115 protein-coding genes and 2 riboswitches (2 of these 117 cut by a window edge) are annotated in these 109217 nt (G+C 70.0%); of the genes, 60 read left to right on the plus strand and 55 right to left on the minus strand.

The genetic code is table 11. The features are described from left to right. On the plus strand, window positions 1-94 hold the end of the coding sequence (locus BM066_RS01610; RefSeq protein ID WP_089923828.1) for a putative bifunctional diguanylate cyclase/phosphodiesterase. It extends 1574 nt beyond the left edge of the window; the window shows 94 of its 1668 coding nt (coding positions 1575-1668); the start codon falls outside the window, past its left edge; the stop codon is at window positions 92-94. Here BM066_RS01610 and BM066_RS01615 read toward each other — a convergent pair. The 3 genes from BM066_RS01615 to BM066_RS01625 all read right to left on the minus strand — a co-directional run bounded on the left by BM066_RS01615 (window position 55) and on the right by BM066_RS01625 (window position 2848). Next, window positions 55-765 carry a lysozyme inhibitor LprI family protein gene (locus BM066_RS01615; protein ID WP_143093628.1) on the minus strand — a complete coding sequence of 237 codons (711 nt, stop codon included), beginning with the start codon at window positions 763-765 and terminating at the stop codon, window positions 55-57. The two genes, BM066_RS01610 and BM066_RS01615, sit on opposite strands and share 40 nt — an antisense overlap. A 253-nt stretch (window positions 766-1018) precedes the next feature. After that, entirely contained in the window at window positions 1019-1906 is an 888-nt protein-coding gene (locus BM066_RS01620; protein ID WP_089923834.1) for a slipin family protein, read from the minus strand. Window positions 1907-2260: 354 nt separating this feature from the next. Then, window positions 2261-2848 (minus strand): YqgE/AlgH family protein, encoded by a 588-nt coding sequence (locus BM066_RS01625; protein WP_089923837.1) that lies wholly within the window; start codon window positions 2846-2848, stop codon window positions 2261-2263. Window positions 2849-2983: 135 nt separating this feature from the next. Here BM066_RS01625 and BM066_RS01630 point away from each other — a divergent pair, with 135 nt between their 5' ends. Further along, window positions 2984-3466: a peroxiredoxin gene (locus tag BM066_RS01630; RefSeq protein WP_089923840.1), complete on the plus strand. Its 483-nt coding sequence runs from the start codon at window positions 2984-2986 to the stop codon at window positions 3464-3466. Between the two features lie 117 nt (window positions 3467-3583). Here the strand turns inward: BM066_RS01630 and BM066_RS01635 are convergent, their stop codons facing one another. Further along, on the minus strand, window positions 3584-5329 hold the full coding sequence (locus BM066_RS01635; RefSeq protein ID WP_089923842.1) for an acyl-CoA dehydrogenase: 1746 nt from the start codon (window positions 5327-5329) through the stop codon (window positions 3584-3586). A gap of 171 nt (window positions 5330-5500) precedes the next feature. Between BM066_RS01635 and BM066_RS01640 the strand changes: the two genes are divergently transcribed. The 3 genes from BM066_RS01640 (at window position 5501) to BM066_RS01650 (ending at window position 8457) form a co-directional block, all read left to right on the plus strand. Beyond that, on the plus strand, window positions 5501-6115 hold the full coding sequence (locus tag BM066_RS01640) for a YceI family protein (RefSeq protein ID WP_089923845.1): 615 nt from the start codon (window positions 5501-5503) through the stop codon (window positions 6113-6115). 84 nt (window positions 6116-6199) lie between these two features. Beyond that, the gene (locus tag BM066_RS01645; RefSeq protein ID WP_089923848.1) at window positions 6200-7537 is read left to right on the plus strand and encodes a YceI family protein; all 1338 of its coding nucleotides are present in this window, start codon (window positions 6200-6202) and stop codon (window positions 7535-7537) included. Beyond that, window positions 7468-8457: an L-threonylcarbamoyladenylate synthase gene (locus BM066_RS01650; protein ID WP_089923851.1), complete on the plus strand. Its 990-nt coding sequence runs from the start codon at window positions 7468-7470 to the stop codon at window positions 8455-8457. The genes BM066_RS01645 and BM066_RS01650 overlap by 70 nt, the downstream gene beginning before the upstream one ends. Before the next feature lie 51 nt (window positions 8458-8508). Here BM066_RS01650 and BM066_RS01655 read toward each other — a convergent pair whose 3' ends face one another. Both BM066_RS01655 and BM066_RS01660 read right to left on the minus strand, forming a co-directional pair. Next, the gene (locus BM066_RS01655) at window positions 8509-8901 is read right to left on the minus strand and encodes a type II toxin-antitoxin system VapC family toxin (RefSeq protein WP_089923853.1); all 393 of its coding nucleotides are present in this window, start codon (window positions 8899-8901) and stop codon (window positions 8509-8511) included. Further along, window positions 8898-9179 (minus strand): type II toxin-antitoxin system VapB family antitoxin, encoded by a 282-nt coding sequence (locus tag BM066_RS01660; RefSeq protein WP_089923854.1) that lies wholly within the window; start codon window positions 9177-9179, stop codon window positions 8898-8900. The genes BM066_RS01655 and BM066_RS01660 overlap by 4 nt, the downstream gene beginning before the upstream one ends. 66 nt (window positions 9180-9245) lie before the next feature. Here BM066_RS01660 and BM066_RS01665 point away from each other — a divergent pair, with 66 nt between their 5' ends. Next, entirely contained in the window at window positions 9246-10655 is a 1410-nt protein-coding gene (locus tag BM066_RS01665; protein WP_089923857.1) for an FAD-binding oxidoreductase, read from the plus strand. Here BM066_RS01665 and BM066_RS01670 read toward each other — a convergent pair. Beyond that, window positions 10652-10990, minus strand: coding sequence for a hypothetical protein (locus BM066_RS01670; RefSeq protein WP_089924109.1), 339 nt, complete (start codon window positions 10988-10990; stop codon window positions 10652-10654). The genes BM066_RS01665 and BM066_RS01670 overlap by 4 nt on opposite strands. 102 nt (window positions 10991-11092) lie before the next feature. Between BM066_RS01670 and yaaA the strand changes: the two genes are divergently transcribed. From yaaA to BM066_RS26305, 6 genes are all read left to right on the plus strand, one after another. Next, window positions 11093-11860 (plus strand): peroxide stress protein YaaA, encoded by a 768-nt coding sequence (gene yaaA, locus BM066_RS01675; protein ID WP_089923861.1) that lies wholly within the window; start codon window positions 11093-11095, stop codon window positions 11858-11860. A 95-nt stretch (window positions 11861-11955) separates the two neighbouring features. Next, on the plus strand, window positions 11956-12753 hold the full coding sequence (locus tag BM066_RS01680; RefSeq protein ID WP_089923864.1) for a 3-hydroxybutyrate dehydrogenase: 798 nt from the start codon (window positions 11956-11958) through the stop codon (window positions 12751-12753). A gap of 188 nt (window positions 12754-12941) precedes the next feature. Further along, complete coding sequence (locus BM066_RS01685) at window positions 12942-14003, plus strand: patatin-like phospholipase family protein (RefSeq protein WP_089923869.1); 1062 nt, start codon at window positions 12942-12944, stop codon at window positions 14001-14003. Window positions 14004-14218: 215 nt separating this feature from the next. Further along, the gene (locus BM066_RS01695) at window positions 14219-14674 is read left to right on the plus strand and encodes an NUDIX hydrolase (RefSeq protein WP_089923876.1); all 456 of its coding nucleotides are present in this window, start codon (window positions 14219-14221) and stop codon (window positions 14672-14674) included. Window positions 14675-14703: 29 nt separating this feature from the next. Further along, on the plus strand, window positions 14704-14925 hold the full coding sequence (locus tag BM066_RS01700; protein ID WP_143093629.1) for a MafI2 family immunity protein: 222 nt from the start codon (window positions 14704-14706) through the stop codon (window positions 14923-14925). Between the two features lie 235 nt (window positions 14926-15160). Continuing rightward, complete coding sequence (locus BM066_RS26305) at window positions 15161-15298, plus strand: hypothetical protein (RefSeq protein ID WP_177218355.1); 138 nt, start codon at window positions 15161-15163, stop codon at window positions 15296-15298. Between the two features lie 47 nt (window positions 15299-15345). On the opposite strand, the gene BM066_RS01705 is transcribed toward BM066_RS26305, so the two are convergent. Further along, window positions 15346-16098, minus strand: a complete 753-nt coding sequence (locus BM066_RS01705; RefSeq protein ID WP_089923882.1) for a Crp/Fnr family transcriptional regulator — start codon at window positions 16096-16098, stop codon at window positions 15346-15348. A 92-nt stretch (window positions 16099-16190) separates the two neighbouring features. Next, window positions 16191-16400 carry a hypothetical protein gene (locus tag BM066_RS01710; RefSeq protein ID WP_035076813.1) on the minus strand — a complete coding sequence of 70 codons (210 nt, stop codon included), beginning with the start codon at window positions 16398-16400 and terminating at the stop codon, window positions 16191-16193. A gap of 123 nt (window positions 16401-16523) precedes the next feature. Here BM066_RS01710 and BM066_RS01715 point away from each other — a divergent pair, with 123 nt between their 5' ends. From BM066_RS01715 to BM066_RS01730, 4 genes are read left to right on the plus strand one after another with little or no spacing between them, the layout of a single operon-like run. Then, complete coding sequence (locus BM066_RS01715) at window positions 16524-16949, plus strand: TIGR02301 family protein (protein WP_089923885.1); 426 nt, start codon at window positions 16524-16526, stop codon at window positions 16947-16949. A 48-nt stretch (window positions 16950-16997) separates the two neighbouring features. Beyond that, on the plus strand, window positions 16998-17951 hold the full coding sequence (locus BM066_RS01720) for an SPFH domain-containing protein (RefSeq protein WP_089924112.1): 954 nt from the start codon (window positions 16998-17000) through the stop codon (window positions 17949-17951). A gap of 4 nt (window positions 17952-17955) precedes the next feature. Further along, window positions 17956-18408 carry an NfeD family protein gene (locus BM066_RS01725; RefSeq protein WP_089923887.1) on the plus strand — a complete coding sequence of 151 codons (453 nt, stop codon included), beginning with the start codon at window positions 17956-17958 and terminating at the stop codon, window positions 18406-18408. Beyond that, window positions 18405-18929, plus strand: coding sequence for a hypothetical protein (locus BM066_RS01730; RefSeq protein ID WP_143093630.1), 525 nt, complete (start codon window positions 18405-18407; stop codon window positions 18927-18929). The genes BM066_RS01725 and BM066_RS01730 overlap by 4 nt, the downstream gene beginning before the upstream one ends. Here the strand turns inward: BM066_RS01730 and BM066_RS01735 are convergent. From BM066_RS01735 to ftrA, 5 genes are all read right to left on the minus strand, one after another. Next, window positions 18901-19662 carry an ABC transporter permease gene (locus tag BM066_RS01735; protein ID WP_089923893.1) on the minus strand — a complete coding sequence of 254 codons (762 nt, stop codon included), beginning with the start codon at window positions 19660-19662 and terminating at the stop codon, window positions 18901-18903. The two genes, BM066_RS01730 and BM066_RS01735, sit on opposite strands and share 29 nt — an antisense overlap. Next, entirely contained in the window at window positions 19659-20582 is a 924-nt protein-coding gene (locus tag BM066_RS01740) for an ABC transporter ATP-binding protein (protein ID WP_089923896.1), read from the minus strand. Before BM066_RS01740 ends, BM066_RS01735 begins: the two co-directional genes overlap by 4 nt. A gap of 169 nt (window positions 20583-20751) precedes the next feature. Beyond that, the gene (locus tag BM066_RS01745; protein WP_218150886.1) at window positions 20752-21927 is read right to left on the minus strand and encodes a Gfo/Idh/MocA family protein; all 1176 of its coding nucleotides are present in this window, start codon (window positions 21925-21927) and stop codon (window positions 20752-20754) included. 35 nt (window positions 21928-21962) lie between these two features. After that, window positions 21963-22895 (minus strand): VOC family protein, encoded by a 933-nt coding sequence (locus tag BM066_RS01750; protein ID WP_089923899.1) that lies wholly within the window; start codon window positions 22893-22895, stop codon window positions 21963-21965. 280 nt (window positions 22896-23175) lie between these two features. Then, window positions 23176-24189 carry a transcriptional regulator FtrA gene (gene ftrA / locus BM066_RS01755; protein ID WP_089924119.1) on the minus strand — a complete coding sequence of 338 codons (1014 nt, stop codon included), beginning with the start codon at window positions 24187-24189 and terminating at the stop codon, window positions 23176-23178. 86 nt (window positions 24190-24275) lie between these two features. Here ftrA and BM066_RS01760 point away from each other — a divergent pair, with 86 nt between their 5' ends. Further along, window positions 24276-24695, plus strand: coding sequence for a rhodanese-like domain-containing protein (locus BM066_RS01760; protein WP_089923901.1), 420 nt, complete (start codon window positions 24276-24278; stop codon window positions 24693-24695). Between the two features lie 181 nt (window positions 24696-24876). Beyond that, window positions 24877-25779 carry a hypothetical protein gene (locus BM066_RS01765; RefSeq protein ID WP_089923904.1) on the plus strand — a complete coding sequence of 301 codons (903 nt, stop codon included), beginning with the start codon at window positions 24877-24879 and terminating at the stop codon, window positions 25777-25779. Between the two features lie 64 nt (window positions 25780-25843). Here BM066_RS01765 and rnhA read toward each other — a convergent pair whose 3' ends face one another. Beyond that, on the minus strand, window positions 25844-26290 hold the full coding sequence (rnhA, locus tag BM066_RS01770; RefSeq protein ID WP_089923907.1) for a ribonuclease HI: 447 nt from the start codon (window positions 26288-26290) through the stop codon (window positions 25844-25846). Then, the gene (gene thrB / locus BM066_RS01775; protein WP_089923909.1) at window positions 26287-27249 is read right to left on the minus strand and encodes a homoserine kinase; all 963 of its coding nucleotides are present in this window, start codon (window positions 27247-27249) and stop codon (window positions 26287-26289) included. Before thrB ends, rnhA begins: the two co-directional genes overlap by 4 nt. 82 nt (window positions 27250-27331) lie before the next feature. Here thrB and BM066_RS01780 point away from each other — a divergent pair, with 82 nt between their 5' ends. Continuing rightward, entirely contained in the window at window positions 27332-27592 is a 261-nt protein-coding gene (locus BM066_RS01780; protein WP_018061439.1) for a hypothetical protein, read from the plus strand. A 56-nt stretch (window positions 27593-27648) separates the two neighbouring features. On the opposite strand, the gene ispH is transcribed toward BM066_RS01780, so the two are convergent. After that, window positions 27649-28620, minus strand: coding sequence for a 4-hydroxy-3-methylbut-2-enyl diphosphate reductase (gene ispH / locus BM066_RS01785; RefSeq protein ID WP_018061438.1), 972 nt, complete (start codon window positions 28618-28620; stop codon window positions 27649-27651). 160 nt (window positions 28621-28780) lie between these two features. Here ispH and BM066_RS01790 point away from each other — a divergent pair, with 160 nt between their 5' ends. Then, complete coding sequence (locus BM066_RS01790; RefSeq protein WP_018061437.1) at window positions 28781-29485, plus strand: hypothetical protein; 705 nt, start codon at window positions 28781-28783, stop codon at window positions 29483-29485. Continuing rightward, the gene (locus BM066_RS01795) at window positions 29482-31323 is read left to right on the plus strand and encodes an arginine--tRNA ligase (protein WP_018061436.1); all 1842 of its coding nucleotides are present in this window, start codon (window positions 29482-29484) and stop codon (window positions 31321-31323) included. Before BM066_RS01790 ends, BM066_RS01795 begins: the two co-directional genes overlap by 4 nt. A gap of 4 nt (window positions 31324-31327) precedes the next feature. On the opposite strand, the gene BM066_RS01800 is transcribed toward BM066_RS01795, so the two are convergent. After that, window positions 31328-32146, minus strand: a complete 819-nt coding sequence (locus BM066_RS01800; protein ID WP_089923912.1) for an ORF6N domain-containing protein — start codon at window positions 32144-32146, stop codon at window positions 31328-31330. 134 nt (window positions 32147-32280) lie between these two features. Next, window positions 32281-32371, plus strand: a riboswitch (glycine riboswitch). Window positions 32372-32524: 153 nt separating this feature from the next. Between BM066_RS01800 and gcvT the strand changes: the two genes are divergently transcribed. The 7 genes from gcvT (at window position 32525) to BM066_RS01835 (ending at window position 38483) form a co-directional block, all read left to right on the plus strand. Beyond that, entirely contained in the window at window positions 32525-33652 is a 1128-nt protein-coding gene (gene gcvT, locus BM066_RS01805; protein WP_018061434.1) for a glycine cleavage system aminomethyltransferase GcvT, read from the plus strand. A 24-nt stretch (window positions 33653-33676) separates the two neighbouring features. Then, window positions 33677-34042 carry a glycine cleavage system protein GcvH gene (gcvH, locus tag BM066_RS01810; RefSeq protein ID WP_018061433.1) on the plus strand — a complete coding sequence of 122 codons (366 nt, stop codon included), beginning with the start codon at window positions 33677-33679 and terminating at the stop codon, window positions 34040-34042. Between the two features lie 2 nt (window positions 34043-34044). Further along, entirely contained in the window at window positions 34045-34563 is a 519-nt protein-coding gene (locus BM066_RS01815; RefSeq protein ID WP_018061432.1) for a hypothetical protein, read from the plus strand. Continuing rightward, window positions 34564-35910, plus strand: a complete 1347-nt coding sequence (gene gcvPA, locus BM066_RS01820; protein ID WP_018061431.1) for an aminomethyl-transferring glycine dehydrogenase subunit GcvPA — start codon at window positions 34564-34566, stop codon at window positions 35908-35910. Then, complete coding sequence (gcvPB, locus tag BM066_RS01825; RefSeq protein ID WP_089923914.1) at window positions 35907-37478, plus strand: aminomethyl-transferring glycine dehydrogenase subunit GcvPB; 1572 nt, start codon at window positions 35907-35909, stop codon at window positions 37476-37478. The genes gcvPA and gcvPB overlap by 4 nt, the downstream gene beginning before the upstream one ends. A 133-nt stretch (window positions 37479-37611) precedes the next feature. Next, window positions 37612-38043, plus strand: coding sequence for a hypothetical protein (locus tag BM066_RS01830; protein ID WP_018061116.1), 432 nt, complete (start codon window positions 37612-37614; stop codon window positions 38041-38043). Next, on the plus strand, window positions 38040-38483 hold the full coding sequence (locus BM066_RS01835) for a hypothetical protein (protein WP_018061115.1): 444 nt from the start codon (window positions 38040-38042) through the stop codon (window positions 38481-38483). The genes BM066_RS01830 and BM066_RS01835 overlap by 4 nt, the downstream gene beginning before the upstream one ends. A 228-nt stretch (window positions 38484-38711) precedes the next feature. On the opposite strand, the gene BM066_RS01840 is transcribed toward BM066_RS01835, so the two are convergent. From BM066_RS01840 to BM066_RS01860, 5 genes are all read right to left on the minus strand, one after another. Further along, window positions 38712-39221: a F0F1 ATP synthase subunit B gene (locus BM066_RS01840; protein ID WP_089923917.1), complete on the minus strand. Its 510-nt coding sequence runs from the start codon at window positions 39219-39221 to the stop codon at window positions 38712-38714. A 12-nt stretch (window positions 39222-39233) separates the two neighbouring features. Then, window positions 39234-39770, minus strand: a complete 537-nt coding sequence (locus BM066_RS01845) for a F0F1 ATP synthase subunit B family protein (protein WP_018061085.1) — start codon at window positions 39768-39770, stop codon at window positions 39234-39236. Between the two features lie 116 nt (window positions 39771-39886). Next, entirely contained in the window at window positions 39887-40114 is a 228-nt protein-coding gene (locus tag BM066_RS01850) for a F0F1 ATP synthase subunit C (protein ID WP_018061086.1), read from the minus strand. 50 nt (window positions 40115-40164) lie between these two features. Continuing rightward, the gene (locus BM066_RS01855) at window positions 40165-40935 is read right to left on the minus strand and encodes a F0F1 ATP synthase subunit A (RefSeq protein WP_089924122.1); all 771 of its coding nucleotides are present in this window, start codon (window positions 40933-40935) and stop codon (window positions 40165-40167) included. A 25-nt stretch (window positions 40936-40960) separates the two neighbouring features. Beyond that, window positions 40961-41341 (minus strand): AtpZ/AtpI family protein, encoded by a 381-nt coding sequence (locus BM066_RS01860; protein ID WP_018061103.1) that lies wholly within the window; start codon window positions 41339-41341, stop codon window positions 40961-40963. Between the two features lie 357 nt (window positions 41342-41698). On the opposite strand from BM066_RS01860, the gene BM066_RS01865 reads away from it, so the two are divergent. The 3 genes from BM066_RS01865 to BM066_RS01875 all read left to right on the plus strand — a co-directional run bounded on the left by BM066_RS01865 (window position 41699) and on the right by BM066_RS01875 (window position 44978). Further along, window positions 41699-43675 (plus strand): hypothetical protein, encoded by a 1977-nt coding sequence (locus BM066_RS01865; protein ID WP_089923920.1) that lies wholly within the window; start codon window positions 41699-41701, stop codon window positions 43673-43675. A 104-nt stretch (window positions 43676-43779) separates the two neighbouring features. Next, on the plus strand, window positions 43780-44109 hold the full coding sequence (locus tag BM066_RS01870) for a DUF6481 family protein (RefSeq protein WP_018061123.1): 330 nt from the start codon (window positions 43780-43782) through the stop codon (window positions 44107-44109). A 74-nt stretch (window positions 44110-44183) separates the two neighbouring features. Next, on the plus strand, window positions 44184-44978 hold the full coding sequence (locus BM066_RS01875; protein WP_089923923.1) for a TSUP family transporter: 795 nt from the start codon (window positions 44184-44186) through the stop codon (window positions 44976-44978). 124 nt (window positions 44979-45102) lie between these two features. On the opposite strand, the gene smc is transcribed toward BM066_RS01875, so the two are convergent. From smc to BM066_RS01895, 4 genes are all read right to left on the minus strand, one after another. Continuing rightward, window positions 45103-48549, minus strand: coding sequence for a chromosome segregation protein SMC (gene smc, locus BM066_RS01880; protein WP_089923926.1), 3447 nt, complete (start codon window positions 48547-48549; stop codon window positions 45103-45105). 16 nt (window positions 48550-48565) lie between these two features. Then, on the minus strand, window positions 48566-49192 hold the full coding sequence (locus BM066_RS01885; protein WP_089923929.1) for a DsbA family protein: 627 nt from the start codon (window positions 49190-49192) through the stop codon (window positions 48566-48568). Continuing rightward, window positions 49189-49824, minus strand: coding sequence for a thioredoxin domain-containing protein (locus tag BM066_RS01890; RefSeq protein WP_089923931.1), 636 nt, complete (start codon window positions 49822-49824; stop codon window positions 49189-49191). The genes BM066_RS01885 and BM066_RS01890 overlap by 4 nt, the downstream gene beginning before the upstream one ends. 125 nt (window positions 49825-49949) lie before the next feature. Next, on the minus strand, window positions 49950-50492 hold the full coding sequence (locus BM066_RS01895; protein ID WP_089923934.1) for a DUF721 domain-containing protein: 543 nt from the start codon (window positions 50490-50492) through the stop codon (window positions 49950-49952). 201 nt (window positions 50493-50693) lie between these two features. Between BM066_RS01895 and mutY the strand changes: the two genes are divergently transcribed. Next, the gene (gene mutY, locus BM066_RS01900; protein ID WP_089923937.1) at window positions 50694-51746 is read left to right on the plus strand and encodes an A/G-specific adenine glycosylase; all 1053 of its coding nucleotides are present in this window, start codon (window positions 50694-50696) and stop codon (window positions 51744-51746) included. Window positions 51747-51794: 48 nt separating this feature from the next. On the opposite strand, the gene BM066_RS01905 is transcribed toward mutY, so the two are convergent. Next, on the minus strand, window positions 51795-52871 hold the full coding sequence (locus tag BM066_RS01905; protein WP_089923939.1) for a site-specific DNA-methyltransferase: 1077 nt from the start codon (window positions 52869-52871) through the stop codon (window positions 51795-51797). A gap of 216 nt (window positions 52872-53087) precedes the next feature. On the opposite strand from BM066_RS01905, the gene BM066_RS01910 reads away from it, so the two are divergent. After that, window positions 53088-53660 carry a dihydrofolate reductase family protein gene (locus tag BM066_RS01910; protein ID WP_089923942.1) on the plus strand — a complete coding sequence of 191 codons (573 nt, stop codon included), beginning with the start codon at window positions 53088-53090 and terminating at the stop codon, window positions 53658-53660. Here the strand turns inward: BM066_RS01910 and BM066_RS01915 are convergent. Together BM066_RS01915 and BM066_RS01920 are read right to left on the minus strand one after the other, a co-directional pair. Continuing rightward, on the minus strand, window positions 53604-54338 hold the full coding sequence (locus BM066_RS01915) for a ribonuclease HII (protein WP_177218356.1): 735 nt from the start codon (window positions 54336-54338) through the stop codon (window positions 53604-53606). The two genes, BM066_RS01910 and BM066_RS01915, sit on opposite strands and share 57 nt — an antisense overlap. Then, window positions 54335-54910 carry a helix-turn-helix domain-containing protein gene (locus tag BM066_RS01920; RefSeq protein ID WP_089924127.1) on the minus strand — a complete coding sequence of 192 codons (576 nt, stop codon included), beginning with the start codon at window positions 54908-54910 and terminating at the stop codon, window positions 54335-54337. The genes BM066_RS01915 and BM066_RS01920 overlap by 4 nt, the downstream gene beginning before the upstream one ends. A gap of 96 nt (window positions 54911-55006) precedes the next feature. Here BM066_RS01920 and BM066_RS01925 point away from each other — a divergent pair, with 96 nt between their 5' ends. Beyond that, window positions 55007-55945 carry an NAD-dependent epimerase/dehydratase family protein gene (locus BM066_RS01925; protein ID WP_089923945.1) on the plus strand — a complete coding sequence of 313 codons (939 nt, stop codon included), beginning with the start codon at window positions 55007-55009 and terminating at the stop codon, window positions 55943-55945. 153 nt (window positions 55946-56098) lie between these two features. Here BM066_RS01925 and BM066_RS01930 read toward each other — a convergent pair whose 3' ends face one another. The 3 genes from BM066_RS01930 to BM066_RS01940 all read right to left on the minus strand — a co-directional run bounded on the left by BM066_RS01930 (window position 56099) and on the right by BM066_RS01940 (window position 58658). After that, complete coding sequence (locus tag BM066_RS01930; RefSeq protein WP_089923948.1) at window positions 56099-57103, minus strand: glycerophosphodiester phosphodiesterase family protein; 1005 nt, start codon at window positions 57101-57103, stop codon at window positions 56099-56101. A 93-nt stretch (window positions 57104-57196) separates the two neighbouring features. Then, window positions 57197-57781 carry a DNA-3-methyladenine glycosylase I gene (locus BM066_RS01935; RefSeq protein WP_089923951.1) on the minus strand — a complete coding sequence of 195 codons (585 nt, stop codon included), beginning with the start codon at window positions 57779-57781 and terminating at the stop codon, window positions 57197-57199. 70 nt (window positions 57782-57851) lie between these two features. Then, window positions 57852-58658 (minus strand): CAF17-like 4Fe-4S cluster assembly/insertion protein YgfZ, encoded by an 807-nt coding sequence (locus tag BM066_RS01940; protein ID WP_089923954.1) that lies wholly within the window; start codon window positions 58656-58658, stop codon window positions 57852-57854. Window positions 58659-58767: 109 nt separating this feature from the next. Here BM066_RS01940 and BM066_RS01945 point away from each other — a divergent pair, with 109 nt between their 5' ends. Continuing rightward, window positions 58768-59931, plus strand: a complete 1164-nt coding sequence (locus BM066_RS01945) for a glycosyltransferase family 9 protein (protein ID WP_089923957.1) — start codon at window positions 58768-58770, stop codon at window positions 59929-59931. A 65-nt stretch (window positions 59932-59996) separates the two neighbouring features. On the opposite strand, the gene pip is transcribed toward BM066_RS01945, so the two are convergent. After that, window positions 59997-61082 (minus strand): prolyl aminopeptidase, encoded by a 1086-nt coding sequence (gene pip / locus BM066_RS01950; protein WP_089923959.1) that lies wholly within the window; start codon window positions 61080-61082, stop codon window positions 59997-59999. A gap of 152 nt (window positions 61083-61234) precedes the next feature. On the opposite strand from pip, the gene BM066_RS01955 reads away from it, so the two are divergent. From BM066_RS01955 to BM066_RS01980, 6 genes are all read left to right on the plus strand, one after another. Beyond that, on the plus strand, window positions 61235-62569 hold the full coding sequence (locus BM066_RS01955) for a dihydroorotase (protein ID WP_089923962.1): 1335 nt from the start codon (window positions 61235-61237) through the stop codon (window positions 62567-62569). A gap of 227 nt (window positions 62570-62796) precedes the next feature. Next, window positions 62797-63153: a YciI family protein gene (locus BM066_RS01960; RefSeq protein WP_089923965.1), complete on the plus strand. Its 357-nt coding sequence runs from the start codon at window positions 62797-62799 to the stop codon at window positions 63151-63153. A 118-nt stretch (window positions 63154-63271) separates the two neighbouring features. Beyond that, on the plus strand, window positions 63272-63625 hold the full coding sequence (locus BM066_RS01965) for a YciI family protein (RefSeq protein ID WP_089923968.1): 354 nt from the start codon (window positions 63272-63274) through the stop codon (window positions 63623-63625). 5 nt (window positions 63626-63630) lie between these two features. Beyond that, window positions 63631-64878, plus strand: a complete 1248-nt coding sequence (locus BM066_RS01970; RefSeq protein WP_089923970.1) for an RNA polymerase sigma factor — start codon at window positions 63631-63633, stop codon at window positions 64876-64878. Window positions 64879-64961: 83 nt separating this feature from the next. Further along, the gene (locus BM066_RS01975) at window positions 64962-66782 is read left to right on the plus strand and encodes a feruloyl-CoA synthase (RefSeq protein WP_089923975.1); all 1821 of its coding nucleotides are present in this window, start codon (window positions 64962-64964) and stop codon (window positions 66780-66782) included. 141 nt (window positions 66783-66923) lie between these two features. Next, a complete protein-coding gene (locus BM066_RS01980) occupies window positions 66924-68465 on the plus strand; it encodes an acetolactate synthase large subunit (RefSeq protein ID WP_089923977.1) in 1542 nt (513 codons plus the stop codon). 158 nt (window positions 68466-68623) lie between these two features. Here the strand turns inward: BM066_RS01980 and BM066_RS01985 are convergent, their stop codons facing one another. From BM066_RS01985 to BM066_RS01995, 3 genes are all read right to left on the minus strand, one after another. After that, the gene (locus tag BM066_RS01985; protein ID WP_089923980.1) at window positions 68624-69970 is read right to left on the minus strand and encodes a sensor histidine kinase; all 1347 of its coding nucleotides are present in this window, start codon (window positions 69968-69970) and stop codon (window positions 68624-68626) included. A gap of 233 nt (window positions 69971-70203) precedes the next feature. Next, a complete protein-coding gene (locus tag BM066_RS01990) occupies window positions 70204-70905 on the minus strand; it encodes a response regulator (protein WP_089923983.1) in 702 nt (233 codons plus the stop codon). Continuing rightward, entirely contained in the window at window positions 70902-71396 is a 495-nt protein-coding gene (locus BM066_RS01995; protein WP_089924130.1) for a MarR family winged helix-turn-helix transcriptional regulator, read from the minus strand. Before BM066_RS01995 ends, BM066_RS01990 begins: the two co-directional genes overlap by 4 nt. A gap of 128 nt (window positions 71397-71524) precedes the next feature. On the opposite strand from BM066_RS01995, the gene BM066_RS02000 reads away from it, so the two are divergent. Then, window positions 71525-72412 (plus strand): branched-chain amino acid aminotransferase, encoded by an 888-nt coding sequence (locus tag BM066_RS02000; RefSeq protein ID WP_089923987.1) that lies wholly within the window; start codon window positions 71525-71527, stop codon window positions 72410-72412. A gap of 147 nt (window positions 72413-72559) precedes the next feature. Here the strand turns inward: BM066_RS02000 and BM066_RS27250 are convergent, their stop codons facing one another. From BM066_RS27250 to BM066_RS26310, 7 genes are all read right to left on the minus strand, one after another. Then, window positions 72560-73546: a hypothetical protein gene (locus tag BM066_RS27250; protein ID WP_089923990.1), complete on the minus strand. Its 987-nt coding sequence runs from the start codon at window positions 73544-73546 to the stop codon at window positions 72560-72562. Window positions 73547-73715: 169 nt separating this feature from the next. Further along, window positions 73716-74132, minus strand: coding sequence for a DUF4870 family protein (locus tag BM066_RS02010; protein WP_089923992.1), 417 nt, complete (start codon window positions 74130-74132; stop codon window positions 73716-73718). After that, window positions 74132-74512, minus strand: a complete 381-nt coding sequence (locus BM066_RS02015; RefSeq protein ID WP_018060988.1) for a DUF4870 family protein — start codon at window positions 74510-74512, stop codon at window positions 74132-74134. Before BM066_RS02015 ends, BM066_RS02010 begins: the two co-directional genes overlap by 1 nt. Before the next feature lie 88 nt (window positions 74513-74600). Beyond that, a complete protein-coding gene (locus tag BM066_RS02020) occupies window positions 74601-75179 on the minus strand; it encodes a hypothetical protein (protein WP_089923995.1) in 579 nt (192 codons plus the stop codon). Continuing rightward, window positions 75179-75577 carry a dihydroneopterin aldolase gene (folB, locus tag BM066_RS02025; RefSeq protein WP_089924133.1) on the minus strand — a complete coding sequence of 133 codons (399 nt, stop codon included), beginning with the start codon at window positions 75575-75577 and terminating at the stop codon, window positions 75179-75181. The genes BM066_RS02020 and folB overlap by 1 nt, the downstream gene beginning before the upstream one ends. A gap of 23 nt (window positions 75578-75600) precedes the next feature. Further along, window positions 75601-76353 (minus strand): SDR family oxidoreductase, encoded by a 753-nt coding sequence (locus BM066_RS02030; protein ID WP_018061693.1) that lies wholly within the window; start codon window positions 76351-76353, stop codon window positions 75601-75603. A 7-nt stretch (window positions 76354-76360) separates the two neighbouring features. Next, window positions 76361-76507: a hypothetical protein gene (locus tag BM066_RS26310; protein ID WP_177218354.1), complete on the minus strand. Its 147-nt coding sequence runs from the start codon at window positions 76505-76507 to the stop codon at window positions 76361-76363. Window positions 76508-76571: 64 nt separating this feature from the next. Between BM066_RS26310 and BM066_RS02035 the strand changes: the two genes are divergently transcribed. Next, window positions 76572-77042 (plus strand): NUDIX domain-containing protein, encoded by a 471-nt coding sequence (locus tag BM066_RS02035; RefSeq protein ID WP_018061692.1) that lies wholly within the window; start codon window positions 76572-76574, stop codon window positions 77040-77042. A gap of 109 nt (window positions 77043-77151) precedes the next feature. Next, window positions 77152-78591, plus strand: coding sequence for an aldehyde dehydrogenase family protein (locus tag BM066_RS02040; RefSeq protein WP_026176509.1), 1440 nt, complete (start codon window positions 77152-77154; stop codon window positions 78589-78591). Window positions 78592-78631: 40 nt separating this feature from the next. Here BM066_RS02040 and BM066_RS02045 read toward each other — a convergent pair whose 3' ends face one another. The 4 genes from BM066_RS02045 to BM066_RS02060 all read right to left on the minus strand — a co-directional run bounded on the left by BM066_RS02045 (window position 78632) and on the right by BM066_RS02060 (window position 84992). Further along, on the minus strand, window positions 78632-79138 hold the full coding sequence (locus BM066_RS02045; RefSeq protein ID WP_026176508.1) for a hypothetical protein: 507 nt from the start codon (window positions 79136-79138) through the stop codon (window positions 78632-78634). A gap of 58 nt (window positions 79139-79196) precedes the next feature. Further along, window positions 79197-79751 carry an RNA polymerase sigma factor gene (locus BM066_RS02050; protein WP_018061689.1) on the minus strand — a complete coding sequence of 185 codons (555 nt, stop codon included), beginning with the start codon at window positions 79749-79751 and terminating at the stop codon, window positions 79197-79199. A 95-nt stretch (window positions 79752-79846) separates the two neighbouring features. Then, window positions 79847-82294 carry a M28 family metallopeptidase gene (locus tag BM066_RS02055; RefSeq protein WP_018061688.1) on the minus strand — a complete coding sequence of 816 codons (2448 nt, stop codon included), beginning with the start codon at window positions 82292-82294 and terminating at the stop codon, window positions 79847-79849. A 172-nt stretch (window positions 82295-82466) separates the two neighbouring features. Continuing rightward, complete coding sequence (locus BM066_RS02060; RefSeq protein ID WP_026176507.1) at window positions 82467-84992, minus strand: TonB-dependent receptor; 2526 nt, start codon at window positions 84990-84992, stop codon at window positions 82467-82469. A gap of 276 nt (window positions 84993-85268) precedes the next feature. On the opposite strand from BM066_RS02060, the gene BM066_RS02065 reads away from it, so the two are divergent. Then, the gene (locus BM066_RS02065; protein WP_018061686.1) at window positions 85269-86693 is read left to right on the plus strand and encodes a protein adenylyltransferase SelO; all 1425 of its coding nucleotides are present in this window, start codon (window positions 85269-85271) and stop codon (window positions 86691-86693) included. Between the two features lie 137 nt (window positions 86694-86830). After that, complete coding sequence (locus BM066_RS02070; RefSeq protein ID WP_007667460.1) at window positions 86831-86956, plus strand: hypothetical protein; 126 nt, start codon at window positions 86831-86833, stop codon at window positions 86954-86956. Between the two features lie 154 nt (window positions 86957-87110). On the opposite strand, the gene BM066_RS02075 is transcribed toward BM066_RS02070, so the two are convergent. Next, window positions 87111-88019, minus strand: a complete 909-nt coding sequence (locus tag BM066_RS02075; protein WP_018061685.1) for a LysR family transcriptional regulator — start codon at window positions 88017-88019, stop codon at window positions 87111-87113. Window positions 88020-88136: 117 nt separating this feature from the next. On the opposite strand from BM066_RS02075, the gene BM066_RS02080 reads away from it, so the two are divergent. The 8 genes from BM066_RS02080 to BM066_RS02115 all read left to right on the plus strand — a co-directional run bounded on the left by BM066_RS02080 (window position 88137) and on the right by BM066_RS02115 (window position 95411). Next, window positions 88137-88835 carry a pirin family protein gene (locus BM066_RS02080; protein ID WP_018061684.1) on the plus strand — a complete coding sequence of 233 codons (699 nt, stop codon included), beginning with the start codon at window positions 88137-88139 and terminating at the stop codon, window positions 88833-88835. An 86-nt stretch (window positions 88836-88921) separates the two neighbouring features. Then, complete coding sequence (gene wrbA / locus BM066_RS02085) at window positions 88922-89521, plus strand: NAD(P)H:quinone oxidoreductase (protein ID WP_018061683.1); 600 nt, start codon at window positions 88922-88924, stop codon at window positions 89519-89521. 289 nt (window positions 89522-89810) lie between these two features. Then, window positions 89811-90923 (plus strand): sensor histidine kinase, encoded by a 1113-nt coding sequence (locus BM066_RS02090; RefSeq protein ID WP_018061682.1) that lies wholly within the window; start codon window positions 89811-89813, stop codon window positions 90921-90923. Continuing rightward, entirely contained in the window at window positions 90920-91303 is a 384-nt protein-coding gene (locus tag BM066_RS02095) for a response regulator (protein ID WP_018061681.1), read from the plus strand. The genes BM066_RS02090 and BM066_RS02095 overlap by 4 nt, the downstream gene beginning before the upstream one ends. Window positions 91304-91492: 189 nt before the next feature. Next, on the plus strand, window positions 91493-92836 hold the full coding sequence (locus BM066_RS02100; protein ID WP_018061680.1) for a pilus assembly protein TadG-related protein: 1344 nt from the start codon (window positions 91493-91495) through the stop codon (window positions 92834-92836). Beyond that, window positions 92837-93382: a TadE/TadG family type IV pilus assembly protein gene (locus tag BM066_RS02105; protein WP_143093631.1), complete on the plus strand. Its 546-nt coding sequence runs from the start codon at window positions 92837-92839 to the stop codon at window positions 93380-93382. It abuts the gene before it with no gap. Further along, window positions 93379-93927 carry a TadE/TadG family type IV pilus assembly protein gene (locus BM066_RS02110; protein ID WP_143093632.1) on the plus strand — a complete coding sequence of 183 codons (549 nt, stop codon included), beginning with the start codon at window positions 93379-93381 and terminating at the stop codon, window positions 93925-93927. Before BM066_RS02105 ends, BM066_RS02110 begins: the two co-directional genes overlap by 4 nt. 233 nt (window positions 93928-94160) lie before the next feature. Beyond that, the gene (locus BM066_RS02115) at window positions 94161-95411 is read left to right on the plus strand and encodes a hypothetical protein (RefSeq protein WP_089924001.1); all 1251 of its coding nucleotides are present in this window, start codon (window positions 94161-94163) and stop codon (window positions 95409-95411) included. A gap of 143 nt (window positions 95412-95554) precedes the next feature. Here the strand turns inward: BM066_RS02115 and BM066_RS02120 are convergent, their stop codons facing one another. The 3 genes from BM066_RS02120 to BM066_RS02130 all read right to left on the minus strand — a co-directional run bounded on the left by BM066_RS02120 (window position 95555) and on the right by BM066_RS02130 (window position 99810). Next, entirely contained in the window at window positions 95555-96571 is a 1017-nt protein-coding gene (locus BM066_RS02120; RefSeq protein ID WP_089924003.1) for a 2-oxoadipate dioxygenase/decarboxylase family protein, read from the minus strand. A 151-nt stretch (window positions 96572-96722) separates the two neighbouring features. Then, a complete protein-coding gene (locus BM066_RS02125) occupies window positions 96723-98246 on the minus strand; it encodes an L-piperidine-6-carboxylate dehydrogenase (RefSeq protein WP_089924006.1) in 1524 nt (507 codons plus the stop codon). A 151-nt stretch (window positions 98247-98397) separates the two neighbouring features. Further along, window positions 98398-99810: an FAD-binding oxidoreductase gene (locus BM066_RS02130; protein WP_018061212.1), complete on the minus strand. Its 1413-nt coding sequence runs from the start codon at window positions 99808-99810 to the stop codon at window positions 98398-98400. 114 nt (window positions 99811-99924) lie between these two features. Here BM066_RS02130 and BM066_RS02135 point away from each other — a divergent pair, with 114 nt between their 5' ends. Then, window positions 99925-100356, plus strand: coding sequence for an Lrp/AsnC family transcriptional regulator (locus BM066_RS02135; RefSeq protein ID WP_018061211.1), 432 nt, complete (start codon window positions 99925-99927; stop codon window positions 100354-100356). A 123-nt stretch (window positions 100357-100479) separates the two neighbouring features. Here the strand turns inward: BM066_RS02135 and BM066_RS02140 are convergent, their stop codons facing one another. Together BM066_RS02140 and metE are read right to left on the minus strand one after the other, a co-directional pair. Next, the gene (locus BM066_RS02140) at window positions 100480-100878 is read right to left on the minus strand and encodes a DUF1801 domain-containing protein (protein WP_018061210.1); all 399 of its coding nucleotides are present in this window, start codon (window positions 100876-100878) and stop codon (window positions 100480-100482) included. Window positions 100879-100937: 59 nt separating this feature from the next. Next, entirely contained in the window at window positions 100938-103280 is a 2343-nt protein-coding gene (gene metE, locus BM066_RS02145) for a 5-methyltetrahydropteroyltriglutamate--homocysteine S-methyltransferase (RefSeq protein ID WP_089924008.1), read from the minus strand. Window positions 103281-103396: 116 nt separating this feature from the next. Beyond that, window positions 103397-103628, minus strand: a riboswitch (cobalamin riboswitch). Window positions 103629-103813: 185 nt separating this feature from the next. Between metE and BM066_RS02150 the strand changes: the two genes are divergently transcribed. From BM066_RS02150 to BM066_RS02165, 4 genes are all read left to right on the plus strand, one after another. After that, on the plus strand, window positions 103814-105409 hold the full coding sequence (locus BM066_RS02150; RefSeq protein ID WP_177218358.1) for a sensor histidine kinase: 1596 nt from the start codon (window positions 103814-103816) through the stop codon (window positions 105407-105409). A 244-nt stretch (window positions 105410-105653) separates the two neighbouring features. Beyond that, a complete protein-coding gene (locus BM066_RS02155) occupies window positions 105654-105986 on the plus strand; it encodes a PadR family transcriptional regulator (protein WP_018061267.1) in 333 nt (110 codons plus the stop codon). Window positions 105987-106000: 14 nt separating this feature from the next. Next, window positions 106001-107014 carry an HAAS signaling domain-containing protein gene (locus BM066_RS02160; RefSeq protein ID WP_018061266.1) on the plus strand — a complete coding sequence of 338 codons (1014 nt, stop codon included), beginning with the start codon at window positions 106001-106003 and terminating at the stop codon, window positions 107012-107014. A 456-nt stretch (window positions 107015-107470) separates the two neighbouring features. Then, window positions 107471-107734, plus strand: a complete 264-nt coding sequence (locus BM066_RS02165; RefSeq protein ID WP_018061265.1) for a hypothetical protein — start codon at window positions 107471-107473, stop codon at window positions 107732-107734. Window positions 107735-107765: 31 nt separating this feature from the next. On the opposite strand, the gene BM066_RS02170 is transcribed toward BM066_RS02165, so the two are convergent. Then, on the minus strand, window positions 107766-107945 hold the full coding sequence (locus BM066_RS02170) for a hypothetical protein (protein WP_026176420.1): 180 nt from the start codon (window positions 107943-107945) through the stop codon (window positions 107766-107768). Window positions 107946-108331: 386 nt separating this feature from the next. Here BM066_RS02170 and BM066_RS02175 point away from each other — a divergent pair, with 386 nt between their 5' ends. Next, window positions 108332-109217, plus strand: the 5' portion of a protein-coding gene (locus BM066_RS02175) for a cell wall hydrolase (protein ID WP_089924013.1). Its footprint extends 254 nt past the window's final position; 886 of the gene's 1140 nt are visible here — the first part of the coding sequence; the start codon lies at window positions 108332-108334; the stop codon falls past the right edge of the window.

Below are 109217 nucleotides of genomic sequence, written 5' to 3' on the forward strand. Positions count from 1 at the left end.
CGGCTACGCCCCGGCCCTGTCGCCGCAGGAGGCCGAGGTCTATCTGAACGAGGCCTATGTCGACGGCGCCGCGCCGGTGAAGGCGCGCGGCTGATCGTCCAGGGTCTCCTCCGGTGACGGAGGGGCCTGGACCGCATCGTCGCGATGGCTCAGCGCCGCCGCCGCCGCCCGCAGGCGGCGCGTCCGGTCCTGGTAGGCCGCCAGCAGATCCTCGGGCGAGGACCGCGCCGCTTCCTCGCGGGTCAGCATCCAGCGCGCCTGCGACCGTCCCAGGACGGCTTGCGACGCGCCGGCCGCCAGCACCGCCTCGTAGGCCTCCGAGGCCTGCTGGTCGGCGGCGGCCAGCACCGGATCGACGCAGACCATCTGGGTGGCCAGGCCCGGCGCCTCGCGGCAGGCGGCGGCCTGCTCGGCCGCCGTCTTCGGATCGGCCAGCGGCGTGGCGGCCACCGGCGCGGTGAGGGCGGTGGGCAGCACGGCCCAGGTCTCGGGCCGGGCGGCGACGGGGACCGGCGGGGCCACGACGATCTTCAGGCGCGGGGCGGCCGTCGCCGGCGGATCCGGTTCGAAGCGCTCGGGCGGGGCGACGGACGGGACGGGAACCGCGGCGTCGCGCACGCCGCTGAGCATCAGCTGCATACCGAACAGCCCCAGCAGGACGGCGATCGACAGGCCGAGCACCGGCGCTGGACGCCGTGCCGGCGGCGCACGGCGCCGCTGGGCCCAGTGTTCTTCGGGGGGAGATATCACGCGCAGGGAGGTCATCGTGCACGACCCAAGGCCGTGTGCCCGCGCGATGCGAACAGCCGACCTAATCCCAGCCCCTCAATGAAAGGCCCGTATTTCGAGGAAGGCAAGGACTGTCTTGAGGGTTCGAGAGGATAAGCGCGCCGGCGGTCGCGCGGAGGCCGGCCAGCCGGCGCAAGGCGCGGAAAATGGCGGCGGATCTTCCGAAAAAATCATGTAAAGCCAAAGATATAGATCAAGTCGCGCGACCCCCGCGTCGCGCGACTTGCCGCTAGTGGCTGGCGGCCGGAATCTGCTCGGCCGCCGGAGCGCGGACCAGGCCGGCGGCGCCGCCCAGCTGCATCGTATCCAGCGCCGTGCTGGGCACGATGACGAAGGTCGCGTTCTGCTTCAGCCCTTCGTAGAGCATGTTCATCGCCCGCAGGTGCAGGGCGGTGGGGTTGGCCGTGTAGGTGCGGGACGCGTCCTCGAAGCTCTTGGCCACCTGGCGCTCGGAATCGCCCAGGATGATCCGGGCCTGGCGTTCGCGCTCGGCCTGGGCCTGCATCGACATCGCGTTCTCCAGGGCCTCGGGGATCAGGACGTCCTTGAGCTCGACCGAGATGACCTTGACGCCCCAGGGCTCGGTGCGCTCGTCGATGATCCGGCGCAGTTCCTGGCCGATCCGCTCGCGGCCTTCCAGCATGTCGGCCAGGACGGTCTTGCCGATGACGTCGCGCAGGGCGGTCTGGGAGGCCCAGGCGATGGCGCTGCGGTAGTCCTCGACGTCCAGCGCCGCCCGCTGGGGCTCGACCACCCGCCAGAACAGCGCCGCGTCCACGTCCACGGGCACGGTGTCCTTGGTCAGGGTCTTTTCGGCCTTGAAGGTGGAGGTGATCACCCGGACGTCGATCCAGTAGGGAATGACGTCGATGACCGGGATGATCCAGAACAGGCCCGGGCCGTTGAGGGCGCGAAAGCGTCCCAGGCGCAGGACGACCGCCCGTTCCCACTGGCTGGCGATCTTGATCGCCGCACCGAGGATGGCGCCCGCCACGACGAACAGGGCCAGCAGCGCGCCCGACGCCAGGGGGTCGGCGCGCATTGGCCAAGCCGCCGCGACGCCCGCGGCGGCGAAGAGGAAGAAGAGGGTGAAGGGGATGGCGCTGGGCTGGCGCATGGGCCTGCTCCCAAACTGGATGCGGAGGCCCCGACGCGGCGCGCCGCGACTTGCATCAGAGGGTGAAACGTCCACCCAAGGCGAAGGTTGCGGCGTGTGGGGAGACGGTCTCCGCGCGGGAGCAGGGCCATCACATCTGACCAAATACGACTGTCACCCCGGCCTCGGGACGCGTAAGCGGCCCGCCCAACGGCGGGTGGCGCGCAGCGCGAAGATCCGGGACCGACGCGTGAACTCGGCGCTTGAGGCGATCCCGGATCGGCGCCCGGCTTTCGCCGGGCTTGTCCGGGATGACAGCTTTTTCTCAGAGAACCCCCATGCGACAGCCCCATGCGGAGTTCCGTCGCCTGGCGTCTAGGCCCGTCCCGCCTGGGCCGACAGGTGGTCGGCGGTGACGCCGATCTTGGCCAGGGCCAGGGTCCACTTGTTTTCGTGGTCGTCGCCGAACAGCAGGGCCTCGTCGGCGTCGCAGATCAGCCAGACATTGTCGCGCAGTTCCTGCTCCAGCTGGCCGGGGCCCCAGCCCGAATAGCCCAGGGCCAGGATGGCGTGGCGCGGCCGGCGGATCTTGCTGCCCAGGGCGTCCAGGGCGTCGCGGGTCACGGTCAGGGCCAGGCCGTCGGCCACCGGCACCGTGGAGTCGGGCGAGACATAGTCGTCGGTGTGCAGCACGAAGCCGCGCTCGCGCTCGACCGGGCCGCCCAGCATCACCAGGTCGCCGTCGGCCTCGATCTCGGGCGCGATGCCCAGGTTATTGAGCAGTTCGAACAGGGTCAGGCCCTCGACCGGGCGGTTGACCGCCAGGCCCATGGCCTGCTCGGCGTCGTGGGCGCAGACATAGAGCACGGCGCGTTCGAAACGCGGATCCTCGATGCCGGGCATGGCCACCAGCATCTGTCCGGCGAGGAAGCCGTTCGGGTCCTTGGCTCCGTGCGAGTCCATGACTAGAGGATCGGGGCGGAACGCGTCAGTTTCAAGTCTAACCTTTCCTTGGCGATCCGCTTCGGCGCCTTTATCTCCTTTGCGCGCTCTCAACGCGCGTTTTCTCTTTCCCGGGCAACCCATAGGATACCGCACATGGCGATCAAGGTTGGCGACACGCTTCCTTCGGCGACTTTCATGACCAGCACGGCCGAGGGCCCGGCCCCGGTCACGACCGACGATCTGTTCAAGGGCAAGACCGTGGCCCTGTTCGCGGTGCCCGGCGCCTTCACCCCGACCTGCTCGGCCAAGCACCTGCCGGGCTTCAAGGAGAAGGCCGCCGAGCTGAAGGCCAAGGGCGTCGACACCATCGCCTGCGTCTCGGTCAACGACCTGTTCGTGATGAAGGCCTGGGGCGCCGATCAGGGCGTCACCGACGAGGTCCTGCTGCTGGCCGACGGCAACGGCGAGTTCACCCGGGCCGTCGGCCTGGAGTTCGACGGCAGCAAGTTCGGCATGGGCCTGCGCTCGCAGCGCTACTCCCTGATCGCCAAGGACGGGGTGGTCCAGACCCTGAACGTCGAAGAGGGCGGGGAATTCAAGGTCTCGTCGGCGGACTACATGCTGGGCCAGCTTTAGGAATCGACGGCTTCCAAATGGAAAAGGCGGTGGAGCGATCCACCGCCTTTTTCTTTTCACCCTGCACTTGCCCCCTAAGGGGGCGGACAGACCGCGAAGCGGTCAGGTGGGGACAAGTCAGTGTGCGCCAAGCGCTTCGGGGGTGATGGATTCCAGATCCCCCCCGCCCATCGTCACCGCCGCCACCTGCCCCGGCACGGTCGCCAGCACGGTCTCGCCATAGACCCGCGCCAGGGCCAGGCGCAGGCCATGCGGCTCGGCCAGAGCGCCCTTGGCCAGCATCCAGCCGCCGACGGTGTCGCCCAGCAGCTTCAGATAGGCCGTGGCGCCGGACAGGGCGTCGGGCATGGCCCGAGCCCGGCGCTCGATCAGCCAGGCCGTGGCCGCGCCGATCGCGTCCAGGGCCGCCTTGAAGCGCAGGGCCGCGCCGCCCAGCTCGCCGCCGGCCGCCTCCAGGGCTTCCTGGGTGTCGCGCATGTCGTCCATCAGGTCGGCGATCGCCTGGCCTTCCGACAGGCCCAGCTTGCGGCCGACCAGGTCGATGGCCTGGATGCCGTTGGCGCCCTCGTAGATCGGGGCGATGCGGGCGTCGCGATAGTGCTGGGCCGCGCCGGTCTCCTCGATGAAGCCCATGCCGCCGTGCACCTGCACCCCTTGCGAGGCGACCTCGACGCCGATGTCGGTGGACCAGGCCTTGGCGATCGGGGTCAGCAGCTCCTCGCGCAGCTTGGCGGTCTTGCGCTCGTCCTCGGTCGCGGCGTGGGTCGACAGGTCGGCGGCCACGGCGGTCGACAGGCAGATCCCGCGGGCGGCCTCGATCTTGGCCTTCATCAGCACCAGGGTCTTGCGGATGTCGGGATGGTCATAGAGGCGCGAGGGCTGGGCGCCCGTCCAGGCCGAGCGGCCCTGGGTCCGCTCCAGCGAGAAGTCCAGCGCCTGCTGGTAGGCCCGTTCGGCGATGGCTACGCCCTGGGCCCCGACTTGGAGACGGGCGGCGTTCATCATCGTGAACATGTGGGCCAGGCCCGAGCCCAGCTGGCCGACCAGTTCGGCCCGGGCGCCCTCGTACAGCATCACGCAGGTGGGCGAGCCGTGGATGCCCAGCTTGTGCTCCAGCCCGCCGACCCGCAGGGCGTTGGCCGCGCCCAGGCCGCCGGCCTCGTCGACCAGGACCTTGGGGGCCAGGAACAGCGAAATGCCCTTCACCCCGGGCGGGGCGTCGGGCGTGCGGGCCAGCACCAGGTGCAGGATGTTGTCGGCGGCGTCATGGTCGCCCCAGGTGATGAAGATCTTCTGGCCCGACAGGGTGTAGCCGCCGTTCCCGTCCGGCGTGGCCATCGTCGTCAGGGCGCCCAGGTCCGAGCCGGCCTGGGGCTCGGTCAGGTTCATGGTGCCGGTCCATTCGCCCGACACCAGGCGGGGCAGGTACAGCGCCTTCTGGCGGTCCGAGCCATGGTGGGCCAGGGCCTCGATGGCCCCCAGGCTCAGCATCGGGCACAGGCCGAAGGCCATGTTGGCGGCCTGGACCATTTCCAGCACCGCCACCTCCAGGGTCTTGGGCAGGCCCTGGCCGCCGTGTTCGGGCGCGGCCGCCAGGCTGGTCCAGCCGTCCTGCGCGAACTGGCGGTAGGCGTCGGCGAAGCCGGGCGCGGACCGGACCACGCCGTTCTCCAGCTTGGCGCCGACCAGGTCGCCGGTCCGGTTCAGCGGGGCCAGCACCTCACTGGCGAACGCGCCGGCGGCTTCGAGCACCGCGCTCACCGTATCGGCGTCCGCCTCCGGAAAGGCGGCGGCCAGGCGGTCGAACCCGGCCACGTGCTTCAGGGCGAAGGCGAGGTCGCGGACGGGCGCGCGATAGGTCATGGGACGGGTCCGATCTGGCGAGCTCAAGTAAACTTCGTTTAGATGCTGCGAGGCCCCCTGCAAAGTCGATCGGATCACGGCTTCGTGAAGGGCGGTCCCTTCCACCTCGGGCCAAGCTTCCTAAGTTGGGGGTTCAGCAACCACTGCTATTACAGTTTGGAGACTGCCCTCATGAACCGCCGTATCGCCTCCGCCCTCCTGGCCGGCGCTCTTCTGACCGCGTCCGCCGCCCTGCCGGCCGTGGCCTCCGCCCAGGTCGCGACCGATCCGGCCGCCGCCCCCGCCGGAACCTGGACGCTGGACAAGCGCCACGCCAGCCTGACCCTGAAGGTCACGCACTTCGGCACCTCGCACTACACCTTCCGCTTCGCCCAGGGCGCGATCGACGGCTCCTACGCCTATGACCCGGCCAAGCCGCTGGACAGCAAGGTGTCGATCACCATCGACGCGACCAAGGTCGACACCGGCCTGCCGGACTTCGACAAGGAAATCGGCACGGACGCGAAGTTCTTCAACGGAACCCAGTATCCGAAGATCACCTTCGTCTCGACCAAGGTCGAGCCGGGCAAGCTGACCGGCGACCTGACCTTCCGCGGCGTGACCAAGCCGGTCACCCTGGACGTCAAGTACAACGGCTACGCCAAGACCCCGTTCGGCTCGCAGATCATGGGCTTCTCGGCCACCGGCAAGATCAAGCGCTCGGACTTCGGCTTCACCCACCTGGTGCCGATGGTCAGCGACGACGTCGACCTGGCGATCGAAGTCGAGTTCAATCCGAAGAAGTAGTCCGAAGGCCCGACCGGGTCTTGAAAACGACATCGGCCCGACCTTCCGGGACGGGCCGGACCTAAGCTTGAGACGAGGACGACCATGACCGCCGAAGCACCTATCGAGACCCCTTCGGCGGCGGGTCGCCCCCCGCGCTACACGACGGTGGCGATCCTCCTGCACTGGCTGATCGCCGCCGCCATCCTCTTCCAGATCATCCTGGGCTGGCGGATGGGCGACGAGCCCAAGGGCCCGGCCACCTACGCCATCTTCCAGCTGCACAAGTCGATCGGCATCACCATCCTGCTGCTCAGCCTGGCGCGCCTGGCCTGGCGGCTGTTCCACAAGCCGCCGCCGCATCCGGCGGGGCAGCCGCGGTGGGAGACGATCGCCTCGCAGATCGTGCACGTGGCCTTCTACGTGATCATGATCGGCCTGCCGGTGACCGGCTGGATCATGGTCTCGGCCAGCAAGCTGAACATCCCGACCCTGCTGTACGGGACCGTTCCCTGGCCGCACCTGCCAGGCCTGCCCGAGCTGGCCGCCGGGCCCAAGCACGTCTGGTACAAGGCCGGCGAGATCAGCCACGGCCTGCTGGTCAAGACCACCTACCTGCTGCTGGCCCTGCACCTGGGCGCGGCGGCCAAGCACCAGATCCTCGACCGCGACGAGGTGCTGGGCCACATGGCCCCCGGCGCCCGGCCCGGCTGGCGGGAGCCGCGCGCCTGGCTGGCCGCCGCCGGCCTGATCGCCGTGGTCGCCGCCGGCTACCTCTACAATCCGGCCGTCAAGCGCCCGGTCGCGCCCGCCGCTCCGGCCGAGGTCGCCGACGCCCAGGCCCCGGCGGCCCCCGCCGCGCCCCCGGCGGCCGGTCCCGCCCCGACGGCGCCGGCCGCCGACGCCGCGCCTGTCGCCCCGCTCGAACCGGACACGGCCCTGAAGGACCCGGTCGCCTGGGCGGTGGCCAAGAGCTCGACCCTGGGCTTCACCGCCAGCTGGGCCGGCGAGGCCATTGAGGGCCAGTTCAAGCGCTGGACCGCCGACATCCTGTTCTCGCCCGACGCCCTGGACCGCTCGAAGCTGACCGTCAGCATCGACATGAGCTCGGCCGCCACCGGCGACGACCAGCGCGACTCCAGCCTGCCCAGCGGCGATTTCTTCGACACCGCCAACCACCCCAAGGCCACCTTCACCGCCAGCAAGTTCCGCAAGACCGGCGATGGCCGGTTCGTCGCCGACGGGACGCTGGACCTGCGCGGCGTCAAGAAGCCGGTCAGCCTGCCCTTCGCCCTGAAGATCGACGGCGACACGGCCACGGCGCGCGGTGTAACCACCCTGGACCGGACGGCGTTCGGGGTTGGACAGGGCGAATGGGCGTCTACGGATCAGATCGGCGGCAAGGTGAAGGTCAGCTTCGCCATCACGGCCAAGCGGAAATAGGCTCGCCCGTCCTTGAGGCGGCGCGGGTCCTCCGCGGCGGCGGCCTGGTGCTGCTGCCCACCGAGACCGTCTACGGCCTGGGCGCCGACGCCGCGAATCCCGCGGCCGTGGCGGCGATCTTCGAGGCCAAGGGCCGTCCGCGCTTCAACCCGCTGATCGCCCATGTCCACGACGCGGCGACCGCCGCCCGCATCGCCGCCTTCGATGACCGCGCCCTGGCCCTGGCCGCCGCCTTCTGGCCGGGTCCGCTGACGATCGTCGCGCCGGTCCGCGACGCCGCCGCCGTCTGCGACCTGGCCCGGGCAGGACTCGACACCGTGGCCGTCCGCGTGCCCGGCCATCCGCTGTCGCGGGCCGTGCTGGCGGCGTTCGGCGGGCCGGTGGTCGCCCCCTCGGCCAACCGCTCGGGTCGGCCCAGCCCGACCACCTTCGAGGACGCCTTCGCCGAGACCGGCGACAAGACCGCCGCCGCCCTGGACGGCGGACCGTGTCAGGTGGGCCTGGAAAGCACTGTCGTCGCCGTGCTCGACGGCCCCGTGCGCCTGCTGCGCCCCGGCGCGGTGACCCGCGCCCAGCTCGAGGCCGTGGTCGGCCCGCTGGCCGAGGCCGACGACGACGCCAAGCGCTCGCCGGGTCGCCTGGCCCTGCACTACGCCCCCGACGCGCCGGTGCGGATCGAGGCCGCCGCGCCGCGCGCGGGCGAGGCGTTCCTGGCGTTCGGTTCGTGGCCGGACGGAGAGGCGGTGTTCAACCTCAGCCCCTCGGGCGACCTGGCCGAAGCCGCCGCCAACCTGTTCGCCTTCCTGCGCGCCGCCGACCGCACCAAGCCCGCAGGCATCGCCGTCGCCCCGATCCCCGACCAAGGCCTGGGCGAGGCGATCAACGACCGGCTGCGTCGCGCGGCGGGGTTCGTGGGATAGGTCCCTAGTATCCGCTCGTCCCGGCGAACGCAGGGATGAGCGGGTGTTGGGTTAGCTCAGCGCCGACCTGACATCCGTCAGCGGAAAGTCCTCGCCCTTGTAGAGCAGCGGCGCGTCCAGTCGCTTGGCCAGGGCGTAGGCGAAGCAGTCGCCCATGTTCAGCGCCGCACGGTGCACGCCCTTGCCCCAGCGGAGGTAGGCGTCGAGCGCCTCGGGTTCGCCGACAAGATCGGATGAGGCGATGTCCAGGTCATCGAGCCATCGATGATATTCGGCCGCCGTGAAGCGTCGTTCGCGCAGCACGAGGACGAGGCCCGCCTCCGTCAGATTCACGGGCGTGGCCAGCAGGACTTCGGCGTCGGCCACGACGGCTTCGAAGGCCGAGCGCTCGGGCTCGGCCAAGGCCATGGCGACCAGCGCCGACGCATCGACGACGACGATCACAGATTGTCGATTTCAGGGATGCCGGTCGGCCAGAGCGCGTCCCACTCGGCCTTGGTGATGGGTGTCGAGGGCAATTGATCCAACCCCGTGGCCTTGCGAAACCGGTCCGTGGCCGCGCGGATTTCTTCCAGGCTGCGTTTGCGGCGAGGGGCGAGGGTCTCGGCCTTCAGGGCTTCGTCCAGCGCCTGGTCCACGGCGGCGGTCAGGCTCGAACCGCGACGCCGCGCCAGTTCACGCGCCTTGCGCTCGGTCTCCGGGTTCTTGATGAAGATGCCCATGAGGCCTCCGGTATATACCGAGTATATCCTATTCTCCGGCCCGTCAGAAGCGTATCCTCCGCCGCCATGACCAAGCCCGTTCCCGCCGACACCCTGTCCCGCCTGAAGGCCGTGCTCGGCGAGGGCGGGTGGAGCCAGGATCCCGACCGCCTGGCGCCCAAGCTGCAGGAGTGGCGCGGCCGCTGGACTGGCGAGACGCCGCTGCTGGCCCTGCCGCGCTCGACGGCGCAGGTCGCGGCGGTGGTCGGCATCTGCGCCGCCGACGGCGTGGCGATCACCCCGCAGGGCGGCAACACCGGCCTGGTGGCCGGTCAGATCCCGCGCGGCGAGATCCTCCTCTCCACCGAGAAACTGACGGCCGTGCGGGACGTCGACGCCTTCGACGACGTGATGGTGCTGGAGGCTGGCGTCACCCTGGCCAAGGCCCACGAGGTCGCCCTGTCGGTCAACCGCCGCTTTCCGCTGAGCCTGGCCTCGGAGGGTTCGTGCACGATCGGCGGCCTGGCCTCGACCAACGCCGGCGGCACGGCGGTGCTGCGCTACGGCGTGATGCGCGACCAGATCCTGGGGATCGAGGCGGTGCTGCCGAACGGCGAGGTCTGGAACGGCCTCAAGCGCCTGCGCAAGGACAACACCGGCTACGACCTCAAGCACCTGCTGATCGGGGCCGAGGGCACGCTGGGCGTCATCACCGCCGCCAGCCTGAAGCTCCATCCGCTGCTGGCCTCGCGCTGCGTGGCTATCGCCGCGGTCGCCACCCCGCACGACGCCATCGCCCTGCTGGCCCGCGCCAAGGACGAGACCGGCGGGGCGGTCGAGGCCTTCGAGCTGATGAGCCGCCTGGGGGTGGCCTTCGCGATCAAGAACATCCCCGGCCTGCGCGAGCCGCTGGAGGCCGTCCATCCCTGGTACGTGCTGGTCGAGACCGCCTCGGGCGAGCCCGGCGCGGCCGAGGCGGCCATGGAACGGCTGCTGGCCGGGGCGCTGGAGACCGGCCTGATCCAGGACGCCGCCATCGCCCAGACTGAAGCCCAGGCCCACGCCTTCTGGGCGGTGCGCGAGAACCAGTCCGGCGGCCAGAAGCCCGAGGGCGCGGCCTGGAAACACGACGTCTCAGTGCCGGTCTCGAAGGTGGCGGACTTCATCGACCAGGCCACGGCGGCGGTCGAAAAACTGTCGCCCGGCGTCCGCGTCGTGGCCTTCGGCCATGTCGGCGACGGCAATGTGCATTACGACGTGCTGCGGGCCGACGGCGGGGCAGACGATCCCCACGACGCCCTGCGCGACGAGGGCGCGCGGATCGTCCACGACATCGTCGCCGGCATGGACGGCTCGATCAGCGCCGAGCACGGCCTGGGGGCGATGAAGTCGGCCGAGGCCCTGCGCTACAAGAGCCCCGTCGAGGTCGAGGCCCTGCGCGCGGTGCGTGCGGCCCTGGACCCCAAGCGGATCATGAATCCCAGGGTGCTGTTCTAGGTCTCTGTCCGGGCGGCGTCCTCGCGGCGCTGGGCCGCCTGCAGGCGGGCTCGCCGCACGCTCACGCAGATGAACATCGAGACCAGGGCGCCCAAGGGAAACGAAGCCTTGTAGAAGCCCGCCTGCTGGCCGGTTCCCAGGATGCTGATCGCTGCAGGCGCGAAGCCCCACTCGCCCGTCGACGCCCGCATCCAGAACGCCCCAACCCCGACGAAGCACAGCACCGCCCAGGCGATGCGCCACTTCAGGCCCGGCGTGCGGATCACCAGGAACAGGGCGACGAACATCACCAGCGGGCAGGTCAGGGCGGCGATCAGGCCAAGGAACTGGGGCATGGGCGGCGGGTCCGGCGAAAGGGCGGGCAACATCGCGGGGGACGGCTTCCTTGTCCAGCACCGCACTAGCCCTCGCCGCCGCGAGCCTCTATCTGCACCGCCATGCTGATGGTCATCTCCCCCGCCAAGTCGCTGGACTTCACCGCGCCCGATCAGGTCCTGCCGCTCACCACGCCCGAGCTGAAGCCCCAGATCGCCGAACTGGCCAAGGCGACGCGCAAGCTGACGGTGGCCGACCTGCGCCGGCTGATGCACATCTCCGAGAAGCTGGCCCAGCTGAACCACGCGCGGTTCCAGGCCTTCGACTCGCAGGTCGAGGAGGGGCTGCAGGCGGTGATCGCCTTCAACGGCGACGTCTATGCCGGCCTCAACGCCAGAGAACTCGACCGCCCGGCCCTGGACTGGGCCCAGGACCACCTGCGGATCCTGTCGGGCCTGTACGGCGTGCTGCGGCCGCTGGACGCCCTGCAGGCCTATCGCCTGGAGATGGGCACGCGACTGAAGACCAAGAAGGGCGCCAACCTCTACGACTTCTGGGGCGAGACCATCGCCAAGACCCTGAACGCCGCCGCCCAGGACCACGCCGATCCCACCCTGGTAAACCTGGCCAGCCAGGAATATTTCGGCGCCGTCGACGCCAAGGCCCTGAAGCCGCCGACCGTCACCTGCCATTTCAAGGAAGAGAAGGGCAACACCCTGCGGGTGCTGGGTTTCTTCGCCAAGAAGGCCCGTGGCCGCATGGCCCGGTTCGCCATCGACAACCGCATCGACCGCGCCGACGACCTAAGGGCCTTCGACCTGGACGGCTATCGCTACCGCGCCGACCTGTCGACGCCGGCCGACTGGGTTTTCGCTCGCCTCCAGCCCTGAATTCATTTACCGATGAATTTATAGGGCTCGCTCGTCGCAAGGGCGAGCTATATGCTGCGATGCAGCAAATTTGGCGGGACTGTCAGGAGCGCGCGATGGCCGTTGATTTCGGTTTGCAGGGTCAGGTCGCCATCGTGACCGGTTCGACCAGCGGCATCGGCCACGCCATGGCCGACGCCCTGGCCGCCCAGGGCGTCAACATCGTCCTCAACGGCCTGGGCGAGATGACCGCCATCGAGAAGACCCGCGCCGAACTGGCCGAGAAGCACGGGGTCGAGGTGCTGTACAACGGCGCCGACATGACCAAGCCCGGCCAGATCGCCGACATGGTGGCCGCCGCCAAGGCCGAGTTCGGCGAGCTGGACATCCTGGTCAACAACGCCGGCGTCCAGCACGTGGCCCCGATCGAGGACTTCCCGGTCGACCAGTGGGACCTGATCATCGCCATCAACCTGTCGTCGGCCTTCCACGCCACCCGCGCGGCCGTGCCGATCATGAAGGAGCAGGGGCGCGGGCGGATCGTCAACATCGCCTCGGCCCACGGCCTGGTGGCCTCGCCGTTCAAGAGCGCCTATGTCGCGGCCAAGCACGGCATCCTCGGCCTGACCAAGACGGTCGCCCTGGAGACCGCCACCTTCGGCATCACCTGCAACGCCATCTGCCCGGGCTTCGTGAAGACCCCGCTGGTCGAGGCCCAGATCGTCGACCAGGCCAAGGCCCGGGGGATCTCGGAAGAGGCGGTGATGAAGGACGTGATCCTGGCCGCCCAGCCGACCAAGCAATTCGTCACCTTCGACCAGCTGAACGGCATCCTGCTGTACCTGGTCTCCGACGCCGGCGCCTCGGCCAACGGCGCGGCCTTCAGCGTCGACGGCGGCTGGACGGCGCAGTAGCGCTTTAGAGGCGTTAGGCGCCCAAATAGATTGTCATCCCGGAAGCCTCGCAGAGGCTGTCCGGGACCCAGGGGACTGGGCGAAGGCGGTGCGGCGGTCCTGGATCCCGGACAAGCGCTGCTCGCTTTCCGGGAAGACAATGGGAGAGGGCGAGGAAGCGTACCGACTGTCTCGAGCACGGAGTCCGCATGCCCATCGGTCCGTTCAAGAAGAAGCCTTCCGGCCCCAAGCCCATCGCCCTTGCCCTGCAGGGCGGCGGCTCGCACGGGGCGTTCGAGTGGGGCGTGCTGGACCGCCTGCTGGAAGAGGAGGATCTCGACATCCTGGCGGTGACCGCCGCCTCGGCCGGGGCGATGAACGCCGTCTGCCTGGCCCAGGGCCTGCTGGACGGCGGCCGCGACGGGGCCAAGGCCCGGCTGGAGCGGTTCTGGAAGCAGGTCAACCGCAACGGCGGCCGCAACGTGTTCGGCGACACCAGCATCTGGACCAGCGCCTTCGCCGGCGGGACCGACTGGATCAAGAACAGCCCCGGCTGGCGCCTGGCCGAGACCTTCGCCCTGTCGATGAGCCCCTATGAATTCAACCCGTTCAACCTGAACCCGCTGCACGACGCCCTGGAGGGCGAGATCGACTTCAAGGCCCTGCGCGAGCGCTCGCCGATCAAGCTGTACATCGCCGCCACCCAGGTGCGCACCAGCAAGTCCAAGGTCTTCCGCGAGACCGAGCTGACCGCCCGCCACATCATGGCCAGCGCCTGCCTGCCGCAGGTGTTCCAGGCGGTGGAGATCGACGGCGAGCCCTACTGGGACGGCGGGTTCCTGGCCAATCCGCCGCTGTGGCCGCTGTTCTACGACGACACCCCCGACGACATCCTGCTGGTCAGCCTCAACCCGTTCGTCCGCGACGAGACGCCCAAGACGCCGGGCGAGATCATGGACCGGCTGAACGAGATCACCTTCAACGCCGCCCTGGCCAGCGAGCTGCGGGCCATCGGCTTCGTGCAGAAGCTGCTGGACGAGGGCCTGCTGAAGGACAACGCCCGCGGCCGCTACCGGCGGATGCTGATGCACGCCATCACCGCCGACAAGGCCCTGGCCGACCTGTCGCTGGGCAGCAAGTTCGACACCGAATGGAGCTTCCTGACCGACCTGCGCGAGCGCGGCTACAAGGCCGCCGGCGCCTGGCTGGGCCATTGCCTGACCCAGGTCGGGGTCAGCTCCAGCCTGGATTTGAAGGCGGGGTTTCCGTGAGGCTCTGAAGTCTCCAGGCCCAAAATAGGTTGTCATCCGGGAAGCCTCGCAGAGGCTGTCCGGGATCCAGGGGCGGCTGCACTGCTTCGGTCCGGTCCCCTGGGTCCCGGCCTTCCGCTTCGCTACGGCCGGGATGACAACTGTAGGTGGGCGGCAACGAAGTTCCGGGCCCAAGCGATGCTTGACGCGGCCTGAACCGAGCGTATCTGACCCCCATGGTTCCCGCTTCCGCCGCCGTCGCCCCCGCCGTCTCCGAATTCCCCGTGCCCACCGTCGGCGTCGTCTGCCTGCGCGGCGACCAGGTGCTGCTGATCAAGCGGGGCACCCCGCCGCGTCTGGGCCAATGGAGCCTGCCGGGCGGCCGCCTGGAGCGCGGCGAGACCACGGTCGTCGCCGCCCTGCGCGAACTGGCCGAGGAGACGGGGGTGCAGGCCGAGCTGCTGGGCCTGGTCGACGTGGTCGACGGCCTGTTCACCTCGCGCACGACCGGCGGGACGACGCGGCACTATGTGATGATCGACTACGCCGCCCGCTGGGTGTCGGGCGAACCCGTGGCCGGGGACGACGCGGCCGAGGCTCGGTTCGTGTCGCTGGACCAGGCGCTGGCCATGGTCGAGTGGGACGTCACGCGCAAGGTGATCAGGGAGACGTTCGAGCGGTTCGGCGGATAGGGATGCGACTTCGCGAGCAGGCCGTCCCAATGATCGCAGTCGAACCCAATCTCAGGCTCTCCGCCCAGGTCGCGCTGCTAGGGGCGATCCATCCCGACGTAAGGCTTGTGAAGATGCGGCGAAACGGGGCGGTGATCACGCTTTCGGCCGTGATGGCGAAGCCGCTCAATCAGGCTGGAAGTGAAGCTCTCTCGATCGCTGCAACGGAAATCATAGCGGACTTTCCAGATTGCCGGATCGAGGAACACTAGATCGTGTCCTCGGAGCCCATCCAGCCGGAGGACGTTCTGGCCGAAGGCTGGGTCTATCGGCGCCTGGAGCCCAGCGACCGCTAGCTGTCGTGGGGCCGGCGCAATGAAAGCTGGACGATGAAGTCCAGAAAATCTCCTTATAAATTAGGGGCTTGAAGAACCTTTCGGCCAGTGGGAAGCTTTTCCCGTCGACAGCCTGGGCCTCAGACCCGGGCGTCGCCGGAGGAAACGACGGATGACCCCGCAAGACGTCGTGGGCCTGGCCCCGCCCAGGGGCCTGCTGGCCCTGATCGCGATGATCCTGACCTCGATGGCCGCCTGCTTCTGGACGTCGGAAGCCGAGGTCCAAGAGGAGTTCGTCCCGCGGGACTAGATCCCGGATCGACCTTCAGCTCTTGGGGGGGGGGGCGTCCCGCCGCGCTAGGTCTTCACCTCCGGCAGCATCCGCTGGAAGTGCGCCTCGACCTGGGCGTGGCACTCGCACGCCCGGCGCTCCAGGCGCGGCCGGTCGAGGATCTCGATGCGGCCGCGGCCGGTGCGGATCAGGCCTTCGTCCTGCAGGGCCTTGGCGACGGCGGTGACCGTGGTGCGCTGCACGCCCAGCATGTCGGCCAGGGTCTCCTGGGTCAGGCGGATCGTGGCGTCGTTGGCCCGGTCGTGGGTCGACAGCAGCCAGCGGCACAGGCGCTGGTCGATGCTATGCAGGGCGTTGCAGGCCGAGGACTGCATCATCTGGGCCAGCAGCACGTCGGCGTAGCGGGCGAACAGGTCGGCCAGGGCCGGCGAGCGCAGCTTGGCCTCTTCCAGCCGGTTGGCGGGCAGGCTGAGCGCCGCGCCGGGGATGCGGACCACGGCCCGGCCGTAGGCGGGCTTGAAGCCGGCGCTGACGATGCCGCCGACGGCCCCCTCGCGGCCGATCGAGGCCACCTCGATCTCGTCGCCGTCGCGGGTGACGACCAGCAGCGAGACCATGGTCGAATAGCAGGGCAGGACGGTGTTGACGACGTCCTCGCCGGCCTCGAACAGGGTCTGGCCGACGGCCAGGGTGACGGGCGCCAGGTGCGGGGCCAGCATCGCCAGGTCGCCGGGACGCAGGGCGGCCAGCAGCCTGTTGCCCGCGCAGCCGGGCGGCAGGGCCGTCCCCACGGAGGCCAGTTCAGCGGTGTCGGCCATGATCGCCTCCTGAAAAGCTGCCGAGCTTGTTCAGGAGCAAAGCGCGCGACGGGACGTTCAGTTTCGCGCCGACGCCGGGCGGGGCCCGAGGCTCAGCTCAGCAGGGTCGGCTTGTGCAGCTGGCCGGTGTCGTCCTGCAGGTGCATGCGGACCGGCAGGCCCACGCCGGTGACCTGTTCGGCCAGGCGGCGGGCCGCGGTCTCGGCCTGTCGGCGGGTGGCGTAGGCCCCGACCCGGAGCTGGTCGCCGATGATGGCCCAGGTCTCTCCAACGCGAACCACCCCGTAGTGCACTTCAGCCATGACGACCTCCCTGCGCGTGTTGTTCCCCACGTTATCCACAGGGTCGCTCCGATCCGCGCCCTTCGCAAGGCTTATCGGAGTCCGGGGTGACAGCGCCGCCGCCAGCGGAGATAGTGCGACGCCATGAAACGCCTGCCGCTCAACGCCTTGCTCGCCCTGCTCGCCCTCCTGGGGACCGGCCCGGCCCTGGCCCAGGACCGAGGCCCGGTGGAGCGCCAGACCCTGCTGGACCTGGCCTTCACCCTGGGCGAAAGCCACGCCCTGCGGCAGGTCTGCGAGGGGGCGGGCGACCAGTACTGGCGGGCGCGGATGATGCGGCTGACCGACGTGGAGAAGGCCGACCAGGCCTTCGACGCCCAGCTGCGCGACCGGTTCAACACCGGCTTCGCCGCTCGTCAGGGCGAGTTCCCGCAGTGCGACGAGGCCAGCCGCCGGGCCGAGCAGCAGACGGCCGTCAAGGGGCGTGCCCTGGCCGCCCGGTTGGCGCGCTCGATGCGGACCCGGGCGCCCTCCGACCAAGCGTCGCCGGAAACCGTGGCGGACAACTGAGCCACGCGCTAGGGTCTCCTCCATCGGTTGCGGGAGGCCTGTCCAGTGCTGTCTTATCTTGTTCCGCTGGTGCTGGTGGCGCTGGCGATTTTCCTGGTCGTCAACGTCATCAAGATCGTGCCCCAGGGGCGCGAGTTCACCGTCGAGCGGTTCGGCCGCTACACCCGCACCCTCAAGCCCGGCATCAGCATCCTGACCCCGTTCGTCGAGAGCATCGGCCGACGGGTGAACATGATGGAGCAGGTGCTGGACGTGCCCCAGCAGGAGGTCATCACCAAGGACAACGTCTCGGTGAAGGTCGACGCCATCGTCTTCATCCAGGTGATGGACGCCTCGCAGGCCGCCTACCGGGTCGACAACCTGATGTACGCCATCACCCAGCTGGCCCAGACCAATCTGCGCACGGTGGTCGGCTCGATGGAGCTGGACGAGGTGCTGAGCCAGCGGGACGCGATCAACACCCGCCTGCTGTCGACCATCGACCACGCCACCGGCCCCTGGGGCGTGAAGGTGGCGCGGATCGAGATCAAGGACCTGACGCCGCCGGCCGACATCACCAACGCCATGGCCCGGCAGATGAAGGCCGAGCGCGAGCGGCGCGCCGTGATCACCGAGGCCGAGGGCGAGAAGCAGGCCCAGATCGCCCGGGCCGAGGGCCAGAAGCAGTCGGCCATCCTGCAGGCCGAGGGCCGACGCGAGGCCGCCTTCCGCGACGCCGAGGCCCGCGAGCGGGAAGCCGAGGCCGAGGCCAAGGCGACGGCCTTCGTCTCGGAGGCGATCTCCAAGGGCGACGTCAACGCCATCAACTACTTCATCGCCCAGAAGTACGTCGAGGCCTTCGCCGAACTGGCCAAGAGCCCGCAGCAGAAGACCGTGATCGTTCCGGCCGACTTCGCCGGCCTGACCGGCTCGGTGGCCGGCGTCGCCCAGCTGATCAAGACCCTGGGCGGCGACGAGGGCGCACGGCCGGCCGCGCCGACGGCCCCGAAGCGCGGAGCCTGACGCCATGCACGGCCTGTTGGAATTCTATTCCGGCCATCCGTTCTGGGTCTGGCTGGCGGTCGCCGCCGTCTTTCTGGCGGTCGAGGTCGCCACCGGCACCGGCTGGCTGCTGTGGCCGGCCGCCAGCGGCTTTCTGGTGGGCCTGCTGACCCTGGTCGTCGCCCCCGGCCTGCCGGTCGAGCTGGGGCTGTTCGCGGTGCTCACCATCGCCGCCACCTATTTCGCGCGCCGCTTCCTGCGGCCGGTGCTGGAGGCTCACAACGCCGACCTCAACGACCCGTCGCTGCGGCTGGTCGGCCGTGACGGCGAGGCCTTGGCGGGTTTCGAGAACGGCAAGGGCCGGGTGTTCGTCGACGGCAAGGAATGGGCGGCGGTCGCCCCGGACGGCGAGCCGCCGGCGGCGGGCCAGAAGGTGCAGGTCGTGGCCGTGGATGGCGCGGTGCTGACGGTTCGGTGATCAATATGATCCACTTGCCCCCCGTCCGCCGACTGGCGCGCGCCGCGCCGATGCTCGCAGCGCTCCTGCTGGCGGCCTGCGTCGGTCTCGAAAACTCTACGGCCGACATGTTTTCGGTCGTCGAAGGCAAGCCCGCCCAGGCCAAGGCGCTGGAGACCATGCCGCTCACCGAGCTCTCCTGGCGCGCGCCCAGCGGCTTTCAAGAATACGAACTCGCCCGACGCTTCGAGACCGGCGTCGGCGGCGTGTCGCCGGACATGGAATGCGCGTTGTTCTTCTATACGGAAGCCGCGACCCAGACTGTCGTTGTCAGGGAGACGAACGTCCAGATGGGCGGGATGGTGGACACCAACTATCTGGGGCTGCCGATCGCCCGGCGGGCCTTGAAAAGGCTGGCGGCCGACGGCCACGTGCTGCCGCGCACGGACTACGCCAAGGCCAGCATGCGGTGCTGGGATCTGAAGGCGTCCTTCTGGCCCAAGGACCAGCGTCCTAAACCTTCAGCCGATACCCCGTCTTGAACACCCACCACACGGCCGTCAGGCACGCGGCCAGGAAGCACAGCGTCGCGCCGAAGCTGACGATCGGGTTCAGGTCCGAGACGCCGTAGAAGCTCCAGCGGAAGCCGCTGACCAGATAGACCACCGGGTTGAACAGGGTGATCTTCTGCCAGATCGGCGGCAGCATGCTGATCGAATAGAAGCTGCCGCCCAGGAAGGTCAGGGGCGTGACCACCAGCATCGGCACGATCTGCAGCTTCTGGAAGTCGGTCGCCCAGACCCCGATCACGAAGCCGAACAGGCTGAAGGTCACGGCCGTCAGCACCAGGAAGCCTAGCATCCAGAACGGATGGGCGATCTCGTAGGGCACGAAGATGCGGGCCGTGGCCAGGATCAGCAGGCCCAGGCACACCGACTTGGTCGCCGCGGCCCCGACATAGCCGATCACCGTCTCGATCCACGACACCGGCGCCGACAAGAGCTCGTAGATCGTGCCGGCCCACTTGGGCATGTAGATGCCGAACGAGGCGTTGGAGATGCTCTCGCCCAGCAGCGACAGCATGACCAGGCCGGGGATGATGAACGCGGCGTAGCTGACCCCGTCGATGGCCTGCATCCGCGAGCCGATCGCCGAGCCGAACACCACGAAGTACAGCGAGGTCGACAGCACCGGCGAGATCACGCTCTGGGCCAGGGTGCGGAACCAGCGGGCCATCTCGAAGCGGTAGATGGACTTGATGGCGTGGAGGTTCATTGCGGCGCCCTCACCAGGCTGACGAAGATGTCTTCCAGCGAGCTCTGGCTGGTGTGCAGGTCCTTGAAGTCGACGCCCTCCTCGGAGAGGCGGCGCAGCAGGCCGGCGATGCCGGTCTCCTCGGCCTGGGCGTCGAAGGTGTAGACCAGTTCATGACCGTCGGCCGCCAGCTCCAGCGGATAGTCGGACAGCCCGGCGGGGAGGGTGGTCAGCAGGCTCTGCAGCTGCAGGGTCAGCTGCTTCTTGCCCAGCTTGCGCATGAGCACGTCCTTGTCCTCGACCAGGATGATCTCGCCCTTGCTGATCACCCCGATCCGGTCGGCCATCTCCTCGGCCTCCTCGATATAGTGGGTGGTCAGGATGATGGTGACGCCGCTTTCGCGCAGGCCCCGCACCATCTCCCACATGTCGCGGCGCAGCTCGACGTCGACGCCGGCGGTGGGTTCGTCCAGGAACAGGATGGTCGGCTCGTGGCTCAGGGCCTTGGCGATCATCACCCGCCGCTTCATGCCGCCCGACAGCGTCATGATCTTGGCGTCCTTCTTGTCCCACAGCGACAGGTCGCGCAGCACCTTCTCGATATAGGCGTCGTCGCGGGGCTTGCCGAACAGGCCGCGACTGAAGCGGGTGGTGGCCCACACCGTCTCGAAGGCGTCGGTGTTCAGCTCCTGCGGCACCAGCCCGATCTTGGACCGGGCGGCGCGATAGTCCTTGATCACGTCGTGGCCGTCGGCCGTCACCGTGCCGGTGCTGGGATTGACGATGCCGCAGATGATGCTGATCAGCGTGGTCTTGCCGGCCCCGTTGGGACCCAGCAGGGCGAAGATCTCGCCCTGCTTGATGTCGAGATCGATGGTCTTCAGGGCCTGATGGCCGGAAGCATAGGTCTTGGTCAGACCGGAAACGGAAATGATCGCCATGGGACCCCTGGTGAGCGGCCGTCCCGCCCTGGAACCGAGCCGCCTGAGCCAGATGGGGCAGGGGCGGCGACTTGGCTAGGGCTGACGCCTCGTATGAGCAAAAAACCCGCTCATCCCGGATCCTCGGCCCGGTGTCCCCGGGCTGGTCCAGGATGGGCGGAACGTCGGGTCAGGCCACGTTCACCGCGACCGCTGGATCCACCGCCCGCCGGTAGCCCCAGTCCGTCCGGACCGTCGCCCCGTCCTTGGCCGCGGACTCCAGGATCGCCTGCATCAGGCGCATGTCCTGCAGCCCTTCCTCGCCCGGCGAGACCATCGGGGCCTTGCCGCGCACCACGTCGGCCATCCAGTCCATCTCGCGGGCGAACTGGTCGCCGGGCGGGGCGGGGACCGGCGGCTGGGCCTGGCCGCCCTTGACCACGGTCAGGCGGTTGCCGCCGTAGAAGGCCGCCGGGTCGGCGACCAGCCGGCCCTGCTCGCAGATCGCCTCGAAGGCCATGGTCGGGGCGTAGGCGAACGAGGTCGAGCCGTTGGCGATCACGCCGGACGGAAAGCGGAACTGCCAGTTGATCAGGTCCTCGGTCTCCTTGAACCGGGGATCGGTCCGGTCGGTCTGGGCCCAGGCCTGGACGGCGATGGGCTCCTCGTTCAGCAGATAGCGGGCGGCGCTGACCCCATAGACGCCCATGTCGCCCAGCGCGCCGTTGCCGGACAGCTCGCCATCCAGCCGCCAGGCGTCGGAGGGATCCGACGGATCGGCCTGCCGGCCCATGGTGGTGTTGATCTGGCGGACCCGGCCCAGCGACCGCGCGCGCAGGCGGCGCATGACGTCCAGGTTCATCGGCTCGTAGTGGCAGCGATAGGCGATCATCAGGTGGCGGTCGGCGGCCTTGGCGGCGGCGATCATCGCCTCGGCGTCCTTGATGCTGGTCGCCATCGGCTTCTCGCACAGCACGTGCTTGCCGGCCTTCAGCGCCTTGATCGTGTGCTCGGCGTGCAGCGCGTTGGGCAGCACGACGTAGACGACCTGGATGCGCGGATCCTTGGCGATGCGGTCGTAGTCGTCATAGCCGTAGACCGCGTCGGCCGGCAGGCCGTTCTCGGCGGCGACGCGGCGGGCCTTGTCGGGATGGCCGCTGACCACGGCCGCCAGCCGGGCGTTCTTGGCGACCTTCAGGCCCGGGATCAGCTGGCCCAGGCTCAGCTTGCCCAGACCGACGATGGCGAAGCCGACCTTGTCGGACGGCTCCGCGGCCTTGGCCTGGCTTTGCGTCTGGGCGACGGCGGGGGCCAGGGCCGCCGAGGCGCCGGCCGCGCCCAGCAGGCTGCGTCTGGAAATGGTCATCGGACTCTCCTTCGGCCTTGGGATGATCGTCGTGGTCAGGGTTTCGGGTCGGCGGCGGTGAACGGCGAGCAGCAGGGCCTGCCGATCGGCTGGAACTCCATGATCTCGGCCCGGGTGCCGTCGGGGTCGAACAGGTTCAGCTGCCACTTGGCGTCGCGGCCGATCTTCGGCGTCTCGCCCTGGCCCTTCAGGCGGCCGCCGTTCCACAGCAGGGTGTAGGCCAGGCGCGTATCGGGCACGCCCAGCGAGAAGTGGTCCAGCACGCCGGCCGTGGCCTGGCTCATGCCAGGCGGCGGCCCCCGGCCGTCGGGCGGGGCGACGATCATGTATTCCAGCCAGTCGGAGCCGTCCGGAACCTGCAGCGAGACCCAGGACGGCGCGTCGTTCGTCATCCCGCCGAACCAGTAGGGCCGAAAGCCCAGGATCCCCCGATAGAAGGCGTCCTGCCGCGCCCGGTCGTGGACGATGAAGCCGACATGGATGATGCGGCTGGACAGCGGATTGGCCGCGACGGCGGGCGGGGTCGCCGGAGGCTGGACGAACTGGATCCGCACGCCCTCGGGATCGACGACGTCGAACCAGCGGTCGCCGTCCGCGCCGATCTCGACCCGGCCGGGGACGGCCACGCCCTTCGCGGCCAGATAGACGCGCAGGGCCTCGGCGTCGGGGGTGTTGAAGGCGGCGTGGTCCAGCCGGTCGACCGACGGCGCGCCGGGCGGCAGGGGCAGCACCTCGACGAACTGGGTGGGGCTGAAATAGTAGCGCGCGCCCTTGGGGGTCTCGGGGTCGGGCCCCTTCACCGCGCCCAGGTCGTGGACGTAGAAGGCCTCGCTCCGGGCCGGGTCGGCCGCGTGGACCGCCAGGTGCGACACCGAGACGATCGGCGGCCTGGCTTGCGGCGGGACCGGCGCGGCGTGGGCGACGCCGCACCAGGCCAGGATCGTCAAGGCGTAGGCCAGGGCCCGCATGACCGCTTCGCTCCCGTGATCCTTCGGTCTCGACGAACGGACGAAGGTTTCGAGCCGCAGGATAGCGCGGAATGTTAGCGTTACCAGTGCAATGTTCGATTGAAGGGTCCCGAAACGCAAACAGCGCCCGTGCCGAGGGGGGAGGGCACGGGCGCTGCGCTTCTAGGGACGCCGGGGCCGGCCGGGGGGAGGAGCCGGGTTGTCCGCGTCGAAGGAGAGATTGGGATCCGAACCGGGCTTCGCAACGGCGCGACCAAGGTCATTTCGCGGCGGGTTCGTTTCAGGCGAGCGATCTTGTGTCGATCGCCCCGGGCGATTTCCCGAACCGCGCCCGGTAGGCCTGGGGCGTGGTGGCCAGCGCCTTGCGGAAATGGTGGCGCAGGGCCGGGGCGCCGAAGCCGACGGCCTGGGCGATCTGCTCGACGCCGGCGGAGGTGGTTTCCAGCAGGTCGCGGGCCCGGGCCAGGCGCTCGGCCAGCAGCCAGCGGGCCGGGGTCGCGCCGGTGGCGGCCTCGAAGCGGCGCAGGAAGGTGCGGGGGCTCATGCCGGCCGCCTCGGCCAGGGCCTTGACGGTGTGCTCGCGGGCCAGGTCGGCGCGCATGCGGTCGAGGATCGGCGACAGGCGCGAGGCCTCGTGGGCCACCGGCACCGGGCGCTGGATGAACTGGGCCTGGCCGCCGTCGCGATGCGGCGGGATCACCAGCCGCCGGGCCACGGTGTTGGCGGCCTCCGGGCCGAAGTCGCGCCGCACTAGGTGCAGGCCCAGGTCCAGGCCCGCGGCGCTGCCGGCCGAGGTCATGACGTCGCCCTCGTCGACATAGAGCACGTCGGGCCGCACATCGATGTCGGGATGCAGGGCGCGCAATTTATCCACATAGCGCCAGTGGGTGGTGGCCCGCCGTCCCGCCAGCAGGCCGGCCGCCGCCAGCACGAAGACGCCCGAGCAGATCGACATCACCCGCGCCCCGCTGGCGTGGGCCGCCCGCAGCGCCGCGATCAGCGGCCGGGGCACGGGGCTGTCGGCGCCGCGCCAGCCGGGGGCGATGATCGTGCCGGCCTGTTCGACCAGCTCCAGCCCGCCGTCGGCGACCACCTGGACGCCGCCCAGGCCGCGCAGGGGCCCCGGCTCGACCGCTGCCGTGGCGAAGGCGTACCAGTCCGGCCCCATCTCCGGTCGGGGCAGGCCGAACAACTCGACCGCCACCCCGAACTCGAAGGTGCACAGGCCGTCATAGGCCAGGGCGACCACCTTCAGGTTCTCCGGGCGACCGGCGGGTCCGGGACGGTTTGGCATGATCTTTACGCCCATTGTCAATCATGCCAGCTAACCCCGGACCGCCGCCTGGGGCAAGTCTGGCGCGCCAACAAAAGGAGGCCGTCATGAGCTTTGTTTCCGCCATCCCCGCCGCGCCGTCGCCGGAGGCCGCCGCCCACTTCGCCCGCCGCTTGGCCCTGGAGACCGACTGCGCCGACGTCGCCGCCTCCATGAAAGCCGGCGAGGTCGATTTCGTCCTGCTGCACGTGGTGGGATCGCCGCGGGCCTACGCCCGCCGCCACGTGCCTGGGGCCCTGCATCTGCGCCATGCCGAGATCACGGCCGAGCGGATGGCGGACTGGCCGGCCGACACCCTGTTCGTGGTCTATTGCGCCGGCCCGCACTGCAACGGCGCCGACCGCGCCGCCCTGAAGCTGGCCATGCTGGGCCGCCCCGTGAAGCTGATGATCGGCGGCGTCACCGGCTGGGAGGACGAGGGCCTGCCGTTCGCGACGGGGGCGGAGCCAGGGGCGCTGGCGGCCTGAACAGGTTCCGGCGGCGAAGCGGGCGGTCGATCCCAGGGGCGCCGCGAACAGGCCGTCCATGTCCAGGCATGCAAGTATGGCGTGTTTTGGATACGTGTTGCATCCTCGCTTCGGGTTCGCCAGAAAGCCCCGGCCCGCGCATCGCGCGCCCGCGTCCTTCTCCAGCGAGACACCCCTGCTCATGAAACGATCCAACCCCCTCGTCGCGCTTGGCCTGTTGTGCGCGGGCGCTCTCAATGCGACGGCCGGCGTCGCGGCGGAGGGATACAGCCCCTTTCCTCCCGCGGGCGTCTACGAGGCCAGCGACAGCGGGTTCGAACGCCTGTTGACGATCCGCAAGGACGGCGGTTTCACACTGGAGGTGATGCAGAAGGGCAAGCCCGGCGCTCTGCGCAGCGGCGCGGGCGAAGGCGTGTTGACGGATGCGCCCGGCGGCTGGCGTTACGCCGAAGGGCGTTGCACCATGACGCTGCGGCGCGCGGCCGGCGGCATGCAGTTGCACGTGGAGGCCTGCGCCAGCGACTGGGGCGATGTGCCGTTCGACGGCAAATACGCGCTCCAGGGCGCGCGCGGCGCCGCCGCCGCCTCCGTCCCGACGCCCGCCCCGCAGGCGGCGACGCCGGCGACACCCGCCAACGCCGGGCTGCCGTCGCGCCGGCAGCTGGACGACACCTGGTCCAGCCTTGATATCGGCGGCGTGGCCGGAAAGACCGTGATCGTCATGGTCAAGCCGGCCCATTCCGGAACGACCGACAGCATTCTCGAGCATTTCTCGAAAGCCGCCTTCGTCATCGACACGACAAGCGACTATCAGGCGCTGCCTCCCGCGGCCATGGCCCGGCCGCCGATCGGGCTGGTCGAGATCCCGCTTCCCCCGACCCGCGCCGACCAGGGGCTGGAGTTCGAGGTCGAGTGCAGCGACGGGAAGGTCGACGACATCGTGGTGATCAGCGTCGACAGCCAGGACGGCGCGAAGCCGATGACGCGACAGCGCGCGAGCGCCTGGAGGCTGAACGACCGTCTGCAGGCAGTGGAGATCAAGCCGGCGAGCCGGGTCAAATGTCCGGTGCAACCCGGCTATTGATAAGGGGCGATCGGATCATGGGCGGTAGGTTGTTGGCTCCCGGCGCGACGCGCCATGGCCCAACCTATCGCTCGCCCAGCGCCTTCAGCATGCCCAGCCGCGCCAGTTCGTCCGCGCGCTCGTTGTGGACGTGCCCCGCGTGCCCTTTGACCCAGCGCCAGTCGACCTCGTGGCGGGCCCGGGCGGCGTCGAGGCGCTGCCACAGGTCGACGTTCTTGACGGGGCTCTTGTCGGCGGTCTTCCAGCCTTTGGCCTTCCAGCCGTGGATCCACTGGGTGACGCCCTTCATCACGTACTGGCTGTCGGTGTGCAGCTCGGCCTTGGTCGGCTTGTTCAGGGCCTCCAGGGCCTGGATGGCGGCCATCAGCTCCATGCGGTTGTTGGTGGTCGCCAACTCGCCGCCCATGATTTCCTTCTTCTTGTCGCCGTACATCAGCAGGGCGCCCCAGCCGCCGGGGCCGGGATTCCCGCGGCAGGCGCCGTCGGTGTAGATCACCAGCCTGGGGGTCACGCGCCGGCCCCGAACAGGCTGAGGCCCTCGCGGTGCACGGCCAGCTTGCGCTCGTATTCCAGCGGGTCCTTGGGCTTGACCAGGGCCCCGGCCGGGGTCGCGCCCCAGTCGGCCAGGCGGGTCAGGAAGAAGCGCATCGCCGCGCCGCGCGCCAGGATCGGGATGGCGGCGCGCTCGGCCGGGCTCAGCGGCCGGCGGCGCTCGTAGCCGGTGACCAGGGCCCGGGCGGCGGTGATGTTGAAGCTGCCGTCGGCCTCGAAGCACCAGGCGTTCAGGGTCACGGCGATGTCGTAGGCGAAGGCGTCGTCGCAGGCGAAGTAGAAGTCGATGGCCGCGGCGAACTTGCCGTCGGGCCGGAAGAAGACGTTGTCGGGGAAGTAGTCGGCGTGGATCACGCCCGCCGGCAGGCTGCGCGGCCACGACAGGGCCAGCTCGGCCAGATCCTTGTCGATGGTGGCGGCGAGGCCGGGCTTGAGGCCCTCGGCGGCCTTGCGGTGCTGGGCGAACAGCGGCGCCCAATGCGGCTGGCCCAGGTCGTTGGCGCGGCGGGCCGGATAGCCCTCGCCGGCCAGGTGCAGCCAGGCCAGGCCCTCGCCGGCCTCGCGGCAGTGGGCGACGGTCGGGCGGCGGGCCGACAGGCCGGGCAGGAACTCGACCAGGGCGGCGGGCTTGCCGCGGATGGTCTTGAGCGTGGCGCCCGAACGATCGGCGATCGGCTTGGCGCTGGGATAGCCGCGATCGGCCAGCCAGGTCAGCAGGTTCAGGAAATAGGGCAGGTCCTCGGGCTTGGCCCGCCGCTCGTAGACCGTGAGGATGAACCGCCCGCTCTGCGTCTCCAGCAGGAAGTTGGAGTTCTCCACGCCCTCGGCGATGCCCTTGAACGCAACGGCCTGCCCCAGGTCGTAGTCGGCCAGGAAGGCGGCGAGTTCGTCGTCGGTGATGTCGGTATAGACGGCCATGGCCGGGGGATGCGGGACGGGGCGCTGGCGGTCAAGAGCGCTGTCGGAATTGTGCTAAGATGGTGTGGGAAGGAGACGATCCATGATCGGTGAGCCGGACCGGGACGAGGCGCGCGAAGCCTCGGCGGATCAGCATGAACTCGGCCGATCCAAGGAGGTGCTTGCCGATGAACGGTTCGCGCGCGCAGAAGCCTTTATGGCTCGCTATCGGGCGACTTTTGAAGCGCTAGCGAAGCAGGACGGCGCCGCCGACCTGGAAACTCTCCGTCAGATCGAACTCGGCGACGAGATCATGGATGAGTATGGCGAGACCTTCAGCGCTCTGGCCAAGCCGACGGATTAACCTTCCGTATCGAACACCCATCAGCCTCCGATGGGCTTTTCCCAAGCCGGCAGAGTTTAGGCCGTCAGCAGCCGCGGCAGCTTGAAGGTCACGGTCTCCCGCGCCTCGACCAGTTCCTCGACGGTGACGTCGTAGCGCGTAGCGAGGGCGTCGAGCACGCCCTGGACCAGGTCTTCCGGCGCGGAGGCGCCGGCGGTGAGGCCGACGGCGTCGACCCCTTCGAACCACGACCAGTCGATGCCGCGAGCGTCGTCGATCAGGCGGGCGTCCCGGGCGCCGGCCCGCTTGCCGACCTCCATCAGCCGCACCGAGTTGGACGAGTTCTTCGAGCCGACCACCAGGATCAGGTCCGAGACGTCGGCCAGCATCTTCACCGCCTCCTGGCGGTTGGTGGTGGCGTAGCAGATGTCTTCCTTGTGCGGGGCGGCGATGCCCGGGAAGCGCTGCTTGAGCAGGTCGACCATCTCGGCGGTGTCGTCGACCGACAGGGTGGTCTGGGTCAGGAAGGCGACGTTGGCGGGGTCTTTCGGAACCCAGGCGCGGGCGTCGTCGATGTTCTCGATCAGGGTCACCGTGCCCTTGGGCAGCTGGCCCATCGTGCCGACGACCTCGGGGTGGCCGGCGTGGCCGATCAGCACGATCTCGCGACCGGCGTCGAAATGCTTCTGGGCCTCGACATGGACCTTGGACACCAGCGGGCAGGTGGCGTCGAGATAGACCATCTCGCGCGCCTTGGCCTCGGCGGGCACCGACTTGGGCACGCCATGGGCCGAGAACACCACGGGACGGTCGGCCGGGGCCTCGTCCAGCTCCTCGATGAACACCGCGCCCAGCGCCTTCAGGCGGTCGACGACGTGGCGGTTGTGGACGATCTCATGGCGCACATAGACCGGCGCGCCGAACTTCTGAATCGTCCGCTCGACGATCTGGATCGCCCGGTCGACGCCGGCGCAGAAGCCGCGCGGACTGGCCAGGATCACGCGGAGTTCGCGGCGGCCGGGGCTGGAGAGGGGCGAATGGGCGTTCATGGCCCGAACCTAAGGGTTCCGGGCCGCCCGCGCCAGCATCCGGCCGAAACTTGCGTGAAATCTGCTGCGCATTGCGACGTCACGCATATGCCTTTATCAGGCTCCATGACGCTGGTGGGGAATTCCCGCTCAAGCTTTCCAATCTCGAACCGGACGTTTCATGCGCCGCAATCTCTCCGTCGCCCTCAGCGCCCTGATGGCCCTCTCGATCGCCGCCACGGCGACGACCGTCCACGCCCAGCAGGGGCGTCCCGGTCAAGGCGGCCAAGGCGGCGACGACGACCAGGCCGCCAAGAAGAAGAAGCGCGACGACGAGTGGAACCAGCCCAAGGCGCCCCTGGCCCAGCTGCGCAACGCCGGCCCGTGCCCCTATGTGAAGGTGCTGTACGACGCCAGCCGCTATGTCGAGTTCAAGGACGGCAAGGAGTCCGCCGCCCAGACCGCCTATACCGGCGAGATCCAGGGCCTGTCCTCGGGCTGCGCCTACAAGAGCAACGACCCGATCAAGATGCAGGTCCAGATGCTGTTCGAGCTGGGCCGCGGCCCGCAGGCGACCGGCTCGCAGAAGACCTATCGCTACTGGGTCGCGGTGACCGAGCGCAACAAGGACGTCCTGGCCAAGGAATATTTCGACCTGCCGGTGACCTTCCGCGAGGGCCAGGATCGCGTCTATGCGACCGAGACCCTGAAGACCATCACCATCCCGCGGGCCGACGAAAAGGTCAGCGGCAGCAATTTCGAGGTCCTGGTCGGCTTCGACGTGACCCCGGAAATGGCCGCCTTCAACCGTGACGGCAAGCGCTTCCGCGTCAACGCCGGCCAGATCCAACAGGCCCAAGGCCAGCAGACCCAAACCAAGCCATGAGTGATTTGAAGCGGTCCCTGAGCGAGGCGGCCGCGGCCGCCTTCCAGGCCGCCGGACTGTCTCCCGACTTCGGTCGCGTCACCGCGTCCGACCGGCCCGACCTGGCCGACTTCCAGTGCAACGGGGCCCTGGCGGCCGCCAAGAGCGCCAAGCGCAATCCGCGCGAGATCGCCGTGCAGGTCGTCGACATCCTGAAAACCGACCCGCGCCTGGCCTCGGTGGAGATCGCCGGCGTCGGCTTCATCAACATGCGCGTCTCCAGCGACGCCCTGTCGGTCCGCGCCAACCAGATCGCCGCCGACCCGCGCGCCGGGGCCGAGCCGCTGGCCAGCCCGCGCCGGGTGCTGGTCGACTATGCCGGCCCCAACGTCGCCAAGCCGATGCACGTGGGCCACCTGCGCGCCTCGATCATCGGCGAGTCGGTCAAGCGCCTGTACCGCTTCCGCGGCGACGACGTGGTGGGCGACGCCCACTTCGGCGACTGGGGCTTCCAGATGGGGCTGCTGATCAGCGCCGTCATGGAGGAGGACGCCTTCATCCGCGCTCTGCTCGAGCGCCTGGTCGAGGCCCCCCGCGGATTCTCCAAGGCCGACGAGGACAAGGTAATGGCCGAGTTCGCCCAGCGCGTGTCGCTGGAGGACCTGGACCGCCTCTACCCCGCCGCCTCGGCGCGCCAGAAGGAAGACGCCGAGTTCAAGGAACGGGCCCGCAAGGCCACCGCCGAGCTGCAGAACGGCCGCTTCGGCTACCGCCTGCTGTGGCGCCACTTCGTCAACATCAGCCGCGTGGCGCTGGAGCGCGAGTTCCATGCCCTGGGCGTCGACTTCGACCTCTGGAAGGGCGAGAGCGACGTGCAGGACCTGATCGCCCCGATGGTCCGCCAACTGGAGGACAAGGGGCTGCTGGTCGACGACCAGGGCGCCCGGATCGTCCGCGTGGCCCGTCCCGGCGAGACCAAGAAGAAGAAGCTGCCCGACGGTTCGGTGGTCGAGGTCGAGAGCCCTGACCCGCTGCTGGTCGTCTCGTCGGAAGGCTCGGCCATGTACGGCACGACCGACCTGGCCACGATCCTGGATCGCCGCAAGTCGTTTGACCCGCACCTGATCCTCTACGCCGTGGACCAGCGCCAGGCCGACCATTTCGAGCAGGTGTTCCGCGCCTCCTACCTGGCCGGCTACGCCGAGCCGGGCGGGCTGGAGCACATCGGCTTCGGCACCATGAACGGGGCCGACGGCAAGCCGTTCAAGACCCGCGCCGGCGGGGTGCTCAAGCTGCACGACCTGATCGAGATGGCCCGCGAGAAGGCCCGCGAGCGCCTGCGCGAAGCCGGCCTGGGCGCCGAGCTTTCGGACGAGGCCTTCGAGGACATCGCCCACAAGGTCGGCGTCGCCGCCCTGAAGTTCGCCGACCTGCAGAACTTCCGCGGCACCTCCTACGTCTTCGACCTCGACCGCTTTACCAGCTTCGAGGGCAAGACCGGGCCGTACCTGCTGTACCAGTCGGTGCGCATCAAGAGCATCCTGCGCAAGGCGGCCGAGCAGAAGGTCGTCTCGGGTCCGATCGTGGTCGGCGAGCCGGCCGAGCGCGACCTGACCCTGCTGCTGGACGCCTTCGAGGGCGCGCTGTCGGAGGCCTATGACAAGAAGGCCCCCAACTTCATCGCCGAGCACGCCTACAAGCTGGCCCAGACCTTCTCGAAGTTCTACGCCGCGTGCCCGATCCTCAGCGCCGAGGAGCCGGCGGTCCGGGCCTCGCGCCTGGCCCTGGCCGAGACGACGCTGAAGCAGCTGGAGCTGGCCCTGAACCTGCTGGGCATCGAAGCGCCGGAACGGATGTAGGCCGTCAGGGACGCTCAAGATCCTTGAGCGTCGCCAGCAGTCCCTCGACCCCGCCGGTCTCCAGATACTGCTGGGCCACCAGCACCAGGCGCAGCTGCTTGGCCAGCAGGGCCAACTGGCGGTGCTGGTTCTCGGTGCGCTTCTGGGCGGTCTCGGCCTCCAGGGCGTCGGCCTCGGCCAGCAGCTTGCGGACCTCGGCAAGGGTCTTCTCGTTCTGGACGCCGGCCCGTTTGAGATATTCCTTGATACTGCGCAGGCCCTCGGCGGCGATGGCGTGGGCCTCGTCGCGGACCGTGGTCTGGGTCTCTGGATCAGCGATGGCGTCGAGCACCCGGCCCAAGGCGCTGTTGAGCTTGCTCATCAGGCCTGTGCGGGCCTCGCTCTGCAGCGGCAGCAGCCCGCGCGCGTCGATCAGCGACGGCAGGTTGGCGCCGTCCGAAACCAGCGACTTGCGGCGAACCTCGACGAACACCTTGATGATGAAACGAGAGGCGGCGATGGCCTTGTCGGACTTCACCACGGTCGCCGCCATGAGGACACCGTGTTCGGTGAAGGCGTATGGTCGATAGCGTCGGCCGCCGTGCGGCACACTTGAGGTCACATTTTGTGACCTCAAGTTTGTGAACTCATCGGCGGAGAGCTGAAACGCGAAGCCGTCGAACTTAAGGGGGTTGCGGCGCACTTGCTGGTTTAAGTGTTTGGTTTCAATATCAAAAAGTCTCGCGAGGTCCGTGTCGAGGATCACCGATAGCCCTCGCGCCTCCAATACGGAGGGCGCTTCGCTAGCTTGAAATTCGTGGATGGAGGCGCGTTGGTCGGTCATGCCCGCCCTTGAGGTCACATTTTGTGACCTCAAGTTTTGCGGCGATCCGACCCAAATAACAATCCAAAGCTGTGCCCTGGCGGCTCCCTTCGCCTCGCCAGTTGACTCCCGCCGCCCCGTCGCCCAAACACGCCTCGACCCTCGCGGGAGACGTCGGGATTCTGTCCCGAGGCCGAAGGCGCAACCGCCCCGGAAACGCTCAGGCAAAAGGACCGCGCGGGTTTAGGAACGCTGGAAAGAGGCAGTCGGAAACGGTTGCCCGCCGAAGGAGCAAGGCCGTCTGGTGCGGCCGGAATCTCTCAGGTCAAAGGGACAGCGGGGGCGAGACCACCTGGCGAAAGCCGGGCGGCGTCGCCGACCCCGATTGGAGCCCAAAGCGTGTCCGACCCAAGCCTGTCCGGCCAAGATCTCAAGAAGACCCCGCTGTACGACGCGCATGTCGCGGCCGGCGCCCGCATGGTGCCGTTCGCGGGTTACGCCATGCCGGTGCAGTACAAGGACGGGGTGCTGAAGGAGCACCTGTGGACCCGCGAGCACGCGGGCCTGTTCGACGTCTCGCACATGGGCCAGGCCCGGCTGCGCGGCGCCGATCCCGCCAAGAGCTTCGAGAAGCTGGTCTCCGCCGACTACCGGGGCCTCAAGCCCGGCAAGCAGCGCTATGCCGTGCTGCTGAACGACCAGGGCGGGGTGATCGACGACCTGATGACCGCCCGTCCCGACGACGACGGCCTGTTCATCGTCGTCAACGGCGCCTGCAAGGACAACGACTACCGGATCATCGCCGAGGCCCTGGAGGGCGAGGCGACCGTCGAGCGCCTGGAGGACCGCGCCCTGCTAGCCCTGCAGGGCCCCGAGGCCGCCGCCGTCCTGGCCCGCCATGTCCCGGAAGCGGCGAACATGGTGTTCATGGACACCCTGGCCCTGACCGCCTTCGGCGTCGACGCCATCATTTCGCGCTCGGGCTATACCGGCGAGGACGGCTACGAGATCTCGGTCCCCGCGACCGAGGCCACGCGGATCTGGAACGCCCTACTGGAGGACGAGCGGGTCAAGGCCATCGGCCTGGGCGCCCGCGACAGCCTGCGCCTGGAGGCCGGCCTGCCGCTGTATGGCCACGACATGGACGAGACGGTATCGCCGATCGAGGCCGGCATGCCGTTCGCCGTCGGCAAGAGCCGCCGCGAGGCCGGCGACTTCCCGGGCGCCGAGCGGATACTCAAGGAGCTGGCCGGCGACCTCAAGCGCGTGCGGGTGAACCTGAAGGTGCTGGAAGGCGCGCCCGCCCGTGAAGGCGCGGAGATCGCCGACGCCGACGGCGCCGTGATCGGCAAGGTCACCAGCGGCGGCTTCGGCCCCAGCTTCGGCGGCGCCATCGCCATCGGCTTCGTGCCGCCCGAATTCGCGGTGGTCGGCTCGACGCTGAAAGTCATCGTCCGGGGCAAGGCGGCGGCCGCCGAGGTTGTCGCCAGTCCGTTCGTTCCCACCCGCTACGTGCGCAAGATCTAGCACTCAGACCAAAGGGCCAGACCAATGAAGTTCACCAAGGACCACGAGTGGGTCGAAGTCGCCGGCGACGTCGCCACGGTCGGCATCACCGCCTACGCCGCCGAGCAGCTTGGCGACGTGGTGTTCGTCGAGACCCCGGACGTCGGCAAGACCGTGAAGCAGGGCGAGGCTCTGGCGGTGGTCGAGAGCGTCAAGGCCGCCTCCGACGTCTACGCCCCGGTGTCGGGCGAGGTGGTCGAGGCCAATGGCGAGCTTTCGGACAGCCCCGAGACCGTCAACGCCGCGCCGGAGGCCGGCGGCTGGTTCGCCAAGATCAAGCTGAGCAATCCGGGCGAACTCGACGCCCTGATGGATCGCGACGCGTACGAAGCGTTCCTCGGCACGCTGTAGGCATGGTCCAGGTCCTTCTCCACAACTCGACTCTGACGCCCGCCCCGGCGGCTTATGGGGTCGCGGTGGAGAAGGCCCTGGCCGCGGCCGGCGCGACGCTGGGCCCGGACGGCGAGGTTGGCCTCAAGGGCCAGACGGTCCTGGTCGTGAATGTCGATCCCCAGGACGACATCGCCGTGATCGACCTGGCGCGGTTCGACGACGCAGCCTTCGACCTGGTCTTCGATCTGGCGCAAGCCACAGCCTCCTTTGTGGTCATGGGCGACGGCGCGGTCTGCGCGACGCCGGCGACCGGTCGGCCGCCGCCGACCTGGTCGATGGGCTTCCAGGCCCAAGCAACCGCCGACCGAGCCGATTTTCGCGACTGGCTCGCCGGCGACGTCGAGGACCAGCTGGCGGGGGAGGCCCACCAGGCCGCCGTCGCCCAAGCCCTCGCCAAGGCTCGCGCCGAGCGTGACTCCAAGCCCGCCCAACCCCTGTTCAAACGCCTGACGGACGCCCTTTTCGGAAAGTCGATCTAGATGCGCTACCTCCCCCTCACACCCGAAGATCGCGCCGACATGCTCGGCGTCATCGGCGCGGAGTCGATCGACGAGCTGTTCGTCGACGTCCCCGCCGTCGCCCGTCGCACCGACCCGGTCGACCTGCCGTTCCACGCCGGCGAGCTGGAGGTCGAGCGCGAGATGCTGGCCCTGTCGCGCCGCAACCGCTCGGCCTCGGAAGGTCCGTTCTTCGTCGGGGCGGGGGCCTATCGCCACCATGTGCCGGCCAGCGTCGACCACATCATCCAGCGGTCGGAGTTCCTGACCAGCTACACGCCCTACCAGCCCGAGATCGCCCAGGGCACGCTGCAGGTGTTGTTCGAGTTCCAGACCCAGGTCGCGGCCCTGACTGGCATGGAAGTGGCCAACGCCTCGCTCTATGACGGCTCCACCGCGGCCGCCGAGGCGGTGATGATGGCCACCCGGATCACCCGCCGCAACAAGGCGGTGCTGTCGGGCGGCGTCCACCCGCAATATGTCGGCACGGTCGAGACCCTGGCCCACGCGGCCGGCGTGGCCACCCAGCGCCTGGCGCCGGCCGTCGACGCCGAGGACGCGGTGATCGCCGCCATCGACGCCGACACCGCCTGCGTGGTCGTCCAGACCCCCAACGTGTTCGGCACGGCCACCGACGTGACCAAGATCGCCGCCGCCGCCCAGTCCGCCGGCGCCCTGCTGATCGTGGTCACCACCGAGGCGGTCTCGTACGGCCTGTTGAAGTCGCCCGGCGAGATGGGCGCCGACATCGTCGTGGCCGAGGGCCAGTCGATCGGCAACGGCCTGAACTTCGGCGGCCCCTATGTCGGCCTGTTCGCCTGCAAGGAAAAATACGTCCGCCAGGCCCCGGGCCGGCTCTGCGGCGAGACCGTGGACGCCGACGGCCGCCGCGGCTTCGTCCTGACCCTGTCGACCCGCGAGCAGCACATCCGCCGCGACAAGGCCACCAGCAACATCTGCACCAACAGCGGCCTGTGCGCGCTGGCGTTCAGCATCCACATGAGCCTGCTGGGCGAGAAGGGCCTGCGCCGGCTGGCCCTGGTCAATCACCACAAGGCGGTGAAGCTGCGCGACGCCCTGGCCGCCGTCCCGGGCGTGCAGATCCTGACCCCGCGCTTCTTCAACGAGTTCGCGATCAAGGTCTCGGTCAACGCCGCCGAGCTGGTCGAGACCCTGGCCGCCAACGGCGTGATCGCCGGCGTGCCGTTCTCGCGCCTCGACCCGGCCGCCGGCCTGGACGACGTGCTGCTGGTCGCCGCCACCGAGACCACGCCCGACGGCGACATCGCCCTCTTCTCCAAGGCCCTGACCAAGGTGCTGGCACAATGAGCATGAATTCCGTCGGACGGCCGACCCGTCCCGAAAGCGCCGACGTCAACGACTACGTCCATCCGACCCTGACCGGGGCCCGCGGCCTGCTGCAGGACGAGGCGCTGATCTTCGAACTGAACGCCTGGGACAAGACCGGGGTCGACCTGCCGGACGCCCCGGCGGCCGATGACCTGGGCGATCTGGTCCGCAAGGCGCCGATCGGCCTGCCGGGCCTGTCGGAGCCGGAAGCGGTGCGCCACTACGTGCGCCTGAGCCAGAAGAACCACGCCATCGACCTGGCCCTCTATCCGCTGGGCTCGTGCACGATGAAGCACAACCCGCGCCTGAACGAGAAGATGGCGCGGCTGCCGGGCTTCGCCGACATCCACCCGCTGCAGCCGCAGTCGACGGTGCAGGGCGCGATCGAGCTGATGGACCGCCTGGCCCATTGGCTGAAGACCCTGACCGGCATGCCCGCCGTCGCCCTGAGCCCCAAGGCCGGCGCCCATGGCGAGCTGTGCGGCCTGCTGGCCATCCGCGCCGCCCACGAGGCCAACGGACAGGGCCGCCGCAAGACCGTGCTGGCCCCGACCAGCGCCCACGGCACCAACCCGGCCACGGCCGCCTTCTGCGGCTACACCGTCGTCGAGATCGCCCAGACCGACGACGGCCGGGTCGACCTGGCCGACCTGGAGGCCAAGCTGGGCGACCACGTGGCCGCCATCATGGTCACCAACCCCAACACCTGCGGCCTGTTCGAGCGCGACGTGGTCGAGATCGCCCGCCTGACCCACGCGGCGGGCGCGTACTTCTACTGCGACGGCGCCAATTTCAACGCCATCGTCGGCCGGGTGCGCCCGGGCGACCTGGGCGTCGACGCCATGCACATCAACCTGCACAAGACCTTCTCGACCCCGCACGGCGGCGGCGGTCCGGGGGCGGGTCCGGTGGTGCTGTCGGCGGCCCTGGCCCCGTTCGCCCCGACTCCCTGGGTGGTGAGCCACGAGTTCGGCTTCCAGCTGATCGAGGAGGCCGTGGGGCCCGCCGCCCAGGCCTTCGGTCGGATGAGCGCCTTCCACGGCCAGATGGGCATGTTCGTGCGCGCCTACGCCTACATGCTCAGCCACGGGGCCGACGGCCTGCGCCAGGTGGCCGAGGACGCCGTCCTCAACGCCAACTACATCAAGGCCCGCTTGAGCGACCTGATGAGCCCGGCCTTCCCGAACGGCCCGTGCATGCACGAGGCCCTGTTCGACGACGCCTGGCTGGAGGGCACGGGGGTGACCACGCTGGACTTCGCCAAGGCGATGATCGACGAGGGCTTCCACCCGATGACCATGTACTTCCCGCTGGTGGTGCACGGCGCGATGCTGATCGAGCCGACCGAGACCGAGAGCAAGCAGGAGCTTGACCGCTTCATCGTCGCGCTGCGGGCCCTGGCGGGGGCGGCGAAAGGCGGCGAGGTCGACCGCTTCAAGGGCGCTCCCTACCATGCGCCGCTCAAGCGCCTGGACGAGACTCAGGCGGCCCGGAAACCGCGTTTGCGATGGAAATCTGTGGCCGCCACGCCACTGGCTGCGGAATAGAGGCCACAGTCGAACAAAAGGGGAGCAGGGCGCCTTTACGGAAGGGCGCCCCGTTCTCATATCGGGTTCTGTGAGCCGAGAAGGCCGGTCTTCGCCGGGATCGAACGGACCACGGAACCCGTTTGCTCCTGCCATGAACCTCGCCCTCGCCATGCCGCCCGTGCGCCTCTCCGCCGCCGACGAACTCGCCCGCGAGCTTCTCGGGCGGATTTCGCGCATCGTGCTGGTGGCCCTGGGCCTGGTTCTGATCCTGGCCGGTTTCCTGATCGCGCCGTTGCCCGGCCCGCTGGGCGTGCCCTTGACCGTGGTCGGCCTGATGCTGGTGCTGCGCAACTCGTTCCGGGCGCGCAAGCAGTTCGTCCGCTTCCAGCATGCCCACCCCAAGCTGCTGTTCCCGCTGCGCCGCCTGCTGCGTCGCGAGCCGGAAGTGTTGCCGGTGGCCTGGCAACAGGTGCTGCGCATGGAGCGCCTGATCGTGCCGCGCCGCTGGCGCGTGGCCAAGCGCTGGCGCCAAACCTTCAAACGTCAGGCGTTCAAGCGCCAATCGTCCAAGCAGGGCGCGTGAACTCGGCGGCCGAAACGCTCGCCAGGCTGCCTTCGAGGCTCTACCGCCGCCGTCGCCGCCTGGCCCTGGTCCTACGGGAAACCGCGGGGCGCGTCGCCCGCTGGGCGGCGCTGGCCTTCGGCGTGCTGGTGCTGCTGGCCGGGGTCGTCCTGACGCCCCTGCCGGGACATCTGGGTCTGCCGCTGCTGGTCGTCGGCCTGATGATCGTGCTGCGCAACTCGTTCCAGGCCAAGCGCCGCTTCCTGCGCTGGCAGCGCCGCCATCCCAAGCTGATCTTCCCGATCCGCCGCCTGATGCGCCGCGAGCCGGAGATCATGCTGGTGGCCTGGCAGCAGCTGCTGCGGTCCGAGAAGGTGTTCCTGCGCAAGCCCTCCTGGCGGGTGCTGAAGCGCGGCCGCAAGCACCTGAAGCGGCGCTGGCTGAAGAAACAGCCGGTTTAGATAAAGGCGACGCCCCCTCCGTCGGGCTTCGCCCGCCACCTCCCCCGTTTCACGGGGGAGGAGAAGACCTTCTCTCCTCACCCGCGCAGCGGGGGAGGTGGCGCGATGCGAATACGCATCGCGACGGAGGGGGCGTCCAACGCCCAGACCATTCGCTACGCTCACCGACCAACAAAAAGGGCGCGTCCCGGAGGACGCGCCCTTGATGTTTTCGCCGGAGCGAAACCGCTATTGCAGCTTCGAACCGACCTGGCCGATCGCCGTGTCGACGAGGCCGTCCGAGGCGCCGGTCGCGAGACGGGCGACCAAGATCTGTTCGGCGGCCTGAGCGGCGAGGTCGACAGCGGCCGACTTGACGTCGGCGGCGGCCTGGGCCTCGGCCTGGGCGATCTTGCGCTCGGCCATTTCGGCGCGGCGGGTGATCTGCTCCTCGAGCCGGGCCTTGGCTTCCGACGCGATCAGCGCGGCGTCGGCCTTGGCGGCTTCCAGCATGCCGGCGGCCTGGCGTTCAGCTTCTTCCCGCTGGGCCTTCACGTCGGCGAGCAGGGCCTGGGCCTCTTCCCGCAGTTGCTGGGCTTCGTCGAGTTCGGCCTTGATCTTGGCCGCGTGGGCGTCGAGCGCGCCGAACAGCGCACCCGGCAAGACCTTGAGCACGACCAGCAGGCCGATGAACAGGGCCAGGCCGATCAGGACCCACAGTTCGGGATTGGCGAGATCGAAGAGGGCTTCGTGTTCCATCGTCGTCTCTCCCTAGGCCAGCGAGGCCTTGAGCTCGGCGGCCGAAGCCGCCTTGCCCGTCAGCTTCTCGACAATGGCGCCGGCCGTCTCCGAGGCCACCGCGCGGACGTGGCCCATGGCCTCGTCGCGGGCGACCTGGATGCGGCCTTCGGCGGCGCTGAGCTTTTCAGCCAGCACGGCCTCTTCCTTCGCCTGACGCTCGGCGGCCTCGGCCGAAGCCTTGGCCTTGGCGTCCGCCGCGGTCTTCTGGGCCTTGGCGCGAGCCTCGGCCACCTCAGCCGCGGCCGCGCGGGCCTGGACCTCGGCCTCGTCCTTCAGACGACGGGCGTCGGCGATGTCGCCGGCGATCTTGGCGCCGCGGGTCTCGATCGCGCCGCTGACCTTGGGCAGGAGCGCCTTGGACAGCACCGCGTAGAGGACGGCGAAGATGAGCAGCAGCCAGACGATCTGGCCGCCCCAGTGCTGGAACTGCAGCTGGGGAAGCCCGCCGCTTTCCTGCCCGTGGGGGGGCTCAGTCGACTCGACCGTGCCGTGATGTTCCGTCGCCATGGGCGAAGAAGCCTCTTAGGTTGGAGCATTTTCGAACGGGGAAAATGCTCGAAGAACGAGTCCGGGGCGCCGTTGGTCCGCGGAACTGGCCGCGAGACCGACCGCGCCCCAGGGTTTTACTTCGAGAACAGGATCAGGAAGGCGATGACCAGGGCGAAGATGCCCAGGGCTTCAGTCAGGGCCATGCCCAGGAACAGCATCGGACGCTCTTGAGCGGCCGCGGTCGGGTTGCGCAGGGCGCCTTGGAAGTAGTTGCCGAACATGATGCCCAGGCCGATGCCCGCGCCGATCATGCCGAGCATAGCCAGGCCGGCGCCGATGAACTTAGCGGCGGAAGCGTCCATGATTGAGACTCCTTGGGAAGTAGGGTGTTGGTTGAAAGACTAAAGGTTGATCAGTGGCTGTCGAGGTGCACGACGTCGTTCAGATAGACGCAGGTGAGCACCGCGAACACGAAGGCCTGAAGGAAGGCCACCATGAACTCTAGGGCCGTCAGGGCGACGACGGAGGTCAGCGACAGCAGGCCCACCAGCCAGTAGGCCGGGGCCATGGCCAGCAGGATGGCCACGAAGGTCGCGAAGATCTTCAGCACCACGTGGCCGCCCAGCATGTTGCCGAACAAACGGAGGGCCAGGGTGATCGGGCGGATCAGGAACGAGATGATCTCAATCGGCACCAGGATGATGTAGAGCACCGGCGGCACGCCCGACGGGGCGAACAGCTTGAAGAACTTGAAGCCGTTCTTGGCGAAGCCGACGCCGATGACCGTCAGGATGACCATCATGCCCAGGGTCAGGGTCACGGCCAGCTGCGAGGTCGCGGTGAAGCCCAGGAAGTTGCCGGTCCAGCCGAACAGCATGCCCTGCAGGTTGGCGAACAGCACGAAGGCGAACAGGGTGAAGACGAAGGGCAGGTACTTCTTGCCGTCGTGGCCGATGATCGAGCTGGTCAGGCCGTCGACGATTCCATAGAGCATCTCGCCCACGGTCTGCAGGCGGCCCGGGACCACCGCGCCCTTGCCGGCGAAGGCGTAGAAGGTGACGATCAGGAACGCCGACAGCAGCATGGCGGCGATCGAGTTGGTGATCGACAGGTCGATCGCGCCCAGGCCCGGGACAGTAAAGGACGGCAGCTCCACGATCTTCTGGATCATGAACTGGTGCATCGGGTCGATCGGCGTGGCCAAGGCCCTAGTCTCTCTTCTGCTTGGGGGCGGTAGACCCGCCTCCCGTGTCTCCGTCGGTTCCGTCCTCGGCGGACTTGGCCGACGCCTGCGCGCTCAGTTTTGTCGCCTTGCGGACGACGATGTAGATCGAAGACCCCATGCCGATCAGCAGACCGCCGACCATGCCCCAGGGCCTCGTGCCGACGTAGCGGTCGAGCAGCCAGCCGAAGCCGAGCCCCACCAGAACGCCCCCGATCAGATCCGCCAGAAGACGATAGCCGTCCTGGGACGATTTCTCGTGCTCGGCGCGCATCGGCTTTTCCGCCGCCTTTCGCGCCTCGAAAGCGGCGATCCGAGCGTCCAGGCTTTGCGGGGCCTTGTCGTTCGGTTCGTCGGCCTTGGGCATGGGAAGCGGTCAGGTCCGATAGCGCCCGCGGCCGCCTCAAAAGAGGCGGTTTTCCGGCCGGCTTGATCGCGGCGGAACCTATAGGGCGCGCTGCGGTGCGTCAAGGTTGGGCGGTATCCCATCAAGCGACGGTTTTATAACGGTTTTTCGAGATTTTAGAACCGCGCGCCGGAATCAGCGCGCCCTTACGTGATCGACGGAGGTTTCCAGGCGAGGGGTTCCGGCGCGGAACGAGGCGCTGTCGAGGCGCGGTCCACAGATTTCCCTCGCGTCGCCGGTCGCGCCAATCCTATGGTACCGCAACCATGACCGGACGCCTCGACGCGCCGGCGGGTTCATCGAGGGAAGAAACCAGTCATGATCCGCGTCACCCGCAGTCTGCTCGGCGCCGCGGCGCTGTGCGCGCTCCTCGCGCCCGCCGCCCTTCCGTCCAGCGCCCAGGCCGCCCCGGCCGCCAAGCCGCAGCCGGCCTACAGAAACTTCCGCGCCGCGATCTACATCGCCGTCAACAACGCCAAGGCGCTGGCCGACAAGGCGACCTTCGACCGCGAGTTCGAGCGCGCCAGTCGGCAGCTGCGCTTCGACAAGGTCTATCTGGAGGTCTATCGCGACAAGAACTTCGCCAGCGACGAGCAGATCGCGCGGGTCAAGGGCTGGTTCGAGGAACGCGGCGTCACGGTGGCCGGCGGGATCACCCTGGCGGCCGGCGGCGAGGGCGGCCAGTTCGGCACCTTCGACTACGAAAAGCCGGCCGACCGGGCCGAGTGCGAAAAGGCCGTGCGCCTGGCGGCCAAGCACTTCGACGAGGTGATCCTCGACGACTTTTTCTTCTACACCTCCAAGAGCCCGGCCGACATCGCCGCCAAGGGCGACCGCAGCTGGAGCCAGTACCGGCTGGAGACCATGCGCAAGGTCAGCCAGGACCTGGTGATCGGCCCGGCCAAGGCGGTCAATCCCAAGGTGCGGATGATCATCAAGTACCCCAACTGGTACGAGCACTTCCAGGGCACGGGCTACGACCTGGAGAAGCAGTCTCAGATGTTCGACGGCATCTACACCGGCACCGAGACCCGCGATCCGGTGGTCACCGACCAGTTGCTGCAGCAGTACGAGAGCTATTCGATCATCCGCTACTACGACAACATCCGGCCCACCGGCTCGAACGGCGGCAAGGGCAATGGCGGCGGCTGGGTCGACACCTTCTCGACCCTCTATGTCGACCGCTACGCCGAGCAGCTGTGGGACACCCTGCTGGCCAAGGCGCCGGAGATCACCCTGTTCAACTGGCGGCCGATGAATGAGGCCAAGGCCGTCGAGCCGGGCCAGCGCCCGTGGAAGGACAAGGCCACCAGCTTCGACTGGAAGGCCATGGTCGCCAGCTACAGGCCCTCGGGCCAGACGGGCGACCCGGGTCCGGGCTGGGGCCGCGCGGCGGGCTGGTCCCTGGAGAAGATCGACAAGGACCTGGGCCTTCTGGGCAATCCGATCGGGATCGCCAGCTACAAGCCCTACCAGTCGTCGGGCGAGGACTTCCTGCACAACTACCTGGGCAATGTCGGCATTCCGATCGAGCTGTCGCCCAACTTCCCGAAGGGCGCCGACGTCGCCTTGCTGACCCAGGCGGCGGCCAAGGACCCGAAGATCGTCGAGGAGATCAAGGGCAACCTGCTGGCCGGCAAGACGGTGTTCATCACCTCGGGCCTGCTCTCCGCCCTGCAAGGCAAGGGCATCGAGGACATCCTCGAGGTGCGCGACACCGGCCGCAAGGTGGCCCTGCACGACTTCCTCAACGGCTACGGGGCGGGCAACGGCGAGAGCCTGAACGACCGGGGACGCGATACTCCGCCGGTGCTGTTTCCGGAGCTGGCCTTCTACACCAACGACAGCTGGGGGATCATCCGCGGCGTGGCCAACGCCAAGGGCTTCCCGATCCTGCTGATGAACCGCTACGGCGGCGGGGTGCTCTATGTGATCACCATGCCGGAGAATCCGGGCGACCTCTACAACCTGCCCCAGGGCGTGACGACCGAGATCAAGCGCTACCTGCAGCGCGACTTCCCGGTGCGGCTGGACGCCCCGGACCGGGTCAGCCTGTTCGCCTACGACAACGGGACCTTCGTGGTGCAGTCGTTCCGCGACGACGACACGGCCGTGAACCTGTCGCTGCTGGGCGCGGGCGTGAAGCTGCGCGACATGACGACCGGCCAGCTGGTCACGGCCAGGCCGGCCGACGGCAAGGCGGACGCCTGGCGCCGCCAGGGCGTGCCGGTCCGCACCGAGTTCGCCGCCGCCGTCGCCCCGCACAGCTACACGGTCTACCGGATCGAGAAGTAGCGGTTGAGATTTCCCCGGCGCGACCATTCGCGCCGGGGATGATCCATTGCATTTCCGGGCGTTTTGGGGTCTTAGGAGCGCACTTTCCACCAACCAGAAGATTCATGTCGCACCTGAAGAACACCGGCTTCGCCGATCGCATCTCCGCCGCCGCCGAAGCCAAGAAGGCCATGCTGGCCAAGATGAAGGTGAAGCCGACCGTCCAGGACCCCAATTTCGAGCAGCGCCACGCCGAGCGCGAAGCCGAACTGGAACGGGTCCGCGCCGAGCGCGCCGCGATCAAGGAAGCCGCCCGCCAGGAAGCCTTGGCCAAGGAAGAGGCCGCCCTCGCCGAAAAGCGCGCTCAGCGCAAGGAGCGCAAGGCCCTGACCGCCGCCGAGCAGAAGGCCGCTCGCGACGCCAAGTACGCCGCCCGCAAGGCGCGCCAGAAGTAATCATCTGAACTACTCGCTCTATCGCGTGGTCCCGACCCCGTCCGAGGGGCGGGCCATGCGAAGGGCTTGAGCTCATGCACGTCGATTTCGCCCTGCTGGCCACGATGTTCGCCGTGGCGGCGATCGCCGGGGCGTTCGACGCCATCGCCGGCGGCGGCGGCCTGCTGACCGTCCCGGCCCTGCTGCTGACCGGCATGAACCCCGTCGCGGCGCTGGGCACCAACAAGCTGCAGGGCGCGGTCAGCGCCATCTCCTCCACCACCGCCTTCGCCCGTCGCGGCCTGATCGACTGGAAGACCGCCCTGCCGGTGGCCGGCGCGGCGGCGGTCGCTGGCCTGTGCGGCGCCCTGTGCGCCAGCCTGCTGTCACCGCGCGTCCTGGCGGCCCTGGTGCCGATCCTGCTGATCGTCATCGCCCTCTATTTCGGCTTTTCGAAAGGGCTGAAGGGCGAGGACGTCCATCCGCGCCTGACCCTGCCGGTGTTCGCCTTCTGCGTGACGCCGCTGATCGGCTTCTACGACGGGATCTTCGGCCCGGGGGCGGGGGCGTTCTACATGGTGGCCATCGTCACCCTGCTGGGCTACGGCGCGCTGAAGGCCACGGCCCACACCAAGCTGGCCAACGCCGCCTCGAACCTGGGCAGCCTGTCGCTGTTCATCCTGAAGGGCGTGGTGGTCTGGCCGATCGGCCTGGCCATGGCCGCCGGGGCGTTCCTCGGCGCGCAGGTCGGCTCGCGGCTGGCCATGCGGTTCGGCGCGCGGCTGATCCGGCCGCTGCTGGTGGTGATGTCGTGCGCCATGGCGGTGAAGCTGCTGAGCGATCCGGCCAATCCGCTCAGGCATGCGGTCGTCGGGCTATTTGGCGGCTAGCCCTTGCCCCCTACGGGTCGCTTCGCGACCGTCTTCCCCCACAGGGGGAAGAGCCTGCCGAGGCGGCTCCGCCCCTATGGGGGCGGACAGACCGCGAAGCGGTCAGGTGGGGCAGGTGGGTGAGCTACTGCGCCGCCACCAGCTGCTCGGCCGTCGACAGATCCACGCTGACCAGCTGGCTCACCCCGCGTTCGGCCATGGTCACCCCGAACAGGCGGTCCATCCGGCTCATGGTTACCGGATTGTGGGTGATGGCGATGAACCGCGTGCGGGTGCGGCGGCGCATCTCGTCCAGCATGTTGCAGTAGCGGTCGACATTCGCGTCATCCAGCGGGGCGTCGACTTCGTCCAGCACGCAGATCGGGGCCGGGTTGGCCAGGAAGACGCCGAAGATCAGAGCGCTGGCGGTCAGGGCCTGCTCGCCGCCGCTCATCAGGCTCATGCTGGCCATGCGCTTGCCGGGCGGGCAGGCGAAGATCTCCAGGCCCGCTTCCAGCGGATCGTCGCTCTCGATCAGCTTCAGCTCGGCCTGGCCGCCGCCGAACAGGGCCTGGAAGAGGGTCTGGAAGTTGGCGTTGATCACCTCGAAGGCCGCCAGCAGGCGCTCGCGCCCCTCGGCGTTCAGCTCCTCGATGCCGGCCCGCAGCTTGCCCACGGCGCCCGACAGGTCGGCCCGCTCGGTGCGCATGGTCTCCAGGCGAGCGGCGTATTCGTTGGCCTCCTCCTCGGCGCGCAGGTTCACCGGGCCGATGGCGTCGCGCTCTCTTTCGAGAGCAAAGAGGTGAGCTTCCACACCCGCGGCGTCCTTGGGCACGGCCACGGCCTCGCCGGCCACGTGGCGGCCCAGCTCCTCGGGCTCCATGCGGGCCTGCTCGCGGATGGCCCCCGCCACCTCGGCGAAGCGGTCGCGGGCGGCGTCCAGGGTGGCCACCAGGCCGGCGCGCTTCTCGCGGGCCTCCGAGGCGGCCTGTTCGGCGGCGCGGGCGGCGCGGTCGGCGTTGAGGCGAGCGGTCTCGGCGGCCTCCAGGGCGTCCGAGGCCTTGGCCCGGCGGTTCTCGGCGGCGGCGAACTGCTCGACGATGACCACCAGCTTTTCGGCCAGCACCGTCGGGGCCTCGCGGGCCGCCTCCAGGGCGGCGGCGGCCTTGACCCGGTCGGCCTCAAGACTGGTCTCGCGCTTGGCCGAGGCCTCGCGGCGCTTGGTCCAGTCGGCGTGGTCGCGCTCCAGGCTCTCCAGGCGGCGGGCCCGGCCGGCGGTCTCGCGGGTCTCCTGGTCCAGGGCCGAGCGGGCGGCGGCGGCGGCCTCGCGGGCGGCGGTCGCCGCCTGGCGGGCGGCGGCCAGCCGCGGGGCCAGGTCCTCGGCGCTCTCGACCCCGGCGCTCTCGGCGCGGACGGCGGCCAGGGCCGTGTCGGCCTCGACGCGCTCGGCCTCGAAGCGGGCGATGGTGTCGTCCAGCGACTGGGCGCGCGCCTCGCGCTGGGCCGCTTCGCGCTCGTAGCGGGCCACCTGCTCGCGGGCGCCGGTCAGCAGGCGCTCGGCGTCGGGCGGGCCACGGCGTCTATCCCGAAGGGTTTCTTCAGCGACCCGCAAGGCGTCGGCGGCGGTTTTCAGGGCGGCGGTGGCGGCCTCGGCGCGGGGCGCGACCTGGTCGATCTCAGCCTCGACCTCGGCCAGGCGGGTGCGTTGCTCCAGCCGCACGGCGGCCGGTTTGGGGGCGTCGGCGCGGGCCACGAAGCCGTCCCAGCGCCACAGGTCGCCTTCCTTGGACACCAGCCGCGCGCCCACGGGCAGGCCCTTGGCCAGGCGGTCGCCGTCGGCCCGCTCGACCACGGCCACGTGCGACAGGCGGGCGGCCAGTTCCGGCGGGGCCTTGATCAGCGGGGCCAGCGGCTGGGCGCCCTCGGGCCAGGTTACCGGCTTGGCCTCGGCGCCCGCCCAGAACGAGGCCGCGCGAGGATCCAGCGCGGCTTCCAGGTCGTCGCCCAGGGCGGCGGCCAGGGCGGCGCCGTAGCCCTTGTCGGGCGTCACCGCGTCCAGGGCTGGCGAGAAGCCGCTCTTGGCGCGCGGGGCGGTCAGCTGGGCCAGGCCCCGGGCCTCGGTGCGCAGCCGGCCCAGCTGGTCCTCGACCTTGCGGGCCAGGTCGCGGGCCTGGGCCTCGGCGGCGGCGGCCTTGACCCGCACGGCCTCGGCTTCCTCGAGGGCCTGCCGGGCTGACGCGAGACCCGCCTCGGCGTTGGCGAAGCGCTGGCGGGCCTCGGCGGCGGCCGGGTCGACCACCGGACCGACGGCGGCGCGCTCGGCCTTGGCCTGGTCCAGGGCGCGGACCGTGCGGGCCAGGCGACTCTCGGCCTCGGCCAGGCGCTGGGCGGCGGCGCGGGCCCGGGCGTCCTCGGCGGCGGCGCGGGCGGCCAGCTGCTCGACCTCGCCATCGGCCTTGGCGCGGGCGTCCTCGGCGGCCTTGGCGGCGGCGGCCAGTTCGGGGCCGCGGGCGGGGGCGGCGGCGATCAGGGCGCGCAGCTCGGCCAGTTCGGCGTCAGCCCGGGCCAGGGCCTGGACGGCGTCCTGCAGCCCTTGCGCCTCACGCGAGCGGTCGTCGTCGATGCGGGCCAGGTCGGCCGACAGCCGCTCGAACTCGGCCTGGGCGGCTTCGGCCTCGCGCTCGGCCCGGTCCTTCTGGATGGCCAGCTGGCCCAGGATGGCCTGGGCGATCGAGGCCTCCTCGCGCAGCGGCGGCATGGCCGTCTCGGCCGCCAGGATCGCGGTCTGGGAGGCGGCGGCGGCGCGGGCGGTCTCCTCGACGGCGCGAGCCGCCTCGGTGGCCTCGGCCTGGGTGCGGTTGAGGGTGTCGCGGGCCTCGGTCCAGCGGGTGTAGAGCACCGCGCCCTGCACGGCGCGGATCTCGGCCGACAGGCGCTTGTACTTCTCGGCCTGGCGGGCCTCGCGGCGCAGCCGGCCCAGGGCGGTCTCCAGCTCGCGGGCCACGTCCTCCAGCCGCGAGAGGTTGGCCTCGGCGGCCCGTAGCCGCAGCTCGGCCTCGTGGCGGCGGGTGTGCAGGCCCGAGACCCCGGCCGCCTCCTCCAGGATGCGGCGGCGGTTCTGCGGCTTGGCGCCGATCAGCTCGCTGATCTGGCCCTGGCGGACCAGGGCCGGCGAGTTGGCCCCGGTCGAGGCGTCGGCGAACAGCAGCTGGACGTCCCGCGCCCGGACCTCGCGGCCGTTGATGCGGTAGGTCGAGCCCTCGCCCCGGTCGATGCGGCGCACCACCTCCAGCGTCGGGTCGTCGTTGAACTGGGCCGGCGCCGTGCGGTCGGCGTTGTCGATGGTCAGGGTGACGTCGGCGTGGTTGCGGGCCGGGCGGTTGCCGCTGCCGGCGAAGATCACGTCGTCCATGCCGCCCGCGCGCATGGCTTTGGCCGAATTGGCGCCCATCACCCAGCGCAGGGCTTCCAGCAGGTTGGACTTGCCGCAGCCGTTGGGACCGACGATGCCCGTCAGGCCGGGCTCGATCCGGAACTCGGTCGGTTCGACGAAGGACTTGAATCCCGAAAGGCGCAGGCGCTGGAATTGCACGGCGCGCGCCCGCCCCTCAGCCCTTGCCGGGCTTGTTCTGGGCCGCCTTGGCGATCGCGGCGGCCAGGACTTCGATCGGCTGGCCGCCCTGGAACCTCTCGCCGTTGACGAAGAAGGTCGGGGTCGCCTCGATCTTGTCGCGTTCGGCCGCCTTCTCGACCCGGGCGTTGACGGCGTCCAGCGCCGCCTTGTCCTGCAGGGCGGCGGTGAACTGGGCCTCGGTCAGGCCGAAGCTCGTGCCGATCTTCAGCAGGCCGCCCCACAGGTCCTGGCTCTCGAAGATGGCGTCCTGCTGCTTGAAGATCGCGTCGATCACCTGGAAGTACCGGGCCGGCCCCACGCGCCGGGCCAGCAGGTAGCCGGCGGCGGCGAACTGGTAGGGCTGGGTCAGGAACTCGCGGAACACATAGCGGACCTTGCCGGTGTCGATGAACTGGGTCTTGAAGACCGGGAACACCTCGTTGTTCCAGTGGGCGCAGTGGGTGCAGGACAGCGAGGCGTACTCCACCACCTGCACCTTGGCCTTGGGCGAGCCCAGGACCATGTCGCCCTCGGCCGCCGGCAGCGGCGCGGCGCGCGCGATCGCCGGCGCCGCGGCCAGCGCCAAGCCCGTTCCGATCAAGGCGCGGCGGTCGAGGATCATTTCGCGGCCGCCTCGGCCGCGGCGATGGCGGCGTCCAGCTGGGCCATCGACTGCTCGCCGCCGTCGTCGCCGCCGGCCTTCTTGCCGTTGATGATGAAGGTGGGAGTGCCGGTGATCTTGGCGTCGGCCTGGTACTTCTCGACCCGGCTGTTCAGGGCCTTGAGGTTCTTCTCGTTGGTGACGCAGCTGGTGAACTGGGCCTCGTCCATGCCGGCAGACTGGGCGATGCGCAGCAGCACGCCGCGATAGTCGCCGGTGGTGAACATCTCTTCCTGCGAATGGTAGACGGAGTCGAGCACCGAGAAATACTTGTCCTTGCCGGCGCAGCGGGCCATCAGGAACGAGGCCGAGGCCACCTGCACGGGCTCGGTCAGGAACTCGCGGTAGACGTAGTGCACCCGGCCGGTGTCGATGTACTTCTTCTTGAAGTCGGGGAAGACCTCGTTGTTCCAGCGGCCGCAGTGAATGCACGAGGCCGAGGCGTACTCGACGACCGTGACCTTGGCGTTGGGGTTGCCCAGCGACATGTCGTCGGCGGACACCGACTCCTTCTTGTCGCAGCCGGCGAGCGCGACGCCCAGAGAGGCGGTGAGGGCGACGGCGGTCAGGAGCCGGCGGGTCAGCGGACGCATGTGATCTTCCCTGGAAGAGGCGTGAACAGTGAAGTTAAGCGCGATTCTTTAGTCGCGTGAAAAGGGCGCGGATAAGGCGTCGCATCAGCCTATCGAACGTGCGGTTGTCAATCCAGAGACGCCGCTTAGCGCGGATCGCGCAGCACGCCGCGGCCCAGCTTCAGCAAGGCGTCCTTCAGGCCGCCTTCCGGCTGGGCGGCCAGGCTGTCGGCCAGGTCGCGCTCCTGGGCGGCGTCCAGCGGCGGCTTGCGGCGGGACCGGACGGGGACGGGCGCGGCCGGGGCCTTCACCGGGCCCTGGACGATGCGCAGCTTGGTCACCGCGCCCTTGCCCAGCAGCAGGTCCAGACGCTGGGTGATTTGCGGGGCCTGGTGCTGGATCAGCGAGGCCACCGGCCCGTCGACCCGCAGCTCCAGCGTGCCGCCCTCGCCGGTGCGGCTCTTGATCACCCGGACGGGCTCGGTGCGGCGGGCCAGGGTCTCGCCGACGATCTCGCGCCAGCGGGCCTGCAGCATGGCCGGACCCTGGCCGAACTTCTCGTCCAGCTTCTTGATCAGCGGGGCCAGCGACTTGCCGGCGGGGGGCGGCGGTCGGACCTGCGGACGCGTGCGGCGGCGCTTGAGGATCTCGAGGGCTTCTTCCGCGGTGGGCAGGGGGCGACGGCGCATGGCGGGAGGTTAGCAGAGGTGCGGGCCTGTGATGATCAAAAAGGGCGTCATCCCGGCAGCCTCGAAGAGGCGGTCCGGGATCCAGGGGACTGGGCTGGCGCTTTGCGGTTCGCCTGGGTCCCGAACAAGCGCCGCGCGCTTTCCGGGATGACACCTGAAAGGGGGCTCCCCCTGTTCTCCAGGATTTGCCATAGCTCTCCCATGCTCGACATCCCCGCCCTCCGCGCCGCCCTGCTGGCCTGGTACGACGCCCAGGCGCGGGATCTGCCCTGGCGCACCGGGCCGGCGGCCGGCAAGGCGGGGCGGCGGTCCGACCCCTACCGGGTCTGGCTGTCGGAGGTGATGCTGCAGCAGACCACCGTGCCGCACGCCACGCCCTATTTCCTCGGCTTCACCCAGCGCTGGCCGACCGTCCGCGACCTGGCGGCGGTGGACGACGGCGAGCTGATGGCCGCCTGGGCGGGGCTGGGCTACTATGCCCGGGCCCGCAACCTGCTGGCTTGCGCCCGGGCCGTGGCGGCCGACCACGGCGGAGTGTTTCCCGACACCGAGGAGGGCTTGCGGGCCCTGCCGGGCGTGGGAGCCTACACCGCCGCCGCCGTGGCTGCCATCGCCTTCGACCGACCGGCCAACGTCGTCGACGGCAATGTCGAGCGGGTGATGGCCCGGCTATTCGCGGTCGAGGATCCCGTGCCGGACGCCAAGCCGGAGCTGAAGCGCCTGGCCGGCGACCTGGTCACGGCCGAACGCCCCGGCGACTGGGCCCAGGCGCTGATGGACCTGGGGGCCACGATCTGCCGGCCCAAGGGTCCGCTGTGCGACCGTTGTCCGATCCAGCCATGGTGCGAAGGCTCCAAGACCGGCGCCCCGGAGACCTATCCGCGCAAGACCCGAAAGGCCGACCGGCCTCGGCGGTTCGGGGTGGCCTACGTCCTGACGCGCGGCGACGCCACGGCCCTGGTCCGTCGTCCGCCCAAGGGCCTGCTGGGCGGCATGCTGGGCCTGCCGACCAGCGACTGGCGCGATCATCCGTGGGCGGACATAGAGGCCGCCGAGGCCGCGCCGACGGCCGGCGCCTGGCGCGACTTCGGCGCGGTCGAGCACGTTTTCACCCACTTCGCCCTGACCCTGCGGGTGTTGCGCGCCGAGAGCAACGGCGAGGGGGACTTCGTCTGGACGGGGCCGGAAGGGTTGGGCGCGCTGCCGAGCGTGTTCCTCAAAGCCGCGAGGGCCGGGCGGGAGCGGTTGGTCTAACCAGGAAACCGCTCATCCCGGCATTCGCCGGGACGAGCGGAATTGGAGCTAGTTCATTCCCGCCCGCACCTGCGACCGCAGGACGTCGATCGGGGCTAGGCCCTTGTCGGTCTTGAAGTGCCAGTAGGTCCAGCCGTTGCAGGCCGGGGCCGACTGCACCAGGGCGCCGACCTTGTGGATCGAGCCCGACAGGTCGCCGACGCTGATCGAGCCGTCCGGCCGGACCTTGGCCGCGTGGGCGCCCTTGGCGCAGTAGAGGGTGTCGCCCGGATTGAGCAGGCCGGCCTCGACGATCGTGCCGAACGGCACGCGCGGTTCGGCCCGCTTGCTGCCCATGACGTCCAGGTCCTGCGGCGCGATCGGCGTGACCTTGGCGATGCGTTCCTTGGCGTGGGCGATGTATTCGGCCTCGCGCTCGATGCCGACGAACCGGCGGCCCAGCCGCTTGGCGGCCGCGCCGGTGGTGCCCACGCCGAAGAACGGGTCCAGGATCACGTCGCCCGGCTTGGTGGTCGACAGGATCACCCGGTAGAGCAGGGCTTCCGGCTTCTGGGTCGGATGGGCCTTGTTCCCGTCGGCGCCCTTGATGCGCTCCTCGCCGGTGCACAGCGGCAGGGTCCAGTCCGAGCGCATCTGCACTTCGTCATTGGCCATCTTCAGGGCGTCGTAGTTGAAGGTGTAGCGCTTGGCGCCCTGGCTCTTGGAGGCCCAGATCAGGGTCTCGTGGGCGTTGGCGAAGCGGGTGCCCTTGAAGTTGGGCATGGGGTTGGACTTGCGCCAGATCACGTCGTTGAGGATCCAGAAGCCCAGGTCCTGCACGGCCACGCCGACGCGGAAGATGTTGTGGTAGCTGCCGATCACCCAGATCGCGCCGTCGTCCTTCAGCACCCGCCGGGCGGCCTTCAGCCACTCGCGGGTGAACTTGTCGTAGGCGGCGAAGCTTTCGAACTGGTCCCAGTGGTCGTCGACCGCGTCGACCTTGGAATTGTCGGGCCGCAGCAGATCGCCGCCCAGCTGTAGGTTATAGGGCGGATCGGCGAAGATCAGGTCCACGGACTTCTCGGGCAGGGCGTTCATCGCCTCGATGCAGTCGCCCTGGATGATGGTTTCAGGCCCGAAGGACATGTCCGCTTCCCGTCAAAAACACTGAGCGGAATCATGAGTCTTGATGGTTACGCCGGAGTGAACGGGCATGGTTACCGGCCTGTTAACCCTGCATCGCGGCGCGCTCTGAGTCCGATCGGACTCAGAAAAGTCAGCCATGTCAGCTGGATGCTTGATGTTCTCGTATTGTTCTGAAATGCTGGCGGCCTGATTTTCACGCCTGTTTTCCGGGGAGCCATGGCCGTCATTCGCGGACTGATCGCCGCCAGCCTGGACGGCTATGTCGCCGATCCCGACGGGAGCGTCGAAGCGCTGGCGCCGTTCGGGTCGGTCGACCACGGCTACCAGCGGTTCATCGACCAGGTCGGGACGGTGGTGATGGGCCGGCGCACCTACGACCTGATCCCCAGCCTGGGGATCGGCTGGCCCTATGCCGGCAAGCGCGCCCTGGTGCTGACTTCCGGACGCGGCGCCAGCGTGCGCGAGAAGACCCGGTTCTGGACGGACGGCCTGCCGGCCCTGGTCGACCACCTGCGCGGCCTCGACGACGGCGACGTCTGGGTGGTCGGCGGCGGCCGGCTGATGGCGGGCATGATCGAGGTCGGGGCGCTGGACAGGCTGGAGCTGCTGGTCGCGCCGGTGCTGCTGGGCGAGGGGCGGTCGCTGTTTCCACGATCGTCGCGCGGCCTGCGCGACATGCGCCTGAACGGCGTCGAGGCGCTGGAACGCGGGGTGGTGCTGCTGGACTACGCCCTAGGCGCCGAGGTCGTCGTCAAGCGCGGCCGCCGCAAGGTCGTCCAGGTCGCCTAGCGCCAGCTCGCCCGCCCTCAGCTCGCCCGCCCTCAGCTCGCCTGAAAGCGCCAGCTTGACCGGCGCCCAGCCCATCCGGTGGATCGGCGAGGGGCCCAGCCTGCGCAGGCCTTCGACATGGACGGCGGCGTGATAGCCCTTGTGGCCGGCGAAGCCGTAGCCGGGATAGACCGCGTCCATCTCGACCATGATCCGGTCGCGGGCCTCCTTGGCCAGGATGGAGGCCGCGGCGATCGAGCACGACAGGCTGTCGCCCTTGACCACCGTCTTGACCCCGCAGGGCAGCTTGAAGGCGTAGTTGCCGTCGACCAGGGCCATGGCCGGCCGGACGGACAGGCCCTCGACGGCCCGACGCATCGCCAGGCCGGCGGCATGCAGGATGTTGAGTTCCGCGATCTCCTCGACGCTGGCCAAGCCCACGCACCAGGCGACCGCGACCTGCTTGATCTCGATCTCCAGGGCGGCGCGCGCCTTGGCGGTCAGCTTCTTGGAGTCGTCGAGGCCCTTGGGGATGCGCGTCGGGTCCAGGATCACCGCCGCGGCGCTGACCGGCCCGGCCCACGGCCCGCGCCCGGCCTCGTCCACGCCGCAGACATGGCCGGGGCCGCAGGCGGCTTCCAGCATCATGTCGGGACCCGTGCGGGCAAGGGCGGGGGACTTGGGCACGGGAGGGCTCATAATCCGTTTCGAGGGACCGGGGGAAGACCGTGCGTGCGCACCAACCGCGCGAAACGGCCGTCCGACAGCCGCAGGCGGGTCCAGTCCATTCGGCCCGGACGGATCGGCACGGCGTTGGAGCCGTTGGGACCGGTCTCGACCGTCAGGGCGGGCGCCAGGGGCTCGTACCAGCCGGCCTCGCCCAAACCCGCTTCGGCCGCGACGATCGCGGCGCTGGCGTAGCGCCACAGCGACGCGCCGATCAGGTCTTCCTTCGGCAGGCCCCATTCGCGGCCGCGGGACGGCGAGGCGGCCAGCAGGCGGTGCGACAGGTCGCAGATCAGGTGGACCCGTTCGGACGAGCTTTCGACCAGGTCGAGCAGGGCGCGGTCGGCGTCGGATCCGGGGCGGGCGGCCAGCAGGTCGGCCAGGCGCCCGGCTTCGCGCGGCGACGGGACCTGGGCGCCGCTCTCCCAGCGCGAGACGGTGGCCTGGGAGACGCCGAGGACCTCGGCGGCGTGGGCCTGCTTGACCCGCCGCGCCACCCGCCAGGCGCGCAGCGAGCGGCCCAGGGCGTGAGGCGGTGTCGGCATGTCCGAGATCGGGGCGTCCATGGCCGCAGAATAACTTATGCGTTCGCCGCGCCAACCGGGGATGCGATCAGGCGGTCCCGTGAACGGAGGCTGTCCATGCGCGTGTTGTTGACCGGATCCTCGGGCTGGCTTGGGCGGACCCTGGGGCCGGCCCTGCGCGCCGCCGGCCATGCGGTGACCGGGCTGGACGTCGTCCCGTCGCCCGAGACGGCGGTGGTCGGATCGGTCGCTGATCGCGCCCTGGTCCGCCAGGTCCTGGGCGACCACGCGATCGAGGCGGTGATCCATTCCGCAGCCCTGCACAAGCCCGACATCGAACGCTTCGACCGCCAGGCCTTCGTGGACGTCAACGTCACCGGCACGCTAAACCTGCTGGAGGAGGCGGTCGCCCAGGGCGTGGGGCGCTTCGTCTTCACCTCGACCACCTCGCTGATGATCTGCGAGCGGATCCGGGCCGGGGCGGCGGGTGGGGCGCGGGCGGCCGAGTGGCTGACCGAGGACAGTCCCGTCCAGCCGCGCAACATCTACGGGATCACCAAGCTGGCGGCCGAGCAACTGTGCCGGCTGGTCCACCGCGAGCACGGCCTGCCGGTGGTGGTCCTGCGCACCAGCCGGTTCTTTCCCGAGGCCGATGACATGGCCCACGCCATCGTCCAGTCCGACGAGAACACCAAGGCCAACGAGCTGCTGTTTCGCCGCCTGACCGTCGAGGACGCCGCGCGGGCCCATCTGCTGGCCCTGGAGCGCGCCCCGGACCTGGGTTTCGACCTGTTCATCGTCTCGGCCCCGCCGCCGTTCTCGCGCTCCGACGCCGAGGCGCTGATCGCCGACGCGCCCGACGTCGTGGCCCGCTGCTTCCCGGGCTACCCAGAGCTCTACGCCCGGCGCGGCTGGACGATGTTCGACAGCATCGACCGGGTCTACGACCCCTCCCGGGCCGCGGCGCGGCTGGGCTTCGTCTGCCGCACGGGCTTCGCCCAGGTGCTCGAGGCGCTGGCGGCGGAGACCTCCGGCCAGCTCACCGCGTCGCTCTAGAAGATTACGTGCGTAATAAATCCACTTGACCGCTAAGGTGTCGCGAGATCCGCGCCGCCGCCGAGAATCGTCCGGGCGTCGCCGTCGTCTTCCCGACCGAGACGCTGCGCCTGGACGACGGCTGGCGGCGACTGGGCGAGCCCTGGGGCGCGCCTACAGCGCGGCGTTGACGACGGGCGGGGCGTGGCCGCGCAGGCCCCGGGCGTCGAGATAGTCGAGCAGGGCGGCGGGCCGGTTGGTCTGGATGACGCTGACGCCGTCGCCGATCAGTCGCGCCCAGGTCCGTCGCCCGTCGGCCGCCGCGCCGCCGGCTCGCACCCGCGTCCAGAACCCCTTCAGGCCCTTGCCGGCCAGGGCGTTGCTCCACAGCCGCACCCGCGCCAGCCGCGCCGCGGCCCGCACGGCCTTGAACTCCGAGCGCCGCAGGTCGCACAGCTCGATCGCCGGGATGCGGTTCTCGGCCAGCACCTGCAGGGCGGTGATCCCGGCCGGATCGCCCAGGGCGCGCCCGTTGACGGCGCCGACCATCGGCATGAAGGCCAGGCCGCTGTAGGGCGGCAGGTCGGCCATCGGGGCCGCGCCCGCCTCGGCCCGGGCCTTGACCAGGACCTGACCGGCGGCCCCGCTGGCCAGGACCACCTGGGCCACCGGCTCGGCGATCGGCTCCTTGACGTCGAGATTGACCAGGATGCGGCCCTGGGCCCGCGCCAGATATTCCCCCAGGGTCGGCGGGGCCTCGGCCGGGCCGCCGTTCGGGGACCTCAGGCGCAGCGCCTTGACCTCCCGCAGGCTCATCTCGGAAACCCGGCCATGGCCGTTGGTGGTGCGGTCGACGGTCGGGTCGTGCATGACCACCAGCGCACCGTCGACGGTGCGGCGAATGTCGATCTCGACCATGTCGACGCCCAGGGCCACGCAGCGGTCCAGCGCCGCCAGCGAGTTTTCCGGCAGGGCCGCCGTCATCCCGCGCGAGGGCGCCGGCGCATGGCAGGCCCGGTGCGCCACCACCAGCACGCCGTCGGCCCAGTCGTAGAGCCGGCCCCGCAGGTCGGGCCCCCGCGGCTCCGCCGAGGGTTCGGCGAACGCCGGCCCGGCGCCGACCACGACCATCGCCGTGAGCGCCGCGAGGCGTCTGGAAGGGATTCGAGCGGGGCGCATGGTGAAGCTCTCCACTGCGCCTGATTGCCCGATTCTCGCAACAGTAGAGCGTCAGAGGGCCGACAGGATCATGACGAGAGCCCGGAAAAGGGGCTACCGCGCCAGCTTGCGGCAGGCCTCGTGCCGGAAACAGGTCGTCAGGTGGTCGTTGACCAGGCCCGTGGCCTGCATGAAGGCGTAGACGATCACCGGGCCGCAGTATTTGAAGCCCTTGGCCTTGAGCATCCTGGCCATGTCGACGGCCAGGGGCGTCTGGGCCGGGACGTCGCCGCCGACCCAGTGGTTCTGGACCGGCTTGCCCCCGGTCATGCCCCACAGCAGCGTGGCGAAGTCCTCGCCCCGCTCGCGCATGTCGCAATAGATCCGGGCGCCCGAGATCGCCGCGTCGATCTTGCCGTTCGAGCGGATGATGCCGGCGTCGGCCATCAGCCGGGCGCGGTCGGCGTCGCCGAACCTGGCCACCTTGTCGGGATCGAAATTGGCGAAGGCGGCGCGGAAGGCCTCGCGCTTGCGCAGGATGGTGATCCACGACAACCCGGCCTGGAACCCGTCCAGCACCAGCTTTTCCCACAGGGCGCGGGAGTCGTACTCCGGCACGCCCCATTCGGTGTCGTGATAAGCCTCGTAGAACGGGTCGCCGTTCATGCCGCGCCAGGTGCAGCGTTGGATCTCGGTCATGGGTGGGAGCTTGGCCGAGGTTTCCGGGAATTTCCAGAACTTTTCGTGAACGCGCGCTCGCGCTTCGAGCTTAGGAAGCAGGTTCCGGCGCCGGAACCCAGTCCGGCCAGTCCACCGTCACCGCCCGTCCGTCGACCGTCAGGTCCGCGCCGTCGATGCGGTCCAGGCGTAGCAGGGCCATGGCCCGACCGTCGCGGCCCGACAGCACCTCGCCTGCCCGAAGCTCGCCGGCCAGCACCTCGGTCCCGACGGCGGGGGCGGGGCCGTCGAAGGCGATCGGCAGCATGCGGTTCTTGATCGTCCCGCGCCGCTTCATGCGGCTGGTCGTCTCCTGGCCGACGAAGCAGCCCTTCTTGAAGTCGATGCCGTTCAGTAGGTCGAAATTGGCCTCGATCGGATAGGTCCTGTCGGTCCCCCAGTCGGCGGGGCCGGGAACGCCCAGGGCCAGGCGATGGGCGTCGTAGTCGTCCTCCGTGGCGTTAGTGTTCAGGGTGTCGCCATAGAAGCGCCAGCCGAGCGCCGGAAGGCGCGGATCGGCGGGATATCCGTCGATCGCGTCCGGCTCAAAGCCGAACAGGGCGTAGACCTTCAGGTCGCTGGCCTTCAGCTCGACCTTGGCCCGCAGCTTGTATAGGGCTAGGCGCGCCAGTACGGCGTCGCGATGCTCGGCCGCGACGTCCAGCAGCACGGTCTCGCCGGCGGCGGCGACGAAGAGGTCGTGGAGCAGCCGCCCCTGCGGGGTCAGCAGGCCCGCGAAGCGCAGTTCTCCCGGCTCGACTGTCTGGGTCAGCAGGCCGTTGAGGAAGCTCGCGGCGTCGGGGCCGGAGGCGACGATGACGGCGCGGCTGGAAAGGAGCGCGATGCTAGGCTTGGTCATGCCTGCACATGTGGCGCTAAGGACGCACGCGCGCCAGTCCTTAACGAATAGAAAGCTGAGCCGTTATCGAGGGATGCGCCGACTCGCCGGTGGCCCTATACAAGGACGGATGACACAGCGGGCCTTCCCGATTCTCTTCATCACCGCCACGCGGATCGGCGACGCCGTGCTGTCGTCCGGCCTGATCAAGTTTCTCGCCGACCAGATCCCCAACGCCCGCTTCACCATCGTCTCCGGACCGCTGGCCGCGCCGCTGTTCGCCCATGTGCCCGGCCTGGACCGGGTGATCGTCATGGAGAAGGGCAAGGGCAAGGGCCACTGGTTCAAGCTGTGGAACCAGGTGCGCCACAGGAAGTGGGGCCTGGTCGTCGACTTGCGCGGATCCGGTACGGCCTATTTCCTGCGCCGCGAGAAACGCGCCGTCTGGAAACGCAACACCGGCGAGCCGATCCACAAGGTGGTCGAGGCCGCCAAGGTGTTGAAGCTGGAGGGCGATCCGCCGGCCCCGCACCTCTACATCACGCCCGAGGTCCAGGCCTTGGCCGACCAGCTGCTGGCGCCCCGCCCGGGTGAGCCGGCCGGCCCAATCCTGGCTGTCGGCCCGGCCTCCAACTGGGTGGGCAAGATCTGGCCGATCGAGCGTTTCGCCCAGACCGCCCAGCAGCTGCTGGCCCCCGGCGGTCCGCTGGCGGGCGGGCGGCTGATGATCCTGGGCGGGCCCGGCGACGAGCGGATGGTCGAGGAGCTGCGCATGGCCTCGGCCCGCGGCCGCTATGTCGACCTGACCGGCAAGGTGGACCTCCTGACCGCCTATGCGGCCCTGAAGCGCGCCGACCTGTTCATCGGCAACGACAGCGGTCTGATGCACATCGCCGCCGCGGCGGGCGTTCCGACGATCGGCCTGTTCGGTCCCTCCGACGAGCGCCGCTACGGCCCGTGGGGCCCGCTGACTAAGGCCGTGCGCGGCCCGCGCTCGTTCGACCAGTTCCTGGCCGTCGACCCGGACCTGTCCCAGGCCATCCGCCACATGAGCGACCTGCCGGTGGCCACGGTGGTGCGAGCCGCCAAGGCGCTGCTGGCCGAGGTGAAGGCGGCGGCGGTCGAGGCCGCGCCGGAGGCCCTGGTCGAGACGAATGCGCCGGAACCGACCGTCGAGGACGCGGCGGCGACGCCGGAGCTGCAGGCGGTGGTGGAGGACGTAGCGCAGGACGCCGCCCACGGGTCGGTCGAAACCTCGACTTCCGAGGATGCGATCGAGGCGGATCGCACCTAGGACGTCGTTGGCGTCTTTGCTTTTTGATCCGCTCACCCCGGCGAACGCCGGGATGAGCGGAGTGATCACAGCCTCGCCAGCCCGTCCATGATCGCCGTCAGGGCCAGCACGGTCTGTCCCTCCATGGCGCTGTGGCCGGCGTTGGTGCGCACGTAGGTCGCCGGCGTCGCACCCGCCGTTTCCAGCGCCGCGACCAGCCGCGAGGCCTGGGTCAGCGGGCAGACCTGGTCGAAGCGGCCGTGGACGATGTGGATCGGCAGCCGCGCGATCCGCTCGACGTTGCGGACGATGTAGTCCGGCTCCAGGAACAGGTTGTTGGCGAAGAAGTGGGCTTCGATCTGGGCGAAGCACAGGGCGAAGTCGGCCTCGCCGAACTTTCCCGGGTCGCCCGTCTCGGGGATCATGTTCGAGATCGCCCCCTCCCAGACCGACCAGGCCACGGCCGCGCGCAGCTGGGCCTGTCGTCCCGCGTCATCGCCGGGCTTGGCGTCGAAGATCGCCTTGTACGCCCCCATCATGTCGCCGCGCTGCTCGGGCGGGATCTGCTCGACGAAGGCCTTCCACTCGTCGGGATAGGTCACATAGGCGCCCGGCTCGGTCAGGGCGTAGGGCGTGTCGGCGAACGCCGCCGCATTGCCCTGGTACATGTAGAGCAGGTCCTCGCGCGTCCCCAGGAAGATGCCGCGCAGGATCAGCGAGGCCACGTGCTCGGGATGGCGGATGGCGTAGACCAGGGCCAGGGTGCTGCCCCAGCTGCCGCCGAACACGTGCATCGGCCCGGTGATGTCCAGGGCGTCGCGCAGGCGGTTGATGTCGGCCACCAGGTGGTCGGTGTCGTTGCGGACCAGGGCGACGGCCGGTCCGTGCGAGGCCACGGTCGGCGTGCTCTTGCCGCAGCCGCGCTGGTCGAACAGGATCACGCGGTAGCGGGCCGGATCGAAGAACCGCGACATCACTGGCGCGCAGGCCCCGCCCGGCCCGCCGTGCAGGAACATCACTGGCTCGCCCTTCGGATTGCCGTATTCCTCCCAGTAGAGCGTGTGGTCGGGCGCCTGGTCGACCCGCAGCATGCCGGTGCGGTTGGGCGCGGCTTGCGGATACTTCCACTCGTCCGTGACCTTGCTGGCGGCCTGAAGTTGGGAAAAGTCCATCGGGGCCTCGTCGCGCTTGAGGAAGACGACGGGGAGGTGCGCCCGTCGCGCGCGGCGGTCAATGTCGGAAGCGGGCGATATTTGCTTGCGGCGGTGGGGGCGGGCTCCTAGACCGCCTCCAGCCTTCCCGAAATCCTGGCAGGAGCCGCCCCATGACCCAGACCTTCGACCTGATCGTGCGCGGCGGCGAGGTGGTCAATCACGCGGGACGCGGCTTCACCGACATCGGAGTGCGGAACGGCAAGATCGTCGCGATCGGCGACCTTTCCCAGGCCAGCGCCGGCGAGATCTTCGATGCAACCGGCCTGACCGTCCTGCCGGGCGTGATCGACAGCCAGGTCCACTTCCGCGAGCCGGGCCTGGAGTGGAAGGAAGACCTGGAGAGCGGCTCGCGCGGCGCTGCCCTGGGCGGGGTGGTCGCGGTGTTCGAGATGCCCAACACCGAGCCGACCACCACCGACCCCGACGCCCTGGCCGACAAGCTGGCCCGCGCCAGGGGCCGCATGCACACCGACCACGCCTTCTATGTCGGCGGCACCCACGAGAACGCCACCTTCCTGGGCGAGCTGGAGCGCCTGCCGGGCTGCTGCGGCATCAAGGTGTTCATGGGCGCCTCGACCGGCACCCTGCTGGTCCAGGATGACGAGGGCGTCGAGAACGTGCTGCGGCATGTGAACCGCCGCGCCGCCTTCCACTCCGAGGACGAATACCGCCTGGCCGAGCGCCGCAGCCTGGCCCGGCCCGGCGACTGGACCAGCCACCCGGAGGTCCGCGACGCCCAGGCGGCGATGCAGTCGACCGAGCGCCTGGTCCGCATCGCCAAGTCGCTGGGCAAGCGCATCCACGTGCTGCACGTGACTACCCATCAGGAGATCGACTTCCTGGCCAAGCACAAGGACGTGGCCAGCGTGGAGGTCACGCCCCAGCACCTGACCCTGGTGGCGCCGGAGGCCTATGAGCGGCTGAAGGGCTTCGCCCAGATGAACCCGCCGATCCGCTCGGCCGAACACGTGGCCGGGGTCTGGCGCGGGATCGAGACCGGCATCGCCGACGTGCTGGGCTCCGACCACGCCCCCCACACCCGCGAGGAGAAGGCCCGGCCCTATCCGGCCTCGCCGTCGGGCATGCCCGGCGTCCAGACCCTGGTGCCGATCATGCTGACCCACGTGGTGGACGGCCGGCTGAGCCTGGAGCGCTTCGTCGACCTGACCAGCCATGGCGTCAACCGGATCTTCGGCCTGGCCGACAAGGGCCGCATCGCCGAGGGTTTCGACGCCGACTTCACCATCGTCGACCTGAAGGCCCGGCGGACCATCACCCACGACTGGATGGCCACCCGCTCGGGCTGGACCCCGTTCGACGGCTTCGAGGCCAAGGCCTGGCCGGTGGCGACCATCGTGCGCGGGACCGTAGTGATGCGCGACGACGAGATCGTGGCGGAAGGGACGGGGGCCCCGGTGCGGTTCTTGGAGACGCTGGCGGGGTAGGCCTGCCTGCTTGCCCCCACCTGGCGGCTGCGCCGCCTGTCCGCCCCCATAGGGGGCGGAGCCTTCGCGCTTGAGGCTCTTCCCCCTCTGGGGGAAGACGGTCGCGAAGCGACCCGTAGGGGGCAGGTGTTCACCCCTCTCGACTTTCTTCACCACACCCTGTCGAATTCCGCCCGCCTCGCGCGTCTTCCTGCGAGGGCGCGCGCCGTGCGCCGACGGAGGGTTCGATGAAGTACCTGCTGATGATCTATTCCAGCGAGGCCGAGTGGGCGCGGCCGGAGACCGAGGCCGTCAAGGCGGGCGTCATCGCCGCGCACGAGGCGCTGCAGGACGAGCTGCGGGCCAGCGGCATGGCCTGGCTGGGCGCGCGGCTGGCCGACACCCCGTCGGCCCGCACCATCGCCCAGACCGCCAGGGGCCGGGTGGTCCATGACGGGCCGTTCGCCGAGACCAAGGAGCAACTGGCCGGCTTCTATCTGGTCGAGGCGCCGGACATGGCGGCCGCCGAGGCCTGGGCGCAGAAGATCCCGCAGATCCAGGGCGGCAAGGTCGAGGTCCGGGCCATCGTGCACAATCCGACGTGAAAACTCGTGGGCCGACGTGAAAACTTGCCGGCGGATGTCGAGTCCGGCCAGGCTGCCCCGTCTCTGATCCGAGACCGGGCCGCCCCCTGCCGGCCCGGCTGTCGAGGAGGACCTATCCATGCAATACGCCCTGCTGATCTATGAAGACGAGACCGTCTATCGCGACGAGAACGGCCGCGCCTGGCGGGAGATCATCGCCCAACACGAGGCCTTCGCCGCCGAACTGGCCGAGAAGGGCCTGATCCGCGGCGGGGCCGGTCTGAAGACCGCCAACACCGCCACCACCGTGCGCCGCGGCGCCGGCCAGTGCGGCCTGCACGACGGGCCGTTCGCCGAGAGCAAGGAGCAGCTGGGCGGCTTCTATCTGATCGAGGTCCCCGACCTGGACGCCGCCCTGGCCTGGGCCCGCAAGCTGCCGATGGCGGGCGACGGCTCGGTCGAGGTCCGGCCGGTGATCGACGGAACCACCTGACCGTCATGGCCAGGAGCCTTCTCGACCAGGCGGCGCGGACGCACGGCGGGCGGGTGATCGCCGCCTTGGCCGCCAAATTCCGCGACCTGGACCTGGCCGAGGAGGCCTTCGCCGAGGCCTGCCTGAACGCCGCCCAGGCCTGGCCGGCATTTGGCGCCGAAGGGGGCGGCGAGCCACGCGACCCGGCCGCCTGGCTCTACAGCGTCGCCCAGCGGCGGGCGCTGGACATGCTGCGGCGGCGCGGCGTGCGGACCCGGCTGGTTCCCGATCCGCCGCAGCCGCCCCCCAGCGCGGAGGACGCGATGATCGACGACGCCCGCCTGATCCCCGACGAGCGGCTGCGGCTGATTTTCGTCTGCTGCCACCCGGCCGTGGCCCCCGACGCCCGCGCGGCCCTGACCCTGCGCCTGGTCTGCGGCCTGTCCACCCAGGAGATCGCCCGGGCCTTCCTGGTCGCCGAGCCGACCCTGGCCCAGCGGCTGGTGCGGGCCAAGCGCAAGATCGCCGAGGCCGGCGTCGCCTTCGAGGTCCCCGGTCCCGAGGCCTGGCCGGAGCGGATCGGGGCGGTGCTGTCGACCCTGGAGATCGCCTACGCCAAGGCCCACGAGGACGCGGCCGGGGCTGGCCAGCACGCCGGCTACGCCAAGGAGATGCTGGACCTGACCGCGGTGCTGGCCGACCTGCTGCCCGACGAGCCCGAGTGCCTGGCCTTCGCCGCCCTGGTCCGCTACGCCGAGGCCCGCCGCCCGGCCCGGCTGGACGAGGGCGGGGCGATGACGCCGCTGTCCGAACAGGACCCCGCCCTGTGGCGGCGGCCGCTGATCGACCAGGCCGAGGCCCTGCTGCACGCCGCCGCCCGCCGTCGCCACCCGGGGCCCAGGCAGTTGCAGGCGGCCATCCACGCGGCCTGGTGCTCGCGCGCCAGCCTGGACGAGCCTCCGCCCTGGCCGACCGTGCTGGCCCTCTACGACGCCCTGCTGACCTGGCGCGACGACGCGGTGGTGCGGCTGAACCGCGCCGTGGCGGTGGCCGAGGTCTCGGGCCCCGCCCTGGCCCTGGCCGAGGTGGACTGGCTGGATTCGGTGGCCTTCCGCGACTTCGGCCCCTTCCACGCGGTGCGCGCCGACCTGCTGGCTCGGCTGGGACGGGACGGCGAGGCGCTGGCGGCCTACGACCGGGCCCTGGCCCTGGACCCGGCGCCGGCCGAACGGCTGTGGCTCGAGCGGAGAAGGGGGCGGGCGGCCCATCCCTAAACCGCTCATCCTGGCATTCGCCGGGATGAGCGGATCATTGGGTGGCCATTGCCACCCGCCCCTCGGTGGTTAACACTCCTCTCATGGATGGGACGTCAGAGACCCACGCGCCGTTTCGCGACGCCCGCTACGCGGCCCGGGCGCTGGAGGTCGAGCGGCGCGGCGACGTCCTGATCCTGCGCAATCCCACCCCCTATTCGACCACCGTCCAGACCGTGACCGCGCCGCTGGTCCGCTGGGCCGCGCAGGCCCCGCACCGCGTCTGGCTGGCCGAGCGGCCCCGTGAGGAGGGCTGTGAGGGCGCGGCGGGGTGGCGGAGCGTGACCTACGCCGAGGCGGCCGCCCAGGTCGCCCGCCTGGCCGGCGGGCTAGCCGGCCTGGGCCTGTCGCGCGGCAAGCCGCTGCTGATCCTGGCCCGCAACGGGATCGACAACGCCCTGATCGGCTATGCGGCCATGAGCCTGGGCGCGCCGATCGCGCCGGTGTCGCCGCAGTACGGCCTGAAGGGCGCGGAGCTCTCCCGCCTGGCCTTCGCGGTCGAGCGGCTGAAGCCGGCGGCGGTCTATGTCGACGACGCCGAGGCCTTCGCCCACGCCCTGGCCGCGCCGTTCCTGGCCGGGTCGCCGGTGATCGCCAGCCGCAACGCCCGCGAGGGCGACGTCGCGTTCGAGGTCCTGCTGGACTCCGAGCCCCAGTCGCCGGTCTGCCGCCCTGACGACGTCGCCAAGCTGCTGCTGACCTCCGGCTCGACCGGCCGGCCCAAGGCGGTGATCTGCACCCACGCCAACATCGCCCTGAACGCCGCCCAGATCGCCGCCTGCTACGAGGATCCCGACCCGCCGGTGCTGGTCAATTCCGCGCCCTGGAGCCACAGCCTAGGGGCCAACGCCATCCTGCACATGGTGCTGCACCGGGGCGGGACCTTGTACATCGACGCTGGCCAGCCGCTGGCTGGCGGCCGGTTCGACGAGACCGTCCGGAACCTGCGCGAGGTCGCCACCACCTATCACAACATGGTCCCGGCCGGCTGGGGCCTGCTGGTCGGGGAGCTGGAGCGCGACCCCGCCCTGGCGGCCCGGTTCTTCGAGAAGGTGCGGGTGCTGCAGTACGGCGGGGCGTCGATGGCCCAGTCGATCCTCGACCGCGTCCAGGCCGTGGCGGTCCGGACGATCGGCCATCGGGTGACCTTCGCGGCCGGCTACGGCGCCACCGAGACCGGGCCGACCGCCTGCAATATCCACTGGCTGAACGCCCGCTCCGGCATGATCGGCCTGCCCACGCCCGGCACGGCGATCAAGCTGGTTCCGGCCCTCGACGGTCCGCCCGACAAGTTCGAGATCCGCGTGAAGGGCCCGCAGGTCTCGCCCGGCTATCTCGACATGGCCGAGGCCTCGGCGGCGGCGTTCGACGAGGACGGCTTCTACCGGCTGGGCGACGCGGCCAGGCTGGCCGACCGGCTGGACCCCTCCGCCGGCCTGGTGTTCGACGGACGGCTGGTCGAGAACTTCAAGCTGGCCAACGGCACGTTCGTGGTCGCCGGCGCCCTGCGGGTGGCGGCGGTCTCGGCGATCGCCGGCGTGGTGTCGGACGCGGTGGTCTGCGGCGAGGGCCGCGAGGGGGCGGGGCTGATGCTGTTCCTCGACCCCAAGGCGGCTTCGCGGATCGGCGATCCCGAGGCGGTGCGGGCCGCGATCCGGGCCGGGCTGGAACGGCTGAACGGCCTGGCCAAGGGCGGCGGCAAGGTGATCCGCGCCCTGATCCTGGACGGCGCGCCCGACGCGGCTAGCGGCGAGCTGACCGACAAGGGCTATATCAACCAGGCGATGGCCCGGGAGCGGCGGCCGGCGGAGATCGAGCGGCTGTTCGCCGATGAGCCGGACGAGGGCGTTTTCGTATTCTTCTGAGGTGTCATCCCGGACAAGTCCGGTGAAGCCGGGCGCCGATCCGCGATCGCCGGAAGCGTTGAGTTCACGCGTCGGTCCTGGATCTTCGCGCCGCGCGCTTCGTCCGGGATGACAGGGGATTTTGGACTGGAAAGACCACGCATGAACGGCGCCGACGCCCTGATCACCGCCCTGGCCGACAACGGCGTCACCGCCTGTTTCGCCAATCCCGGCACCAGCGAGATGCAGTTCGTCGCCGCCCTGGACCGCGAGCCGCGCATGCGCAGCGTGCTGTGCCTGTTCGAGGGCGTGGCGACCGGGGCGGCCGACGGCTATGGGCGGATGACCGGGACGCCGGCCTGCACCCTGCTGCACCTGGGGCCCGGCTACGCCAACGGCGCGGCCAACCTGCACAACGCCCGCCGCGCCTTCACCCCGATCGTCAACGTCATTGGCGACCACGCCGTCGATCATCGCCGGTACGACGCGCCGCTGAACTCGGACATCGCCGCCCTGGCCGCGCCCAATTCCGTCTGGGTCCGGTCGGCCGACAGCGCCGACGCGGTCGGGCCGCTAGCCGCCGAGGCGGTGGCCGCCAGCCTCGGCGCGCCGGGCGGAAACGCCTGCCTGATCCTGCCCGCCGACAGCGCCTGGAACGAAACCGAGGTGCCGGGGCCGGTGATCGAACGGCCCCGCTTCCGCGCGCCCGACCCGGCCGCCGTCGCCGCCGTGGCCAAGGCCGTGAAGGCCGCCGAAAAGCCGGTGCTGCTGCTGGGAAGCGGCGCGTGCGGCGAGGCGGCCATCGCCGCGGCCGGGCGGATCGCGGCGAGCGGCGTGCGGGTGCTGACCGACACCTTCACCGCCCGCCAGGCACGCGGCGAGGGCCGCTTCCGACCCGACAAGCTGCCCTATTTCGGCGAGCAGGCCCTGAAGGACCTGGACGGCGTCGACCTGATGGTGCTGGTCGCCACCACCGCGCCGGTGGCCTTCTTCGCCTATCCCGACCGGCCCAGCGTGCTGGTTCCTGACGGCTGCGCGACCCTGGCGCTGAGCGACCGGGGAACCGACGCGGCGGCCGCCCTCGAAGCCTTGGCCGATGCGCTGGACGCCCCGACGGCGGGCGCGGTCGAGCCCTACACCGCGCCGCCGGCCCCGGCCGGCAAGCTGGACGCCTGGGCGATCGGCGCGGCGATCGCCCGCCACATGCCGGCTGGCGCGATAATCTCCGACGACGCGGTGACCGCCGGCCTGCCGATCTTCACCCAGACCCGCAACGCCCAGGCCCACGACTGGCTGTCCCTGACCGGCGGGGCGATTGGCCAGGGGATCCCGCTGGCCATCGGGGCAGCGGTGGCCTGTCCCGATCGCAAGGTCCTGAGCCTGAACGGCGACGGGGCGGGGATGTACACGGTGCAGGGCCTGTGGACGATCGCCCGCGAGCGGCTGGACGTGACCGTGGTGGTGTTCGCCAACCACGCCTACCGCATCCTCGGCATTGAGATGGGCCGCACCGGCGGCGGCGAGCCCGGCCCGGCGGCGTCGCGGCTGCTGGACCTTTCCGACCCGCGCATCGACTGGGTGTCGGTGGCGGGCGGCCTGGGCCTGCCCGCCGAGCGGGTCGAGACGGCCGAGGCGTTCGATGCGGCGATGGCGCGGGCGATGAGGGAGCCGGGGCCGCGGTTCATCGAGGCGGCGATGCGGTAGGGAGGGCCGGACGCCCCCTCCGTCGGGCTTCGCCCGCCACCTCCCCCGTTGCACGGGGGAGGAAAAGGTCAGCGCCGATTTCTCCTCACCCGCATCGCGGGGGAGGTGGCGCGCTGCGGATACGCAGCGTGACGGAGGGGGCGTCCCGCCGCGCCTGCCTAGCCCGGCAACCGCAACACCGCCCGCAGCCCTCCCATCGGCGAGCGCTGCAGCGTCAGCTCGCCGCCCAGGCCCCGGGCCATGTCCCGCGCGATGGCCAGGCCCAGGCCGACGCCCTTCTCGTTCTGGTTCCGCGACTCGTCCAAGCGGTTGAACGGGCGGAAGGCCTCCTCGTGGCGGTCCTCGGGAATGCCGGGGCCGTCGTCATCGACGAAGATCCACACCCCGCCGGCCGGGGCGGCGGTGGACGAGACCCGCACGGTCTCGCCATGGGCGGCGGCGTTGTCGATCAGGTTGGCCAGGGCCCGCTTGAAGGCCTGGGGCCGCAGGATCGCCGTCAGGTCGTCGCCGATCGACAGCTCGACCCTGGCCCCTGCCCGCTGGGCGCCCTCGCAGACGCCCTCGATCAGCGGCCGCAGCAGCACCTCGCGAGCCTCCTCGCCGCCCTCGCCGCGCGCGAAGGCCAGGTACTCGTCGATCATATGCTCCATTTCGGAGAGATCGCGCGCCATGGCCTCCAGCTGCGGGCTGGGTTCGGCCAGGGCGATCTCCAGCTTCAGTCGGGTCAGCGGCGTGCGCAGGTCGTGGCTGACGCTGGCCAGCAGGGCGGTGCGCTGCTCGATATGGCGCTGGATGCGGGCCTTCATGGCCAGGAAGGCCTGGGCCGCCATGCGCACCTCGCGCGCGCCATGCGGCTTGAAGGCGGCCTGATCGATGCCGCGCCCGAAGGCGTCGGCGGCGTCGGCCAGCCGCTCGATGGCCCGCACCTGGTTGCGGATGAACAGGATGGCAACCGCCGTCAGCAGCAGGGTCGCCACCACCATCCACAGGATGAAGATGTGGCCTTGGGTGGCGAAGGCCCGGTCGCGCGGGGCGATGATCCGCAGCACCCCTTCCTTGACCTGCACGCGGATGTCGACGTGGCCGGGATAGCGGGTGGTGTCGAACCAGAACGGGTCGTCCAGCCGGTCCTCGAGCGCCGTGCGCAGCGAGCGGTCCAGCGAGGCGAACAGCGACGGCCGCTGGCCGGTCGGCAGCTTGCGGCCCTTCTGCAGGGCGATCGACAGCGACATCGACTCCTCGGCCCGCTCGGCCATCTTGTCCAGCGCCTGGGGCGAGGGATCGTCCTTGTAGGTCTGCACCGCCCAGGCGACGTCGCCCGCCAGGCCCTCGGACAGGCGGCTGGTGACGGTCTCCCAGTGAGCGTCGAAGAACGCCCAGGTGACGGCGATCTGCATCACCGCCACCGGCAGGACGATGATCAGCAGGCTGCGGCCGAACAGCGATGTCGGCAGCCACCGCTTGATCTGGCGGGGGATGTAGAGCCGGGTGCGGAGGCGGAACATCTAGGGCCTCCCTCCACGAACCACCAATTTATCGACCGTCATCCCGGGCCTTGTGCCCGGGATCCCTCTATCCGCCGCAGGTGTGGTGGGGGCGGTTCGCCGGCGAACCGCTTGCGCTTCACGTGGAAGCTGAACAAGGGGGGGCGGGCACAAGGTCCAGGATGACGGTTGGAATGAAGGGGCGGGCCCTCGATCGCCGAGACGCCGAATGGGCCTTAGAAAACGAGCCACCATCAATCCGGCGCCAGCCGATAGCCGATCCCGCGCACCGTCTGCAGGTACCGCGGGTTCTTCGGGTCGGGCTCGATCTTGCGGCGCAGGCGGGTGACCTGGACGTCGACGGCGCGGCCGGTGGCGTCGACGGTGTCGCGGGCCAGCTCCAGGCGATCGACCGGGGCGTGGGCCGCCCGGGCCAGGCGGCGCAGCAGGGCGACCTCGGCCTCGGTCAGGCGGATCGGCTCGCCGTTGCGGGTCAGCTCGCCGCGCTCGGGCTCGAAGGCGCAGGCCCCCAGGCTCAGCGCGCGGGGACCGGACGGCTTGGGCGCGGAGCGGCGCAGGATCGATTCGATGCGCAGCAGCAGCTCGCGCGGCTCGAACGGCTTGGCCAGGTAGTCGTCGGCCCCGTGGGTCAGGCCCTCGATCCGGTCGCGGGTCTGGTCGCGGGCGGTCAGCATCAGGATCGGCGTCTGGCCGGCCTCGCCGCCCCGGGCCCGCAGCCGCTTGGTGAACGAAAAGCCGTCCTCGCCCGGCATCATCACGTCCAGCACCAGCAGGTCGAAGTCCATCGCCCCGGTCAGCCGGTCGGCGTGGGCGGCGTCGGCCGCGGCGCTGACTCGGAAACCGGCGCGGGTCAGGAACTCCTTGAGCAGGGTGCGGATGCGGTCGTCGTCGTCGACGACCAGCAGGTGGCGCTCGCCGCGTTCTTCAGGGGTCATAGCCCGTCCCGACGATTGAGGCCGACGCCTTGGCGCGGTCCGGCCAGGGCCGCCAGGATCCGGCGCGTCCCCGCCACCCCGTCCAGGCCGCCGGTGCGATAGGCGCGGCCCAGCAGGGTGCGCAGGCGCTCGGCAACCCGGTATTCGAAGGCGATCCCCTCGGGGGTCAGCTCGGCCGGCCGGCGGCGGGCGTCCAGGTCGCCGGCCGCCTTCCGGGCCAGGTTCAGCCGCTGCAGATCCGCCAGGGTCTTGCTGGCCGCCTGCTTGGACAGGCTGGTCAGCTTGGACAGGTCCTGGACTCCGATGCCAGGGCGGCGGCGCAGCAGGAAGGCGGCGCGCCAGTGCGAGCGGCCCAGGCCCGGCCCTTCGCCCTCCAGCGCCGCGTCGACCGCCGCCCACAGGCCCGCCTCGGCCAGCAGCAGCAGCTCCAGTCCGCCGTCCAGCTGCTCTTCGCCCAGGATCAGGCGCGGGTCGGTCGAGCCGCCGGACATGCCCCCGGTCGGGCCGGCGGGCGGTCCCGAGGAAAGCGGCCCGGCCATCAGCTTGCGTCCATTTTATTTGACCTTCCGCGGCTCGGAGCGTCTAAGAACCGGGTTCCAAATAAGGAGGTCTTGGACCGATGTCTCTCGTTCCCTTCGATGATCGCGATGGTTGGATCTGGCTGGACGGCCAGTTCGTCGCCTGGCGGGACGCGAAGGTGCACGTACTGACGCATGGCCTGCACTACGCCTCGTCGGTGTTCGAGGGCGAGCGGATGTATGGCGGCGAGATCTTCAAGCTGACCGAGCATACCGAGCGCCTGTTCAAATCGGCCGAAATCCTCGATTTCAAGATCCCCTACACGGTGGAGCAGATCGACGAGGCGTGCAAGCAAACGGCGGCCAAGAACGGCCTGACCGACTGCTATGTCCGGCCCATCGCCTGGCGCGGCAGCGAGATGATCGGCGTCTCGGCCCAGCAGACCAAGATCCACGTGGCCATCGCCGTGTGGGAATGGCCCAGCTATTTCGACCCGGCGACCAAGGCCAAGGGCATCCGCCTGACCTGGGCCAAGTACGACCGCCCGGCCCCGAACACGATTCCAACCGCCGCCAAGGCCGCCGGTCTCTACATGATCTGCACCATCTCCAAGCACGCCGCCGAGAAGGACGGCTACGCCGACGCGATGATGGTCGACTATCGGGGCTACATCGCCGAGGCGACCGGCGCCAACGTGTTCTTCGTCAAGGACGGGGTGCTGCACACCCCGACCCCGGACTGCATCCTGAACGGCATCACCCGCCAGACGGTGATCCAGATCGCCAAGGCGCGCGGCGTCCAGGTGGTCGAGCGCCATATCGAAAAGCGCGAGCTGGCCGACTTCACCGAGTGTTTCATCGTCGGCACCGCCGCCGAGGTCACCCCGGTGTCGGAGATCGGCGAGTTCCGGTTCACGCCGGGCGCGCTGTCGCTGTCGCTGATGGACGAATATGCGCGCCTGGTGCGGCGGGAGCTGGTGGCGGCCTAAGGCCGCCGCGCGCTTTGAATTGAAGATCCCGGAGGGCTTCGGCGCTCCGGGATTTTTTGTGTTCGGCGGGTGGCCCCCTCCGGCCCTCTGGCCACCTCCCCCGGATGCTCCCCCTCTGGAGGAGCCGTCGCGGAGCGACTGAGGGGGTCACCCCGCCACCTTCGCCTCCAGCTCCGCCAGCCGCTCCCGGGTCGACGCCAGGTCGGCCCCGAACCGGGCCGGGTCGGCCGCCGCCAGCCGGGCCGCCACGTCGTAGCTCTCGCGGTAGAGATCCAGGGCCCGCATGCGGTGGCCGCGGTCCTCGCGCAGGTCGGCCAGGCGTTCCAGCGACACCGACAGGGCCCGGCGGGCGTTCGGGTCGGCGTCTTCGCCGTGCGAGCGGCGCAGGGCCAGGGCCTCCTCGAAGGCGGCCAGGGCGTCGTTCAGGCGGCCTTCCAGCTCGGCCACGTCGCCCACTCCCGACAGGGCGCCGGCCAGCAGGTCGTCGGCGGCGGGACCCGGCGAGGCGGCGCGCAGGTCGCGGGCGTGGCCGACCGCCTCCTCATAGGCCTCGGCGGCGTCGTCCAGCCGGCCCTGGCCGCGGGCGAAGTCGCCCAGGTCGAGGCGCGACAGGGCCTTCTCGCGATCGTCGTCCGCCAGGCGCAACAGGCGGTTCAGGGTCCGGGCCGCCTCGGACCAGGCCTCCTGGCGGCTCAGCGCCGCCAGCTGGGCGCGGAGGGCGTCGAAGGTTTCGGTCGTGGCAGGCTCGGGCGCCGGCTCGGATGTGAGCGCCACGGCCGGCGTCGGCTTTGGCTCGGGCTCGGGCTCGGCCGCCGCCGGTTCGCCGACGGGCGCGACCGGCTCCGGCGCGGGCTCGACGGCCAGGATCGGCGCGGCGGCCGCGACCGGCGGCGGCTCCAGGTCCGCCGGCGCCGGCCTCCCGCGCGCCTTGCGCTTGGGGCGCGGGGTCAGGGCGGCGACGAGCAGCACGGCCCCCGTGATCGCCGCCGCCCAGCCCACGAACGGACGGTGCGGCTCGAAAGGTCCAAGATCGAGGTTTTGCGCCCAGCCCCCCAGCACGCCCAAACCCGCGATGACGTACCCCGATGTCGCCAGGATCGTCCCCAGGACGACCCCCACGAGCCGAGCCATCATGTCGCCCCCTCCATGACCGCGTTCGTAAGGAGCGGCACGTCACTGCAACGGCCGTCTCGCGTCGAGCCGTGACAACCGCCAGGGGAAGGCGCAGCGCGAAGCGACGCCATAACGGGCGCCGCGTGGGCCGGGCGCCCGCGAAACGGCCATGCGGCGGGGAGCAGAGACGTCAGATCAGCCAGGATTGCGGCCGGGGATAGGCCTCGCCCTTCAGCAGATAGACCAGGCCCAGGATGCAGCGGACCGCGCAGAAGACCCCGATCGCCCCCATGATCGCCCCGCCGACGGCCATGATCGGAAAGCCGATCAGCAGCACCGCCAGGGCCAGGCCGACCAGGAACAGCGCCAGGCCGATCAGGAACCACCAGATCGACAGCCAGAAGGTGCGGATCGCGAAGGTGTAGTGGCTGGCGTTGATCGGCCCGGCCGCCTCGCGGTTGAGGTAGGCGACGATCAGCCCGACCAGGAAGGTCAGGCCGTTGGTGAAGCCCAGCAGGTACAGGGCGTAGACCACGATCGGCAGGACCTTGTCCTCCTCGGCGTGGCCCGAGGGCGGGATTGAAGCGGCTGGGGCGGCGTCGCTCATCAGATCATCCAGTTGCGCGGCGTGGGATAGGGCTGGCCCTTCAACAGCCAGGACAGGCCAAGGATGCATCGCACCGCCATCCAGATGCCGACAGCGGGCAGGATCACGAAGCCGATCCCCACCGGCAGCAGCACGCAACCGATCACGGCGAACAGCAGCGACAGCCAGAAGGTGCGAATCTGGAAGACGTAGTGGCTCTGGATCCACTCCGGCGCGGCGGCCTTGCTGGCGTAGGCCAGGATCACCCCGACCACGGCCGTCAGGCCGTTGAACAGCCCGATCAGGTAGAGGCCGTAGACGACCATGGGCATGGTCTTGTCGTCCTGCAAGGCGGGCGGGACGGCGGGATCGCCAGTGGGATTGGGGGCGGGGTCGCTCATGGAACGATGGTCGCCAATATCGCGGGGGAACGCAAATGAAGGTCGCGTAAGGTCGGCGCTTCCCTCTCCGCTTGCGGAAGAAGGAGCGCTAGCCGCCCGGCAGTAAATCCTCCGGCAAGGCATGCGGATCCAGCCCCTGGCCTCGCCCCAGCCAGGGCAGGGCCGCGGCCAGCAGGATCAGCAGGAAGGCCATGCGGGCGGCGATTGCGATCGCCATGCCGGCCATGTGGGGGGTGAAGGCCAGCAGCAGCATCACCACCGTGCCGAAGGCCAGCAGGCCCATCACCCAGGTCAGGCCCTCGCGGGCGGCCATCACCCCGGCCACCTCGAACCGCGCCCGGGGCGCGAGGTCAGCCGCCACCGCCGCCACGGCGCGGGCGAACAGCGAGAAGCTGGCCAGCCGGTCGTCGAACCGGCCGGGGCCGACATAGCTCTGGGCGGTCAGGATCGTCTTGCGGCGGCCGAAGGCCAGGGTCAGCACCCGGCGGCGCCCGCCCGTGCGCGGCCGGGCCAGGCGAAAGGCGGTCAGGGCGGCCAGCGGGAAGCGCTGCTCGCGCCGGCCCCGACGCTCGACCAGCTCCGCGCCCTCCAGCGTCCAGACCGTCTCGGGCTGGAAGGGGGAGAGGCGGGCGCTGTGCCCCAATGCATTTTTGGGGCGCGCGCTCATCACCCCCGGACGGCGGTGATTTCCACTCCGGCGGCGGCGGCGTGGGGGGCCAGGGCCAGGGGCTTTTCGACCCGCACCCGGGCGCGGGTCACGCGGCCGTCGGCGAAGCTGGCCTGGGCCAGGCGCTCGGCGAAGGTCTCGACCAGGTCGATATGGCCCTCGGCGGCGATGGCCTGGGCGGCCTGCAGGATGGTCTCGTAATTGACCGTGTCGCCCAGGTCCTCGCAGTGGCTGGCGGCGACGTCCAGCTCGACGTCGATGACCAGGGGCTGCTGGCGGCCGTGCTCGTGGTCGTAGACCCCGATCCAGGCGTCGACCTTCAGGCCGCGCACGAACACCTTGGTGACGATCACCCGAGCCGGTGTTGGCCGGGGCGCGTCGTTCGGAGCATTGGTCAGGGGTTGGGCGGCCACGGCGACTCTCAGGAACCGATGATGTCCGGCGTGCGCCAGCCCAGATGCTGACCCGCGTCGACCGCGATCATCTGGCCCGTGACCGCCGTGGCGTCAATGAGGTAGCGCAGGGCGCCGGCAATGTCGTCGGGCGAAACGGCCCGTTCCAGCGGCGTGCCGGCGGCCTCGCGCTCGAACTCGCCGGGCGCCTGGTGCGCCGAGGCCAGGGTCGGACCGGGGCCGATGGCGTTCACGCGGATGCGCGGCGCCAGGTCCTGGGCCATCGTCCGGGTGACCCACCACAGGCCGGCCTTGGACAGGCTGTAGCTGAAGAACTGCGGGTTGGGCCGCAGCACGCGCTGGTCGATGATGTTGACGATCTGCCCTTCCGCGTCGGCCGGCAGGGCGGCGGCGAGGGCCTGGGCCAGCACGACCGGGGCCCGCAGGTTGGCCTCCAGATGGGTGTCCCAGCTCTGGCGGGTGAGGGTGGCCAGGCGGTCGTCCTCGAAGGTCGAGGCGCTGTTGACCAGCAGGGTGACGGGACCCAGGGCCTGGGCGGCGCGGCCGATCAGGGCGGCGGTCTGGCCCTCGTCCGTCAGCTCGGCGTCGAGAACGGCGGCCCGGCGGCCCAGGGCCGCGATTTCGTCGGCCACGGCCCGGGCCTCGCCGCGGCCCGTGCGGTAGTGGACGGCGACGTCGAACCCGGCCCGCGCGGCTTCGAGCGCCAGGGCTCGGCCGATACGGCGGCCGGCGCCGGTGACCAGGGCCGCGCCGCGCGTCATGGCGGTCTTAGTCGAAACGGCCGAACTCGAACTTGTTGAGGCCGAGGATGACCACCAGGAAGATGGCGATGACGCCGATCGCGACCATGAGCTTGGATCCGTTGTCGGAATGAAAGGTGATGCGGGCTTTAGCGGGGGCGAGCGCTGACCGCAAGGCTGACGACCGCCGAAGCTCCTCCGGGATGACAGGAAGGGGAGGGGTCCTTAAGCTCCAGCCCATGCTCTGGCGCCGCCGTGTCGAACCGTTCACCCGCCCCCTGGTCTATGCCTGGTTCCGCGCCAAGCGCGGCCTGACCCTGGGCGTGCGCGGGGTGGTCACCGACCGCGAGGGCCGGGTGCTGCTGATCGAGCATACCTATGTCCACGGCTGGCACCTGCCGGGCGGCGGGGTCGAGCGCGGCGAGACGGCCGAAACCGCCGTGATCCGCGAACTTCAGGAGGAGGCGGGGATCAAGGTGACCGGACCGGTCAGCCTGGTCTCGGTCCATAGCAACGAGCCGCGCCATCCCGGCGACCACGTGCTGGTCTACCGGATCCGCGCCTGGGAGCCCTGCGCGTCCAGCGCCCAGGGCGAGATCCATCGGGTGGGCTGGTTCGCGCTCGACGCCCTGCCCGAAGGCGTGACGCCCGGCACGCGGCGACGCCTCGCCGAGGCCCTTGGCGGCGTCGAATGCGACCCCATGTGGTGAGGGGCGAACGATCAGCCCTTCCCCAGTGATCAATGATCATTAAAATGACCGTTTGAACGAGGGCCGCCGTCCCGCCGGACGTGAACGACCCCAACCGGAGGAGCACGGCATGCGCGACTACCTGCAGTTCTACATCGACGGCCAGTGGGTTCAGCCCAAGGGCAAGGCCACCGTGGACGTGATCAATCCGGCCACCGAGGCCGTCGCCGGCCGGGTCACCCTGGGCACGGCCGAGGATGTAGACATCGCCGTCCGCGCCGCCCGCAAGGCCTTCGCCACCTATTCCCAGACCAGCCGAGAGGAGCGCATCGACCTGCTCGAGCGGATCATCGCCGAGTACCAGAAGCGCTTCGAGGACATGGCCAAGGCCATCACCGAGGAGATGGGCGCCCCGTCGTGGCTGGCCCAGCGGGCCCAGGCGGCCATGGGCATCGCCCACGTCCAGACCGCCCTGCAGGTGCTGAAGGACTACAGGTTCGAGGAAGACCGCGGCACGACCCGGCTGGTCAAGGAACCGATCGGCGTCTGCGCCTTCATCACCCCCTGGAACTGGCCGATCAACCAGATCGCCTGCAAGGTCGCGCCGGCCCTGGCGGTCGGCTGCACCATGGTGCTCAAGCCCTCGGAAGTGGCCCCGTTCTCGGCCTGGATCTGGACCGAGATCCTGGCGGCCGCCGGCGTGCCGGCCGGGGTGTTCAACCTGGTCAACGGCGACGGCCCGACGGTGGGCGCGGCGCTGAGTTCGCACCCCGAGGTCGACATGGTGTCGTTCACCGGCTCGACCCGGGCCGGGATCGAGGTGGCCAGGAACGCCGCCCCGACCGTCAAGCGCGTGCATCAGGAGCTGGGCGGCAAGAGCCCCAACATCATCCTCGACGACGCCGACTTCCAGAAGGCGGTCGGGGGCGGCGTGGCCTCGGTGATGATGAACTCGGGCCAGTCGTGCAACGCCCCGACCCGGATGCTGGTGCCGCAAAAGCGCATGGACGAGGTGATCGCCATCGCCAAGGCCGCCGCCGAGGCCCACACGGTCGGCGACCCGAACGGTAATTCCAAGCTCGGGCCGGTGGTCTCGGAGGTGCAGTGGAGCAAGATCCAGGGCCTGATCCAGAAGGGCGTCGACGAGGGCGCGACCCTGGTGACCGGCGGCCCCGGCAAGCCCGAGGGCCTGGAGACCGGCTACTACGTCAAGCCGACCGTGTTCGCCAACGTCACCCCCGACATGACCATCGCCAAGGAGGAGATCTTCGGCCCGGTTCTGGCCATCCTCGGCTATGACGGCGTCGACCAGGCGGTCGCGATCGGCAACGACACCGAATACGGCCTGGCAGCCTATGTCTCGGGCGCCGACCCGGGCGAAGTCCGCGCGGTGGCGTCCCGGCTGCGGGCCGGCCAGGTGATCCTGAACGGCGCCGGCCCCGACCTGATGGCCCCGTTCGGCGGCTACAAGATGAGCGGCAACGGCCGCGAATGGGGCGACCACGCGTTCGGCGAGTTCCTCGAGACCAAGGCCGTGCTGGGCTATTCGGCGAAGGTGGCGGCGGAGTAGGCGATCGGGGACAGGCGCATGCGCCTGTCCCCAGCCATCCCTACAGCTCGTCGATCTGCTGCTGCAGGCGCTTCGCACCCAGCTGGTTCAGCCACCAGATCCCGCCAAACACCAGGACGACGAAGCCGCTGGCCAGCAGGATGGCCAGGTGGTCCATGGCCAGCGACCGGCTTGAGACATGCGACTGGAACCAGCGGCCCATCATCAGCAGGACCATGCCCGGCGCGAACGGCGCCATGTACCACCAGCCCACCGAGCGCAGGGCGTCGCGCTGGCGGATCAGGGTCTGGCGGTGGTGGTCGCGCAGGGCCTGGCCCGCCTCGGGAATCGGGTTCGTCGCGGTGCGGCGGTGCATCTGCCAGGCCACGAAGGCCGTGGCCAGGATGATCAGAGCCGCGCCGGCCTGCATCATCCAGCTTTCCCGATGCAGCAGAACGGGCGTGAAGAACGCGACCACGATCACCGAGGCGACGTATTCCCGGATGTTGCGCCAGCGGACTCCGCGTTCCAGCTTCAACGCTTTCTGGTGGATTTCGGCGAGCGACATGGGTTCGTGCTCCTGGGCTTGGCTCTGCCATAGGGTTTGAGGATCGAAGTCGGAGGGATCACCGCTCATCGGGACCTCCCTGGTTGAAGCGATTGGCCAGCACGGCTTTCAACCGATGAAGCTTGGTGGCGATCGCGCCGGGCGATAGGCCGCTGACCTCGGCGATCGCCTTGGCCTCCAGGCCTTCGAGATAGAGCATTACGATCTGTCGGTCGGGCGGGACGAGAGCCCGGATCAGCGCCGTCAGTCGGGCCAGGGCGTGGCGGTCGGCGGTCTGGACTTCCGGATCAGGCTGGGTCGGGTCGCCGCGGGCGGCCAGTTCGTCCAGGGTCAGCAGCTTGTCGGGTCGCGACCGCCGTCGCTTCTGGCCGTGCGAGATCGCGACGTTGTGGGCCACGCGATAGACCCAGGTCCGTTCCGAGCAGCGTCCGTCATAGCGGGCGAAGCTGCGCCAGATGGCCAGATGGATGTCTTGCAGCAGGTCGCGACGCTGGTCCGGGTCGGCCTCGTAGGCCCGCGCCAGCCGCTCCAGCGCCGGGCCGAGGTCGGCCGCCGCACGAGCATAGTGCTCGTCCTGCATCGTCCGTGAGGGGAATTGATCCGCGCCGTCCATATCCAGGTAGTCTCGGGCGGCGGGAGGATCTTACAAGTCAGCCGGTCAAAATCCCTGCGCCCTGGCGAAGGCCGGATCTTCGCCCGGACGCGAAGTCACGGTTGGGCGTCGCCCTCCACGAACGCCGGCCAGGCCAGCGCGCCGCGATCTAGCACGATGGTCTTGTCCGAATAGCCGCCGCCCATCAGTCCCGCCGGCTTGGCGGGGATGGCGGAGACGCCGCGCGGCCAGCCGTCGCGGATCTCGACCACGGCCACCTCGACCTTGCCGGCCGGGCGGGCGGTGAAGCTGAGAGTGACGCCGTTGGGGTCGGGGGCGTGGTAGGACAGGCTGGTCCACTCGCCGGCCTGGGTCGGCAGGGCGATCGGGCGGCCGTTCAGGCGCGGTTCGCTCAGGGCGATGCTGGGCCGCAGCCGCAGGGTCAGGACCTCGGCGCCGGCGGTCGGTACGGCGCGGACCAGCAGGCGGTCGCCGGCCCGGTCGATCGACAGCACCGGCCGCTCGACCGGCAGGACCGGGGTCGGGGCCATCCATACCGGGCTGCGGTACAGCGGCGGATAGGCCTGGCGCACCGGCTTGGCGTCGTTGTCCGACAGCACCACCCGCGACCACGGGTCCAGGCGCGGCTGGGGCGCGACCCGCCAGGCCGTGCCGGTCGACAGGTCGGCCAGGTGGCTGGCCTCGACGATCTGCGGCCGGGTCGGCCCGCCCTCGCCCAGGCCGGCATAGGCCAGCAGGCCGGCCCCGGCCGCCACCGCGACGCCGGCGAAGGCCGGGGCCCAGCGATAGGCGGCGAAGTCGAAGGCCAGGGGCAGCAGGGCCGGGGCGGCCAGGATCGCGAACGCCGCCAGCACCGCCGGCTCCTCCAGACCCACCCCGGCGAAGGTCCAGGCCCCCCAGGCGCCCAGCTGGGCGACCACGGCGATGGCCACCACGCAGACGGCCAGGGTCAGCAGCCAGGCGACGCGGCGGTCGCGGGTCCCGCCCACGGCCATGACCAGGGCGGCGGCCAGGCTGGCGGCCAGCAGCGGCCAGGCCAGCTTCACCGAGCCGCCGGGCAGCAGGGCCTGGACCGCGACCGCCAGGCCCAGCACCACCAGCAGGGCGCCCAGCCAGGCGCCGAACACGCCCACTCCCTTGCCCAGGCTCAGCCAGGCCAGCACGACCACCGCGACGCCCAGGCCCAGGCCGACCGGGTCGAACCCGCCGACCAGGCTGCAGGCGCCGCCGGCCGCCAGGCCCGCCAGGCTGATCCAGATCCGGCCGCCTCCCCGCGCCTGCAGGATCAGGGTGGTCAGGCACACCCCGATCAGCAGGACCCCGGCCCCGGGCAGCAGCAGGTTGAACTGGCCCAGCATGGCGTAGTAGCGCTGCTGGTCGCCGATGCCGATCAGGCGGCCGGCCAGGTGCAGGGCCAGCACCGCGCCGGCGGCCAGCAGCAGAAAGCCGGCGATCCCGCGCAGGATCTCGACGAAGGTCACGGCCTTGCCGCGCAGGGCGCGAAAGCCGGTGAACAGGATCAGCACGCCCGCGACCGCCAGGATCGCCCAGCCGATGTCGACCGGATAGGCCACCAGACCCCGGGCCAGGACGTCGGAATAGATCAGGTCCGGCGACTTGGCCGGCAAGGCCGCGCCCATGGCCAGGGCCCGGACGGCGGGCAGGGCCTGGTCGCCCAGGTTCTGCAGGCTGCCCTGGTTCAGATGCTCGGGCGTGGCCAGCGGCGTGTGATAGGCCAGCTGGTCGTCGATGAAGGCGAAGTTCAGGCCCGGCAGGCCCTTGCGCAGGGCGTGGGTGAAGTCGGTGTCGTTGGGCATGCGCGCATAGACGGCGGCGGCCAGCGAGTTGGCGGTCGGCTGGCGGGCGCTGGCGGCATAGAGGCGGACCAGATCGCCGCTGTCGGGGCCGGTCTGGAACATGGCCGCGCGGCCGGCGTCGCCCCGCGCCTCCATGTTGACCACCACGCCGACATGGTCGCGCAGGGGGTCGCGGGCGAAGAAGGCCTCGGCGCCCAGCAGGCCCGGCTCCTCGCCGTCGGTGAACAGGAAGATCACGTCGCGGGCCGGGGTCGGGCCGGCCTTCAGGGCGCGGGCGATCTCCAGGGCGGCGGCCACCCCGGCCGAGTCGTCGGCCGCGCCGGGCGAGTTGTGGACGGTGTCGTAGTGGCTCATCACCAGCACCGCCGGGGCGTCGCGGTCGGCGCCGGGCAGGGTGGCGACGATGTTCTGCACCGCGCCGACGGCCACCGAGCGCGGCGACCATTTGGCCGCATCGCGCACGCCTTCGCCAGGCCGCACCAGCACCTCCAGCCCCAGGCCGTTGACCCGGGCCAGCAGGTGGTCGCGGACCCGGACGATCTCGGCCGAGCCGATCGGGTGAGGCTTGCGGCCGATGGCGCGGACGTCGGCCATGGCGCGGATGGCCGAGAACTGGTCGGCGGGGGCGCTGGCCGGCAGGGGCGGGGGCGTTCGCAGGGCCAGGTTGGCGATCGCCAGGCCCAGCAGCAGACAGACCCAGACGCCGAGCAGTCGGACGGTCTTCATGCGATGGGCCTCCCGCGGCGAATTCCCTGCGGCAGGGTGAGGCTGTTCGGGATTCGAGGAAAGCTCGGCCCAAAGCGAAAAGGGCGACCCGGTCGCCCGGATCGCCCTTCAGGTCTCGCATTTCCTTCCTACCCCTCCCGGACTTGCGCCGGGATGAGCGGGCCTGTTGGTCCTAGTACTTGGCTCGCAGGGTCAGGCCGTAGGTGCGCGGCGCGCCCAGGAACGCGTCGTAGGTGATGGTGTCGTTGGCCGGCACATAGGTCGCGTTGGTGGCGCTCAGGCCCGACGAGCCTTGCAGGAAGGCGTTGAAGGCGACCTGTTCGTACTTTTCGTTGAACACGTTCTGGCCCCACAGCTCCACCGTCCACTTGTCGTCCTGCGAACCCAGGGCGATGCGGGCGTTGACCAGGGTGTAGTCCTTCTGGACCTTCGGCGGGAACAGGTCCGAACCGGTGTTGTAGTCGGACGAGTACTTGGCCCCGACGTTGAAGCGGGCCTTCAGGCTCTCGCCGACCGGACGCTCGTAGGTCAGCGAGGCCGTGCCGGACCACTTGGGCGCCAGCGACATCTGGCTGCCCGGCAGCAGGGCCAGGGCGTTGGTCGGATCGTTGGGGATCTTGTCGTCGCCGTAGGTGGTCTTGGCGTAGCTCAGGCCGCTCTGGATCGACAGGCCATGCACCGGGGTGAACCATAGGAAGTCGACGTCGACGCCCTTGGAGGTCACTTCCGGCACCGAGCGCACCGCGAACGAGGTGCCCAGGAAGGTGTTCAGCTGGAAGTCGCTGAACTTCTGGTAGAAGCCCGTGACGTTGAACAGGATCGTGCGGTTGAACAGGGTGTTCTTCAGGCCGAGTTCGTAGCTGTCGACGAATTCGGCCGGGAACGAGGTGTCCAGGATCGGCACGATGCCCGGCGCGCCCGAGGGCAGGCCGTTGGACGACTGGGTGCGGTCCAGGTTGAAGCCGCCGCCCTTGTAGCCGCGGGCGTACGAGGCGTAGCTGAACACCTCCGGCGAGAAACGGTACGACGCCTTGATCGTGCCGCTCCATTCCTTGTCCGAGCGCTTCTGGGTGGTGCCGCGGCCGTTGAACAGCGGGTTGGCCCAGGGCAGGCAGAGGTTGCCGATCACCGTGCCGGCGTTGGCCGGGCCGACGATGCCGGCGATGCGGGCCTGGCCGGCCGGCGACAGGGCCGTGCCGCAGGCGACGCCGCCGTCGCTGGTGGTCTGGAAGGTGTGCAGCGTCTTCTCGTCGATCGAGTAGCGCAGGCCGGCGGTGATGTCGAAGGCGTCGGTCACGTGCCAGGTGTTGTTGGTGAAGCCGGCGACGGTGGTGGCGCGCTGCTTGTACTGGTCGTGCAGGCCCTGGCCGCCGACGAAGCTGGTGTTGGGCGCGCGGTTCAGCAGCAGGGCGATGAAGTTGGCGATGCCGGCCGGGTTGGCGGCCGAGCGCGACAGCAGGCGGCCCAGATACTGCTCGTAGTTGTTGCCGTAGAGGAAGTTGGCCTTGTTATCCAGCCGCTCGTCGGCCAGGAACGCGCCGACCAGCCAGTCGAACTTCTCGGTCCGGCCCGCCAGGCGCAGTTCCTGGCTGAAGGTGGTGAACTCGGCGTAGTTCGTACGGTCCTTCACGCGATAGGCCAGGTCGGCGGTGGTGAAATCCGAGTCCTGGCCGTTGTCGGTGCGCCAGTTGCGGATGGCCGAGATCGAGGTGATCTCGCCGAAGTCGGTGTCGATCACCCCCTGCAGCGACACGCCCTTGTCCTCGATCGACGACGGCGCGCCGCGGTTCGAATAGGCGACGCGGGCATGGGGATCGGCGGGCGAGGCCAGGGCCGGGCCGCCGTTCAGCAGGCCCAGGATGGCGGCGGTCGGGCCGGTGCGGATCTGCACGGCGCCGCAGCAGTTCTCGTCACGCTTGCTGTAGTCGCCGATCAGCCGGAAGGTCGCCTTGTCGTCCGGCACGAACAGCAACTGGCCGCGGACGGTGTAGAAGCCCTGGTCGGCGTCCTCGTCGCGGTCGGTCGGACCCTTGCCGTTGATCACGTCGTTGTAGCCGTCGCGCTCGCGGGCGGCGACGTACAGGCGGGCGGCCAGGGTCTCGCTGCCGAACAGCGGGCCGGTCACCGAGCCGGCCAGGCCGTGGGCGTTGAAGTTGCCGATCGTCGCTTCGGCCTCGGCGCCGAAGCCGAATTCCGGCTCCTTGGTGACGATGTTGATGACGCCGGCCGAGGTGCTCTTGCCGAACAGGGTGCCTTGCGGGCCCTTCAGCACCTCGATGCGCTCCATCTGGCCCAGGTCGCCGAACCCGACGCCGTTGCGCGGGCGGTAGACGCCGTCGATCACGACGCCGACCGAGCTTTCCAGGCCGGGGTTGTCGCCGACCGTGCCGACGCCGCGGATGCGGGCGGTGGTCGAGGCTTCCGACGTGGTCGAGGTCACGGTCAGGCCGGGGGTCAGGATCGTCAGATCCTTGATGTCCTTGACGCCGGTGTCCTGCAGCAGCTTGGCGCCGACCGCGGTGACCACCACCGGCACGTCCTGCAGGTTCTGCTCGCGCTTCTGGGCGGTGACGACGATGCTGTCGACGGTTGGGATTTCGGTGTCCTGGGCGGCGGTTTGGGCCTGAGCCGCCAGAGGGGTCAGACCGGCGAGCACGACGGCGGACGCCGTGCCGCAAAGCACCTGAGTAAAGCGCATTTCCTACCTCGGTTCGTTTTATGGCTTGAGCGCTTGCATCGCCCCCGCCTTTTGATTTGGTCGTGACCCGAACGATTGTTCGAATAGACACGCAAGGGTTACGGTCCCGCTGGGGGCTCGGCAAGGAAAAACCTTATGGTTTAAAGGTTCGAGAACGGCTGTTGCGCGGATGCGACAGCGTTCGGCGAGCATTCCCAATCTTCCGCCGGCTTCGAAACGGCGCCCGGCGGGGAGGGGACGCTTGCGCCCGCGCGCGCGGCGGCTCATGTCGGGGGCATGCCGATCTCCGCCGCCTACCGTCCCGATCCGGTCTTCATGCGCCTGGGCCCGGATTTCGCCGACCCGGTCGCGGCCGCCGAGTTCCCGCAGACCGTCCTGCGGTTCCGCAACGACCGCGCCGCCGTGACGGTGGGGCTGGAAGGGCTGACCGAGGCCGAATGGCTGGCGCACTTCGCGCGCTTCTCGCCGCTGCCGGACAACCAGCCCGGGCCGCTGGCCATGCGCTATCACGGCCACCAGTTCCGCAGCTACAACCCCGACCTGGGCGACGGGCGCGGCTTCCTGTTCGCCCAGCTGCGGGAAGCGGGAAGCGGCCGGCTGCTGGACCTGGCCACCAAGGGCTCGGGCCAGACGCCGTGGTCGCGGGCCGGCGACGGGCGGCTGACCCTGAAGGGCGGGGTGCGCGAGATCCTGGCGGCCGCGATGCTGGAGACCCTGGGCGTTCCGACCTCGCGGGCCTTCTCCCTGGTCGAGACCGGCGAGGCCCTGACGCGCGGCGACGAGCCCAGCCCCACCCGCTCGGCCGTGCTGACCCGCCTGTCGCACAGCCACATCCGGTTCGGAACCTTCCAGCGCCAGGCCTTCCTGGAGCGGCGCGACAACATCACCACCCTGGTCGACCACGCGGTCGAGACCTATTTCCCCGGCGTCGCCGACCAGCCGGACCGGCCCAAGGCGCTGCTGGAGCAGGTGGTCGCCGCCAGCGCCCGGCTGCTGGCCCGCTGGATGGCGGCCGGCTTCGTGCACGGGGTGCTCAACACCGACAACATGGTGGTGACGGGCGAGAGCTTCGACTACGGCCCCTGGCGGTTCCTGCCGCGCAACGATCCGAACTTCACCGCCGCCTATTTCGACCATTCGGGCCTGTACAGCTTCGGCCGCCAGCCCGAGACGGTGTTCTGGAACCTGCAGCAGCTGGCCGGCTGCCTGGCCCTGGTCACCGACGACGCCGGGCTGATCGCCGCCCTGAACACCTTCTCCGACCTCTATCGTGACGCCCTGCGCGCGGCGATGCTGGACCGCCTGGGCCTGAAGAGCCGTTCGGCCGAGGCGGACGTCGACCTGGTCCAGGCCGCCTTCGTGGCGCTGGCGGCGGGCGGCGAATCACTGCGCTGGGAGCCGTTCTTCTTCGACTGGTTCGGCGGCGAGGCGTCGCAGGCCCGCGCCCTGGCCGGTCCCCGGGCGGAGCTGTACGGACAGGCGGCGTTCCTCGACTTCCGCCGCCAGCTGTCGGCCTTCGAGCCCGACCGCCCCGAGCGCCTGGAAAGCTCTGTTTTCAAGGGGTTGGAGCCGGAGGAGCTGCTGATCGACGAGGTCGAGGCCCTGTGGGCGCCGATCGCCGAGGCCGACGACTGGGCCCCGCTCCAGCGGAAACTGGCCCGAATTGAGGCCGCGCGCGTCGCCTATGCGTTGGGAGACTGACATACGGGTGAGACATATCTGCCGCATGCTGAGCTTTTCCGACGTGGGGCCGCGGTTCGTAGGAACAAACGTCAAGCTTCAGCCTTATCTGGGTTGAAACTCGCCCTCCGAACGAACTGGCCTGTGGAGAATTTCGCATGCGTTTCTTCCAACCCGTGATGCTGGTCTGCGCGGTCGCCATGTCTTTCATCGGCGCCCTGGGCCTGCCCGGCTGCGCCCGCGCCATCGGCGAGTGCCTCAGCGACAAGCACGAGATGGCTTAGGCCATCTCTGAATTCCGCTCATCCCGGCGAACGCCGGGACCCGGATGGAATGGCGGTGTGGCTGACGCCATGAGCGCGGCGCGCTTCCAACCAGCCTCTGAGTTTTAGGATCTGGGTCCCGGCGTTCGCCGGGATGAGCGGATCCTTGAGGTCCTCACCCCAGCCAGGGCGCGTTCGCCATCCGCTTGGCCAGGAACGCGATCAGCACCTCCACCCGCGCCGGCCGGATCGTGCTGGGCGGGGTGACCAGGTGCAGGGCGATGGGCGGCGGGGCCCAGTCGGGCAGGATTTCCTCCAGCAGGCCCGCCTTGACATCCTTGCCGACCAGGAAGTCCGGCAGCAGGGCCAGGCCCAGTCCCGCCAGCAGCGCCGCGCGCAGGACGTCGCCGTTGTTGACCCGCAGGGGCGAGGGCACGCTGACCGCGTATTGTCCGTGTTCCGCGTGCTCGAACCGCCAGACGTCCCGGGTGCGGCTGTTGGTGTAGAACAGGCCGCTGTGGCGGGTCAGGTCCTTGGGGTGCTCGGGGCGGCCCTGGCGGTCCAGATAGGCCGGCGCGCCGACCAGCATCAGCCGCACGGGGCAGAGGCGGCGGGCCAGCAGGCTGGAGTCCTCCAGCGCCGAGATCCGCAGCGCCAGGTCGAAGCCCTCCTCGACGATGTCGACCATCTGGTCCGACAGCGACAGCTCGATCGAGACCTGCGGATGAAGCGCCAGGAAGTCCGGCAGGGCCGGCCCGAGATGGACGATGCCGAACGACATCGGCGCGGCCACCCGCACCAGGCCGCGCGGCGCGGTCGCCTGGGCCGAGGCCTCCGCCTCCAGCGCCTCGCCCTCCTGCAGGAGGTGGGCGGCGCGATGCAGCGAGGCGCGGCCGGCCTCGGTCAGGGACAGCCGCCGGGAGGTCCGGTGGAACAGCGTCGCCCCCATCCGGGTCTCCAGCCGGGAGACGGCCTTGGAGACCGTGGCCTTGGACAGGTTCAACTGCTCGGCCGCCCCGACGAACGAGCCGGTCTCGGCCACCTTGGCGAACACCGCCCAGGCCTCGAAGTCGGGGAGTTTCATGGGTGCGATTCTCGAAACAGTAAGTTTCGATCATTTCCATTTCGGAACAGGACGCAAGAGGCCATCTTCTCTCCAACAGAGACGGCCATCGGGCCTCGGTCTCCAGGAGATTAGACGATGATCGACGTCAGACCCTTCGACAGCCTCGGCGGCGCCAACCACGGTTGGCTGGACGCCAAGCACCACTTCTCGTTCGCCGACTACCACGACCCGCGCCGCGTCCATCACGGCGCCCTGCGGGTGTGGAACGACGACACCATCGCGGCCGGCACGGGCTTCCCGCCCCACCCGCACGCCGACATGGAGATCATCACCTATGTCCGCGAAGGCGCGATCACCCACCAGGACAGCCTGGGCAACAAGGGCCGCACCGAGGCGGGCGACGTCCAGGTGATGAGCGCCGGCACGGGCATCCGCCACTCCGAGTACAACCTCGAGGACACCACGACCAGGATCTTCCAGATCTGGATCATCCCCAACAAGCGCGGTGAAGGCCCGGCCTGGGGCGCAAAGCCCTTCCCCAAGGGCGACCGCAGCGGCAAGTTCGTGGCCCTGGCCAGCGGCTTCGAGGGCGACACCGACGCCCTGCCGATCCGCACCGACGCCCGGGTCCTGGGCGCCACGCTGAAGGCCGGCGAGACCACCGAGTACCCGATCGGCGCCGACCGCAAGGGTTATCTGGTGCCGTCGACCGGCAAGGTCGAGGTCAACGGCGTGACCCTGAACACCCGCGACGGCGCGGCCATTCAAGACGAGGCCGTGATCCGCGTGAAAGCGTTGGAAGACGCCGAGCTGGTGCTCGTCGACGCCGCCTAGTCGATCCACCCCGAATCGGGACAGGCGCATGCGCCTGTCCCCAGCTTCACCCCGTTTACCCACCCCCGCACATTCAGGAGGCCAAAGTGGCCAAGGTTCTCGTTCTCTACTACTCCGCCTACGGCCACATCGAGACGATGGCCAACGCCGTGGCCGAAGGCGCCCGCGCCGCCGGCGCGACCGTCGACGTCAAGCGTGTGCCGGAGCTGGTGCCCGAAGAGGTCGCCAGGAAGTCCTATTACAAGCTCGACCAGGCCGCCCCGATCGCCGCGATCGCCGACCTGGAAAACTACGACGCCATCATCGTCGGCACCGGCACCCGTTTTGGCCGCATGAGCTCGCAGATGGCCAACTTCCTTGACCAGGCCGGCGGCCTGTGGGCCCGCGGCGCGCTGAACGGCAAGGTCGGGGCGGCCTTCACCTCGTCGGCCACCCAGCACGGCGGCAACGAGACCACCCTGTTCTCGATCATCACCAACCTGCTGCACTTCGGCATGACCATCGTCGGCCTGCCCTACAGCCACCAGGGCCAGATGACCCTGGAGGAGATCACCGGCGGCGCGCCCTACGGCGCCACCACCATCGCCGGCGGCGACGGCTCGCGCCAGCCCAGCGAGCTGGAACTGGCCGGCGCCCGCCACCAGGGCGAACTGGTCGCCAAGACGGCGGCCAAGCTGTTCGGCTAACCGCCTGACCCAACGCCCTCCGCCGCTTCGACTCCTCCCCCCGATCGACGCGCCGGAGGGCCTCGCGGCCGGTTCGCCCTCCCCCCCGGAACCTGGCCGCCGACGGCCGGCTGGTTCCTCCCCCGCGGAGCCAGCCGGTTTTTCGGGTTTAGGAGCGCCGCGCTAACCAAGGACCACGCGAAAGCGCTACCGGAGGCGGTGTTTTTCTGCCTTCATACCGCAGACGGCGCGAGCGTCGTCGATGCGGACGCGGCGGGTCGCGGAAGACGGGCCGCGGGGGAGTGTGGACATGTCGCTGCTCGACTGGCTGCTCAATCCGACGGGGCTGACGCCCCACGGCTTCTGCCTGAGCTGGGCCCCGGGGCTGGTGGCCCTGCACGCTGGATCCGACACGGTCATCGGCCTGGCCTATCTGTCGATCCCCCTGGCCATCGCCGCCTTCGTCAGGATGCGGCCCGACATCAAGTACGGCTGGGTGGCCTATCTGTTCGTGGCCTTCATCCTGGCCTGCGGCACCACCCACCTGATGGCCATCCTCACCCTGTGGGTCCCCGCCTACGGGATCGACGGCCTGATCAAGCTCGTCACCGCGATCCTGTCGATCGCCACGGCGGCCCTGCTGTGGCCGCTGCTACCCAAGGTCGCCGCTCTGCCGTCCGCCGCCGAGCTGGAGCGCCGGGTCGAGGAGCGCACGGCCGAGCTGGCTCGGATGGTCGAGGAACAAAGGGCCACCCTGGCCCAGCGCGACCTGCTGCTGCGCGAGGTCTATCACCGGGTGAAGAACAACCTGCAGATGGTCGACGGCCTGCTGGTCATGCAGTCGCGCCAGATCACCGACCCCGACGCCCGCAAGGCGCTGCGCGGCCTGCGCGACCGCATCTTCGCCCTGGGGCTGGTGCACCAGCAGCTGATGAGCTCCAGCGACCTGAAGACCTTCGACGTCGCGCCCTTCCTCGGCGAGCTGTCCAACAACATCGTCGATGGCGGGGCCGGCGGCGAAGTGGCGCTGTCGGTCGAGGCCATCCCGCTGGACGTCGACCTGGATTTCGCCATCCCGCTGGGGCTGCTGGTCAACGAGCTGGTCACCAACTCGCTCAAGCACGCCTTCCCGGACGGCGGCGGCGAGATCGCGGTCAATCTCAGCCGCACCGACGGCGGCGAGTTGCTGCTGGTCGTGGCCGACAACGGCAAGGGCTATGACGGCCGGCCGCCCGGGCCGGGGGCGTCGAAGGTCGCGCTGGGCTCGACGATCATCAAGGGGCTGGTCGCACAATTGGAGGGAACGATCATGGTCGAAAGCAAGCCGGGCCTGACCCGCAGCGAGATCCGCGTCGCGGCGCCCCAGGCGGGATTCATGACGGGTCCCGTCGCCGGCTCCCTGACGAGCCAGGTGGCCGCATGAACGCGCTGACCTTGCAGAAATCCACGGTGCTGGTCGTCGACGACGAGTTCCTGATCGCCGAGGGCCTGTGCATGCAGGTCGAGGACATGGACATGGCCGTCTGCGGCACGGCCACCAACGCCGACGAGGCCGTGGCCCTGGCCATGATGCACCGGCCCGAGGTGGTGCTGATGGACATGCGGTTGCGCGGCGACAAGGACGGCGTCGACGCCGCCCTGGCCATCCACGCCGAGGTCGGCTCGAAGGTGATCTTCATCACCGGCTCGCGCGAGCAGTCGACCATCGCCCGGATCTACGAGGACCACCCCGCCGGCGTGCTGTTCAAGCCCGTGTCGGACCGCCAGCTGCGCATGGCGATCGCGACGGCGCTGGAGGCGTAGGCCTTCAAAGCCGCTCGCGTTCAGACGCGGGCGGCTGCGGCAATCTATCGCATGGGATGAGTTCGGGCGCGCGGCCGAACGCGGTAAATCTTATGGTTATGGTAAATATTATAATATCCTGCTGACAGCGTTGTCCGGGGGGCGGGCGGGGCGATATCAGCGGGCTCTATGCATCGGTTTTCAAGGGTGATGCGCGACGTGGCCGGTCGCGCGGCGGCGAAGCGGCTGGTCTTCCGTCTGCGGCGCGACCAGCGCGGCGCGGTCGCCGTCACCTACGCCCTCCTGATCATTCCGTTGATCATCGCCATCGGCGCGGCCCTGGACTTCACCTTCGCCTACAACGCCAAGGACCGGATGCAGGGGGACCTCGACGCGGCGCTTCTGGCGGCCGTCAAGACCCTGAACACCGGCGACCCGGCCGCGGTCCGGACGAAGGTTCGCACCTGGTTCGCCACCCAGACCAATCGCGGCGGCTACAAGCTGGACGACATCACGATCGACCAGTCCAGCTATGTGGTCCAGGCCAAGGCCACCGCATCGGTCCCGACCATGATCATGGGCGTTTTCGGGATCAACAGCATCCCGATCGCCGCCAGCAGCGCCGTCGCCGGACCCGGCACCTCCTACATCAACATCTACCTGATGCTGGACACCTCGGCGTCCCAGATGCTGGCCTCGAACGCCGATGGCCAGGCGGCCATGCGCAAGGACATCGGCTGCGAATTCGCTTGCCACACGGGCGACCAGCACACGGTCAACAACATCGCCTACGCCAACAACTATCTCTATGCGAAGGCGAAGAACATCAACCTGCGTTCCGATGTTCTGCTGGACGCCGCCAAGACCATGGTGTCGTCCGTCGACCTGGTCGATCCGACCCACAAACGCATCAAGGTGGGCGTCTACAACTTCAACACCACCACGACCACGGTGCTGGCCCCGACCTTTTCCACCGGCGCGGTCCGCTCGGCCCTGACCCCGACGACCTCGGTCGACGGCACCGCCTTCGACACCTCGCTCAAGGCGATGGCGGGGCTTGTCGGGTCCAGCGGCGACGGCAAGACGCCGTCCACGCCCTTGAAGTTCGTGATGCTGGTCACCGACGGCGTCCAGTCGCAACGCGGCTGGGTGGGCGCCTCGGCCTGGACCTGCAAGAAAAAGGTGGGTTCGGTCTGCGTCTCCTATCCGATGTCGACGGCGTCCTACGACGTGACGCCGCTCAATCCCGCCTGGTGCAACTATGTAAAGAACAACAAGGTGACCATGGCGGTGCTCTATACCCAGTACCTGCCGATCCCTCTGGACTGGGGCTATAACGGCACCCTGGGCTCCGCCATGCCGGGGTCCTGGACGGGAACCCTGCGCTCGGGGGTCAGTCCCTCGATCACCCGGCAATCCTACCTGCCCTACGCCCTGGAGGATTGCGCCTCGTCCCAGGATCTCTACATGGGCGCGGAGTCCGAGGACGCGATCAAGAACGGCATGAACAAGCTGTTCACGAAATACATGAACTCCGTGCACCTGATCCAATAGATGCGCACGTCTTCCTCCTCCCATCCTCGGCGGCCCGGCCTTCTTCAGCGCTGGCGGCGGTCGACGAGCGGCGCGACGGCGGTGGAGTTCGCCATGCTGCTTGTCCTGTTCATGGGGATCCTGGCCGCCACGCTCGACACCGCCATCATGTACTTCGCCGCGGCCGGCCTCGACGCTTCGGTGCGCAACGCCAGCCGCCTGATCAGGACCGGCCAGGTCCAGACCTCCAGCATGACGGCGGGGGCGTTCAGAAGCCGGATCTGCTCGGGCGTGGTCGGCGCCTTCTACTGCGAAAAGAACCTCTATGTCCGGGTCTCGGTGGTCTCGGCCTTCGCCGACGTCGATCTGAGCACCCCGATCAGCGGCGGCAAGCTCAGCACGGCCAGCGTCTTCGACCCGGGCAACGCCGGCGATATCGTGGTCGTGCAGGCTTATCTGCCCTGGGATCCGATGTTCAACGTCCTGGCCTATGCGACGCCGAAATTGTCCGATGGCCGGACCCTGATCGCCTCGGCGGCCGTGTTTCGCAACGAGCCGTTCAATTGAGCCGGGTCGTCCGCATGCTGGCGGTCTTCCGGCGAAACCAGGCGGGGGTCGCGGCGGTCGAGTTCGCTCTGATCCTGCCCAGCCTGCTCCTGCTCTATGCCGGTACGGTGGAGATCGGCCAGGGCCTGACCGTCGCCCGCAAGCTGAACAACGCCGCGGTCGTCACCGCCGACCTGATGGCCCAAAGCGAAAGCCTTTCCACCGACGACATGAACGACGTCTTCGCCGGCGCCAAGGCCACCCTGGCGCCCTATGACATCAGCGGCCTCAAGATCCAGGCCTGCGTCGTCACGACGGCCGGCGGCGCCCAGAAGGTCAAGTGGTGCGCGGCCGAGCACGACACCGCTCCAGCCAAGGGCGCGGCGCCGCCGGTGGCCGTTCCTTCGGCCCTGGTCGAGGGCGGCGTGGAGATGGTGGTGGTTCGAGCCCGCTACCATCTCGACACGCCCTTCTCGTCGGCCCTGTCGGTGATCGGGCACGGCTATGACTTCCAGCGGGTCTACGTGCAGCGCCCCCGGATCGGCGACACCATCGACAAGGAATAGGGGCGCCGCCGGCCGTCCCCCTTTTTGCCGGGCCCTTGAGGGGATCGTCCATCACAACCTATGAGTCAGTTTCTGCAAAATAAGAACCATTAAGTGCATTTCTGCACCCCTGGGTGGGGCGCGCTGTGATATACATCTATAAGTGGCGTACATTCATCCCCACACCGAAAGGCTGTGTCGGGGCCAAGCCGCCCCGGCGCACCGTCAGTCAAATCACCAAGGGAGAGTATGCGATGGCTTACGATGCCGAGGCCGCTGTCGCGGCCATTCCGCAGATCTACTGGGACAAGGGCCTGAAGTATTTCAACGCCGGCGACGACGCGCCGACGGCGATCCAGAACCTGTACCTGGACTGGCGACCGCCGTTCGACCTGGGCTCGCTGGCCGCCATCGTCGGCGCCCTGTACGCCGACACCTACTGGGCCGCGACGCCCAGCGACGGCCAGAAGATGTCCGTCTCCCAGCTGGCGGGCGACCTGAGCGCGGCGATCGGGGTCAACCTGCCCGACGCGACCCGGGCGGCGCAGTTCGCCTTCTCGCGCTGGTACGGCCTGTTCGTGCGCGGCAACACGGCCAATACCGGCGAGATTCCGAAGCAGGGCACGCTGACCGCCAGCCCCGACGTGCTGGTCAACGGCTCCACGCCGCTGATCCCCCGGCTGATCATCACCAACTGGAACCAGAGCGTCTGGGGACCGCAGGCGGGATTGAAGAACTACGCCTACGGCCGCGCCCAGAGCCTGAACATCGGCGTCACGATCACCAAGCCCAGCGTGCGGATGTACTATACCGACGCGGGCTTCGTGCCGCCGCCCAGCAGCTGGAACCAGGTCTTCACCTATGACGACCAGCTGGAGTCCTCGCCGCTGGTCGACATCAACGGCAACCTGACCCTGCCGCCGGGAACCCGGTCGGCGAGCCAGCTGGCGTTCGGCGTCAACTTCCCCGGCAGCGGCCACTACTGCATGATTACGGCCGCGGGGTCGGAGTTCTTCGCCAACAAGCCCGACTCGGGCGGCGGGAACTGGAACTCGGCGACCTGGCTGCAGTGCAACGGCGCGGCCGGTTGGCACAATCTCGACGTCTCCAGCACGGGCGAGGCGGTCCTGAAGTTCTACAATCAGGACGACAGCGCCGAACGCTTCGTCTTCGAAGCCCACGTCCACCGGGCGGACAACGGGACGAAGGTGTCGCTGGGGATCGCCGGCCTGCTCAAGGCGACCGACGTGGCGATCACCAACGACTATCAGGTGGTCAGCGCCGAGATCGAGGCCCCGCCGCGCTACGCCGGCGAGCTGACGGTGCGGTTCGGCAAGCTGCCGCCGGGCGCGGCCGTGACGTTCTACAAGTACTGGGTGCTGCCGGTCGGCCACCCCCGTCACCCCGACGCCGCCAAGCTGACGGGCAACTTCGACGCCCTGATCTCGGGCCAGCCGGTCCGCATCCCGATGGGCGACTACACCTTCGTCGGCCCGCAGGCCTAGCGCGGATCGACCGAAAACCTCATCCTTCGACAAGCTCAGGATGAGGTTTTCGACCGACCGAGCCTGTCACTGGTCCTCATCCTGAGCCTGTCGAAGGATGAGGACCACGCACGGCCTTGAATGATCCGCCCCAGGGACTGGCCTCAGCCCGTCCCGGTCATCTTGAAGATGCCCTGGGCGTTGCCGCTGTCGAACCGCAGGTCCAGCCGCTCCACGCCCGCCTCGTCCACGAACCGGTCGCGGCTGATGAACTCGTGGAACGAGCCCGGGACGGTCAGGATCGTTTCGCCGCCGTCGGTGACGAAGGTCCGCTCGACCGGCTGGGCCTTGAAGGCGGTCTGGCGCACGCGGCCCGAGCCCGAGACCTCGACCTTGTCCTTGATCGGCCGGCCCAGCGCCCGCTGGGCGTCGGCCACGGCCTCGACGTCGGGCACCCGGTCGGTGGCGTGGTTGAAGGCCTGGCCCTCGGTGGCGATCCAGGCCGCCTCGGCCGACTCGGCCAGCAGGGCCCTGTAGTGCTCCAGCCGCGGGATGCCATGGGTGCGCTCAAAGGCGGCGACCACCTGGGGCAAGGCGGCGCGGGCCGCGTCCAGCTCGCAGCGCCCCTCGGCGGCGAAGGCGGCCAGGGCGCGCTGGGCCTCGATCCCCAGGGCGTCGGCGGTGGAGTCGAACACCGCGTGGGCGATCACCTGGAAGGCCGGCGAGAAGCGCTCGACATGCAGCTCGCTGACGAAGAACTGCGGGATGGCTTCGGGATGATCCAGGTGGGCGTAGGCCCGGCCGGTCATCTTCAGCCGGTCCAGCGGATAGAGGTCGGCGACGGCGTAGCCCAGGGGCTCCAGGATCCGCGCGAAGGCCAGGTGGCCGGCCGGCAGGGCGCCGGTCGGGCCGGTCCCGAAGTCGATGGTGCGCAGGGCGCCATGGTCGAACAGGATCCTGCGCCCCGCCGCCCGGCGCTCCTGCACATAGGCCGCGCCCAGCGGCACGCGGCCCATGATGTCGTGGAACAGCACCGCGTTCAGCGCCATGGCGAACACCGCGCGCGAGACCGGACCCTCGGCCTCGACCGCCAGGGGCGGGGCGATGTCCAGCACCTCGAGGATCGTGGCGGCGGCCTTCTGGCCGACGGCCGAGGCGACGAGGGTGGAGAGGTGGCTCATGGGGTGGTCCGATGATGGGCGGGAGCTGGGTTCTGGGGGGGCTGATCCGTTGTCATCCCGGAAGCCTCGCAGAGGCTGTCCGGGATCCAGGGGACCGGGCGAAGGCCTTGCGGTTCACCTGGGTCTGGACAAGCGTCGATGATGAAAGGCCTCACACATCAAACACCACCCCCTGCGCCAGCGGCAGGGTGGTCCCGTAGTTCACGGTGTTGGTGGCGCGGCGCATGTAGGTCTTCCAGCTGTCGGAGCCGGCTTCACGGCCGCCGCCGGTCTCCTTCTCGCCGCCGAACGCGCCGCCGATCTCGGCGCCCGAGGGGCCGATATTGACGTTGGCGATGCCGCAGTCGCTGCCCTCGCCCGAGACGAACAGCTCGGCCTCGCGGACGTTCAGCGTGAAGATCGACGACGACAGGCCCTGGGCCACGTCGTTCTGGGCGGCGATGGCGTCGGCCAGCTCGGCGTAGCGCATCACATAGAGGATCGGCGCGAAGGTCTCGTGCTTCACGATCTCGGCCTGGGCGTCCATCTCGACCAGGGCGGGGGCGACGTACCAGGCGTCCGGTCCGGCCGCCTCGACGCGGTGGCCCCCGACCACCCGGCCACCGGCGGCGCGGGCCGCATCCAGGGCGCTCTGCATGGCGTCGAACGCGGCCTTGTCGATCAGCGGCCCGACCAGCACGCCCGCCGCGCGCGGGTCGCCGACCGGCACGGACGGATAGGCGGCCTTCAGCCGGCCGACGAAGGCGTCATAGACGCTGTCGTGCACGAACAGCCGCCGCAGGGTGGTGCAGCGCTGGCCGGCCGTGCCCATGGCCGCGAAGGCCACGCCGCGCAGGGTCAGGTCCAGGTCCGCCGTGGGCGCGACGATGGCGGCGTTGTTGCCGCCCAGCTCCAACAGGGCGCGGGCGAAGCGAGCCGCCAGCCTCGGGGCCACCGTCCGCCCCATGGCGGTCGAGCCGGTGGCCGAGACCAGCGGGACCTTCGGATGGTCGACCAGGGCCTCGCCGGCCGCGCGGCCGCCGATCAGCAGGGTGGACAGGCCGGCCGGAGCGTCCGGTCCGAACCGGGCGGCGGCGCGTTCGAACAGGGCCTGGGTGGCCAGGGCGACCAGCGGGGTCTTCTCCGACGGCTTCCACACCACGCTGTCGCCGCAGACCAGGGCCAGGGCCGCGTTCCACGACCAGACGGCGACCGGGAAGTTGAAGGCGCTGATCACCCCGACCACGCCCAGCGGATGCCAGGTCTCCATCATCCGGTGCGACGGGCGCTCGGTGGCCAGGGTCAGGCCGAACAGCTGGCGCGACAGGCCCACGGCGTAGTCGCAGATGTCGATCATCTCCTGCACCTCGCCCAGGCCCTCGGAGACCACCTTGCCGGCCTCCAGAGTGACCAGGGCGGCCAGGTCCGCCTTGGCGGCGCGCAGCTCCTCGCCCAGCAGCCGCACCAGCTCGCCGCGCCGCGGGGCGGGGACCTTGCGCCAGGCCAGGAAGGCGTCATGGGCGGCGTCGATGGCGGCCTTGGCGTCGTCGGCAGTGTGCTCGCGAAGCCAGGCCAGGGTCTCGCCCGTCACCGGCGAGCGCGCCGCCAGGGTTCCGCCGTCGAGGGCGGCGGCGGGGACGCCGAGGCGCTGCAGCAGGGCGCGGGCTTCGGGGATGGCGGAGGGCGGGGTGGTCATCGCGATCTCGTCATAGTCCGCTCATCCCGGCGAAAGCCGGGATCCAAGCGGCGCGTGGAATGAGCCCGTGCGGCTCGATCGTCCAGGGCGAAATCGGACGGTCGGCTTGGGTCCCGGCTTTCGCCGGGATGAGCGGAGGTAGGCGGAAAGCTCATGACTTTAAAGGCGGCCCCAGCCGCACCGCCGCCGAGCCCGCGCCGAACACCGCCGCGACCGCCGCCGAATACTCCTGCACCCGGCGCGGCGTGAAGCGGTCGTAGGCGTCCTGGAACGCCCGGCCCAGGCCATGCTCGCCGCTGAAGCTGGCGCCGAAGCCATCGACCGCCAGGGTCAGAACCGCCTCGCGCAGGGCGGCGCGGCGGGCCGGATCGGCCGGGCCGACCAGGTTGAAATGCACCCCGCCGTCGGCCACGTGGCCGAAGTCGCACAGGGCGTAGTCGGGGAAGTCCTGCTCCAGCATCAGCGTCGCCTCGCGGCGGAACCGGGCCAGGTCGCGGCGGCGGAAGCTGAGGTCGAAGCCGACGACCGGCCCGCTGGCCCGCAGGCCTTCCGACAGCGCATGGCGCAGGGCCCACATCCTGTCGACCGGGCCGAACAGGGCGTCGGCTAGCGGACTGTCGTCGCGCTCCAGCAGGTCGGCCGCGATCTGCTGCAGCACCTCGTCCAGGCTCGCCTCGCCCTCGCGCGAGGCCCAGGTCCGGGTCAGCTCGACCAGCACCGCATAGTCGGGAACGCCACCGGCGAACGGGTTGCTCAGCGACGGCACATGGTCGATGGCCCGGGTCATGGCCGCCTTCGACATGCCCTCGAACGCCGTCAGGGTCGCGCCCGCCTGGACCTCGAAGGCCTGCAGCAGCGGCAGCACCGCCTCGGCGTCGCGCGGGACCAGCAGGGCGGCGGCGGTCTGGCGCGGGCGGTGGTGGACCTCGACGGTGACCCGGGTGATGATCCCGAACGCCCCGCAGCCGCCGACGAACAGCTGGCGCAGGGCGACGGCGGCGTTGTCCTTGCGCAGGCCGTGCGACAGGGTCAGGGTCGTGCCCGCCGCGTCGGCCAGCACCACCTCCAGCCCCAGCACGTGGCGGCGCATGTCGCCATAGCGCAGGAACCGCGCCCCGCCGGTGTTGGTGGCGGCCATGCCGCCCAGCGACGGATCGGCGCCCAGGTCGATGGGCAGGAACAGGCCGGGCGGCTCCAGCGCCGCGTTCAGGGCCGACAGCCGCACGCCCGCGCCCACCGTCGCGGTGCGGTCGGCGGGGTCGATCTCCAGCGGCGCGGTCAGGCGGTCCAGCGACAGCACGATCTGCGTCCCGCCGGCGTCCGGCGTCGAGCCCTCGGCCAGGCCGGTGTTGGCGCCCTGGGGGAGGAACGGCAGGCCGTGGCGCACGCAGTAGCCGACCACGGCCGAGACCTCCCCCGTCGTGGCCGGGCGAACGACGGCCGCCGCCGTCCCGCCGGCGTAGCGGGCCGGGGTCTCGTAGGCGGCGCGGCCGGCCGGATCGAGGATCAGGCCGCCGGGGCCGACCAGGGCGGCCAGGGCGTCTTGGTGGTCTTGGCTGAGCACGGGCGGCGCAAACTCCAGGGGCGGACATCATCCCCGCCGTTTCGTCGAATCCTAGTGGCCGGATGGTCGGTTCGCCGGCTAGATTTCGGCGAAACGCAGGTTCGGGCCTTCATAATGACGATAGACGCCATCGATGAGAAGCTGATCGCCGCCCTGCGCGAGAACGGCCGGGCCTCCACCGCCGACCTCGCCCGGCGTGTCGGCCGCTCGCGCACCACGGTGCAGAGCCGGATCGAGCGGTTGGAGCGCGATGGAGTGATCGTCGGCTACGCCGCCCGCCTGGCGCCCGACCACGCCCATGGGGCGGTGCGGGTGCACGTGATGATCAAGATCGGCCCCAAGGAGGCCCGCGCCGTCGAGGCCGCCCTGCGCGCCATCCCGCAGGTGCGGCTGCTGCACTCGGTCAGCGGCGACTATGACATGATCGCCATCGCCGCCACCGCCACGGTCGCCGAGATGGACGAGGTGCTGGACCGGATCGGCCACGTGGCCGGGGTCGAGCGCACGACCTCGTCGATCATCCTGTCGACCAAGTTCGACCGCTGACGCCCGCTTGCGCGACGCGGGCGCCGAGGGAAGATCGCCGTCGGGGGTGTCGTTCCCCCGCCCGCCGGCTGCACTGGAACACGCCGCTGGACCTGCCGCAGTTCGACGGCATGCCGAACTGATCTATTCGGACCGCAGCCGCGCGCGAACGTCCTGGTAGGCCGCGGCGATCAGGGCGTTCAGCGCGGCGGCGTCCACCGGCCGGCCCCAGCGGATCTTCACGTGCCGCATGCGCTTGCCAGCGCCGTCCAGCAGGCCGGACGGATCGTCCAGCGCCGCGCCGTGGAAGAAGCCGAGGTTCACGTGGGCGCTGAACGCATCGACATAGGCGAAGGCCGCGTCGTCCACGCACGCGGTGGGATGTCCGTCGTGCAGCACTTCGCGAACGTCGGGCCCGCAGGCGCGCAGACGCTCGAACCACGGCTGGGCCAGGCGCCGCAGGTCGTGCTCGGGCGCGGCGAACCAGGCGTCGACGTCGGGGTCTCGCCGCACGGCGCCGGCAAGTCGGAAGAGCTCGGTCATCGGGCCAGGATGCCAGCGCCGCCGGGGTTTGTCGAAACCCCGGCGGCGGCCGGCCGTCGTCAGGCGGCGCCGACGGTCTGGCGGACGATGCGGGCGGCCTCGACCATGTTGGCCAGGGCGGCCTGGGTCTCCGGCCATTTGCGGGTCTTCAGGCCGCAGTCGGGATTGACCCACAGCTGGCCGGCCGACAGCCGGGCCTGGGCGGCTCTCAGCAGGTCGGTCATCTCCTCGACGGCCGGCACGCGCGGCGAGTGGATGTCGTAGACGCCGGGGCCGATCTCGGCCGGATAGGCGTAGGCCTCGAAGGCTTCCAGCAGCTCCATCTTCGAGCGGGCGGTCTCGATGGAGATGACGTCGGCGTCCATCGCCCCGATGGCGGCGATGATGTCGTTGAACTCCGAATAGCACATGTGGGTGTGGATCTGGGTGTGGTCGGCCACGCCCGAGGCCGCCAGGCGGAAGCATTCGACCGCCCAGTCCAGATAGGCCGCCCAGTCGCCGCGGCGCAGGGGCAGGCCCTCGCGCAGGGCCGCCTCGTCGATCTGGATCACCTTGGCGCCGGCCGCCTCGAGGTCGGCCGCCTCGTCGCGGATCGCCAGGGCGATCTGGCGGCAGGCCAGGGCGCGGGGGACGTCGTCACGGACGAAAGACCAGTTCAGGATGGTCACCGGCCCGGTCAGCATGCCCTTCATCGGCCGGTCGGTCAGGGACTGGGCGTAGGCCCACCACTCCACGGTCATCGGGGCCGGGCGCGAGACGTCGCCGAACAGGATCGGCGGCCGCACGCAGCGCGAGCCGTACGACTGCACCCAGCCGTGCCGGGTGAAGACGAAGCCGGCCAATTGCTCGCCAAAATACTGCACCATGTCGTTGCGCTCGAACTCGCCGTGGACCAGCACGTCCAGGCCGATTTCCTCCTGCCAGGCCACGGTGCGGGCGGTCTCGGCGCGCAGGAAGGCGGCGTAGTCGGCGTCGCTCAGCTGGCCCTTGCCGTGGGCCGAGCGCGCCTGGCGCACCGCCTCGGTCTGCGGGAACGAGCCGATGGTGGTGGTGGGGAAGGCCGGCAGGTCCAGGCGCGGGATCTGCACCGCCTGGCGGCGGCCGAACGGCGAGCGGCGCTGGGCCATGGCCGGGGTCGTGGCGGCCAGGCGCGCGGCCACGGCCGCGTCGTGAATCCGGGGCGAGGCGCGGCGCGCCGCCGCCGCCGCCTGCCTGGCGGCCAGCTGGGACGCGACGCTGGCCCGGCCCTCGTTCAGCGCCGTGGCCAGGACCACCAGCTCCTCGATCTTCTGGACGCCGAAGGCCAGCCACTGGCGGACCTCCGGATCGATCGCCGTCTCCAGGTCCAGGTCGATCGGCGCGTGCAGCAGCGAGCAGGACGGCGCCAGGATCACCCGGTCGCCGCCGCGCCTGGAGACGATCGGGTCCAGGCGGTCGAGCAGGGCGGGCAGGTCGGCCCGCCAGACGTTGCGGCCATCGATCACGCCCAGCGACAGCACCAGGCTCTCGCGGGCCAGGGCCAGGACGGCGTCCAGCTCTTCAGGCGCGCGCGCCAGGTCGACGTGGACGCCGTCGACCGGCAGGTTCACCGCCGTGGCCAGGTTGTCGCCGTAGCCGCCGAAATAGCTGGTCAGCATCAGGCGGAGGCCGGGGGTGGCGTGGCTCAGGGCGCCGTAGGCCCGGCGCAGCTCGCCGCGCTCGAACTCGGTCAGGTCCAGCGCCAGGCAGGGCTCGTCGATCTGCACCCAGTCGGCGCCGGCCTGCTGCAGCCGGGCCAGGACCTCGGCATAGACCGGGATCAGGGCCGACAGCAGCGACAGCGGCGAGAACCCCTCGTCCTTGGTCTTGGCCAGCTTGAGGAAGGTGACCGGGCCCAGCAGCACCGGGCGGGTGTGGACGCCCAGGGCCTTGGCCTCCAGGAACTCGTCGACGGGCTTGGTGGAGGTCAGGGCGAAGGCCTGGTCGCGCGACATCTCCGGGGCCAGGTAGTGGTAGTTGGTGTCGAACCACTTGGTCATCTCCAGGGCCGGCAGGCCGTGGCCGTGGTGATGGGCGTGGCCGTGGGCGCAGGCCTCGCCGTCGGCGGCGCCCTGGGTTCCGCGCGCCATGGCGAAATAGGCGGCGGTGTCGATCGGGCCGCCCGTCCAGCCGTAGATCGCCGGGATGGCGCCGACCATCACGCTGGTGTCGAGCACGTGGTCGTACAGCGAGAAGTCGTTGCTGGGCACATGGACCACGCCCAGGGCGGCCTGGCGGGTCCAGGCCGCGGCGCGCAGGGTCGCGGCCGTGGCCAGCAGCGCCGGGGCGTCGGTCTTGCCGGCCCAATGGTTCTCGAGCGCGAACTTCAGTTCGCGGCGCGGGCCGATGCGGGGAAAGCCCAGGGTGGCGACGGTGACGGTCATCTTCAAAAACCTCTGCCGGTGTGATGGCGGAGGCGGATCGGGACGCGCGCGAGGTCGCGCACGGGCCGTGGAGGTCCGGTCACGCCTTGCATGCGGCCAGACCGGGCACCCCGCCGGAGGACGTTATCTGTCGGGGCAGGTCTCCTGGCTCACGGGTCAGCGCCCCTGTCCTGGCCTTCCCGACACGCCACCGATCCAGCTTCGGCGCGTCAGTGACACGTATCGGACAGCGGCTCGCCGCTCACAGTTGCGGGGGCAGCGCCGGATTCGGACCCGTGAGGCCCTCACCGACTTCCCTCTTAGCTCCGGGCGCGTGAACGCCCGCAGACCACGACCCCTCCAGAAGGCGCGCGTTCCTGCCCTGCGTCAAGAGGGATATAAAGATATCTTTATATGATTTTGGAAGGCGACGTCCGGACACAACAAAATGTCGCACCCGCCCGTCGTTAAACCTTGGGGAAACGATGCCCGGGGTAATCCTGTCCCTTGGTTTGGGGGCTTCCTTGCGTCAGTCGGGGAAGCGGGAGGGCGTCTTGCGGAAACCAGCGGAACTCGGCCACGCCGTCCAGGGCGCCCGCAAGCCGTGGCTAGGCTACGCCAATCTCCGCCTTGAGGCCGCGGTCTTCCTGCTGGTGGCCGTGTCGTTCGCCGCGGTGCTGGGCAAGAGCGCCATCACCAGCCAGACCCTGGTCCTGTCGTCGCAATCGGGGCGGTTCGCGACCTACAGCTATTCCGACGCCGAGGCCGGCGGGCGCTCGGTCGTCTCGGTCGATCCGCGCAGGCTGCTGTCCTGGTCGTGCGACCTCCGAGAGGGCGCGGACTACCCCTATTGCGGCTACGGCCTGCAACTGGACCTCGGGCGGGACGCCGACGGCCTGGACTTCTCGCGGTTCCAGACCGTCACCTTGCGCTTCTCGTACCAGGGGCGGAGCGACCGCCTGAGGCTGACCTTCAAGGCGTCGCCGGGACCGGCCGTGCGCGACAGGGTGAAGGGCGACCCGATGCCCCTGGCCGTAGACATCCCGGTCGTCCAGGGACGCAACGAGGTCAGCCTGCCGTTGGACCAACTGGCGGTCGAGGAGTGGTGGGCGGCCGACCATGGCCTGTCGGCGGACGAGGCCGCGCCGAACCTCAAGGCGATCCACGCCATCGCCATCGCCACCAACAGCTCGAAGCCCGGCCGGGTGACCGTCTCGGTCGACGACCTGACGTTCAAGGGGGCGTATCTGTCGACCGAGCAGTTCTATTTGGTCATCCTCGGCGTCTGGCTGGTGCTTTCGGCCGGCTTCCTGGTCTGGCGTTTCTTGCGCACGCGCCGCGACTACGAGGCGCGGCGGCGTCTCCAGGCCGAAGAGGCGCGACTGCTGGCGAAGGCCCACGCCGCCGCCGAGGCCGCCAGCAGCGCCAAGTCGCGGTTCCTGGGCAATATGAGCCACGAACTGCGCACGCCGCTGAACGCCATCATCGGCTACGCCTACTGGCTGGAGCGCACCGCGCTGGACGCCAAGCAGCGCGCGGCGGTCAAGACGGTGCAGGCCAGCGGCGAGCACCTGCTGGCCGTGATCAGCGACATCCTGGACGTGGCCAAGATCGAGGCCGGCAAGTTCGAGCTGCTGGCCGCGCCCTTCGACCTGCACGCGTGCGTGGCCGGGGTGGGCGAGATGTTCCGCCTGCCGGCCCAGGACAAGGGCCTGGAGTTCGCCGCGAGCCTCGATCCAGACGTTCCGCGCCGGATCGAGGCGGACCAGAAGCGGGTCCGGCAGGTCCTGATCAACCTGGTCGGCAATGCGATCAAGTTCACCGCCAGCGGTCGGGTCGGCCTGCGGGTGTCGCTGGCTGGGACCGACGACGGGACGGCGCGCCTGCGCTTCGTCGTCGAGGACACCGGCGTGGGCATCCGGGCGGACCAGTTGGAGAGCATCTTCCGCCCCTTCGAGCAGGCGGGCGAGGCGACGGGCCGCCACGAGGGCACGGGCCTGGGCCTGAGCATCAGCCAGCAGATCGTGGCCCTGATGCGGGGCGAGATCCGGGTCGAGAGCACGCCGGGCCAGGGCAGCCGATTCACGGTCGAGATCGCGGTTCCGGTGGTCGAGGCCGAGGCGGCGCCGAGGCGTTTGGCGGCTTCGTAGGGGGCGTCTGCGACTTCGATGGCGCTCCAGGTGCGTCAAAACCATTTGCGTTGTCATCCCGGACAAGCCCGGCTTGTCCGGGATGACAGCGAGAAAAGGGGCGATCGCGGCCGGGTGCCGGCGGCGTCGGGACCTTCAGTGAACTCTCGAACACCTTCTTTTTAGCGAACGCCGTTCCGCCGACTTGACTCGTCCATTACCTGTGTGTCACACAGTGTGCGCCACACACCATGCGACACACACCATGCCCCAGGACGCCGACATCTTCGAAACCCTGCGCCAGGAGCTGCGGCGCGGGACGCTGATCCTGGCCGTGCTGGCCCAGCTGAAGGTCGAGCGCTACGGCTACGGCCTGCGCCAGGCCCTGGCCGAGGTGGGGCTGGAGATCGATGAAGGCGCCCTCTATCCGATGCTGCGCCGGCTGGAGAGCCAGGGCCTGCTGACCAGCGAGTGGCGCGAGGAAGACAAGCGCAAGAAGCGCTTCTACCGCCTGTCGTCCGAAGGCGAGGCCGTGCTGGCCCGCCTGGCCGCCGAGTGGCGGGCGATGAACGACACCCTGCAAAACCTGATCCGATGAGGGAGGCCAGGACCATGGACCTGCTCGATCGCTACCTGGCCGCCGTCGCGGCCCTGCTGCCCAAGGCCCAGCGCGAGGATATCGTCGCCGAGCTGCGCGACATCCTGCTGACCCAGATGGAGGAGAAGGAGGCCGAGCTGGGCCGGCCGCTGGACGCCAGGGAGCGCGAGGCGGTGCTCAAGGCGTTCGGCCACCCCATCGCCGTGGCCGGCCGGTTCGGAACGCCCCGGGCGCTGATCGGCCCCGAGCTCTACCCGTTCTACGCCTTCGGGGTGAAGGCTCTGCTGGTGGTGGCGGCGGTCGCTTCGGCGATCCCGGTCGTGATCGGGGCCCTCACCGACCCCGGCGGCGCGGGCGGCGGCTTCGCGCGCTTCCTGTCCAGCTTCCTGGCCACCGGCCTGACGATGATCGGCGCGGCCACGGTGCTGGGGGCGGGGATCGAGCGCGGCTGGATCCCGCTGGGCGGCGCCGCCGACTGGAGGGTGGCCGACCTGCCGCGCCTGGACGCCCTGGCCCCGCGCCGGCGGGGCCTGCCGCGCAAGGGGCCGCGGCAGAGGCGCTTCGAGGCCCTGCTGGAGGTGATCCTGACGGCGCTGTTCATCCTGTGGTGGACCGGGCTGGTCCCGGCGCCGTGGGCCAGCCACGTGGCGAACAGCGACATGGTCCTGCGGCCGGCCCCGATCTGGGCGGCGCTGTACTGGCCGCTGCTGGCCTGGGCGGGCGTGCAACTGGCGTCCAGCCTGATCGGGCTGCTTCGCCCCGGCTGGGTGCGGGCGCGGGCGGCGCTGGAGGTCGTCTGCGGCCTGGCCGGCCTGGCGCTGGCCGTGGTCCTGTGGCGGGCCGGGCGGCTGGTCGTGGTCGGGCTCGAGGGGGCAGGCGGATCGAACGCCGACGGGGTCGCTGGCCTGCAGACCGCGCTGGACCTCAGCTTCCATCTCACCGCGACCGTGATGATCGCGGTGCTGACGATCAAGATCGCGGTCGAGCTCTGGCGCCTGTTCAGGGGCGCGGGGCCGGCGCCGGCATAGCTCACATCGGGCCATGAAGGGGTCATACTTCGGCCCGCAACCTCTAGCGGAGTGCTCGCGTCGGGTAAGGGGCGCGGGATAAAGATGGCGGGACGGGGCGGTTCAGGCCGGGGTGGAGCCTTGCGCGCGTCCGCGCTGGTCGGCTCGGCCGTCCTCCACGCCGTCCTGCTGGCCCTGCTCGTACGCTGTTCGCGGGGGGAACCACCGGCCTACGACCCGCCGCCCCCCCTCCAGGTCATGCTCGTTTCGCCGCAGCGGCCAGGCCAAACGGATCGCGCAACGGGTCGTCCGCCGGTCCGCCGTCCTGGCGTTCCGGCGCGAGCAGACGCCGCGCCGCTCCTCCCCCTCCGATCATCCTCACCGTCCGAGGGGAGCGCCGCGCCGGCCCCGTCGGGTCCAGCCGCGTCCGGCGACGGGGCGTCGAGCCCCGGCGAACCGGCCGCGAACGGACAGGGCGTGCTGCGTGGCCTGCGCAACTGCGATCGGCCGACTTTCACGCGACAGGAACGCGAACGCTGCGAAGCCGAGCGCTGGGCCGGCGTCGCGCCGGTCGCCCCGCGCTTGAACCTGGACCCCTCCGGCCGCTACGCGAAGGATCCGACGCCCTACCTGGTGCGCCGCCCCGAGAAGGGCTGCCGCGCCCGTATGACCGGCGAGGTGGACGCCCGGGGCGACGACGAGAACGTGCGTGCGGGGGTCACCTGCGTGAAGCGGTTCTGAGCCGCTTCACGCAGGTGAGCGGGGCTTCATCCTACTTCGCGATGGTGTTGACCACGGCCCCAGCGCCGGCCCCGACCACGGCCCCGACGGGGCCGGCGACCACCGCCCCGGCGATCGCGCCGGTGGCCGCGCGCTGCTCCATGTTGTGCCCGCAGGCCGACAGGCTTAACGCCGCCGCAACCCCCAGCGGAACCCAGCGCAGAGCAGTCATTATGTCCTCCAGGACAATTACATCGATCCGCTAGAGTAACGACGTCGCAGGGCCGGGGTTCCGTTGAGAGCGGTGCGGCGGAAGTCTATCCCGGACGGTGAATATTCGCCCCGAACCCGAATTTCGGGACTGTCGCGTTTTTTCGTTAGAATCAAACAATTAACCATTCCATCTGTCGCGCGGGCGGCCAAAATTCAGGCTGCGACGCCGCGTCCGCTTGCGACTCGTGGGCGGATGCGTCATAAGGCGGTCATAAGCAGGACTTCGGCCACGATCGTGAACCGGCCGAACCTCCGCTTTCAGGGCTGCCCGACAGTGTTTTTTCCGGGTTCCTGAGGGCGTTTTTGTCGGGGGGCGGTCCGCCCTCGCCGCGCAGGACACGAGTTTTGAATATCAAGTCGCAGACGTGCGCAGACGCGCGCGCGCTGATCGGCGCCGTATTGGTTGGGTCGGCCACGGGTCTGGCCCTCGGCGGCGTCTACCTCGCGGGGGGCATGGCCCAGGCCGCGCATCAGCACGCCCGAGTCTCTCGCCTGGCCGACGGCGCCGAGGGGAATTTCTCCGACGCGGCGCTGTATCAGGCCGCGTCGCGGATGGACGCCGGAGCACTCGCCATCGCCCGCCGTCACGATCCCTACACCGTCGCCGGCGGCGCCCAGCGCGACCGGCAGTCGGCCCTGCTGGTCGAGCGTCTGGAACAGCGCCAGCAGTCCGACGCCCAGCGCCCGCCGCTGCTGCTGCGCGCCAGCTTCGGCGGCCCGTTCAACCCGGCCGCCGCGCCGTTCCGCCTGACCAATGCCCTGGAAAGCTCGCGTGAACTCGAGTGCCTTTCCGAGGCGGTCTATTACGAGGCCCGCGGCGAGACCCCGAGCGGCCAGGCGGCCGTGGCCCAAGTGGTTCTAAACCGCGTGCGCCATCCTTCGTTCCCCAAATCGATTTGCGGCGTGGTGTTCCAGGGGGCCTACGCTCACAGCGGCTGCCAGTTCAGCTTCGCCTGCGACGGCTCGATGCGCCGCTCGCGCGAACCCGGCGCTTGGCGGCGGGCCCAGAAGGTCGCCGCCCGCGCGCTGTCGGGCGCGGTGATGACCGAGGTCGGGGCCGCCACCCATTTCCACACCACCGGCGTCGCGCCGGGCTGGGGCCCGCGCCTGCTGCGCGTCGCCCAGGTGGGCATGCATGTGTTCTACCGCTTCGGCGGCCGCTCGGGGGCGCCGGACGCCTTCAGCCGCACGCCGCGCCCATCGACGGACGACGAACTGCCCGTCATCACCC

The sequence above is a fragment of the Caulobacter sp. UNC279MFTsu5.1 genome (assembly GCF_900114015.1).
Taxonomy (GTDB): Bacteria; Pseudomonadota; Alphaproteobacteria; order Caulobacterales; family Caulobacteraceae; genus Caulobacter.

Bases quoted from the DNA above. Each gene is read 5' to 3' on its own strand.
- BM066_RS01615 (WP_143093628.1), bottom strand. From the start codon at position 765: ATGACCTCCCTGCGCGTGATATCTCCCCCCGAAGAACACTGGGCCCAG.
- BM066_RS01620 (WP_089923834.1), bottom strand. From the start codon at position 1,906: ATGCGCCAGCCCAGCGCCATCCCCTTCACCCTCTTCTTCCTCTTCGCC.
- BM066_RS01625 (WP_089923837.1), bottom strand. From the start codon at position 2,848: ATGGACTCGCACGGAGCCAAGGACCCGAACGGCTTCCTCGCCGGACAG.
- BM066_RS01630 (WP_089923840.1), top strand. From the start codon at position 2,984: ATGGCGATCAAGGTTGGCGACACGCTTCCTTCGGCGACTTTCATGACC.
- BM066_RS01635 (WP_089923842.1), bottom strand. From the start codon at position 5,329: ATGACCTATCGCGCGCCCGTCCGCGACCTCGCCTTCGCCCTGAAGCAC.
- BM066_RS01640 (WP_089923845.1), top strand. From the start codon at position 5,501: ATGAACCGCCGTATCGCCTCCGCCCTCCTGGCCGGCGCTCTTCTGACC.
- BM066_RS01645 (WP_089923848.1), top strand. From the start codon at position 6,200: ATGACCGCCGAAGCACCTATCGAGACCCCTTCGGCGGCGGGTCGCCCC.
- BM066_RS01650 (WP_089923851.1), top strand. From the start codon at position 7,468: ATGGGCGTCTACGGATCAGATCGGCGGCAAGGTGAAGGTCAGCTTCGC.
- BM066_RS01660 (WP_089923854.1), bottom strand. From the start codon at position 9,179: ATGGGCATCTTCATCAAGAACCCGGAGACCGAGCGCAAGGCGCGTGAA.
- BM066_RS01665 (WP_089923857.1), top strand. From the start codon at position 9,246: ATGACCAAGCCCGTTCCCGCCGACACCCTGTCCCGCCTGAAGGCCGTG.
- BM066_RS01670 (WP_089924109.1), bottom strand. From the start codon at position 10,990: ATGCCCCAGTTCCTTGGCCTGATCGCCGCCCTGACCTGCCCGCTGGTG.
- yaaA (WP_089923861.1), top strand. From the start codon at position 11,093: ATGCTGATGGTCATCTCCCCCGCCAAGTCGCTGGACTTCACCGCGCCC.
- BM066_RS01680 (WP_089923864.1), top strand. From the start codon at position 11,956: ATGGCCGTTGATTTCGGTTTGCAGGGTCAGGTCGCCATCGTGACCGGT.
- BM066_RS01685 (WP_089923869.1), top strand. From the start codon at position 12,942: ATGCCCATCGGTCCGTTCAAGAAGAAGCCTTCCGGCCCCAAGCCCATC.
- BM066_RS01695 (WP_089923876.1), top strand. From the start codon at position 14,219: ATGGTTCCCGCTTCCGCCGCCGTCGCCCCCGCCGTCTCCGAATTCCCC.
- BM066_RS01700 (WP_143093629.1), top strand. From the start codon at position 14,704: ATGATCGCAGTCGAACCCAATCTCAGGCTCTCCGCCCAGGTCGCGCTG.
- BM066_RS26305 (WP_177218355.1), top strand. From the start codon at position 15,161: ATGACCCCGCAAGACGTCGTGGGCCTGGCCCCGCCCAGGGGCCTGCTG.
- BM066_RS01705 (WP_089923882.1), bottom strand. From the start codon at position 16,098: ATGGCCGACACCGCTGAACTGGCCTCCGTGGGGACGGCCCTGCCGCCC.
- BM066_RS01710 (WP_035076813.1), bottom strand. From the start codon at position 16,400: ATGGCTGAAGTGCACTACGGGGTGGTTCGCGTTGGAGAGACCTGGGCC.
- BM066_RS01715 (WP_089923885.1), top strand. From the start codon at position 16,524: ATGAAACGCCTGCCGCTCAACGCCTTGCTCGCCCTGCTCGCCCTCCTG.
- BM066_RS01725 (WP_089923887.1), top strand. From the start codon at position 17,956: ATGCACGGCCTGTTGGAATTCTATTCCGGCCATCCGTTCTGGGTCTGG.
- BM066_RS01735 (WP_089923893.1), bottom strand. From the start codon at position 19,662: ATGAACCTCCACGCCATCAAGTCCATCTACCGCTTCGAGATGGCCCGC.
- BM066_RS01740 (WP_089923896.1), bottom strand. From the start codon at position 20,582: ATGGCGATCATTTCCGTTTCCGGTCTGACCAAGACCTATGCTTCCGGC.
- BM066_RS01745 (WP_218150886.1), bottom strand. From the start codon at position 21,927: ATGACCATTTCCAGACGCAGCCTGCTGGGCGCGGCCGGCGCCTCGGCG.
- BM066_RS01750 (WP_089923899.1), bottom strand. From the start codon at position 22,895: ATGCGGGCCCTGGCCTACGCCTTGACGATCCTGGCCTGGTGCGGCGTC.
- ftrA (WP_089924119.1), bottom strand. From the start codon at position 24,189: ATGCCAAACCGTCCCGGACCCGCCGGTCGCCCGGAGAACCTGAAGGTG.
- BM066_RS01760 (WP_089923901.1), top strand. From the start codon at position 24,276: ATGAGCTTTGTTTCCGCCATCCCCGCCGCGCCGTCGCCGGAGGCCGCC.
- BM066_RS01765 (WP_089923904.1), top strand. From the start codon at position 24,877: ATGAAACGATCCAACCCCCTCGTCGCGCTTGGCCTGTTGTGCGCGGGC.
- thrB (WP_089923909.1), bottom strand. From the start codon at position 27,249: ATGGCCGTCTATACCGACATCACCGACGACGAACTCGCCGCCTTCCTG.
- BM066_RS01780 (WP_018061439.1), top strand. From the start codon at position 27,332: ATGATCGGTGAGCCGGACCGGGACGAGGCGCGCGAAGCCTCGGCGGAT.
- ispH (WP_018061438.1), bottom strand. From the start codon at position 28,620: ATGAACGCCCATTCGCCCCTCTCCAGCCCCGGCCGCCGCGAACTCCGC.
- BM066_RS01790 (WP_018061437.1), top strand. From the start codon at position 28,781: ATGCGCCGCAATCTCTCCGTCGCCCTCAGCGCCCTGATGGCCCTCTCG.
- BM066_RS01795 (WP_018061436.1), top strand. From the start codon at position 29,482: ATGAGTGATTTGAAGCGGTCCCTGAGCGAGGCGGCCGCGGCCGCCTTC.
- BM066_RS01800 (WP_089923912.1), bottom strand. From the start codon at position 32,146: ATGACCGACCAACGCGCCTCCATCCACGAATTTCAAGCTAGCGAAGCG.
- gcvH (WP_018061433.1), top strand. From the start codon at position 33,677: ATGAAGTTCACCAAGGACCACGAGTGGGTCGAAGTCGCCGGCGACGTC.
- BM066_RS01815 (WP_018061432.1), top strand. From the start codon at position 34,045: ATGGTCCAGGTCCTTCTCCACAACTCGACTCTGACGCCCGCCCCGGCG.
- gcvPA (WP_018061431.1), top strand. From the start codon at position 34,564: ATGCGCTACCTCCCCCTCACACCCGAAGATCGCGCCGACATGCTCGGC.
- gcvPB (WP_089923914.1), top strand. From the start codon at position 35,907: ATGAGCATGAATTCCGTCGGACGGCCGACCCGTCCCGAAAGCGCCGAC.
- BM066_RS01830 (WP_018061116.1), top strand. From the start codon at position 37,612: ATGAACCTCGCCCTCGCCATGCCGCCCGTGCGCCTCTCCGCCGCCGAC.
- BM066_RS01840 (WP_089923917.1), bottom strand. From the start codon at position 39,221: ATGGAACACGAAGCCCTCTTCGATCTCGCCAATCCCGAACTGTGGGTC.
- BM066_RS01845 (WP_018061085.1), bottom strand. From the start codon at position 39,770: ATGGCGACGGAACATCACGGCACGGTCGAGTCGACTGAGCCCCCCCAC.
- BM066_RS01850 (WP_018061086.1), bottom strand. From the start codon at position 40,114: ATGGACGCTTCCGCCGCTAAGTTCATCGGCGCCGGCCTGGCTATGCTC.
- BM066_RS01855 (WP_089924122.1), bottom strand. From the start codon at position 40,935: ATGCACCAGTTCATGATCCAGAAGATCGTGGAGCTGCCGTCCTTTACT.
- BM066_RS01860 (WP_018061103.1), bottom strand. From the start codon at position 41,341: ATGCCCAAGGCCGACGAACCGAACGACAAGGCCCCGCAAAGCCTGGAC.
- BM066_RS01865 (WP_089923920.1), top strand. From the start codon at position 41,699: ATGATCCGCGTCACCCGCAGTCTGCTCGGCGCCGCGGCGCTGTGCGCG.
- BM066_RS01870 (WP_018061123.1), top strand. From the start codon at position 43,780: ATGTCGCACCTGAAGAACACCGGCTTCGCCGATCGCATCTCCGCCGCC.
- BM066_RS01875 (WP_089923923.1), top strand. From the start codon at position 44,184: ATGCACGTCGATTTCGCCCTGCTGGCCACGATGTTCGCCGTGGCGGCG.
- BM066_RS01885 (WP_089923929.1), bottom strand. From the start codon at position 49,192: ATGATCCTCGACCGCCGCGCCTTGATCGGAACGGGCTTGGCGCTGGCC.
- BM066_RS01890 (WP_089923931.1), bottom strand. From the start codon at position 49,824: ATGCGTCCGCTGACCCGCCGGCTCCTGACCGCCGTCGCCCTCACCGCC.
- BM066_RS01895 (WP_089923934.1), bottom strand. From the start codon at position 50,492: ATGCGCCGTCGCCCCCTGCCCACCGCGGAAGAAGCCCTCGAGATCCTC.
- mutY (WP_089923937.1), top strand. From the start codon at position 50,694: ATGCTCGACATCCCCGCCCTCCGCGCCGCCCTGCTGGCCTGGTACGAC.
- BM066_RS01905 (WP_089923939.1), bottom strand. From the start codon at position 52,871: ATGTCCTTCGGGCCTGAAACCATCATCCAGGGCGACTGCATCGAGGCG.
- BM066_RS01910 (WP_089923942.1), top strand. From the start codon at position 53,088: ATGGCCGTCATTCGCGGACTGATCGCCGCCAGCCTGGACGGCTATGTC.
- BM066_RS01915 (WP_177218356.1), bottom strand. From the start codon at position 54,338: ATGAGCCCTCCCGTGCCCAAGTCCCCCGCCCTTGCCCGCACGGGTCCC.
- BM066_RS01920 (WP_089924127.1), bottom strand. From the start codon at position 54,910: ATGCCGACACCGCCTCACGCCCTGGGCCGCTCGCTGCGCGCCTGGCGG.
- BM066_RS01925 (WP_089923945.1), top strand. From the start codon at position 55,007: ATGCGCGTGTTGTTGACCGGATCCTCGGGCTGGCTTGGGCGGACCCTG.
- BM066_RS01930 (WP_089923948.1), bottom strand. From the start codon at position 57,103: ATGCGCCCCGCTCGAATCCCTTCCAGACGCCTCGCGGCGCTCACGGCG.
- BM066_RS01935 (WP_089923951.1), bottom strand. From the start codon at position 57,781: ATGACCGAGATCCAACGCTGCACCTGGCGCGGCATGAACGGCGACCCG.
- BM066_RS01940 (WP_089923954.1), bottom strand. From the start codon at position 58,658: ATGACCAAGCCTAGCATCGCGCTCCTTTCCAGCCGCGCCGTCATCGTC.
- BM066_RS01945 (WP_089923957.1), top strand. From the start codon at position 58,768: ATGACACAGCGGGCCTTCCCGATTCTCTTCATCACCGCCACGCGGATC.
- pip (WP_089923959.1), bottom strand. From the start codon at position 61,082: ATGGACTTTTCCCAACTTCAGGCCGCCAGCAAGGTCACGGACGAGTGG.
- BM066_RS01955 (WP_089923962.1), top strand. From the start codon at position 61,235: ATGACCCAGACCTTCGACCTGATCGTGCGCGGCGGCGAGGTGGTCAAT.
- BM066_RS01960 (WP_089923965.1), top strand. From the start codon at position 62,797: ATGAAGTACCTGCTGATGATCTATTCCAGCGAGGCCGAGTGGGCGCGG.
- BM066_RS01965 (WP_089923968.1), top strand. From the start codon at position 63,272: ATGCAATACGCCCTGCTGATCTATGAAGACGAGACCGTCTATCGCGAC.
- BM066_RS01970 (WP_089923970.1), top strand. From the start codon at position 63,631: ATGGCCAGGAGCCTTCTCGACCAGGCGGCGCGGACGCACGGCGGGCGG.
- BM066_RS01975 (WP_089923975.1), top strand. From the start codon at position 64,962: ATGGATGGGACGTCAGAGACCCACGCGCCGTTTCGCGACGCCCGCTAC.
- BM066_RS01980 (WP_089923977.1), top strand. From the start codon at position 66,924: ATGAACGGCGCCGACGCCCTGATCACCGCCCTGGCCGACAACGGCGTC.
- BM066_RS01985 (WP_089923980.1), bottom strand. From the start codon at position 69,970: ATGTTCCGCCTCCGCACCCGGCTCTACATCCCCCGCCAGATCAAGCGG.
- BM066_RS01990 (WP_089923983.1), bottom strand. From the start codon at position 70,905: ATGACCCCTGAAGAACGCGGCGAGCGCCACCTGCTGGTCGTCGACGAC.
- BM066_RS01995 (WP_089924130.1), bottom strand. From the start codon at position 71,396: ATGTCCGGCGGCTCGACCGACCCGCGCCTGATCCTGGGCGAAGAGCAG.
- BM066_RS02000 (WP_089923987.1), top strand. From the start codon at position 71,525: ATGTCTCTCGTTCCCTTCGATGATCGCGATGGTTGGATCTGGCTGGAC.
- BM066_RS27250 (WP_089923990.1), bottom strand. From the start codon at position 73,546: ATGATGGCTCGGCTCGTGGGGGTCGTCCTGGGGACGATCCTGGCGACA.
- BM066_RS02010 (WP_089923992.1), bottom strand. From the start codon at position 74,132: ATGAGCGACGCCGCCCCAGCCGCTTCAATCCCGCCCTCGGGCCACGCC.
- BM066_RS02015 (WP_018060988.1), bottom strand. From the start codon at position 74,512: ATGAGCGACCCCGCCCCCAATCCCACTGGCGATCCCGCCGTCCCGCCC.
- BM066_RS02020 (WP_089923995.1), bottom strand. From the start codon at position 75,179: ATGAGCGCGCGCCCCAAAAATGCATTGGGGCACAGCGCCCGCCTCTCC.
- BM066_RS02030 (WP_018061693.1), bottom strand. From the start codon at position 76,353: ATGACGCGCGGCGCGGCCCTGGTCACCGGCGCCGGCCGCCGTATCGGC.
- BM066_RS02035 (WP_018061692.1), top strand. From the start codon at position 76,572: ATGCTCTGGCGCCGCCGTGTCGAACCGTTCACCCGCCCCCTGGTCTAT.
- BM066_RS02040 (WP_026176509.1), top strand. From the start codon at position 77,152: ATGCGCGACTACCTGCAGTTCTACATCGACGGCCAGTGGGTTCAGCCC.
- BM066_RS02045 (WP_026176508.1), bottom strand. From the start codon at position 79,138: ATGTCGCTCGCCGAAATCCACCAGAAAGCGTTGAAGCTGGAACGCGGA.
- BM066_RS02050 (WP_018061689.1), bottom strand. From the start codon at position 79,751: ATGGACGGCGCGGATCAATTCCCCTCACGGACGATGCAGGACGAGCAC.
- BM066_RS02055 (WP_018061688.1), bottom strand. From the start codon at position 82,294: ATGAAGACCGTCCGACTGCTCGGCGTCTGGGTCTGTCTGCTGCTGGGC.
- BM066_RS02060 (WP_026176507.1), bottom strand. From the start codon at position 84,992: ATGCGCTTTACTCAGGTGCTTTGCGGCACGGCGTCCGCCGTCGTGCTC.
- BM066_RS02065 (WP_018061686.1), top strand. From the start codon at position 85,269: ATGCCGATCTCCGCCGCCTACCGTCCCGATCCGGTCTTCATGCGCCTG.
- BM066_RS02070 (WP_007667460.1), top strand. From the start codon at position 86,831: ATGCGTTTCTTCCAACCCGTGATGCTGGTCTGCGCGGTCGCCATGTCT.
- BM066_RS02075 (WP_018061685.1), bottom strand. From the start codon at position 88,019: ATGAAACTCCCCGACTTCGAGGCCTGGGCGGTGTTCGCCAAGGTGGCC.
- BM066_RS02080 (WP_018061684.1), top strand. From the start codon at position 88,137: ATGATCGACGTCAGACCCTTCGACAGCCTCGGCGGCGCCAACCACGGT.
- BM066_RS02090 (WP_018061682.1), top strand. From the start codon at position 89,811: ATGTCGCTGCTCGACTGGCTGCTCAATCCGACGGGGCTGACGCCCCAC.
- BM066_RS02095 (WP_018061681.1), top strand. From the start codon at position 90,920: ATGAACGCGCTGACCTTGCAGAAATCCACGGTGCTGGTCGTCGACGAC.
- BM066_RS02100 (WP_018061680.1), top strand. From the start codon at position 91,493: ATGCGCGACGTGGCCGGTCGCGCGGCGGCGAAGCGGCTGGTCTTCCGT.
- BM066_RS02105 (WP_143093631.1), top strand. From the start codon at position 92,837: ATGCGCACGTCTTCCTCCTCCCATCCTCGGCGGCCCGGCCTTCTTCAG.
- BM066_RS02115 (WP_089924001.1), top strand. From the start codon at position 94,161: ATGGCTTACGATGCCGAGGCCGCTGTCGCGGCCATTCCGCAGATCTAC.
- BM066_RS02120 (WP_089924003.1), bottom strand. From the start codon at position 96,571: ATGAGCCACCTCTCCACCCTCGTCGCCTCGGCCGTCGGCCAGAAGGCC.
- BM066_RS02125 (WP_089924006.1), bottom strand. From the start codon at position 98,246: ATGACCACCCCGCCCTCCGCCATCCCCGAAGCCCGCGCCCTGCTGCAG.
- BM066_RS02135 (WP_018061211.1), top strand. From the start codon at position 99,925: ATGACGATAGACGCCATCGATGAGAAGCTGATCGCCGCCCTGCGCGAG.
- BM066_RS02140 (WP_018061210.1), bottom strand. From the start codon at position 100,878: ATGACCGAGCTCTTCCGACTTGCCGGCGCCGTGCGGCGAGACCCCGAC.
- metE (WP_089924008.1), bottom strand. From the start codon at position 103,280: ATGACCGTCACCGTCGCCACCCTGGGCTTTCCCCGCATCGGCCCGCGC.
- BM066_RS02155 (WP_018061267.1), top strand. From the start codon at position 105,654: ATGCCCCAGGACGCCGACATCTTCGAAACCCTGCGCCAGGAGCTGCGG.
- BM066_RS02160 (WP_018061266.1), top strand. From the start codon at position 106,001: ATGGACCTGCTCGATCGCTACCTGGCCGCCGTCGCGGCCCTGCTGCCC.
- BM066_RS02170 (WP_026176420.1), bottom strand. From the start codon at position 107,945: ATGACTGCTCTGCGCTGGGTTCCGCTGGGGGTTGCGGCGGCGTTAAGC.